Annotated in this window: 92 protein-coding genes and 2 pseudogenes (1 of these 94 cut by a window edge); 61 read left to right on the forward strand and 33 right to left on the reverse strand. The window is 44.0% G+C overall.

Annotated features, from left to right (window positions below; all coding sequences use genetic code 11):
• Positions 1-883 carry the 5' portion of a glycosyltransferase family 2 protein gene (locus tag EPL05_RS16335; protein WP_128535043.1) on the reverse strand. The gene continues 41 nt to the left of window position 1, outside the view, so only the first 883 of its 924 coding nucleotides appear in the window; the start codon lies at positions 881-883; its stop codon lies beyond the left edge, outside the window.
• 72 nt (positions 884-955) lie between these two features.
• On the opposite strand from EPL05_RS16335, the gene EPL05_RS16340 reads away from it, so the two are divergent.
• The 6 genes from EPL05_RS16340 to EPL05_RS16365 are packed head-to-tail and all read left to right on the forward strand — an operon-like array spanning position 956 to position 4,897.
• Entirely contained in the window at positions 956-1,456 is a 501-nt protein-coding gene (locus EPL05_RS16340) for a hypothetical protein (protein ID WP_128535044.1), read from the forward strand.
• Positions 1,457-1,465: 9 nt separating this feature from the next.
• The gene (locus EPL05_RS16345) at positions 1,466-2,596 is read left to right on the forward strand and encodes a fused response regulator/phosphatase (RefSeq protein WP_128535045.1); all 1,131 of its coding nucleotides are present in this window, start codon (positions 1,466-1,468) and stop codon (positions 2,594-2,596) included.
• The gene (locus tag EPL05_RS16350; protein WP_128535046.1) at positions 2,596-2,937 is read left to right on the forward strand and encodes an STAS domain-containing protein; all 342 of its coding nucleotides are present in this window, start codon (positions 2,596-2,598) and stop codon (positions 2,935-2,937) included. The genes EPL05_RS16345 and EPL05_RS16350 overlap by 1 nt, the downstream gene beginning before the upstream one ends.
• Before the next feature lies 1 nt (position 2,938).
• Positions 2,939-3,514, forward strand: coding sequence for an ATP-binding protein (locus EPL05_RS16355; RefSeq protein WP_128535047.1), 576 nt, complete (start codon positions 2,939-2,941; stop codon positions 3,512-3,514).
• The gene (locus EPL05_RS16360) at positions 3,511-4,656 is read left to right on the forward strand and encodes an acyltransferase family protein (RefSeq protein ID WP_128535048.1); all 1,146 of its coding nucleotides are present in this window, start codon (positions 3,511-3,513) and stop codon (positions 4,654-4,656) included. The genes EPL05_RS16355 and EPL05_RS16360 overlap by 4 nt, the downstream gene beginning before the upstream one ends.
• 52 nt (positions 4,657-4,708) lie before the next feature.
• Positions 4,709-4,897, forward strand: a complete 189-nt coding sequence (locus tag EPL05_RS16365; RefSeq protein WP_128535049.1) for a hypothetical protein — start codon at positions 4,709-4,711, stop codon at positions 4,895-4,897.
• Positions 4,898-4,992: 95 nt separating this feature from the next.
• On the opposite strand, the gene rseP is transcribed toward EPL05_RS16365, so the two are convergent.
• The 6 genes from rseP to EPL05_RS16395 all read right to left on the reverse strand — a co-directional run bounded on the left by rseP (position 4,993) and on the right by EPL05_RS16395 (position 11,797).
• Positions 4,993-6,327 (reverse strand): RIP metalloprotease RseP, encoded by a 1,335-nt coding sequence (rseP, locus tag EPL05_RS16370; RefSeq protein ID WP_128535050.1) that lies wholly within the window; start codon positions 6,325-6,327, stop codon positions 4,993-4,995.
• A 6-nt stretch (positions 6,328-6,333) separates the two neighbouring features.
• Complete coding sequence (locus EPL05_RS16375; RefSeq protein ID WP_128535051.1) at positions 6,334-7,530, reverse strand: 1-deoxy-D-xylulose-5-phosphate reductoisomerase; 1,197 nt, start codon at positions 7,528-7,530, stop codon at positions 6,334-6,336.
• A 55-nt stretch (positions 7,531-7,585) separates the two neighbouring features.
• Complete coding sequence (locus tag EPL05_RS16380; RefSeq protein ID WP_128535052.1) at positions 7,586-9,091, reverse strand: GH3 auxin-responsive promoter family protein; 1,506 nt, start codon at positions 9,089-9,091, stop codon at positions 7,586-7,588.
• A 2-nt stretch (positions 9,092-9,093) separates the two neighbouring features.
• Positions 9,094-9,795 carry a hypothetical protein gene (locus EPL05_RS16385; RefSeq protein ID WP_128535053.1) on the reverse strand — a complete coding sequence of 234 codons (702 nt, stop codon included), beginning with the start codon at positions 9,793-9,795 and terminating at the stop codon, positions 9,094-9,096.
• A gap of 9 nt (positions 9,796-9,804) precedes the next feature.
• On the reverse strand, positions 9,805-10,773 hold the full coding sequence (locus tag EPL05_RS16390) for a glycosyltransferase (RefSeq protein ID WP_128535054.1): 969 nt from the start codon (positions 10,771-10,773) through the stop codon (positions 9,805-9,807).
• Positions 10,774-10,846: 73 nt separating this feature from the next.
• The gene (locus tag EPL05_RS16395) at positions 10,847-11,797 is read right to left on the reverse strand and encodes a glycosyltransferase family 2 protein (protein WP_128535055.1); all 951 of its coding nucleotides are present in this window, start codon (positions 11,795-11,797) and stop codon (positions 10,847-10,849) included.
• Between the two features lie 160 nt (positions 11,798-11,957).
• Between EPL05_RS16395 and EPL05_RS16400 the strand changes: the two genes are divergently transcribed.
• Positions 11,958-14,558 (forward strand): M1 family metallopeptidase, encoded by a 2,601-nt coding sequence (locus EPL05_RS16400; RefSeq protein ID WP_166727728.1) that lies wholly within the window; start codon positions 11,958-11,960, stop codon positions 14,556-14,558.
• Between the two features lie 58 nt (positions 14,559-14,616).
• The gene (locus tag EPL05_RS16405; protein WP_243837311.1) at positions 14,617-14,802 is read left to right on the forward strand and encodes an energy transducer TonB; all 186 of its coding nucleotides are present in this window, start codon (positions 14,617-14,619) and stop codon (positions 14,800-14,802) included.
• Between the two features lie 2 nt (positions 14,803-14,804).
• Here EPL05_RS16405 and EPL05_RS16410 read toward each other — a convergent pair whose 3' ends face one another.
• Positions 14,805-16,334 (reverse strand): malate:quinone oxidoreductase, encoded by a 1,530-nt coding sequence (locus tag EPL05_RS16410; protein WP_262708194.1) that lies wholly within the window; start codon positions 16,332-16,334, stop codon positions 14,805-14,807.
• Between the two features lie 266 nt (positions 16,335-16,600).
• Between EPL05_RS16410 and EPL05_RS16415 the strand changes: the two genes are divergently transcribed.
• Both EPL05_RS16415 and EPL05_RS16420 read left to right on the forward strand, forming a co-directional pair.
• The gene (locus EPL05_RS16415; RefSeq protein ID WP_128535058.1) at positions 16,601-17,113 is read left to right on the forward strand and encodes a hypothetical protein; all 513 of its coding nucleotides are present in this window, start codon (positions 16,601-16,603) and stop codon (positions 17,111-17,113) included.
• Positions 17,114-17,397: 284 nt separating this feature from the next.
• On the forward strand, positions 17,398-18,408 hold the full coding sequence (locus EPL05_RS16420; RefSeq protein WP_128535059.1) for a glutamine synthetase beta-grasp domain-containing protein: 1,011 nt from the start codon (positions 17,398-17,400) through the stop codon (positions 18,406-18,408).
• A 31-nt stretch (positions 18,409-18,439) separates the two neighbouring features.
• Here the strand turns inward: EPL05_RS16420 and EPL05_RS16425 are convergent, their stop codons facing one another.
• Entirely contained in the window at positions 18,440-18,853 is a 414-nt protein-coding gene (locus EPL05_RS16425; RefSeq protein WP_128535060.1) for a gamma-glutamylcyclotransferase family protein, read from the reverse strand.
• A gap of 78 nt (positions 18,854-18,931) precedes the next feature.
• Here EPL05_RS16425 and EPL05_RS16430 point away from each other — a divergent pair, with 78 nt between their 5' ends.
• The 11 genes from EPL05_RS16430 (at position 18,932) to EPL05_RS16480 (ending at position 30,311) form a co-directional block, all read left to right on the forward strand.
• The gene (locus tag EPL05_RS16430) at positions 18,932-20,290 is read left to right on the forward strand and encodes a glutamine synthetase family protein (protein ID WP_128535061.1); all 1,359 of its coding nucleotides are present in this window, start codon (positions 18,932-18,934) and stop codon (positions 20,288-20,290) included.
• A gap of 35 nt (positions 20,291-20,325) precedes the next feature.
• Positions 20,326-20,763 (forward strand): GxxExxY protein, encoded by a 438-nt coding sequence (locus EPL05_RS16435; protein WP_262708195.1) that lies wholly within the window; start codon positions 20,326-20,328, stop codon positions 20,761-20,763.
• 80 nt (positions 20,764-20,843) lie between these two features.
• Entirely contained in the window at positions 20,844-21,881 is a 1,038-nt protein-coding gene (locus EPL05_RS16440) for a hypothetical protein (RefSeq protein ID WP_128535062.1), read from the forward strand.
• A gap of 176 nt (positions 21,882-22,057) precedes the next feature.
• Positions 22,058-22,909: an HAD-IIA family hydrolase gene (locus EPL05_RS16445; RefSeq protein WP_128535063.1), complete on the forward strand. Its 852-nt coding sequence runs from the start codon at positions 22,058-22,060 to the stop codon at positions 22,907-22,909.
• Positions 22,910-22,916: 7 nt separating this feature from the next.
• Positions 22,917-23,972, forward strand: a complete 1,056-nt coding sequence (locus EPL05_RS16450) for a glycoside hydrolase family 43 protein (RefSeq protein ID WP_128535064.1) — start codon at positions 22,917-22,919, stop codon at positions 23,970-23,972.
• Positions 23,973-24,092: 120 nt separating this feature from the next.
• A complete protein-coding gene (locus EPL05_RS16455; RefSeq protein WP_208394769.1) occupies positions 24,093-25,169 on the forward strand; it encodes an aldose epimerase family protein in 1,077 nt (358 codons plus the stop codon).
• Between the two features lie 201 nt (positions 25,170-25,370).
• A complete protein-coding gene (gene moaA / locus EPL05_RS16460) occupies positions 25,371-26,360 on the forward strand; it encodes a GTP 3',8-cyclase MoaA (protein WP_128535066.1) in 990 nt (329 codons plus the stop codon).
• A complete protein-coding gene (locus EPL05_RS16465) occupies positions 26,332-27,567 on the forward strand; it encodes a molybdopterin molybdotransferase MoeA (protein ID WP_128535067.1) in 1,236 nt (411 codons plus the stop codon). The genes moaA and EPL05_RS16465 overlap by 29 nt, the downstream gene beginning before the upstream one ends.
• A 69-nt stretch (positions 27,568-27,636) precedes the next feature.
• Positions 27,637-28,116 (forward strand): cyclic pyranopterin monophosphate synthase MoaC, encoded by a 480-nt coding sequence (gene moaC, locus EPL05_RS16470; RefSeq protein ID WP_243837312.1) that lies wholly within the window; start codon positions 27,637-27,639, stop codon positions 28,114-28,116.
• Entirely contained in the window at positions 28,097-29,278 is a 1,182-nt protein-coding gene (locus tag EPL05_RS24225; protein ID WP_208394770.1) for an NTP transferase domain-containing protein, read from the forward strand. Before moaC ends, EPL05_RS24225 begins: the two co-directional genes overlap by 20 nt.
• Positions 29,268-30,311, forward strand: coding sequence for a HesA/MoeB/ThiF family protein (locus tag EPL05_RS16480; protein WP_128535068.1), 1,044 nt, complete (start codon positions 29,268-29,270; stop codon positions 30,309-30,311). Before EPL05_RS24225 ends, EPL05_RS16480 begins: the two co-directional genes overlap by 11 nt.
• Before the next feature lie 64 nt (positions 30,312-30,375).
• On the opposite strand, the gene EPL05_RS16485 is transcribed toward EPL05_RS16480, so the two are convergent.
• Both EPL05_RS16485 and EPL05_RS16490 read right to left on the reverse strand, forming a co-directional pair.
• On the reverse strand, positions 30,376-30,795 hold the full coding sequence (locus EPL05_RS16485) for a molybdenum cofactor biosynthesis protein MoaE (protein ID WP_128535069.1): 420 nt from the start codon (positions 30,793-30,795) through the stop codon (positions 30,376-30,378).
• Position 30,796: 1 nt separating this feature from the next.
• On the reverse strand, positions 30,797-31,042 hold the full coding sequence (locus EPL05_RS16490) for a MoaD/ThiS family protein (protein WP_243837313.1): 246 nt from the start codon (positions 31,040-31,042) through the stop codon (positions 30,797-30,799).
• Positions 31,043-31,145: 103 nt separating this feature from the next.
• On the opposite strand from EPL05_RS16490, the gene fdhD reads away from it, so the two are divergent.
• Genes fdhD through EPL05_RS16505 form a run of 3 tightly spaced genes read left to right on the forward strand, consistent with a single transcriptional unit; the run spans position 31,146 to position 34,682 of the window.
• Positions 31,146-32,024, forward strand: coding sequence for a formate dehydrogenase accessory sulfurtransferase FdhD (gene fdhD, locus EPL05_RS16495; RefSeq protein ID WP_128535070.1), 879 nt, complete (start codon positions 31,146-31,148; stop codon positions 32,022-32,024).
• On the forward strand, positions 32,008-32,364 hold the full coding sequence (locus EPL05_RS16500) for a DUF7009 family protein (protein WP_128535071.1): 357 nt from the start codon (positions 32,008-32,010) through the stop codon (positions 32,362-32,364). Before fdhD ends, EPL05_RS16500 begins: the two co-directional genes overlap by 17 nt.
• Positions 32,361-34,682, forward strand: a complete 2,322-nt coding sequence (locus tag EPL05_RS16505) for an FdhF/YdeP family oxidoreductase (protein ID WP_128535072.1) — start codon at positions 32,361-32,363, stop codon at positions 34,680-34,682. Before EPL05_RS16500 ends, EPL05_RS16505 begins: the two co-directional genes overlap by 4 nt.
• A gap of 36 nt (positions 34,683-34,718) precedes the next feature.
• Here the strand turns inward: EPL05_RS16505 and EPL05_RS16510 are convergent, their stop codons facing one another.
• Both EPL05_RS16510 and EPL05_RS16515 read right to left on the reverse strand, forming a co-directional pair.
• Positions 34,719-35,126, reverse strand: a complete 408-nt coding sequence (locus EPL05_RS16510) for a pentapeptide repeat-containing protein (protein ID WP_128535073.1) — start codon at positions 35,124-35,126, stop codon at positions 34,719-34,721.
• Positions 35,127-35,216: 90 nt separating this feature from the next.
• Positions 35,217-35,639 carry a secondary thiamine-phosphate synthase enzyme YjbQ gene (locus tag EPL05_RS16515; protein WP_128535074.1) on the reverse strand — a complete coding sequence of 141 codons (423 nt, stop codon included), beginning with the start codon at positions 35,637-35,639 and terminating at the stop codon, positions 35,217-35,219.
• Positions 35,640-35,743: 104 nt separating this feature from the next.
• Here EPL05_RS16515 and EPL05_RS16520 point away from each other — a divergent pair, with 104 nt between their 5' ends.
• Genes EPL05_RS16520 through arsB form a run of 5 tightly spaced genes read left to right on the forward strand, consistent with a single transcriptional unit; the run spans position 35,744 to position 38,601 of the window.
• A complete protein-coding gene (locus EPL05_RS16520; protein WP_128535075.1) occupies positions 35,744-36,076 on the forward strand; it encodes an ArsR/SmtB family transcription factor in 333 nt (110 codons plus the stop codon).
• A 49-nt stretch (positions 36,077-36,125) separates the two neighbouring features.
• Complete coding sequence (locus EPL05_RS16525; RefSeq protein WP_128535076.1) at positions 36,126-36,683, forward strand: DUF6428 family protein; 558 nt, start codon at positions 36,126-36,128, stop codon at positions 36,681-36,683.
• An 11-nt stretch (positions 36,684-36,694) separates the two neighbouring features.
• Complete coding sequence (gene arsN2, locus EPL05_RS16530) at positions 36,695-37,123, forward strand: arsenic resistance N-acetyltransferase ArsN2 (RefSeq protein ID WP_166727729.1); 429 nt, start codon at positions 36,695-36,697, stop codon at positions 37,121-37,123.
• A 3-nt stretch (positions 37,124-37,126) separates the two neighbouring features.
• Entirely contained in the window at positions 37,127-37,543 is a 417-nt protein-coding gene (locus EPL05_RS16535; protein WP_128535078.1) for an arsenate reductase ArsC, read from the forward strand.
• Positions 37,543-38,601, forward strand: coding sequence for an ACR3 family arsenite efflux transporter (gene arsB, locus EPL05_RS16540; RefSeq protein ID WP_128535079.1), 1,059 nt, complete (start codon positions 37,543-37,545; stop codon positions 38,599-38,601). Before EPL05_RS16535 ends, arsB begins: the two co-directional genes overlap by 1 nt.
• 325 nt (positions 38,602-38,926) lie before the next feature.
• On the opposite strand, the gene EPL05_RS16545 is transcribed toward arsB, so the two are convergent.
• The gene (locus EPL05_RS16545; RefSeq protein WP_166727730.1) at positions 38,927-39,667 is read right to left on the reverse strand and encodes a DUF5020 family protein; all 741 of its coding nucleotides are present in this window, start codon (positions 39,665-39,667) and stop codon (positions 38,927-38,929) included.
• Between the two features lie 136 nt (positions 39,668-39,803).
• On the opposite strand from EPL05_RS16545, the gene EPL05_RS16550 reads away from it, so the two are divergent.
• From EPL05_RS16550 to EPL05_RS16560, 3 genes are all read left to right on the forward strand, one after another.
• Positions 39,804-40,919 (forward strand): hypothetical protein, encoded by a 1,116-nt coding sequence (locus tag EPL05_RS16550; RefSeq protein WP_128535081.1) that lies wholly within the window; start codon positions 39,804-39,806, stop codon positions 40,917-40,919.
• A gap of 167 nt (positions 40,920-41,086) precedes the next feature.
• Positions 41,087-42,445 carry an APC family permease gene (locus EPL05_RS16555; RefSeq protein ID WP_128535082.1) on the forward strand — a complete coding sequence of 453 codons (1,359 nt, stop codon included), beginning with the start codon at positions 41,087-41,089 and terminating at the stop codon, positions 42,443-42,445.
• A 53-nt stretch (positions 42,446-42,498) separates the two neighbouring features.
• Positions 42,499-43,194, forward strand: a complete 696-nt coding sequence (locus tag EPL05_RS16560; protein ID WP_128535083.1) for a molybdopterin-dependent oxidoreductase — start codon at positions 42,499-42,501, stop codon at positions 43,192-43,194.
• A 1-nt stretch (position 43,195) separates the two neighbouring features.
• On the opposite strand, the pseudogene EPL05_RS24680 reads toward EPL05_RS16560, so the two are convergent.
• The 3 genes and pseudogenes from EPL05_RS24680 to EPL05_RS24350 form a co-directional block, all read right to left on the reverse strand.
• Positions 43,196-43,318: pseudogene (locus EPL05_RS24680) on the reverse strand (hypothetical protein); the annotation flags it as partial.
• Between the two features lie 17 nt (positions 43,319-43,335).
• Entirely contained in the window at positions 43,336-43,575 is a 240-nt protein-coding gene (locus EPL05_RS16570; protein ID WP_128535084.1) for an ATP-binding protein, read from the reverse strand.
• Between the two features lie 28 nt (positions 43,576-43,603).
• Entirely contained in the window at positions 43,604-43,702 is a 99-nt protein-coding gene (locus EPL05_RS24350; protein WP_166727731.1) for a cell wall metabolism sensor histidine kinase WalK, read from the reverse strand.
• Between the two features lie 141 nt (positions 43,703-43,843).
• Here EPL05_RS24350 and EPL05_RS16575 point away from each other — a divergent pair, with 141 nt between their 5' ends.
• Positions 43,844-44,248, forward strand: coding sequence for a BLUF domain-containing protein (locus tag EPL05_RS16575; RefSeq protein ID WP_128535085.1), 405 nt, complete (start codon positions 43,844-43,846; stop codon positions 44,246-44,248).
• 16 nt (positions 44,249-44,264) lie between these two features.
• Here EPL05_RS16575 and EPL05_RS16580 read toward each other — a convergent pair whose 3' ends face one another.
• Entirely contained in the window at positions 44,265-45,110 is an 846-nt protein-coding gene (locus EPL05_RS16580) for a helix-turn-helix domain-containing protein (protein ID WP_128535086.1), read from the reverse strand.
• Positions 45,111-45,253: 143 nt separating this feature from the next.
• Here EPL05_RS16580 and EPL05_RS16585 point away from each other — a divergent pair, with 143 nt between their 5' ends.
• From EPL05_RS16585 to EPL05_RS16615, 7 genes are all read left to right on the forward strand, one after another.
• Positions 45,254-46,246, forward strand: a complete 993-nt coding sequence (locus EPL05_RS16585) for a phytanoyl-CoA dioxygenase family protein (protein WP_128535087.1) — start codon at positions 45,254-45,256, stop codon at positions 46,244-46,246.
• Positions 46,247-46,538: 292 nt separating this feature from the next.
• Positions 46,539-46,775: a hypothetical protein gene (locus tag EPL05_RS16590; RefSeq protein WP_128535088.1), complete on the forward strand. Its 237-nt coding sequence runs from the start codon at positions 46,539-46,541 to the stop codon at positions 46,773-46,775.
• A gap of 410 nt (positions 46,776-47,185) precedes the next feature.
• Positions 47,186-47,515, forward strand: a complete 330-nt coding sequence (locus EPL05_RS16595) for an ArsR/SmtB family transcription factor (protein ID WP_128535089.1) — start codon at positions 47,186-47,188, stop codon at positions 47,513-47,515.
• 1 nt (position 47,516) lies between these two features.
• A complete protein-coding gene (locus EPL05_RS16600) occupies positions 47,517-47,984 on the forward strand; it encodes an SRPBCC family protein (protein ID WP_128535090.1) in 468 nt (155 codons plus the stop codon).
• Between the two features lie 6 nt (positions 47,985-47,990).
• Positions 47,991-48,371 carry a DoxX family protein gene (locus tag EPL05_RS16605; RefSeq protein WP_128535091.1) on the forward strand — a complete coding sequence of 127 codons (381 nt, stop codon included), beginning with the start codon at positions 47,991-47,993 and terminating at the stop codon, positions 48,369-48,371.
• Positions 48,372-48,385: 14 nt separating this feature from the next.
• Complete coding sequence (locus tag EPL05_RS16610; RefSeq protein WP_128535092.1) at positions 48,386-48,952, forward strand: DUF4256 domain-containing protein; 567 nt, start codon at positions 48,386-48,388, stop codon at positions 48,950-48,952.
• 24 nt (positions 48,953-48,976) lie between these two features.
• A complete protein-coding gene (locus tag EPL05_RS16615; RefSeq protein ID WP_128535093.1) occupies positions 48,977-49,555 on the forward strand; it encodes a YdeI/OmpD-associated family protein in 579 nt (192 codons plus the stop codon).
• A 34-nt stretch (positions 49,556-49,589) separates the two neighbouring features.
• Here the strand turns inward: EPL05_RS16615 and EPL05_RS16620 are convergent, their stop codons facing one another.
• Both EPL05_RS16620 and EPL05_RS16625 read right to left on the reverse strand, forming a co-directional pair.
• Positions 49,590-50,714, reverse strand: a complete 1,125-nt coding sequence (locus EPL05_RS16620; RefSeq protein WP_128535094.1) for a zinc finger domain-containing protein — start codon at positions 50,712-50,714, stop codon at positions 49,590-49,592.
• Between the two features lie 24 nt (positions 50,715-50,738).
• Positions 50,739-51,851 (reverse strand): SPFH domain-containing protein, encoded by a 1,113-nt coding sequence (locus tag EPL05_RS16625; protein ID WP_128535095.1) that lies wholly within the window; start codon positions 51,849-51,851, stop codon positions 50,739-50,741.
• 218 nt (positions 51,852-52,069) lie between these two features.
• Here EPL05_RS16625 and EPL05_RS24045 point away from each other — a divergent pair, with 218 nt between their 5' ends.
• Complete coding sequence (locus EPL05_RS24045; protein WP_166727732.1) at positions 52,070-52,243, forward strand: hypothetical protein; 174 nt, start codon at positions 52,070-52,072, stop codon at positions 52,241-52,243.
• A gap of 15 nt (positions 52,244-52,258) precedes the next feature.
• Here EPL05_RS24045 and EPL05_RS16630 read toward each other — a convergent pair whose 3' ends face one another.
• Both EPL05_RS16630 and EPL05_RS16635 read right to left on the reverse strand, forming a co-directional pair.
• Positions 52,259-53,911 carry a serine/threonine protein kinase gene (locus tag EPL05_RS16630; protein ID WP_128535096.1) on the reverse strand — a complete coding sequence of 551 codons (1,653 nt, stop codon included), beginning with the start codon at positions 53,909-53,911 and terminating at the stop codon, positions 52,259-52,261.
• A gap of 78 nt (positions 53,912-53,989) precedes the next feature.
• Complete coding sequence (locus tag EPL05_RS16635; protein WP_128535097.1) at positions 53,990-54,766, reverse strand: HAD-IIB family hydrolase; 777 nt, start codon at positions 54,764-54,766, stop codon at positions 53,990-53,992.
• Positions 54,767-54,924: 158 nt separating this feature from the next.
• Between EPL05_RS16635 and EPL05_RS16640 the strand changes: the two genes are divergently transcribed.
• Positions 54,925-55,386, forward strand: coding sequence for a DUF1569 domain-containing protein (locus EPL05_RS16640; protein ID WP_128535098.1), 462 nt, complete (start codon positions 54,925-54,927; stop codon positions 55,384-55,386).
• Between the two features lie 5 nt (positions 55,387-55,391).
• On the opposite strand, the gene EPL05_RS16645 is transcribed toward EPL05_RS16640, so the two are convergent.
• A complete protein-coding gene (locus tag EPL05_RS16645; protein ID WP_128535099.1) occupies positions 55,392-56,846 on the reverse strand; it encodes a PAS domain S-box protein in 1,455 nt (484 codons plus the stop codon).
• 190 nt (positions 56,847-57,036) lie between these two features.
• Entirely contained in the window at positions 57,037-57,516 is a 480-nt protein-coding gene (locus EPL05_RS16650) for a DUF4112 domain-containing protein (RefSeq protein WP_128535100.1), read from the reverse strand.
• Between the two features lie 102 nt (positions 57,517-57,618).
• On the opposite strand from EPL05_RS16650, the gene EPL05_RS16655 reads away from it, so the two are divergent.
• Positions 57,619-58,314 (forward strand): DUF92 domain-containing protein, encoded by a 696-nt coding sequence (locus EPL05_RS16655; RefSeq protein ID WP_128535148.1) that lies wholly within the window; start codon positions 57,619-57,621, stop codon positions 58,312-58,314.
• Here the strand turns inward: EPL05_RS16655 and EPL05_RS16660 are convergent.
• The 4 genes from EPL05_RS16660 to EPL05_RS16675 form a co-directional block, all read right to left on the reverse strand.
• Complete coding sequence (locus EPL05_RS16660) at positions 58,307-59,563, reverse strand: aspartate kinase (RefSeq protein WP_128535101.1); 1,257 nt, start codon at positions 59,561-59,563, stop codon at positions 58,307-58,309. The two genes, EPL05_RS16655 and EPL05_RS16660, sit on opposite strands and share 8 nt — an antisense overlap.
• The gene (locus EPL05_RS16665; protein ID WP_128535102.1) at positions 59,550-60,368 is read right to left on the reverse strand and encodes a DUF3298 and DUF4163 domain-containing protein; all 819 of its coding nucleotides are present in this window, start codon (positions 60,366-60,368) and stop codon (positions 59,550-59,552) included. The genes EPL05_RS16660 and EPL05_RS16665 overlap by 14 nt, the downstream gene beginning before the upstream one ends.
• Before the next feature lie 5 nt (positions 60,369-60,373).
• Positions 60,374-60,892, reverse strand: coding sequence for a GNAT family N-acetyltransferase (locus EPL05_RS16670; RefSeq protein ID WP_128535103.1), 519 nt, complete (start codon positions 60,890-60,892; stop codon positions 60,374-60,376).
• 68 nt (positions 60,893-60,960) lie between these two features.
• On the reverse strand, positions 60,961-61,656 hold the full coding sequence (locus EPL05_RS16675) for a YggS family pyridoxal phosphate-dependent enzyme (RefSeq protein WP_128535104.1): 696 nt from the start codon (positions 61,654-61,656) through the stop codon (positions 60,961-60,963).
• Between the two features lie 43 nt (positions 61,657-61,699).
• Here EPL05_RS16675 and EPL05_RS16680 point away from each other — a divergent pair, with 43 nt between their 5' ends.
• Genes EPL05_RS16680 through EPL05_RS16690 form a run of 3 tightly spaced genes read left to right on the forward strand, consistent with a single transcriptional unit; the run spans position 61,700 to position 65,580 of the window.
• On the forward strand, positions 61,700-62,092 hold the full coding sequence (locus EPL05_RS16680) for a DUF4296 domain-containing protein (RefSeq protein ID WP_128535105.1): 393 nt from the start codon (positions 61,700-61,702) through the stop codon (positions 62,090-62,092).
• A complete protein-coding gene (locus tag EPL05_RS16685; RefSeq protein WP_128535106.1) occupies positions 62,073-64,436 on the forward strand; it encodes an endonuclease MutS2 in 2,364 nt (787 codons plus the stop codon). Before EPL05_RS16680 ends, EPL05_RS16685 begins: the two co-directional genes overlap by 20 nt.
• A gap of 58 nt (positions 64,437-64,494) precedes the next feature.
• On the forward strand, positions 64,495-65,580 hold the full coding sequence (locus tag EPL05_RS16690; protein ID WP_208394771.1) for an SGNH/GDSL hydrolase family protein: 1,086 nt from the start codon (positions 64,495-64,497) through the stop codon (positions 65,578-65,580).
• A gap of 104 nt (positions 65,581-65,684) precedes the next feature.
• On the opposite strand, the gene EPL05_RS16695 is transcribed toward EPL05_RS16690, so the two are convergent.
• On the reverse strand, positions 65,685-66,209 hold the full coding sequence (locus tag EPL05_RS16695) for a hypothetical protein (protein ID WP_128535107.1): 525 nt from the start codon (positions 66,207-66,209) through the stop codon (positions 65,685-65,687).
• A gap of 239 nt (positions 66,210-66,448) precedes the next feature.
• Here EPL05_RS16695 and EPL05_RS16700 point away from each other — a divergent pair, with 239 nt between their 5' ends.
• The 7 genes and pseudogenes from EPL05_RS16700 to EPL05_RS16730 all read left to right on the forward strand — a co-directional run bounded on the left by EPL05_RS16700 (position 66,449) and on the right by EPL05_RS16730 (position 72,065).
• A complete protein-coding gene (locus EPL05_RS16700; RefSeq protein ID WP_128535108.1) occupies positions 66,449-67,147 on the forward strand; it encodes a CoA transferase subunit A in 699 nt (232 codons plus the stop codon).
• A gap of 191 nt (positions 67,148-67,338) precedes the next feature.
• A pseudogene (locus EPL05_RS24355) lies at positions 67,339-67,554 on the forward strand (four helix bundle protein); the annotation flags it as partial.
• Positions 67,555-67,594: 40 nt separating this feature from the next.
• On the forward strand, positions 67,595-68,251 hold the full coding sequence (locus EPL05_RS16710) for a 3-oxoacid CoA-transferase subunit B (RefSeq protein ID WP_128535109.1): 657 nt from the start codon (positions 67,595-67,597) through the stop codon (positions 68,249-68,251).
• A gap of 219 nt (positions 68,252-68,470) precedes the next feature.
• A complete protein-coding gene (rpe, locus tag EPL05_RS16715; RefSeq protein WP_128535110.1) occupies positions 68,471-69,127 on the forward strand; it encodes a ribulose-phosphate 3-epimerase in 657 nt (218 codons plus the stop codon).
• A gap of 150 nt (positions 69,128-69,277) precedes the next feature.
• Positions 69,278-70,345 (forward strand): 3-phosphoserine/phosphohydroxythreonine transaminase, encoded by a 1,068-nt coding sequence (gene serC / locus EPL05_RS16720; protein ID WP_128535111.1) that lies wholly within the window; start codon positions 69,278-69,280, stop codon positions 70,343-70,345.
• Positions 70,346-70,439: 94 nt separating this feature from the next.
• On the forward strand, positions 70,440-71,393 hold the full coding sequence (locus tag EPL05_RS16725) for a D-2-hydroxyacid dehydrogenase (protein ID WP_208394772.1): 954 nt from the start codon (positions 70,440-70,442) through the stop codon (positions 71,391-71,393).
• A gap of 138 nt (positions 71,394-71,531) precedes the next feature.
• Positions 71,532-72,065 (forward strand): DinB family protein, encoded by a 534-nt coding sequence (locus tag EPL05_RS16730; protein WP_128535112.1) that lies wholly within the window; start codon positions 71,532-71,534, stop codon positions 72,063-72,065.
• On the opposite strand, the gene EPL05_RS16735 is transcribed toward EPL05_RS16730, so the two are convergent.
• Positions 72,062-72,658 carry a hypothetical protein gene (locus tag EPL05_RS16735; protein WP_128535113.1) on the reverse strand — a complete coding sequence of 199 codons (597 nt, stop codon included), beginning with the start codon at positions 72,656-72,658 and terminating at the stop codon, positions 72,062-72,064. The genes EPL05_RS16730 and EPL05_RS16735 overlap by 4 nt on opposite strands.
• Before the next feature lie 374 nt (positions 72,659-73,032).
• On the opposite strand from EPL05_RS16735, the gene thrS reads away from it, so the two are divergent.
• The 4 genes from thrS to rplT all read left to right on the forward strand — a co-directional run bounded on the left by thrS (position 73,033) and on the right by rplT (position 76,301).
• Complete coding sequence (gene thrS / locus EPL05_RS16740) at positions 73,033-74,958, forward strand: threonine--tRNA ligase (protein ID WP_128535114.1); 1,926 nt, start codon at positions 73,033-73,035, stop codon at positions 74,956-74,958.
• Between the two features lies 1 nt (position 74,959).
• Positions 74,960-75,526: a translation initiation factor IF-3 gene (gene infC, locus EPL05_RS16745; protein WP_128535115.1), complete on the forward strand. Its 567-nt coding sequence runs from the start codon at positions 74,960-74,962 to the stop codon at positions 75,524-75,526.
• A 154-nt stretch (positions 75,527-75,680) separates the two neighbouring features.
• The gene (gene rpmI, locus EPL05_RS16750) at positions 75,681-75,881 is read left to right on the forward strand and encodes a 50S ribosomal protein L35 (RefSeq protein WP_128535116.1); all 201 of its coding nucleotides are present in this window, start codon (positions 75,681-75,683) and stop codon (positions 75,879-75,881) included.
• Positions 75,882-75,956: 75 nt separating this feature from the next.
• Positions 75,957-76,301 carry a 50S ribosomal protein L20 gene (gene rplT, locus EPL05_RS16755; RefSeq protein WP_128535117.1) on the forward strand — a complete coding sequence of 115 codons (345 nt, stop codon included), beginning with the start codon at positions 75,957-75,959 and terminating at the stop codon, positions 76,299-76,301.
• A 222-nt stretch (positions 76,302-76,523) separates the two neighbouring features.
• On the opposite strand, the gene EPL05_RS16760 is transcribed toward rplT, so the two are convergent.
• From EPL05_RS16760 to EPL05_RS16770, 3 genes are all read right to left on the reverse strand, one after another.
• Positions 76,524-79,295, reverse strand: a complete 2,772-nt coding sequence (locus EPL05_RS16760) for a hypothetical protein (protein ID WP_128535118.1) — start codon at positions 79,293-79,295, stop codon at positions 76,524-76,526.
• Positions 79,296-79,573: 278 nt separating this feature from the next.
• Positions 79,574-80,473, reverse strand: a complete 900-nt coding sequence (locus tag EPL05_RS16765; RefSeq protein WP_128535119.1) for an SRPBCC family protein — start codon at positions 80,471-80,473, stop codon at positions 79,574-79,576.
• Positions 80,474-80,541: 68 nt separating this feature from the next.
• Positions 80,542-81,792, reverse strand: coding sequence for a serine hydrolase (locus EPL05_RS16770; RefSeq protein WP_128535120.1), 1,251 nt, complete (start codon positions 81,790-81,792; stop codon positions 80,542-80,544).
• Positions 81,793-82,404: 612 nt separating this feature from the next.
• Here EPL05_RS16770 and mnmE point away from each other — a divergent pair.
• The 4 genes from mnmE to EPL05_RS16790 all read left to right on the forward strand — a co-directional run bounded on the left by mnmE (position 82,405) and on the right by EPL05_RS16790 (position 86,536).
• A complete protein-coding gene (mnmE, locus tag EPL05_RS16775) occupies positions 82,405-83,760 on the forward strand; it encodes a tRNA uridine-5-carboxymethylaminomethyl(34) synthesis GTPase MnmE (RefSeq protein WP_128535121.1) in 1,356 nt (451 codons plus the stop codon).
• 289 nt (positions 83,761-84,049) lie between these two features.
• A complete protein-coding gene (locus tag EPL05_RS16780) occupies positions 84,050-85,156 on the forward strand; it encodes a tyrosine-type recombinase/integrase (protein ID WP_128535122.1) in 1,107 nt (368 codons plus the stop codon).
• 4 nt (positions 85,157-85,160) lie between these two features.
• Positions 85,161-86,123 (forward strand): hypothetical protein, encoded by a 963-nt coding sequence (locus EPL05_RS16785; protein WP_128535123.1) that lies wholly within the window; start codon positions 85,161-85,163, stop codon positions 86,121-86,123.
• Between the two features lie 110 nt (positions 86,124-86,233).
• Entirely contained in the window at positions 86,234-86,536 is a 303-nt protein-coding gene (locus EPL05_RS16790; RefSeq protein ID WP_128535124.1) for a helix-turn-helix transcriptional regulator, read from the forward strand.
• Positions 86,537-86,726 lie beyond the last annotated feature (190 nt).

The following is an 86,726-nucleotide window of genomic DNA, read 5'->3' on the forward strand; positions in this document are numbered from 1 at the left end:
TTTTTTTATGGGTGATATTCCACCATACAGCGCGGAAAAGTAAACCAATAAAATTATATCGCTTCTCTTTTATGTAATTAATAATATTACGCGGTACAACCATTATCACAAAATAGATGTAAAACACAAATGCCTTAAACGCGGGTGCGTTATGGCGGATAAACAGGATGCGGTTGCGGTTCATGAAGTACTCTTTAAATGGGCTGTTTTTTCCAACCGTCATCGATTCCTTGTGATAAATAACCGCGCCGCCGTGTACCCAGGCCTGGTAGCCCGATTTGTTGATGCGTTCGCCCCAATCCACCTCTTCATAATAAATAAAGAAGTTATCGGCCATTAAGCCGGCTTTTTCACAGGTTTCGCGCTTCACCATCATGGCACCGCCATGGCAATAACCGGTTTGCCCTAAAAAATTATCGAACTGCCCCACATCGCGCTGGTTTTTGCCAACTGCCTGGTTACGGCAGGTGTAATAATCAACCAGTGTAAAGCCCATATATTGTATCAGCGTTTTATCGAAGTGATAGTTCAGCTTTGGGGAGATAATGCCAACCTCGTGGTGGGTATCCAGTACATCAACCAGTTTTTGAACAAGTCCCGGCGTAAACTCGGTATCGTTGTTTACCAGGAAATAATAATCGCCGGTTGCGGGTTTTATGCCGATATTGTTGCCACCAGAGAAACCCAAATTTACTTCGGAACGTATAAACTTAACAGTAGGGTATTTAGGTGCCCATTTGGGTACGGGATTTACGGTGCTGCCATTATCAACGACAATTACCTCCAGGTTTTCGTAGGTGTTTGTTTCGGCGATAGAATTTAACAGTTCTTCTGTTATCTTGTCCTGATTGAAGTTGATGGTGACTACGGAAACCCTTTTCATGCAAAATATATTGATGTGTGTTTTACGCTATAATATTAGCAAAAGTTAGGCATTTTATAAGGAATTAAAAAGTTGAACGACAAGGAAGTTTTGGATGAAGGTGCTTTGCTTGAAATAAAAGCAGATGAATTGGTGGCATTACTCCGGAAAGGAGTAGCTGACGCCGGAAGGATAAAAGCTGTTCAGCAAAAATTGCTTCATGCGCTCGACGAAGCCTCGCTGCCGCAAAAGATAGAGGCCTTTAAGGAATTGGATACCGAGCAGGACCGGCTTGAGATGCTTAACGGTTTCGAGTTTTTGTTATCGCAGCATCAGTTGGATAGTGATGTTAGCAGGAAATATATTACGCGGGAACGGGTTAAAAAAAGCATAGTGGTTATTATTGGCATTATTATGATCACGCTTGGCATGGCTATGATTATTATGCCTGCGCCGCCTTATTTTGAAATGTTCACAGTATTCTATTTTAACGATAACGATGGCATTACTATTATGGATATTATATCGCTGCTTATTGTTTTTACGGGTGTTTACTTATTTTTGAGCAGCGTATTAAAAAAGCACAATATCTAAACCATTCCCATGCCTTTATCAAAAACGATCTTATTGGTTGATGACAATACCCTTGTACTGGAGATGATGGGAAGGGCATTGGGTAAAGAAGGATTTGAGTGTATGAAGGCGGGATCTGCCAGGCAGGCTATGGAGTTATTGAAAGAAGAACGGCCAGATATTATATTATCAGACTATCACATGCCGGAGGTTAATGGCTTTGAGTTTAGGCAAAACCTCATCGGCACGGAATTTAAAGATATCCCATTTATGTTTCTCACCAGCGAGGTGGATAGCGATGTGATGCTGGAAGGCATTAACCTGGAGGCTGTAGATTATATACTGAAGGATACCCCTGTGAGGGTGATAGTAACTAAAATAAACAACTTTTTAACTACTGTACGCGAGCAGCACGAACGTACGCTAAAGGAGTTGAGCAAAGCCGCCATGGCGCTTAATCTGCATTCGGTACCGCAGAAGCTGCCGGTTATAGGAGGTTTTGAGGTTGATTTTTGGCATAAGCCTTTTCAAAATTACCCGGGTGGCGATTTTATAGATTTTATTACGGTTGACGAACGGCACACTTTTGTAGTTTTAGGCGATGTGATGGGCAAAAAGTGGGGGGCGTGGTATTTTTCATTCGGGTTTTTGAGCTATATACGCGCGGCGGTGCGGATCTGTATTTCCGAAGGGAATTTCTCCACAAAAAGTATCCTGCAGAAAATAAATTCGGTGGTGTACCACGATCCTGTGGTGAATGATGTGCTATCGAGCCTTTCGCTGGTTTTAATAGATGCAAAAGAATCGATAATTAAGTATTCCGGGGCGGGGGATCTGCCTTTGTTTTATTATAACAGTAAAAAGGGTGCGGCAAAGGAAGTGCGTTCATCTGGTATGCTACTGGGCTTGATGCCCGATGGCGATTTTGATGAGATCATAGTAAAACTAAGCAGGGGCGACCAGGTCTTTATTCTTACCGATGGAATAATAGATGCTGATACTGAAACAGGTAAAAAAACAGATTATAATTCATTTATTAAAGCGGTTACCCCTTTTTTGAGGCGGCCCTTTGCTGATTTTAAGGCCGGCGACTTTCTGAAATGCAAATCGAACGAGCATATTGATGATTGCAGCTTAATATATTTAAAAAGAACCACCTAATGATACTACAAACCAATAAGCACCAGGATGTTTTGGTGGTCACAATACAAGTTAAAGAAGCCAATTTAACGGTATCTGAAAAGTTTAAAATAGAGCTGTTTGCGCACATAGACGGCGGAGGCAAATATATAATTGTGAATTTTGAAGAGGTAACTTACGTGGATAGCTCCTTTTTAGGGAAGCTGGTATCGGCACTAAAACATGCCATTACCAATAAGGCCGAAATAGTGGTGGCCGGCTTAAATAAAGACATCTTAGGGCTGTTCCAACTGATACGCCTGGATAAGGCCTTTAAAATATTTGATAGCACGGATAGTGCTATTGCCAACAAAGGCAAATAGTATGGCTGCCAGTATCTCGAAACAATTGATATTCAACTATGCGGCTGATGAGCTATATCCGCTGGTGTTGGAAGGGGTTCATTTTCTGCAACAGAAAACAGCCATGGAGGACGGGGTACTCCCAAAAGTGAAATTGGTATTGATGGAATTGCTCACCAATGCATTAAAACATAACGGCGGAGCGCAAACCGAGGTTTGGCTACAGGTGGATAAGGGAAATATTATCATAAAAAAAACCGATAAGGGGAACCCGCTGGTGATACATTGTGGCGGAATAAACCACGAGTGGCCCCTTCCTGGAAACCACCAGGCTGGCCGTAAAGTATGTATTTACAGCGGCAATGGCAGCAATTTAAACGCTGCGGTTAAAAATAATTGCCTTGTACAATTCCTTGTTGAAGAAACGGGGCCCGAAGAAACTGATCTGCTGCGCTTACCGGAGCACTTTGGGTTGATGATCATCGCCAGGGCCTGTAGCCGTTTTGCATACGAATTTGATATAGATACCTGTACAAATACGTTTACCGCGGTTATCCCTTTAACGGACAGTACCATTAACGATAAATATGATAAATGAGCGGAGAAGCGGCGTCAGTTCCAAAAAAAGCGTATTTATATTTCTCCAACTTGGATGGAATAAGGGCAATAGCTGCTTTAATGGTTGTATTGTCGCATATTCAGCTTCAGGGCAATCAACATCAGGACGTTACCGAATTTAAAAACTTTGGGAAAATAGGGGTAACTATATTTTTTACGCTGAGCGGTTTCCTTATCAGCTATTTATTGCTCGAAGAGAAAAAGCGCTTCCAAAAGGTATCCCTGAAACACTTCTATATCCGCCGCATTTTAAGGATCTGGCCTTTATACTTCCTGCTGATAGCGGTAGGTTTTTTTTTATACCCGGCTAAAGGATCCATGCACGCACTTTGGCTGAGCGTGTTTCTAATGCCCAACGTGGCTTTTTGTATGAAACTGCTGCCCGATATGTTCGATCCCATTTGGTCGATAGGTGTTGAGGAGCAGTTTTATATTTTCCACCCGCACATTTTCCGGCAGAAGAAAGTTCAGAACATATTATACACCCTAACGGGGATACTAATAGTGCTGGTAACCTTGAATCTTATAGTAAGGTATTACCAATACCAAAGCCATTTTTTGCTCAACCTCGATCAGTTTTTATACTTTACCCGGTTTGATGATATGATGATTGGTGCCATAGTAGCCTTATTATACTTTAATACCAAAAATAACTGCTTTACATTCAGGTTTCAGGCCGCGTTTAACCTGTTGTTCAACAGATACTTTCAAATGGCGCTGTCGGGCGCGTTTATTGCCTTTATCTGCTTATTTGTATACAAGGAGATAGCGCAGGGCGACCTTGTTATCTCTGCGTTTTCGGCGCTCATTATGGTTTACCTTTGCGAACCGGGGAACACTAATGCTTTTTTAGGCAACAAGGTGGTAACATACTGCGGTAAAATCTCTTACGGTATTTACCTCCTGCATAAATACCCGCTGATGTTGATGCTGTATATTGTGCGCAACTACATTCACCCAGCCAGCACCTTTTGGCAAGTTGTGATAGTGTATTTAGGAACCATTATACTGGTGATTATACTCGCGTCAATTTCTTACTTCGGTTTCGAGCGTTATTTTCTGCGGATAAAGGGCCGTTTTCAGAAGGTTACACAAACCAAACAGGCGGCGATATCCGAATGAACGCTTTAATTAATCCGTCGATTTTTATATTTTTATAAATCAATACGCAATCATGGCAACAACTCACCTGGCAAAATACCTGTCTGTAATTCTTTACGGTGTGTCGCTGGCTGTGCTGTTATTTATTGAAGTGGCTGGAATGGCGCTTAGAGAGATTTTGCCGGTTGGACTGATCGTTTCCCTGAGCGCGGCGTTGATCTTAAAGAAGAAACACAATAGTGGCGGTTTGGCAACGGCATAATGTCTTTCAATTACAAAAAAATAGCACCCCTTAAACGAGATGATGTCCGAAAAGCAATACTTTTCGGACATCATCTTTATATTTTACTAACGAGTCTACCTGTGTTTAGTAAACTGTTTCACAATATCATTTCCGAATGCGAACACCATCAGGGAGATCAATAATACAAAGCCTACTATTTGCGCGCGTTCTAAGAATTTATCGCTAAGTGGTTTTCCTTTTATCATCTCAATAAGCAGGAACACGGTGTGCCCGCCATCTAAACCGGGGATAGGCAGCAAATTGGTTAGAGCCAATACCATAGATAGGAAGCCTACCAGGCTCCAGAAACGAATCCAATCTATGGTGCCACCAAACATTACCGCTATCCCAATTGGGCTGGATATGGCTTTGTTGGCCTTAACCTGGCCGGTAAAGATCTTTTTAATACCTTTTGCATTGCTGCTGAACATATCCCAGGCTTTGTTTGCACCAACGGGCAAAGCGGCGAAGAAACCATAGTTAATGGTTTTCATTTCGGGAATCACCTCTTTTTTAGGTCTGTAGAAACCTAACTTACCGGCGGCATCAATTTTAGCAGGCATCATCAATACGGTGTCTTTACGCCTTACCGAAAGTTGCACCTCTTTACTTTTGTTGGCCTGCAAAACCTCCTGAAATTGGTCAAAGAACGGCACCGGTTTACTGTTAATGGCAATAATACTATCGCCTTTTGTAAGGCCAATTCTCTTAGCCTCTCCCGAAACCGAATCAACGCTAAACTTACTGCGGGGAATACGGCTGATAAATTCCTCTATCGTATAATCCGATATATCGTTTAGAATGGTAGGCGGTACTTTTACTTCCAAATGCTGGCTGCCACGCTCAACGCTTAAAACCGTTTTATCGAGCAATACTTTTGAGCTGCTGAGGTCTTCAAAGCGTTCGACGGGTTTACCGTTTACGGCGGTGATCTTGTCACCAGCCTTTAGGCCCATCTTTTTACCTATAATACCCGGTACTATACCGTATTTGACGTTAGCATTAGGGATATAGGTTTCACCGTATTTTATGGTAAGCACCCAAAATATAAATATGCCGACGATGATGTTTACAATGATACCGCCAAGCATTACAATAAGGCGTTGCCAGGCTGGTTTGGAGCGAAACTCCCAGGGTTGCGGCGGACCGGCCAACTGGTCGGTATCCATCGATTCATCTATCATCCCGGCAATTTTTACGTAGCCGCCCAATGGCAGCCAGCCTATGCCGTATTCAACACCCTTGTAGTTAAATTTAAAAAGGCTGAAATTCCAGGCATCAAAGAACAGGTAAAACTTCTCCACTTTTATTCCGAAAGCCCGGGCGGCTATAAAATGCCCAAACTCATGTAGTATCACTAAAATTGAAAGGCCAAGTATTAATTGGCCGGCCATGATCAATATATCCATTCGTTATTATTTCTCTTTAAGATCGTATGCCTTTAACGGCATTTGCTTTATTAAATTTTGCGCAAATATGCGTGTTTCTTTATCAGTATTCAAATAGTCGGACAGGGTGGGTTGCTCTATATAACCTATATTTGTCATACAGGTTTCAATAATATCGCTCATATCCAAAAAACCGGTATCATTATTCAGGAACGCCGCTACTGCTATCTCGTTAGCCGCGTTGATGATGCAGGGCATATTCCCTTTACGGTTTAGCGCTTCAAAGGCCAGTTTAAGATTTCGGAAGGTATCCAGATCCGGTTTCTCGAAGCTGAGATTAGGGTAGTTCACAAAATCAAACCGTTTAAAGTTGTTTTTAACGCGGTTTGGGTAGGATAAGGCATATTGGATAGGCAATTTCATATCGGGCAAACCCATTTGCGCTTTTATAGATCCATCCTCGAATTGTACAAGCGAATGGACAATGGATTGCGGGTGGACAATAACGTCTATCTGATCCGCTTCCAGGCCGAACAGCCATTTGGCCTCGATAACTTCCAGCCCCTTATTCATTAACGACGCCGAGTCGATGGTTATTTTGGCGCCCATCACCCAGTTGGGGTGCTTTAGTGCGTGCTCGCGTGTAACGCCAGCCAGAAAATCGGTCGTTTTACCCCTGAATGGCCCGCCCGAAGCTGTAAGGATGATCTTTTCTATCTTATTATGCTCTTCACCTGCAAGGCACTGAAAGATGGCCGAGTGCTCGCTGTCTACCGGTAATATCTTAACGTTATGTTCTTTTGCCAACGCTGTAACCAATTCCCCGGCAACTACCAATGTTTCTTTGTTAGCTAACGCGATATCCTTGCCGGCTTTAATGGCGTTTATGGTGGGCTCTAAGCCTGCAAAGCCAACCATAGCGGTAAGTACTACATGGATGTCCGGATGGGTTACCATGTCTTTTATAGACTGGTGCCCAGACGAAACCTTTATGGGCAAGTGGGACAAAGCCGCCTTTACCTCGGCGTATTTAGATTCATCGCAGATGATAGCGTATTCCGGCAGGAACTCGATGGCCTGCTGTATGAGCAGGTAGGCGTTGGAATGGGCGGTAAGCATAAATGTGCGAAACATGCCCGGGTTATCCTTAATAACATCCAATGTTTGCGTGCCAATGCTGCCGGTAGAGCCGAGTATGGCTATATTTTTAATGTTGTTGCTCAATTATAGTATCCTAATACGCCTCAGCTTTTATACAGCTTAAAGACGCTGATTGTTCTTAAATGTTACTGATATACGGATTTAATTCGTCCGCAATTTTCCGGTCGTTTGATAGCCTCGGAACTTTATTCTGGCCGCCCAGTTTCCCCTGGCTGCGCATATAATTGATAAAGGTATCTTTTTTTAAACTGCGGATAACCAAAGGCTGTAAAATGTTTCCTTCGATCAGATCTAAATAGTAAATGTTTTTCTTTTGGAGGGCCTTGTCAACTTTTAACGCAAATGTCTTAACATCTTTTGGCTCTCTGCCAAATTCTATAAACCACTCGTGATAGGGTAACTCGCCCGCAGCGGGTGTTACCTGCGGCGCGACGGTAAACTCAATTACATCCACACCTTCTTCGGCGGCTACGCCCATTAGCGACTGTTCTACCTCTTCGCCTATTACGTGTTCGCCAAAGGCTGATATGTAATGTTTAATACGACCCGTAACCGCAATTTTATAAGGGTTTTTAGATACGAATTTAATGGTGTCGCCCAAACTGTAGCCCCATAAACCCGCGCTTGTATTGAGGATAAGTGCGTAGTTGCGTTCCAGTTCCACATCTTTCAGGTTGATGCGGGTTGGGTTATCATTAAAAAATTCATCGCTGGGGATAAATTCGTAAAATATTCCTGCATCTACCATCAATAGTAAGCCCTTTTCCTTTTGCGAATCCTGGAAAGCGATAAAACCTTCGGAAGCGGGGTAAGTTTCTATCGAATCTATTTTGGTGCCGATAACTTCCTCCATACGGGCGCGGTAGGGTTCGTAGTTTACGCCGCCATGCACAAAAAGTTTAAAGTTTGGAAAGATATCCTTAACCTTTTTACCGCCCGATACCGCCGAAAGCCTGTCAAAATACATCTGGCACCATGGCGGTATGCCTGATATCAGTCGCATATCCTCTTTAACGGTTTCCTGCACAATGGCATCTACCTTTTGCTCCCAGTCTTCAATACAATTGGTTTCGTAAGATGGCAGTCTGTTTTTTTGCAGGTACCCTGGTACATGGTGCGCCACAATGCCCGATAGGCGACCTACAGCAATGCCTTCCTTTTCACTTAGCACAGGGCTACCCTGTAAAAATATCATTTTACCATCCACAAAATCGGCCTTCCCCGTTTCGTGGATGTAACTTAGTAAAGCATTACGCGCGGCTTTAATATGCTCGGGCATACTTTCTTTGGAAATGGGAATATATTTTACCCCAGAGGTAGTGCCCGATGTTTTGGCGAGATAAGCTGGTTTCCCAGGCCAAAGCACATTGGCTTCGCCTTTGGTTACGCGTTCAATGTAGGGGCGAAGTTCCTCATAATCGCGCACGGGGACTTGTTTTTTGAAATCTTCGTAGCTGTTGATGGAACCGAAGTTATGGTCGGTACCGAAAGCCGTGCCTTTGGCATCGTGAATTAAATTGCTGAAAGTTTTCTGCTGAAGAGCTACCGCGTTTTGGCGGATCTGGTTTAGCTGCCGGTTAACAAAAAAGGCGAATGCCTTGCTTAGTGCTGCTTTTAAACCCATAATTAATTGGTTTCGGCAACATCATCGTCCACATCCAAGTGGCTGTAAACCAGTTTGCGATATGTCACCGCTAAAATGATGTTTACAATAGGTATCACCAGTATAAAGCCTACTATGGTTGAGGAAGCAATAACGGCTAAAACCTCTACCACAATAAACAAGATAAAATATTTTACAATATTTCCCTTCATCAACCCAAAACTTTGCGCCACCGATTCAAACGGACCCGAGTGATCGTCCACAATAAAGCAGGTACACAGCGGGAAGTAAAATAAAATGAAGAACTGCGAGATGTAGAACTCCATAATGCCTAAAACGTATTTGGTCATTCCGTCATTCAGTTTTTCTACACCTTTAGAAAGGAATACAATTAGCGCGCTGATGGTTAATAACAAGGTTAGATAGCTACCAACCATTTTGAAAGATGGGATTATATCCTTCATGCTAAATTCGTGGTAGGCGTTATCCATCAGCTTGAATATTAGTTTTACAAAAGCTAAAAAGTTATAACTGATGATGATAAGCAATACAAAAAAAACAATAAGCCCGATGGTTGAGTTCGCCGTAAAAAAGTAGATCCAAAAGATAAGGAAGGCCATCACCAACAGCGACAAAATAGAGTAAACGCTGATAACGGCGAAATTCTTTTTGAGAATATACCAGGATGTTTTTAAAGTCTCGGAAACAGAAAAAGGGTGGTACATGCTATGTTATTATGATCTTTTTAAAACTACCCGCTTCCAATAATCCTGCATAAATCCTAACCCATAAGCAGTAAGTTGGGTAAAGGCAGCTATTATGCTCAAAAATGCAATTTTTGCCGATTTGTTTTTCCACCACGAGTGAAAAAATATCAACAAAATAATAAGGCCTACTATAGTATTACACAATATAGCTATAAGCCATCCAAATATGTTAGCAATAAGTGTGAATATTAACCCAAGCGTAAACACCGCCGGGAAAAAATGCACAACCTTCAACTGATCGGGGAAAAACTTATAAACGTTGATCCTTGCCCGGCCAAAGAAATGGAGCTGCTTAAAGAATTTTACAAAATCGGTACGGCGCTTATGATAAACAATAGCGTCAGGTATCAGGCCTATTTTATAACCTAAGGAATGGATGCGGATACTATATTCAATATCCTCGCCGAGGCGGGTAATAATAAAGCCGCCTGCGTTCTCCCACACCTTGCGCGATATGCCCATATTAAAGCTGCGCGGATGAAACTGGCCAATCCCTTTTTTATTGCCACGGATACCGCCGGTAGTAAAAGGGGAAGTCATGCTGTAGCTGATGGCTTTTTGTACAGGAGTAAATGAAGGGTGTGCTCCATCCGGTCCGCCGTAGGCGTCCAGCCAGTTCTCATTCAACGAATCGTTTACAATTTGCAGGTAATTGTGCGGAATGAGGCAATCCGAATCAAATATGATAAAGTAGTCGCCCATAGCACGCTCAAACCCAAAGTTGCGGGTAAAGCCCTGGCCTTCGTTCGCTTTCTCAAAGTATTTTAAGTCGAGCCTGTCGGCGTAGCTTTTTACAATGTCCTCCGCCCGCTTAGTGGAACCATCCTCAATAACCAATACCTCAAACTGTTTATAAGTTTGCAGGGTAAGCGTGCCCAGCAATTCGCTGATCTCCTGCGGGCGGTTATATAAAGGGATAATGATGGAAAAAAACATTTAGCTAATTAGATGATTTGGCAATTTGAAGATTTGAAAATGAAAAACCCAATATTTTCAAATTAACGCATTTTCAAATTGAGTCTTCAATTTGATATTTATTGCGTTCGGGTGCGTTGCGCGAAACCAGTTCCGCAACAAAGCCGGTTAAAAACAACTGCGAACCTAATATGATGGCAACAAGGGCAAGGTAAAATAATGGATTATCGGTGATGTCGCGATAGTGCAGGCCGTGTGCTATCAGGTATAGTTTTTCGCTGATGATCCATATCGCAATGAACAATCCTGTTAAAAAACTCAACGTACCCATCATACCAAAAAAGTGCATGGGCCGTTTGCCAAATTTGCCTACGAAAAATATCGAAAGAAGATCTAAAAACCCGTTTACAAAGCGGCTCATGCCGAATTTGGTTTTGCCATATTTACGGGCACGGTGCTCCACTACCTGTTCGCCAATTTTGGTGAAGCCCGCCCATTTGGCCAGCACGGGTATATAGCGGTGCATTTCGCCGTAAACCTCTATGTTTTTTACAACTGCCTTACGGTAGGCCTTTAAGCCGCAGTTAAAATCGTGCAGGTTGGGGATGCCACTCATTTTGCGGGTAGCGGCGTTAAATAATTTGGTCGGGAGTGTTTTGCTAAGTGGGTCGTAACGCTTTGCTTTCCAACCAGATACCAAATCGTAGTTATCCTGGGTGATACGGCGGTAAAGGCCTGGAATTTCATCGGGGCTGTCCTGCAGATCGGCATCCATCGTAATCACAACATCGCCCTTAGTAGCCTCAAAGCCAATATTAAGCGCGGCAGATTTGCCATAATTGCGCCTGAATTTAATTCCCCTGATATGCGGGTTACCATCCTTAAGCTTCACGATCATATCCCAGGATCCGTCGCTACTGCCATCGTCAATTAAAATTATCTCGTAACTAAAACGGTTCTCGGCCATTACCTTGCTTATCCACGAGGTAAGCTCAGGTAAGGATTCAACTTCATCATACAGCGGTACTACAACAGATATATCCATTTATCAGGAAAAAGAAAATGCTCGGGTCGCTCAAATCAGCGAAACAGGCTTACTGCAAAAATATAAAAAATAGGCAAGGGTTTAACGCCGATGTTTAGATAATCGCATACTCGTTTCCGAAAAAACAATATATTAGCTTTTAAATCATCCGTCTAAAAAAATGAAAATATACCACAAAGCCCTTTTGCTCTTGCTATCCGTTTGTACTTATACGGCAAACGCGCAAAATACCGATAAACCTGCACCTAAATACGATCAGCATAAGGTGTTCAGTCCGCTGTTCTATCCCGAAAAAGGTAACATATACCGCTCCGCTTCGGGTTCGCCGGGTGCTAAATACTGGCAAAACCATGCCGATTACAAGATAGACGTAACGCTTGATACCCTGAAGCACCGGTTAAGCGGCAGCGTTATTATCACTTACACCAACAACAGCCCGGATGGACTCGACTTTTTGTGGCTGCAATTAGATCAGAACATCCTCCGCGAGGATTCACGCGCGCAGGCCACAACGGTGGTGGGCGGCGGTCGTTTTGCCAATAATGGTTTTACTAAAGGGTACGAGTTAAAAGGCGTAACCATTTTAAATAAAGGCAAAGCCGAGAAGGCCAATTACCTGGTGAATGATACCCGGATGCAGATAAAGCTGAAAGATACGTTGCGTGCTAACGGTACCAAGATCCAGTTTAAAATAGATTACGCTTACGATGTATCCGAGTATGGTACAGACCGTACCGGCCGTTTAAAAACACCGCAGGGCTGGATCTACGATATTGCCCAATGGTACCCGCGTATGGAAGTTTACGATGATGTAAGCGGCTGGAACACCATTCCTTATTTAGGAGCGTCTGAGTTTTACCTAGAGTATGGCAATTTTGACTACACCATTACCGCGCCGGCAAGCCTGGTGCTGGTAGGTTCGGGTGAGTTGCTTAACCCAACAGAAGTGCTTACACCAACCGCGTTAAAACGCCTTGCTTTGGCCAAAGCCAGTGATAAAACCGTGATGATAAAAGATTCGGCAGAAGTGGTTGGCGGCAACGCTTATGTGAAAAAGCCAACGCTTACCTGGCACTTCTTCTGCAAGAACGCCCGCGATATAGCCTGGGCAGCATCAAAAGCATTTGTTTGGGATGCGGCACGCATCAACCTGTCTAACGGTAAAAAGGCTTTGGCGCAATCGGTTTACCCGGTGGCCAGCGGTGGCAAAGCTGCTTATGGCCGATCAACCGAATATGTTAAAGCTTCGATAGAACTATACTCGGGCAAATGGTTTGAATATACTTACCCGGTTGCTACAAACGTTGGCGGCCCTGTAAGCGGTATGGAATACCCGGGCATTGTGTTTTGCAGCCATCAAAGCCAGGGCGGCGGTTTATGGGAAGTTACCAACCACGAGTTTGGTCACAACTGGTTCCCGATGATAGTTGGGTCTAACGAGCGCAAATACGCCTGGATGGACGAAGGCTTTAATACCTTTATTAATAAGGTGGATACCAAAGTATTTAACAAAGGCGAATATTATACCAAAGAGGATATCCAGGCAGGTGCTTCTTATAACTTTAGCGCGACCGCTGACGCGATAATGAACACCCCTGATGTAATACAAACCGACTTTTTAGGTGTGGCCGCTTACGAAAAACCGGCCATGGGGCTTACCATTCTGCGCGAGCAGATCCTTGGCGAAGAGCGTTTTGATTTTGCTTTTCGCACGTATATTAAGCGTTGGGCATTTAAGCATCCCACCCCATGGGACTTTTTTCACAGCATGGATAACGCCGCAGGCGAGGACCTGAGCTGGTTTTGGAACGAGTGGTTTCTGCAAACCTGGAAGCTTGACCAGGGATTGAAAGAAATAAACTATACAGATAACGACCCTGCGAAAGGGGCGTTAATAACCATTGAGAACCTGGGAGAAATGGCCCTGCCTGTAACTGCCTTTGTGATGGAGGAAAACGGCAAAAGCAGCACTATAAAATTACCTGCCGAAATATGGCAGCGCGGTAATACCTGGACTTTCCCGTATAAATCAACATCCAAAATAACCTACGTAACCTTAGACCCGGATCATTTGCTGCCCGATGTAAACCCGGATAATAATTCCTTAAGCGGGCAGTTGGTTGCAAAAGGCAAAACAGCGGCGGATATTATCAATGCCTACATCAGCGCAGTTGGCGGCGAGGGTAAACTTAAAGATGTTAAAGATTTAACGGTTAATTCCGACGGAACATTCCAAGGTGTTGGTATTAAAATGACGGCCAAATACAAAACGCCAGATAAGTTTTTTCTTAACATCATCGCACCATCGTACAATAACTTTGTGCTCAATAACATTATAATTAATGGCGACAGCATCAGGATGAAGCAGTTTAACAACGATGCACCGGTTAGTAAAGAAGAAAACCCGCGGGTAAGAAACCGATACAAGCTTTTCCCTGAACTGGATTACGGCAAAGCCGGCTATAAACTGGAGTTAGCTCCCGAAATGCAGGTGGTTGATAATCAGCTGGTGTATTTGGTTAGCATCACCAACCCGGATGGTGTTCGTGTAAAACACTACTACGACCCTAAAACAGGCTTCAAAGTAAAACGCGTAACCGATGTGCCCGGCGGTACGCCGTCATCGTATAGCGACTACCGTGGTATTGCCACGGGTATAAAAATACCATTCGCCGAAAAAACTTCGGTAGGCGGTGTTGCAGCGGACTTTAAAGTGACCGATGCCGTTGTGAACAGTAATATAAGTAGCGACGATTTTTAAATAAGATATACTAAATGCAATGCAAAACGGCCCGACTTGAAAAGTTTTGGGCCGTTTTGTGATAGAGAAAGATGGAAGCTTATCCAACTTTAAGGTTTTAAGATCTCCCGGTGAAAGTTTAAGTAACGAAGCAATTCGCGTTATGAAAGAATCACCGCCGTGGAATCCGGGACTTCAAGATGGTAAGCCAGTTAGGGTTCAATACTCTATACCCGTTGCATTTACACTGGCAACCGAAGAGTAAGCTTAAACCAACCCCAGCGTCTTACTGGTCCGTGCCCTTGTAGCATCGGCTAATTCTTCATTCTTAACAAGTGATTGCCCGTAAGAAGGAATCATTTGCTTCAATTTGGCCTGCCATTGCGGTGTTTTTACTTTGTCTTTAAAACAACGCTCTATCAGTTCCACCATAATAGGTACCGATGTTGATGCGCCCGGCGAAGCGCCAAGCAATGCAGAGATACTGCCATCAGCGGAGGTAACTACTTCGGTACCGAATTGCAATACGCCGGTTTTATCTTTATCTTTTTTTATTACCTGCACGCGCTGGCCCGCTACTTCAAGCTCCCAATCGGCAGCTTCGGCATCGGGGAAATATTCCTGCAGAGCTTTTAGCCTATCGGCAGGGGATTGCAGCACCTGACCAATGAGGTATTTGGTCAAATCCCAGTTATCGCGGCCAACAGCAAGCAGTGGTAATAAGTTGTTCAATTTTATAGATCCAAACAAATCTAATAAGGAGCCTTTTTTAAGGAAACGGGTAGAGAAACCAGCGTAAGGGCCAAACAACAGTGCTTTTTTGCCGTCTATCATCCTGGTATCCAGATGCGGTACCGACATAGGCGGCGCGCCAACAGATGCTTTACCATAAACCTTTGCGTTGTGCTTTGCAACAACCGCGGGGTTGTTACAAACCAACCATTGCCCGCTTACCGGGAAACCACCGAAACCCTTGCTCTCTTCAATGCCCGATTTTTGCAACAGGGGCAAAGCGCCGCCACCTGCACCTACAAACACAAATTTTGCATTTAGCTTACGTTTTTGGCAGGTTACTTTATCGGTTACCTTTATGCACCAGCTATTGTCTTTATTACGCTTAATATCGGCAACATCGTGGTTTAGATTCAGGCTTACATTTGGCTGTTCCTCCAGCCAGTTGAACAGGGTACGGGTAAGGGTGCCGAAATTTACATCGGTACCAATATCCATATAGCTACCTGCTACCTTTTGGTCGTCCTCGCGGCCTCCCATCACCAGGGGCATCCATTTTTTTAGCTGCGCGTGGTTTTCAGAGTAATCCATGTCCTTAAAAAAATGATGTTTGGTCATGGCCTCGCAACGTTTTTTGAGATAAGTAACATTATCGGCACCCCAAACAAAGCTGATGTGCGGTATTTTGCTGATGAATGTTTGCGGCTCACCTACAAATTTGTTCTCTACCAGGTGCGCCCAAAACTCTTTGGTGATTTCAAACTGCTCGGCAATTTGGATGGCTTTATCGGCAGAAACGGTTCCGTCTTTTTTTTGAGGGGTGTAATTAAGTTCGCAAAAAGCGGAGTGGCCGGTTCCGGCATTGTTCATGGCATCAGAACTCTCCGCGGCAATAGAATCGAGCCGTTCAAATATTTCTATAGACAGATCGGGTTGAAGCTCTTTTAGCATTACCCCAAGTGTAGCGCTCATTATGCCTGCGCCAACCAAAACTACATCAACCGTTGTATTTGAAACCTTATTGCCGTTATTCATGATAGTATTGAATGCTAAAGATACATTCAAATAAATTGTTTGCCTGTTGAAACCTTCTTTATAAACTAATAATGATAAATTTTCACACCTAAGGCAGAATGACGGAACATCTGCCGGAAGAGCACGTGTAAAGTATAAATCAGACAATTTTAAGAAATTTTAAAGAATAACATGTCATTAAATCGTTTAAACCGATGTTTTTAATGTTCGGAACATTTACCAAGCGGTGTGCCATGCCTATATTAAAACACAAAGTGAGGGGATAATTGTTCCTGTTAGTAACAAATTATAAAATCATGAACCGACCTGCATTATTTATCTCAGCCATTGCGCTGATTACTTTAGGTGCCTGCAACAGTAATAAACCTAAGCCCGCATCTGATACCGTTACTAAAACTGCCGTTGTGGTAAATGGTAAAAAAGACAGCGTGATAAACAATCCGCAAAAGAATTACGGTAATGCAACCATAGCCGAACCCTGTGTAAAATGCCTGTTAGAAATTGTAAAAGCCGACTACAACTATAAAAAGGCGGCGATGTCTGAAAAAGAAGTAAAATTCATCATCAACTATGTTAAAACAGTGCAGCCGCAGGATACGATAAGCGAAATAAAATCAACAAATGCGCTAAGGGTAGACGTGATCGATAAAATCCCCGCGCCACATAAGATAGCCTCGTTTTTGTACGATAACAATTTGGCCAAAGTCTATTCTTTAGCCGGTAATACCAAGATAGAGGTGAAAACTGATGCTGCTCTATTAAAAAAGATCAGAAATAGTTGCTATTGGGGAGTTGCATCGGGGAATTGATACTATTTGTTAAATGAATGAGGACTTGTTCGATTAAATCGCTATGCGTGCATAGTTATTTTGACTCTGTGATTGCATTTCGCCAAAATTACTTATCTATAACTATAGAATACATAGATAATTAATTGATTTAGAAATTTATAAAGCTATTTATTGTAAATTTTTATAATTTTTATAAAATTTGCTATGATATTTATAAATTTACATTAAATTCGCATTGTATAACATAGTAAAAGCTCAACACGAACTATAATTTAAACTTAAAATTACAAAATTCATTAAAAATGGCAACAAAACTCGAGTACATCTGGCTTGATGGGTACAAACCGACACAAAGCTTACGTAGCAAAACAAAAATTGTAAAATCTTTCAGCGGCAAGGTTGAAGATTTGGATAACTGGAGCTTTGATGGTTCTTCAACCGAGCAGGCACCGGGTGGTTCATCTGATTGCGTATTAAAACCTGTGTTCGCTTGTCCGGACCCACAGCGTAAAGATGCTTACCTTGTAATGTGCGAAGTGTTAGATTCTAAAGGCGAAGCTCACGTGTCTAACGGCCGTGCTTTGATCCAGGATGACGATAACGATTTCTGGTTTGGTTTTGAGCAGGAGTATTTCATTTATGATCCTTCAACCAACAAACCTCTTGGTTTCCCGGTAAATGGTTACCCCGCGCCACAAGGCCCTTACTACTGCTCGGTAGGTGCTAATAACGCTTTTGGTCGTGACATTGTTGAAGAACACTTAGACGCTTGTTTAGAAGCAGGCTTAAATGTTGAAGGTATAAACGCGGAAGTTGCTGCCGGCCAATGGGAATTCCAGATATTTGCTAAAGGCGCTAAAGAAGCTGGTGACCAAATTTGGGTTGCACGTTACTTATTAGAGCGTATAGGCGAAGCACACGGCGTATCTATCAACTGGCATTGCAAACCGTTAGGTGAATTAGATTGGAACGGTTCGGGCATGCACGCTAACTTCTCTAACACTACTTTACGTACTGCAAACAGTAAAGAAATTTTTACAGCTATTTGCGAGGCTTTCCGCCCTGCAGTTGCTGAGTGTGTTGCTGTATACGGCGCACATAACGAATTACGTTTAACAGGCAAGCACGAAACTGCTTCTATCAACGATTTTAGCTACGGCGTATCAGATCGTGGTGCTTCTATCCGTATCCCACTTTACACGGTGGACCACGCTTGGAGCGGCTACCTGGAAGATCGTCGCCCTAACTCTGCCGCTGATCCATACAAGGTTGCTGCGGTTATCATCAAAACAGTTAAATCTGCAAAATTGTAATACCCCTTTATCAAATTACAAATCCTCTGGTTTAACTACCGGGGGATTTTTTTTGCCTCAGATATTCCATGTAGTCGCCGGATGGTATTCGGAGCAACCCTTCAATTGGTAAATTGTAGATATAAACCCAGGCGTCTTTCGGTCCGTCTGCCGTTTCAATTGAATGATAGATCCGTTGGTATAAGTTCGGCTGCTCTTCATCGGCACCAACACTTTCATAGGTATCTATCTCCTTTAATACCTGTGTGTTGCGAATTTGGTAAATGCTGCCGAAAACGTCACCGGCGTTATCATCAATAACTAATCCCGGGTATTCACCAATATCGTACAATATACCTGCTATCTTTCCAGTTATAATAAAATCGCAGTGTTGGTTTAAATATTGGGCGAATTGGTTATCGCTTTGCAGTAGCGTTCCATATACAAACAAATACATATTTGCCATAGTTAAATATACTTGTAAAAATTTAGATCCGCTATAATCTATTAAACTTGCTTAAATTGGCATTTTATACTAAACCAGATGGATCAAGAACAGGTAATAGCCTATATTAAAGAAAATAACATCCCCAAAGTTAAATTCGCCTTTGCAGATGTAGATGGCGTTCTACGCGGTAAAGTGATCAGTACAAAAAAATTCCTCGATGGATTAAAAACCGGTTACGGTTTTTGCGACGTGGTTTTTGGCTGGGACAGCAATGATGTTTGCTACGATAATGTTGATTTAACAGGCTGGCACACCGGTTATCCGGATAAGCTGTGCTATATCGATCTTTCCACTTTCCGCACTGTGCCTTGGCAGGATAATATCCCCTTCTTTTTGGCAGACTACAGCGGGCCGCATGGCAACACCGTGCCTGCCGATCCGCGGAGCTTACTTAAAAAAACAATTGGCGAGTGTAAATCCATGGGCTACCACGCGGAATTTGCGCAGGAGTTTGAGTGGTTCAATTTTAAAGAAACACCGCAAAGCTTATATGATAAAGGTTTTGCCAACATGGAAGCGCTAACACCGGGGATGTTTGGCTATTCTGTTCTGCGTACCTCACAAAACAGCGATTTTTATTACGACCTGTTTAATCTGCTTACCCAATTTAATATCCCGATAGAAGGCCTGCATACCGAAACAGGGCCGGGTGTTTATGAAGCCGCCATTGAACATTGCGAAACCCTGGCCGCTGCCGATAAGGCGGTACTATTTAAAACAGCCGTAAAAGAGATAGCGAGCAAACATGGCATTACCGCAACGTTTATGGCCAAGTGGAATCAAAACCTTCCGGGCTGTAGTGGGCACGTCCATCAAAGCCTTTGGAGCGAAGATGAAACCGAAAACTTATTTTACGATGGCACCGACGAAAACAAAATGAGCGAACTGCATAAGCAATACCTTGCCGGTCAACTTTATTGCATGCCTCATTTATTGCCCATGTACGCGCCAACTATTAATAGTTACAAGCGCCTTGTAGAAGGAGCCTGGGCGCCAACCACTATTACCTGGGGGATAGATAACCGTACCACGGCGCTCCGGGTGATCAACACATCCATAGGTTACACCCGCCTGGAAACCCGCATCCCGGGCTCAGATACCAACCCGTATCTGGCTATCGCAGCCGCACTTGCATCAGGGCTTTATGGCATTAAGAATAAACTCGAATTAAACATTGCTCCAACCGTTGGCAACGGCTACCAGGATAAAAGCAACGGCAGCCTGCATGCCAACCTGTTCGACGCGGCAACCGCTATGCAAAATTCATCCATCGCCAAAGAGCTCTTCGGTGCCGGCTTTGTACAGCATTTTACTCAAACCCGCCTTTGGGAGCACCGCCAATACGCCAAAAGCGTAAGCGATTGGGAGTTGAAGAGGTATTTCGAAATAATCTGAACCGGTATTAAGCGGATTTTACGATTTATTTAATTTTGAATATCCTGTTCATTAATATATATGCAAGACAACTTAAACACGATGAACTCACACGTCAAATAATAGGATGCGCTATGAAGGTTCATTCGGCGTTAGGCAATGATTTTCAGGAAGTGATTTACCAGCGTGCGTTGGAGGTTGAAATGGGATATCAAGGATTGATATTTGAACGAGAAAAAGAAATGCCTATCTATTACCGTGAAGTAGAGGTGGGCAAGCGTAGGGTCGATTTCTTTGTTCAAAGCTTGGTAATAGTCGAACTTAAAGCCATTATTCAACTGGAAGATGTTCATCTTGCCCAGGCTATAAATTATCTTGAAGCTTATAATATTCAAATTGGGCTGTTAATAAATTTTGGAAGTAAGTCGTTAACTTTTAAAAGGCTGCTCAATAAAAAGTTTAACAATAGTATATTTGACGCCAAACCAATTTAAACTGTATTAAGAATTTCTGCTTTAGGACAATCAAAATCCAAAAAATCGCATTAATCCGCTTAATCCCGGTTCAGACAACTATGGACTTTTCTATCATTATAAAAAAAGCTTGGGAAGGCTATGATGCTTCCAAAACCATTAAAAGTGTTGAGGATATCAGCGCGATGGTATCTACCAACCACGTGTACCGTATCACCTTTGATGATGAGGATATCATCATCGCCAAGCTATCTCTATTTGGCAAATTCGAGCATTTTAAGGAAGATCATCGTATCATCCATTCACTGAGTAATAACCTGCTTTACCCGTTTGAGAATTTGCTCGCCAAATCGCTGTTGAAAAACAACCGCGTTTATATTTACCATTATAAATATGGCAAAACAGATGCCTGGGTGGTGTTTTACAACCCAACCCGCATCCTCGATAGGTTACCCAAACGGCTGGATGATAACCTCATTAAAAAGCTCGGGCACCAGCTGGGTAAATTTCATAAAGCCTGTAGCAGGGTGAAAAATGTGCTGCCAAAATCGTCTAAAACCCTTCGTACAGATATCTATTCGTTGCAGCAGCAATTAGAGAAGAACGAAAGGAACTTTGGCTCGGCCATGCAGGTAGATTTTTTAAAATATCATTGCGACCTGTTCCTGCGCAACCGCTCTAAATACAATATGTCATCCTTCGATATTATCCCGGTATTTATTGACTGGAACATCGGGAATTTTTCTGTCACCCCGAATTATGAGCTATATTCACGCTGGGATTACGATTGGTTTAGGATGAGCTACCGCGTTCTCGACTTTTACTTTTTCAGCAGGGTGGTATCTGATGTTGGCGACCGTACGGTGTTTAGTTACGTAATAGGCCCAATGATGGAGGATAGGTTTATCACCTTTCTGAAAGAGTACCACAAAGTGTATCCGCTTACGGCCGATGAGATCCGGTTTATGAAAGAGGCGTACCGCTTTTTCATCCTGAACTATGTGATAAAAGATGGTAAACACTTTTTTAACGACCAGTATGCAAAAAAACTACAGGCAGAAGCGTTTGATGTTTACCTGCCATCGGTAGACCGCGATTTTGATGCCGAGAAAATAATAGAGGCTTTGAAATTGAAATAGGTTAAGAGAGGTTGTAAAAGTTGGAATTGTTGCAAATGAAAAGCTAAGCAAATGTTAATGTTTATAACTCTTAAAATCACCGCTTCGGCAAACCTTTTTAACCACTATAATCTCTAAAACCTTTATAACATATTCTAACCTTTACAACTTATTCTAACCAGCACAACGAAAAAGAAATGAAACGCATTGACGATTTCCGTGAGATAATTGATAATTACGAGGTGGTGTTTTTTGATGCGTTCGGCGTTTTAAAAAATTACGGTGGGCTGGTGCCCGGCATAGAGCGAACGTTTGAATACCTGGAAGAATTAGGCAAGGAATATTACATTGTAACCAACGATGCATCGCGTAGCCCAATGCAGTTAGCCGAATCCTATCATAAAAAGGGACTTAATATAATAACTCCTGAGCGGGTGATCTCATCCGGTATGCTTACTAAGGAATTTCTGGATCTAAAAGTAGACGACGGTATTGTGGCCTACCTGGGGACGGAAGATTCCGCACATTATATCGAAAGCGAAGGACTGCATACCCTGCCGGTCAGCGCAATTACGGCGGAAAACTTTGATAAAGTTAACGCGCTTGTTTTTTTGGATGATGAAGGCTTCGATTGGTGCAACGATCTTAACAAAACTGTAAACCTGCTGCGCCGCCGCACCATCCCGGCGATTGTGGCGAATACGGATTTTGCATACCCCGTTAATGTAAACGAAATAGCCATTGCTGTCGGCGGCATTGCTGCGATGATTGAGACTATCGTTGGGAAAAAATTTATCCGTTTTGGTAAGCCCGATTCGCAGATGTTTATGTTTGCTTACGACCTCATCCGCGAGTATCGCCCCATCAGCAAAAAAGAGATAGTGATGGTAGGGGATACCCTGCAAACAGATATCTTAGGTGGCAACAAATTCGGGTTGGATACCGTTTTGGTATTATCCGGCAATACATTGGCCGCCGATGCCCAAAACAGGATGACCTCAACCGGCATTGTACCAACATATATTTGCGATTCGGCTGTAATAAGATAGAACGACGATGAAGTTAATAAGGTTTATTTTAGCATTGATAATAACAATAGGCGTAGCGAATATCATCTATGCCCAAGCTCCGTCAAAAAAAGCCTTCACAAATCCCTTATTGCCATCAGGTGCGGACCCATGGGTAATCTACCACAACGGTTATTATTATTACACCAATTCCCTTCAGAACAAACTTAATATTTGGAAGACAAAAAATCTGGCCAACCTCGCATCGGCAGAAAAGAAAACGGTTTGGATACCACCAGCTAATACACAATATTCCAAAGAGCTTTGGGCGCCCGAACTACATTACCTCAACAATAAATGGTACATCTATTTTGCAGCAGATGATGGCAGTAACAATAGCCACCGCCTGTATGTGCTGGAAAATACTGCCGCCGATCCTTTAACCGGCACCTGGGAGTTTAAAGGTAAAGTTGCCGATGCTACCGATAAATGGGCGATAGATGGCTCGGTATTTACACATAAAGGGCAGCTTTACATGATATGGGCCGGTTGGGAAGGCGATGAGAACGGGCAGCAGGATCTTTACATAGCTAAGATGAAAAATCCTTATACCATTGACGGTTCGCGGGTAAAGATCTCCAGTCCGCATTACGATTGGGAAAAGAACGGCGACCTGCATGATGCCGTGAACCCACCACATGTTAATGTGAACGAGGGCCCCGAGATATTAAAGCATGGCAATAAATTATTCCTCATCTATTCGGCCAGTGGCTGCTGGACAGATTTTTACGCTCTGGGTATGCTAACCGCATCGGCCAATAGCAACCTGCTGGACCCAGCATCGTGGACAAAATCGGCTGAACCGGTGTTCAAAAAATCTGAGGCGAATAGTGTTTATGCTCCCGGGCACAATGCTTTTTTTAAATCCCCAGATGGTACCGAGGATTGGATAATTTATCATGCCAATTCAAAACCCGGGCAAGGCTGCGGCGGCTACCGCTCGCCGAGGATGCAAAAATTTAGCTGGAACAAAAACGGAACGCCAAATTTCGGCACACCCGTAAAGGAGAATACGCAATTGGCAATACCATCGCAACGTAAATAATACATCCAATTACCATAAATCATTATGCAAAACACCTTAAAAAAACCAACTTTGGCACTGACAATTGCCGGCAGCATTTTTTTTGCGGCCTGTAATCAATCTGCCCCAAAAAGTACTATCATGAGAGACAGCACATCTACCAAAACAACGGCTTTACCTGCCGCAACAGGCTTTGAACAAACCATCGACGGCAAAAAAACTGAGCTTTACGTTTTGAAGAATAAAAGCGGTGCCGAAGCTGCCATAACCAACTATGGCGCGCATTTGGTAAGCCTGCTGGTACCCGATAAAAATGGCAAACTAACCGATGTTATTTTAGGCTTTGATGATATAGCCGGGTTCCAAAAAGCAGGCGGCGCTTATTACGGCGCAACTATTGGCCGCTACGGCAACCGTTTGGCAAAAGCCAAATTTATATTGGATGGCAAGGAGTATAAATTGTTCGCCAACAATGGCCCAAATACATTGCACGGCGGTAAAAAAGGCTTCGATAGCATGGTTTGGGATGCCAAACAAATTGATAGCAGCTCTATTGAACTTACTTACCTGTCTAAAGATATGGAAGAGGGTTTCCCTGGTAATTTAAAGGTTAAAGTGGTTTACACGTTAACTGATGATAACGCTGTAAAAATTACCTACGAAGCTTCTACCGACAAAAAAACGGTGGTAAACCTAACCAACCACTCGTACTTTAACCTTAACGGGCAGGGTAGTGGCACCGCGCTTAATCATGTGGTACAAATTGATGCCGATGGTTACACCCCCGTTGATAGCATACTTATCCCAACCGGAAAAATTGAGCCGGTAAAAGGCACGCCATTTGATTTTACAACTGCTACCGCCATTGGCGCCCGGATTGAAACAGCTAACGAGCAATTAAAATTCGGTAAGGGGTACGATCATAACTTTGTACTGAAGAAACACGATATAAGCACCCCGATAGCTAACGCTGTTGGTGATAAAAGCGGCATTAAACTGGAAGTGTTTACAGAAGAGCCTGGGTTGCAATTTTATACCGGGAACTTCATGAATGGTAGCAACACGCTAAAGGGCGGTGCAAAAGATGAGCATCGCACCGCGTTCGCAATGGAAACCCAACATTACCCGGATTCTCCGAATCAGCCGAGCTTCCCGTCTACCATGTTAAAACCCGGTGCGGTATACAAAACGGTAACTATTTACAAGTTCTCGAAGTAAACGGCCACGATTTTCAATAATCAAAGCGGATTTTACGAGTTTTAGAAGAGCGAACTGCAAATCTAAATCCGTAAAATTCGCTTTTTTTGTGAGCACAATCGCCTAATAATTCTACATGCTATCAACAATTCAATCGTTATCTTTGTATATGCCTCCCAAACTGTTGCCCGGTACTATTGTTGAATTTTAACACATACGCGTTTGTTATTAGATAATCACGGCAGAAGAATTACTTACCTGCGCCTGGCGGTAACCGATAAGTGTAACCTGCGCTGCTTTTATTGTATGCCGGAAGAGGGCCTCAACTGGCTAAGTCGCGCCGAACTCATGACTTACGAGGAGATGCTGCGTGTTTGCGAACTGCTGGTTAAAATGGGCATCGATAAGATCCGCATAACAGGTGGCGAACCTTTTGTACGGAAGGATATTATGCAGCTGCTAACCGCGATATCCAAACTCGATGGTTTAAAAGAGTTAAGCTTGACCACCAATGGTGTTTTAACCGCACCGCATGTTTCGGAACTAAAGGCAATTGGTGTGCGTTCTGTAAACCTGAGTTTGGACACCCTGGATGCCGGTCGCTTTTTTGCTATCACCCGTCGCGATGAGTTTGCAAACGTGATGGATACGATGCACGAATTGCTGAAACACGACATAGAGGTGAAAATAAACACGGTTGTGATGGCCGGTAAGAATACGCAGGATATCATCCCCCTGGTGGAACTAACCAAGGCATTACCTGTAAGCGTACGCTTTATAGAAGAAATGCCCTTTAATGGCGATGGGCACAGCTACAGCGGCGCACTTTGGGATTACGTCCGCATCTTCGATGAGATCAGGAACGTTTATCCTGACATTCAAAAAATACCAGACCCGTTATATTCTACGGCTTATAATTATCAAATTCCCGGACACTCGGGCAGCATAGGCATCATTGCGGCTTACTCCCGCACATTTTGCGGTACTTGCAACCGGATCCGCATTACGCCGCAGGGAACGCTGAAGAATTGTTTATATGACGATGGCGTATTGAACATAAAAGACCTGATGCGCGACGGGAAAAGTAACACATCTATTGTAGATTCTCTGCGGGTTGCCTTTAACAGCCGGGAAAAAGACGGTTGGGCGGCCGAACGCAAGCGCAAGGAAAACCCGAACTTTCATGAATCGATGGCTACCATTGGTGGCTAAAATACCTGAGGATATGACAACGGTAGAACAAGCCGAAAAAATAGTACTTGCCCAGCTAACAGACTACGGCACGGAAGCCGTGCCTTTTGAACAGGCCCTTGGCCAGGTATTGGCGGAGGATCTACTCGCCGACCGCGACCTGCCGCCATTCAACCGTGTAACGATGGATGGAATTGCCATATCCTTTAAAGCGATAGAAGAGGGTATCAATACGTTTCATATCAAGGCTACGCAAGCCGCAGGCGATGAGCCGGTGGGTATTGAGGATAATGACCTTTGCATCGAGATCATGACTGGTGCGGCCCTGCATCCTTCACTTGATACGGTTATCCGTTACGAAGATTTGGAGATCCGCAACAGCCTTGCAGCCCTAACTATCCATACTATAAAAAAAGGCCAGAACATCCATTTTAAAGGGAAAGACAAACAAGCGGGGAATGTTGTAGCTACCGCGAGCCAAAAGGTAACTCCGGCTATTATAAGTCTTGCGGCATCAGTTGGCAAAAGCGAGTTGCTGGTTAGGAAACCGCCCAGGGTAGTTGTTATTTCTTCCGGGGATGAATTGGTTGATGTAAACGATACGCCAACAACCTACCAGATAAGGCGCTCCAATAACTATACCATCAAAGCGGCGTTAACCAACCACGGCCTGCATGCCGAGATTTTGCACATTCCTGATAACCCGGAGATAACGCGGGAGCAGATAGCTACTTGCCTGCAAAATTACGACGTGATATTGCTAAGCGGCGGTATCAGCATGGGTAAGTTTGATTATATCCCAAAGGCTTTGGAAGAATTGCAGGTAAATAAACTGTTCCATAAGGTGGCACAACGGCCCGGCAAGCCTTTTTGGTTTGGCAGACACGATAATGGTGCCTTGGTATTCGCGTTTCCGGGTAATCCTGTAGCTACATTTATGTGCCTGCACAGGTACTTTTTATTATGGCTGGATGCAACACTTGGTTTGCCAAGTAAAGCGCCTGTTTATGCTGTTTTAGACCGCTATTTTGATTTTCAGCCCCAACTGCAATATTTTCTGCAGGTAAAACTGAATTTTACCAATCAGGGCCAGTTGATGGCAACCCCCATAGAAGGCAACGGCTCGGGCGATTTTGCTAACTTAGCAGATACCGATGCTTTTATGGAACTACCAATGGAAACGAATGACTTTAAAAGAGGCGACGTGTACAAAGTTTGGACATTTTAGCGATAATCAGCGAAATCAAAAAATCGGTGTAATCCAAATAATATAATCGGTGTAATCAATCATTAATCTGTGGAATCAAAACTAAGTCATTTAGATAAGCAGGATAACCCTACTATGGTAGATGTATCGGCAAAGCAGCCTACCTATCGTACAGCGACAGCGCAGAGTATTGTGGTGCTGCCCGGCGAAGTTTTGCAGCATTTAACAGACGGTGAGCTGCAAACAAAAAAAGGCGCGGTGTTCCAAACGGCCATTATAGCGGGTATTATGGCGGCAAAAAAAACGGGGGATTTAATCCCGCTATGTCATCCCATCGGAATGGATAATTGCCAGGTTTACATTAAGTTAAACACAGATAATGAAGTTGTAATTGAGTGCATAGCCAGTATCACCGCCAAAACAGGTATCGAGATGGAGGCGCTTGTTGGTGCATCTATAGCGGCTTTAACGGTGTATGATATGTGCAAGGCAATGAGCCACGATATTGTGATCAAAGAAACTAAACTCATCTCAAAAACAGGAGGGAAGCGTGACTTTAAAAGAGCATAAAAAACATACAGTCATCGCCCGCCCCGCCAACGGAAATTTCGGCCGGAACGAATGGGCCATTTTAGGTGGGCCATGCACGGTTGTTAAAGTTTTGGCAGATCGTATCATCTCGGCCTTATCGACGAAATACCAATGCGCTTATGCCGATACCTCGCATAACGATGATTTGATCCAACTCCCTGGAAGGTTAACAAGTGGTGCAGCATTAGAATATACCGATCAGCTTAATTTTTGCCAGTTGAATTATAAAGTGCCCTTAATCGCGTTCAAGCAGCGCCAGCTATTCGCGGAGATGGACCTGGTTTTGGTGAACGGTAATCACCAGCAAGCCAAGGAGCAGGTTTTGATTATCGATATCAATAAAAGAGCTTCATTGCAGAAAAGAGTGGGACAACTTTCCAATGTGACCATGATATTGCTGGCCGATAATGCCGATGAGGTTTTCGATTTTGTAAAGGATGCTGTGCCCAACTGGCGGGAATTGCCAACCTATAAATTAAACGACGGTACCGCCCAGATCATTAACTTTTTTCAGTCGAGATTACAGAGTGCCAAACCGGTATTAAATGGCCTGGTACTGGCGGGGGGCAAAAGCGCCCGCATGGGAGTAGATAAAGGCGCGTTAAATTGGTACGGCAAAGAGCAACGCTACTATATGGCTGATCTGCTACACGATTTTTGCAGCGAAGTGTTTATTTCCTGCCGGGACGAAGATCAGAAACAGGAGATAGATGCAGAATACGTAACGCTTACAGATACCTTCACTGGCTTAGGTCCGTATGGGGCCATACTTTCCGCCTTTCGCCAAAATCCCGAAGCAGCATGGCTGGTAATTGCCTGTGATATGCCATTAGTTGATGAGGGAATCTTACAGCATCTTACCAATAATCGCAGTGTAAAACATATCGGCACAGCTTACCACAGCGAGGTGACCAATTTCCCCGAGCCGTTAATAACCATTTGGGAACCAAAATCTTATCCGGCTTTGCTTCAATTTTTAGCGCAGGGGTATTCCTGCCCGCGCAAGGTGCTTATCAATTCGGATATTAACCTTTTACAGGTGCCCGATGCGGAGGCATTGTCGAACGTAAATACTCCCGAAGAGATGGACAGGGTAAAGCGCATTATTCATAATAAAACCGCCCAAACCGATGCATCCTGACCTGCAACGATATAGTTGCCAGATAGCATTGCCGGGTTTTAACGAGGCGGCACAACAAAGGTTGAGCGATGCCAGGGTACTTATTATTGGTGCCGGGGGCTTGGGCTGCCCGGCCGCGCAATATTTGGCATCCAGCGGGGTGGGTACTTTAGGTATCGCCGATTATGATACCGTATCCGTTAGTAACCTGCACCGCCAGATCCTGTACGACCCGGATGATGCGGGTAAGCAAAAGGCGCTTATTGCCTGCGAGCGGTTATTACGACAAAATCCGGAGATCGAACTTGTACCACATGTAGATAAGATTACATCAGAAAACGTGCTGCAAGTAATTGATGATTATGATATTATAGTGGACGGGACGGATAATTTTGAGACGCGCTATCTCATCAATGATGCGTGTGTACTACTGGGCAAACCGGTTGTTTACGGCGCTATTTACCAGTATGAGGGGCAGGTTGCGGTGTGGAATATACCAAATGAAGACAGTACCCGTACACCCAACTACCGCGACCTTTATCCAAAGGTAGATGCATCACAGATCCCCAATTGCTCGGTAGGGGGCGTTATTCCTACATTGGCGGGCATTATTGGAAGCATGCAGGCGAATGAGGTGATCAAATACATCACCCAAACAGGAGAATTACTGGCAGGGAAGGTATTGATGTTTGATGCCCACAACATGCAGAGCCGGATCATCAAGATCGGAAGCATCACAAAAACGAACATCACTACCCTTCAGCCAACCATAGAAATATCGGTTATCAACCAAAGCGATCTGCAAAAAGGACTCAATGATAAAACTATCCAACTGATCGATGTCCGTACGCTGCAAGAGCGCGACCTGTACGACATTGGCGGCGAACATATTCCCCTGGATGAACTGGAAGAGAATCTGAATCTGCTACGGCCCGATAAGACTATAGTTTTTTATTGCGCGACAGGCAAGCGAAGCGGAGAAGCTGTTAAGCTGGTGAATAAATTAAACCCTGAGCTAAGGGCATTATCTTTAAAAGACGGTATTGGGAATTAGTTAATGTCCTACCTGCATCGAAATCCCACTAATCGTAAAAATCCGCTTAATCCCGGTTCTGAGATTACGGATGCGCCGCTACCCATACCTCGCCATCCTCAAATACCTCTTTTTTCCAGATAGGCACTGTTTCTTTCAGGGTATCTATAATATAACGGCAAGCCTCAAATGCAGCTGCGCGGTGGGCTGCCGATACTGCGATAATAACCGGTATTTCGCCTACAGCTAACACGCCCGTACGGTGATGGATCAGGATCTTTTGAACCGGCCAGTTATCAAAAGCTTGTTGAGCTATCTTTTCCATCTCTTTGATAGCCATTTGATTATAGGCTTCAAACTCAAGGCAGACTACGGTTTTACCCTTGGTCATATCCCGCACCGTCCCAATAAAAACATCTATCCCGCCTGAATGCGGCGACATGATCCAATCTATGCAGGATTGAACATTTAACGGCTCGGTATGTATCTCTATTTGTGTGTTCATTTTATCCTCCACTTACCGGTGGTATAACGGCTATTTCATCATGCTCTGTAATTAAGCCTGCATCATCGGCATATTCGTTATTAACAGCCACCATGTAGCTGGCTAACTGTTTTAAACGGGGGTAAGCGGTTTCTAATTGCGTTTTCAGCTGCTTGGTCGTAGCATTTTCATCCAGCTCGATACTAATGGTACTTCCCCCAAAAATATCCTTGGCTATGCCGAAAGCGAGTATTTTGATATTCATCATAACAGGATGCAAATATGCAACAATCTTGTTTATAAGAAGAAATACGCCCATTGGTTGTTTCAAATAACAGAACAAACCCATCCGCTAAATTGTATATTTGATTATGGCTGTCAATGCTATTTTAAAAATACCCGTAACCACTATAACCAAGGGCGAAAGCGAGGAGCATACCGACGCTATAGCTATTGAAGAACCTTTGGAGATCCGCTTAGCGCACGGCCCGGGAGTTGCGCGCAAAGTGCAGAACATTTCTGTAACCATGCGCACGCCGGGCAACGATGCAGAACTTGCCTGCGGATTTTTATTTACGGAAGGGGTTATCAAAAACGTATCCGACATTAAAAATGCCGAACATTGCTTTATCGCCTGCGCCGAAAACCGCGAGAATGTGATCCAGGTGAGTCTTGCCGAAAATGTTGTTCCGAACCTGCAAAATACCGAACGTAATTTTTATACCACATCAAGCTGCGGGGTTTGCGGCAAGGGTTCTATTAATGCCATTCGTACCATTAGTAACTACGCCGCGTACGACTTGGAAACAGACGCTATAATTGCTGATGTGTTAACGTCCTTACCCGCTAAGCTCCATCAGCAGCAAAAAGTATTTGCCGATACGGGGGGGCTTCATGCATCCGCATTATTCAATCTTGATGGCGAATTACTATTAGTTAGGGAGGATGTGGGCAGGCATAATGCTTTGGATAAGCTGATAGGCGCTACACTACTTCAAAACTTGCTGCCCTTAAATAATTGTATTTTACTACTAAGTGGTCGCGCCAGTTTTGAATTGGTGCAAAAGGCGGCCATGGCCGGCATTCATATCATTGCGGCGGTTGGCGCGCCATCAAGCCTCGCTGTGCAGTTGGCCAAAGAATTTAATATAACGCTTGCCGGTTTTCTGCGCGGGCAACGCTTTAATATCTATACCGTGCCCCGTCGCATTTTAGCAATAACAAATAGAGAACATGAAAATTCGTATTAAAAGTGGATCGGTAAGATACCGGCTCACCCGGAGTGAGGTTGCACTTTTTGAGAAAGAAGGTGTAGTAAAGGGAATTGTGGAAATAGGTGAAAACGCCCTGATTTACACCTTGCAACGCGCAGCGGAAGAACAACTATCAGCATCCTTCAAAAACAATATGATCACCTTACTAATGCCAGAAAATATGGCGGACGAATGGATAAGTACTGACCAAGTAGGCTTTGCCGGCAAAGATGGGGGACTTCATCTGTTAATAGAAAAAGATTTTACCTGTTTAGATAACGTGGACGAAGATCAAAGCGATAATTATCCAAACCCTTTAGCGCAGAATAGGTCATGAGCAAGGATATAAAAGAACAACCGGCAGCAGAGAACCCAGAAAAACTTCACCAATTGAAGGTTACTAAACCCGAAACCTGGGCAGCGGGCATACCCGGTGTTGCCGCCGCATTTGCAGATATATTGGAAGAGACCGGAGCATTACGCGGCCCCGGCGCTTTATTTAAGATGAACCAAAAGGATGGGTTCGATTGCTCCAGCTGCGCCTGGCCTGACCCGGATGACGACCGCTCGCCAATTGCTGAATATTGCGAGAACGGCGCTAAAGCCTTGGCCGAAGAAGCCACCACCAAAAAGCTAACATCGCAGTTCTTTGTCGAAAACGCGGTAGCAGACCTTGCCAAACTCGATGATATGGAGATAGGCAAAAAGGGGAGGATAGCCCAGCCGGTTTACCTGCCGAAAGGTGCTACGCATTACCAACCCATCAGCTGGCCCGATGCTTTTAAAAAGATAGCAGATTATCTTAATAGCCTGGCTTCTCCCAATGAAGCGGCATTTTATACCTCCGGCCGCACCAGTAATGAGGCCTCGTTTATATACCAGCTATTTATCCGCGAGTATGGCACCAACAATCTGCCCGATTGCTCTAACATGTGCCACGAATCTACCAGCGTGGCATTAGCTGAGGTTATCGGCATTGGGAAGGGCACCGTTACCTTGAATGATTTTTATGATACGGATGTGATCATCATTATGGGGCAAAATCCCGGCACTAATCACCCAAGGATGCTGACCGCGTTGGAGAAGGCCAAGAAAAAAGGAGCCAAAATTATAGCGGTAAACCCACTGCACGAGGCCGGTTTGATGGCGTTTAAAAACCCGCAGACAGCAAAAGGCATTATGGGTATTAGCACCCAACTGGCCGACCTATACCTACAGGTCCAGATCAATGGCGATATGGCGCTATTGAAAGCTATTGAAAAACTTTTATATGATTTTGAGCAACAGGAGCCCGGCCAGGTTTTCGACCGGGAATTTATTGAGAAAAGCACTACTGGCTATGAAGAGTTTATAGCGGGCGTTAAAAACTTTGATGTAACTGCCCTTTGCGCCGCCGCAGGTGTGCCGGTTGATAAAGTTGTTGAGGCCGCCGAAATGTTAAGACACAAGAGCCGAATAATCATTTGCTGGGCCATGGGGATCACCCAGCAAAAAAATGGGGTAGATACGGTTAAAGAGATTGTTAACCTTACCTTGCTGAAGGGGAGCATTGGCAAAGCAGGTGCCGGACTATGCCCGGTACGCGGGCACAGCAATGTACAGGGTAACCGTACCATGATGATCTTTGATAAACCCAAAAAGAAGCAGCTTGATAAATTGAAAGAAGTATTTGGCTTTGAGCCGCCGCGCGAGCCTGGTCTCGATGTCGTAGAATCGATAAAGGCGATGCAGGAGGGTAAGTTAAAAATGTTCTTTGCAATGGGTGGAAATTTTCTGTCGGCTACGCCGGATACCACCTTTACGGCGGAGGCTATGCGTAAATTAAAACTTTCAGTACACGTGTCTACCAAACTCAACCGCAGTCATTTAGTACACGGTGAGGAAGCGATCATATTGCCAACTTTAGCCCGCAGCGATAAGGATGTTATTAATGGTCAGGACCAGTTCATCAGCTGTGAAAATTCGATGGGCGTGGTTCAAATGTCAAAAGGGATTTTGGAACCGGTATCCGAAGATCTGTTGAATGAAACGCAGATAGTATGCGAACTGGCCAAAGCTACTTTGGGCAGCCGCTCTGTTGTTGATTGGGACAAGTACGCCGATAGCTATGACGCTGTGCGCGATGTCATTGGAAAGGTGATCCCCGGTTTTGAAAATTACAACCAGAGGGTACGGCTACCAGGAGGGTTTTACCTGCCCAATGCGCCGCGCGAGGGTAAATTTGAAACAGAACAGTTTAAAGATAAGGCTCCGTTTACGATCACAGAACTCCCAAGCCAGACCATGGCCGATGATGAATATATGATGACCACCATTCGCAGTCACGACCAGTTTAATACCACTATTTACGGCATGGACGACCGCTACCGCGGCATTCATAACGAACGTCGGGTAATATTTATGAACCCTAAAGATATTGCCAAAGCCGGTTTTGTGCAGGGCGATAAGGTAGACCTGTTTAACTATTACGACAACATCGAGCGCGTAGCCCGGTTATTTGTCATCGTGCCCTATGATATCCCTGAACGCAACACAGCAACGTACTATCCCGAAGGAAATGTGTTGATACCCATCAACAGTGTTGCGTTAAGGAGTAATACACCTACCAGTAAGTTGGTATTTATTAAAATCAGGAAACACGAGGTGGTATTTTAAACCACGAACAGCCATGTCATTAAATCGCAGCGTTAATTATTTTGATTGGTTATAAGCAATCAACAAGTCATCCACCAAAATACCGTTGATCTTCATTTCCGTTGTATTGCAATCGCTTAATTCCACGTTGCTTAGGTCGCAGTTGGTTATGGTGCTACCATTCAGGTCGCAGTCTTCAAATTTTAAGGGGCGCTGTTTTGCGTTCTCATCGTAATAAGGGTGCCCTTTTGTTGGCATACCAATATTGTGAATGTAAGCGCCGCCTAACTGCGCGCCTTCAATCTCCAGGTCGCTGAGGTTGGCATTGGTGATTTTAACGTTGGTTGCCGATATGTCGTTCATCACCCAATCGTTCATACAGGCCATTGTTATTTTAGAGCCGGTAAGGTTTGCGTCGTTTACGTTAAGCTGCTTTTGGTCGTTAATGATGTCTAAGGTTTGCATTGCTTGTGGATTGATGCTCAAATATCCGCAATATCATTGTATTTATAAGGCACAACAGCGACAATGAAAGGGTGTTTCGCGACTTTCTTCTTACTCGCCCCAGGCGGTTATAACTAACCTGCGTTGCCCGCCATGGTTGCGGTGTTCGCAAAGGTAAATGCCCTGCCAGGTGCCCAGAGCCAGGATGCCGTTGCGCACAGGAATGGTTACAGAGCAGCCCAACATGGCGGCTTTTATGTGTGCCGGCATATCGTCGCTTCCTTCATCGTCGTGGCGGTAATCGGGGTCTCTCTCTGGTACGGCCTTGTTAAAATACATTTCAAAGTCCTGCCTCACGGTAGGGTCGGCGTTTTCATTAATGCTGAGCGAAGCGGAGGTATGCTGAATAAACACCTGGCAGATCCCGGTTTTTAATTCGCTAAGTTGTGGAATGGCATCAATCACATCATAAGTAATAATATGGAAGCCACGGCGGCGGGGTTTCAAATCGAGGCTCTGCTGGAATATTTTCATGTTAGATCAATAATAGTTTAGGAGGTAAGTTTTCGGCCTAATATCAACAAAAAAATAAAAAACATCTGGATATTTAATATTAATCGTAATATTGCGATATAATAATGGGCTTAACAAAAACCGAAATATTCAACGAAGAGCAAAACCAGTTGGCAATTGCCCTAAAAGCGATTGCGCACCCTGCGCGTATCGCAATTTTACAGCAGATAATAGCCGCAAAAGCTTGTATCTGTGGCGATTTGGCGCTGGAACTGGGCTTGGCACAGGCAACTATTTCACAACATTTAAAAGAGTTGAAAACCGCAGGCATCATTAAAGGCACTATTGAAGGTGTGAGCGTTTGCTATTGCATTAATGATGAAGTTTGGAATAAGTTGGGTACACAATTGGGGAGCTTTTTTGCTTCTTATGGGGTTAGTGCTAAAACCTGTTGCTGATATATTTTTTTACTCAATATAGCGTAATATCGCAATAAAACGATTGAATATGAATACAACGGAAACACTTAAATGGGGTGAATTTAAAGAACAATTGCAACTTCAACCGGCACTGCATTTGCAGTTTAAATATGCCGGGAACAAATTTGTTGGCGCGGCATACCACATCACCGAAATAAAACAGGCGCCCATTACATCTGTAGACTGCGGCGGGGTAATAGATAAGTGGACAGAGGTGATCGTTCAGTTATGGGAGCCATCGGAGCAACAACAGGAACGGGCCATGGTTGTAGGGAAAGCTCTATCGATAATAGATCTGGTGGAAAAGTTACTGCCATTGGATAAAGAAGCGGTGGTGAAAATAGAGTTTGGAAACGCTGCTTTTGATGCCCGGCAAATGTATCCTTCGGATATAAACGTGGAGGGCGAAAACCTGGTCGTTAACTTAACTGCCGATAAAACGCAGTGCAAGGCCATCAACAGGGGAGGCAGCTGCGGTACCGATGATAAAGGCGAGGAATGCTGCCAGCCAGCCAAACCAAAAGTTAAATTAATAAACCTTGCTGCCGAAGCCGCCTGCTGTACTCCGGGTGGCGGATGTTGCTAAACGTAGACATTATGACTATTTCAGAAGCAAAATTTTATAAAGAGGGAGTTATCAATTTGCTATCGGCAGCAAAGCTTCCGGTTGAAGACCTGCCCGCTCAGTTAGATAACTTTATTGTTGTTATAGAAAATGATACGGTTATCGGTGTTGCCGGCCTGGAACTTTATGGTGATTATGGCTTGCTGCGTTCGGTGGCGGTAGATAAAGATCAACGGGGCAAAGGCATTGCATCCGATTTATTGGCTCGTATAGAGGAGACGGCGGTTAGCCTCAGTTTAGAAGGCATCTACTTACTTACCGAAACCGCTGCCGATTATTTCAACAGAAAGGGTTACGAACATATCGCCCGCATGGATATCCCGGAGGAAGTTAAAGCATCGTCGGAGTTTAGTCACGTATGTGCCCAATCGGCCATCGCCATGAAAAAATCAATCCAATAAAAAATGAAGAACGTATTAGTACTATGCACGGGCAATAGCTGCCGCAGCCAGCTTGCCGAGGGTTACCTGCGCCATTTTGCGGGCGATAAAGCCACCATATATAGTGCCGGGATAGAAACACATGGCGTAAACCCAAGAGCTGTAAAAGCAATGGGAGAAGACCATTTGAATATATTGGCCCATACCTCAAATAACGTGGAAGAATATCTTGCCATCCCCTTCGATTACGTGATTACGGTTTGCGATAATGCAAATGAAGCCTGCCCATATTTCCCGGGTATGGTAGAGCGTTTTCATTATAACTTCCCAGATCCTGCAAAAGCCACAGGAACAGAGGAGGAGATCATGGGCGAATTCCGCAGAGTGCGGGATATGATAAAAGTTTATTCGTTAGATTTTGTTAAACAGCATTTAAGCTAATGTCTGCAATTAATTGTGCTCCCGCAGCCGCACGTAAAAAATTAAGCTTTCTTGATCGTTTTCTTACCCTGTGGATCTTCCTCGCTATGGCCATAGGGGTATCCATCGGGCATTTTGTTCCATCATCCCCCAGCTTTATCAATTCCTTTTCCAGCGGTACAACCAATATCCCATTGGCTATTGGCTTAATCCTGATGATGTACCCACCCTTGACCAGAGTGAAGTACGAGAAGATGGGCGAGGTGTTTAAGAATACCAAAGTGCTTGGCGTATCGCTGCTCCTCAACTGGATAATAGGCCCCGTACTGATGTTTGTATTGGCCATAACGCTATTACGCGATCATCCGGATTATATGGTCGGTTTAATACTCATAGGTCTTGCCCGTTGTATTGCCATGGTTGTAGTTTGGAACCAACTGGCAGAGGGCAACCGCGAATATGCAGCCGGGCTCATTGCTTTAAACAGTATTTTTCAGGTGCTGCTCTACAGCGTTTACGCTTATGTGTTTATTACGTTGCTGCCGCCACTTTTCGGGCTTAAGGGGCTGGCTGTTAACATTACCATTGCCGCGATAGCCAAAAGCGTTGGCATTTACTTAGGGCTTCCTTTTGCTTTAGGAATAATAAGCCGCTATACGCTTATCAAGGTGATGGGAGCGGAGTGGTTCGAAAATAGGTACGTTCCGCTTATTTCGCCGGTAACGCTTACCGCATTATTGTTTACCATAGTAGTGATGTTTAGCCTGAAGGGCGATCTGATCCTGAAAATACCGCTGGATGTGTTGCGAATTGCCATACCCTTAGTAATTTATTTCGCTGTGATGTTTTTGCTGAGTTTTTTTGCTGGCAGATATTTTGGCGCCGATTACACGCGCAGCACTGCTATCGCCTTTACGGCTACCGGGAATAATTTCGAACTCGCCATCGCTGTCGCGGTAGGGGTGTTCGGTATAAATTCCGGGGAAGCGTTTGCGGGTGTGATTGGGCCTTTGGTTGAAGTCCCTGCTTTAATCGCGCTGGTAAACGTTGCGTTCTGGCTCAAGAAAAAATATTACTAAATATTTTGTTTACGCTGGAGGATACGCTACTTTTAAATTATCTACTTAATCTATAGTATTTATAGATATTAATGTTTGCAAATTTTAAAGGGGAAGATTTTTAGCGCTATTATACTGATCTTATAACAGCCAAGCCCGTTGCGCAAGCGCGGGCTTTTATATTAAAAAAACAGCCGACCAACAAGTAATTCACTCACTTAACCCAACGTTGAACACCTTGTTAGCAAGGCGCGTTTTACTACCACTTAACAAATAGAAAAAACCGGCTGTTTAACTACCATAACGGATGTTTTACGCAGAGTGTAACATCGCTTGTGAAAAATATCTATAACTTTATTTTTACCGCGGCGGTAGGGTAAACTTCTACAATATTGTCTGCCGTATTAACATGGTAAAAGGCGTTTAATTTTGTACCTATATACAAGCCGCCGTTTACCTTGTACCAAAATTGCGGCTCGAAAAAAAAGTAAAAGCGCTTGTCTTTCAGGTTTATCTCCGGGTCGTCACCATGGTTTTTATTTTCCGTCCAGCAAGAAAAGCTACCGGCAATTTCCGCTTTATAATTTAACAAGCCTTTATAGAAGTAAGTAGTAAAGAGTAGGTCGTGACTTGGCCGGGTATAGGGCACATATTTGTAATTGAGAACGCTGCTGAGATAGGCATCGCCAATTTTAAAAGGGTAGCTTAGGCCAATAGCATAGGTGTTCACGATGTAATAACTGTATTGGCGCGGCGTAGTGATACCCAACCCGCCGCTATATTGCAGGTTAATAAACAATTTAGGTTGCCAAAAACGCACCTCCTGCGAAACCTGCATATAGTACTTCCCAATATTTGCCTGTTCGCCAACCAGGTCGGCCTGCAGCTTTAGCAGAAAATTCCCCGGTTTAACAAGTGTTTTGCCGCTATCGATGGTTTTGAAGTATTCAAAGTACATGGTGGGAAAGTTTTTAGCGTTTCGCACGGGGTTTAACGTGTGCCGCAGGTCGTAATGCAGTTGTAATTGCTGCCCGTAAACCAATCCGTTTGCAAATAGTATAGCCGTCAAAAAAAATAGAAATTTCATGGTGATAAAACTTTTAAGAATGCGATATTGCATATGGCAAAACTCCTTGTTTGTAACGATTTAGTGCGGTAAGGGAGCGGAAACCTTACGGAATTGTATATTTGGCTCGTTTGATATTTAGCCGCTACGTTCTACCATGGAAGATCCTGAATTGAAAGTTTTTTCGATATTATTCCGGGAAGCATATTCCCGTTGTTTTGGTGTATCCCTTACCCAGCCTTTAACCGAAACCGAGGGGAAACTTTTTCAACAGCAATTATTAGATCATACCGGCCTTATGGTTGGATGGCGGTCGCTTAAAAATTATTCGCTTTTTTTATTAAGCGAAAAAGAAAAAGAGAACCCCTCAGTAGCTTCTATGGATACGCTCGCGCGCTATGTGTTGAAATCGCCTTATACCAACGAGTTAGAACGTAAAAGAAATGAGAGCCATCACCCGTATTGGTTTATATACCGCGAGCGGCATTTGGCCAACGCCATTTCACCTGATGTTAAGCTGTTTAGTTTTGCATGGGTTAAGCCTATACTGGCAGCTGTTTTACTGTTATTGGCCGCCTATACCTGGTATCAGCGGAAAAGTACGGTGTATTTTGCTGATAATTTTAAAGATGTGGGTGATAAGGCCATGACAGAGAAGGAGTGGCAGGTATTAAATAAAGACGATATATACTGGCCAAAACACGGCGATATTCCTAAAGCCTTAACGCTGTTCACGCTAACGGGAGATAACTGGCCGGATAGTACTTCTCTGCCGCAGATAAAAAACCTGGTAATACGCAGTTTACCCAGAGGGTGCTTTGTAACCGAGCTACATATAGAGGATTTTATACCCGCGGCCGAATGGCAGCAGGCCGGTTTATTGTTAATGGAAGATACCAGCGTGAATAGCCCCAGCATTCGCCTCTCTTTAGCTTACAACGATTTTTTTGGTGGATTTAATAAACCGCAAGAGATATTGGTGCAAGCGATAGCATCACCCGGTGCCGGCGGCAAGCCCGAGGAGTTTGTGCATAGCACGGTGCTAACGCTTGATAGTACTGTTAGCCGCTCGATGGTATCAAGTAATTTGAAGAAAACAGCTCTCCGCATAGAAAAAAAAGGAAACAGTTACCGCTTGCTTTACGCTGGAGGTGCCGGCGCAAATTCGGCGTTTAAGGAACTGGCGACAAAAGAGGTGGGGATAACCCCCGCGATATATCGGTATTTTCGCCCTAAAAGGCAAGGTGCCAGGTACACCTGTGGTGCCGGTTAAATTTAAAAAATTTACACTGGAAAGCATTGCCTGTGAATAGGTTGTCCCCAGTGGCTCCTTAATTATTTTAGCTGTAGTTTTGCTAAAAACGTGCTAATGCACTAATTACAAATCGCTGACCCAATAAATTTTATCACACAGCTATTAAATCTATTTTTGTGATAGATATGGCTGAAGATTCACTCGTACGCCGCCTTGGGCTGGCACAGGCAACAGCCATCAACATGACCGATATGGTAGGCATAGGGCCCTTTGTTACCTTGCCTATGGTTATCGCCACCATGAACGGCCCCTGGTTTTTATATGCCTGGCTCGCCGGTGCGCTGTTGTCTATGGTTGATGCTATGGTTTGGAGCGAATTAGGTGCCGCCTTCCCGATGGCCGGCGGATCATACAACTTCCTGAAAGAAACCTACGGCAAAACAAAACTGGGCCGGCTAATGAGCTTTTTGTTTGTTTGGCAAACCATGATACAGGCGCCGCTGGTTATTGCATCCGCCGCCATCGGCTTCGCCGATTACTTCTCCTACCTGTTACCCTTATCAACTATCGAAGCAAAGATCATGAGCGGCTCGGTGGTAATATGCATTGTAATACTCCTATACCGTAAAATTGAAGCTATAGGCAAAATAAGTGTGGTGCTTTGGGTAGGGGTTTTGGTTACCATGCTTTGGATAATAGGCGGAGGGATAGCTCATGGTAATTTTATGCATCCCATACGGCACATAAACGATGGTATAAACCTTAACTATGGCTTTGTAGCGGCTATTGGCTTTGCCAGTGTAAAAAGTGTTTACAGTTACCTGGGGTATTATAACGTTTGCCATTTGGGTGGCGAAATTGTAAACCCATCGCGTAATATCCCGCGCAGCATGTTCCTTTCTATAGCCGGGATAGCCGTTTTATATATGCTGATGAACGTAAGCGTTGTAAGTGTGATACCCTGGCACCATGCTATGGGCAGCAAGTTCGTTATCAGCGAATTTATGCAGTTGCTCATGGGCAATATCGCCGCTAAAGTAATAACCTGCCTCATATTACTGGTAGCATTTTCCTCCGTTTTTTCGGCTACGCTGGGCTATAGCCGCATCCCTTACGCGGCCGCTGCCGATGGTGCCTTTTTTACAGTGTTTGCCAAGCTGCATCCAACAAAAAACTTCCCGTACGTATCATTATTGGTTTTAGGCGGAATAGCCTTCGTATTCAGCCTTTTGTTTAAGTTGAAGGATGTTATAAGCGCTATTTTGGCTATGCGTATCCTTATCCAGTTTATCGCCCAGGCCATAGGCTTATTATTGCTGCGAAAGGCGCGCAAAACAACGCTTTTCCCTTATAAAATGCCGCTGTTTCCGCTGCCGGTGTACATGGCTATTTTAATATGGTTCGGCATCTTGGTGTCAACGGGTTTACACATGGTGTTGGGTGGCTTAACCGCTATAGTAACAGGTACGTTTGTTTATTTTATAAAAGCGAAGGTTAATAAAGAGTGGCCGTTTGAGGCGAAGTCTGTTGCCGGTAAGGCTTAAATTTTAGCCGCTGCAAAGTTTTAGCTATTTTTAACTGATTTAACATTTTAGCTATGGAAGAAGCCGATAAACTTAATCGTATTATCGAATCTCGCATGAAATTGAAGACGCGGTTTGAAGAAAAAATAAAGTTAACGCCATCCGTTGCCGATGATTCGCCAAAAGGATCAGGCAAGCTAAACAGGCATGGTATGCCAACTATTCCGATAGGGCAAACAGCTACCGTTAAGTGGCCTGTTCTGGATCTGGGTTATCATCCCGGCATCCCGCTTGATAAATGGCGTCTGACAATTGACGGAGCTGTAGACAATCCGGTGCGTTTGAACTGGAAGGAATTTATGGATCTGCCTCAAACCAAAGACACCTCCGATTTTCATTGTGTTACTACCTGGAGTAAGCTGGATATGCACTGGAAAGGCGTGAGCCTGTTTGACTTAGCTGCGCTGGTTCATCCAAAGGAAACTGCTACCCATGTACTGTGTTATGGATATGATACCTACACCACCAACTTATCTTTAGAGGAAGCCCTTAAACCCGATGTGCTGCTGGTGCATACCTTTGACGGCCAGCCCCTTCAAACAGAACATGGCGGGCCGGTACGTATGATAGCCCCACAGCTATACGCTTGGAAAGGTTCCAAATGGATAAAACGGATAGAATTTCTTACCGAAAATAAATTGGGCTTTTGGGAAGATAGGGGTTATTCAAATACCGCGTACCCTTGGCGTAACGACAGGTACAGCGATTAATTTAAAGGCCGACTAAAATGGAAAGTGGGTCTTTACCCACTTCGCTATCTACCCAAATTTTACCGTTGTGCCGCAAAACTATCTCGGCACTTATATAAAGACCAATGCCAAAGCCGCTGATGTGCTGCTTATGCTTGGTTTCTACCCCAAACGATCAAAGAGCTTGTCGAGGTGTTGGGGCTTTATCCCCATGCCTTCGTCGCGCACGCTAACTACAACCGTATCACCTTCCTTTTTGCGCCCTATCTCTATCAACTCGCCCCGCGGCGAATACTCAACCGCATTGCTCAAAAGGTTGCTTATTAGGCTTCCAATTTTATCTTTATCGGCTTTTAGGGTGACATCGTCACAAGCTGATGGTGTTTTATGGGTGATTGGCAATAGTAAGCTTGGCTTCCCGTGTCATATCTCAAATAAGATCGTTCAGCAAAAAAAGCTGTTTGTTGAGGATGATCTTACCCGAATCGAGCCTCGACACGTTAAGGAATCCATTAATCATGGTGCTCATCTTTTTTACCTGGTTGCTTACCTTATAAAGATGCAAAGGCGGACATTTTAGAGGATTAATTCGACATCGCTAATTGATTGTATTTATAATATAAAAAATTAACTATAAATTATATCATAAGTATTTAACTATCTTTGTGAAATGTTTTACCTTATCTACAGTAGCTACGCTACCCAACCTTTAAATGATGAAGACCTGAAAGAGCTTTTAGACAAAGCCCGCCGCAGAAATATTTTCAAAAGCGTTACCGGTATATTGTTCTACTTCGAGGGCAAATTCATCCAGTTGATAGAGGGTGAGGAGAATACCATAAAGCTATTATATGCGGCTATTTATAACGACCCGAGACACCAAAAACTGCAATTGCACCAGGAGGATGCTATTAACGAGCGCTATTTCCCCGATTGGACGATGGCCTTTAAACCCATATCATCGGAGGACGTTGAAGGCGCATTGGGTTTTAGGAATATGAGCGTACCCAACGCAACCAACGTAGAATCTGTAATGAAACTTTATAAGATCTTGGGTAGCAAATCAGATCTGTAAAAAAACGGGATGTTCTTCAAATCAACCTGTTCTTCTTAAATTCCGAAGGATTCTCACCAACCACTTTATTAAACAGTTTATTAAAATAGGAAAGGCTTTCAAAGCCAACAGCGTAGCAAGTTTCGGTAACGTTCTTATTCTGCATTAAAAAGTTTTTGGCGATATCTATGCGGTATTGGTTCACAAAATCGGTAAAGGTAATATTGGTTTGGCGCTTAAAATAGCGGCAAAACGCGGCAGTGGTGAGGTTCACCTTGCCGGCTACTACATTCACATCGGGCTTGCGGTTGTAGTTGGCATCCATGTATTCATAAATCGCACCCATCCTTATTTTATCCTTTAAGAAAAATTGCAGGCTGATATCGTCGGCATTCAGAATGGTATACTCATCAGAATGGGCGAGCGTGTTGAGCACCTTCATCAATTCTACCAGTTGCTCAAAGGAATTTAAATCGGCCAGGGCTTTCAGTTTTTCGGTGACGAGAGCTTTTGTTTCGCCATGGAAGGCAATGCCGTAAGCCGCTTTTTTAAACAGCTGGTTGATGATAGCAAACTCGGGCGATACGGCTATGGCGCTTCCCAGGAAGTCTTTGCGCAGTTGGATTACTATCTGATGGTAATCGCTGCGCAGGCGGTAATCAAAATTAAGATGAGGGAGATTACTACCCATAAACACGAGGTCGCTTTGCGTGTAACCTGATATATGCGAACCCACATGCCTGATACCGGCATCCGCCTCAACGTAAACCAGCTCAAATTCGGGGTGGTAATGCCACAGAAATGTGTTTCGCAGCCTGGGCGAAAACAGCTTGAAGGATTTCCCCGGCTCAAAGTCTACACGTTCTAACTGTATCTCATTCATCCCGATTGGCTTTATATTTTGTTTAAATATAGAATAAAGGTCAATACAGAGCAAATATTGGTCATTGTGAAGAATGTGCGTACCTGTTTCCCGCCATACCTTTGATTATCAAAACAAACCAAATTATAAAAACCAATAAAACCATGATAGCTACAGAAAACAAAACTATGGGCACCATGAGCATGCAGCCGGGGCCAAAAAACGCGCATAAAGAAATTCCGGGTAACCCGTCTACAGCGAAATCGAGCCAGGTAAAACTAAACGACCGCAGCAACGGCAAACCATTAAAGGTATTGAGCGAGGACGACTGGAAGTTTTGGCTGGAGAATGGCTACGTGGTGATAAAAAATGCAGTGCCGCACGACCAAGCCGAAAAGCTTGCCGCCTACCTTTGGGAATACGAGGGCAAAGACGCTAACGATATAGAAAGTTGGTACAAAAAGCCAAACGCCCAGATGCAGATGAAGGAACTGAATAATACCGGCATGGTAGAAATTTACAACCAGCAGTTGATGTGGGATAACCGCCAAACCCGGCGCGTATACCAGGCATTTGCCGATATATGGGGCACCGAAAAACTATGGGCCACGATAGACAGGGCGAACCTTAACTTTCCGCTGCGCCCCGGTTTTGAATACAAAGGTTTTATCCACTGGGATTACGACCCGGAGACTAAACCGCAAAACGTACAGGGCGTGCTGGCACTGGCCGACCAAACCGACGAAACAATGGGCGGTTTCCAATGCATCCCTGAATTGTACCGCACCTACGATACCTGGAAACTTACCCAGCCCGAAGACCGCGACCATTACAAACCCGATACCACAGGCTTTGAATTGATGAAGGTAAAACTGGAAGCCGGCGACCTGCTGATTTTTAACAGCCTGCAGCCACACGGCATCCGCGCCAATACCAGCGGTAACAAGGTACGCATAGCCCAATACATTGCCATGATGCCCGCCCAGGAAGATAACCAGGAACTGGTAGACTGGCGCGTTAACAGTTGGCAAAGTCGCGAAGCCATGCAGGGTTACGCTTTTCCCGGAGACCCGATGGAACGTGAAAAACAAAACCCAGTAGCAGAACTAAGCGACTTAGGTAAGAAGTTATTGGGGTTGGAAAAATGGGGTGAGTGATGTGCAGATTTTAAATATTCGGATTTGCAGATGAAACTATAATAACTGCGTCGGTCTTCGGAATGACGCTTTTGTCGTTTGATGAGATTTGGATATTGAAACCTCAACCCAATGCTTGATAGCCTCTTCTATTAGATGAATTATATCTATTGGTAATTTAATATCCTTCTTGTTAATGAATTTGTTGATTGCGATGCAAGAGTTAATTTTACTTTGTAAAAACACAATAACGCCTGCTGTTTAGCGTATTTATAGCATTCAGGAATACATCAATCTTTAACGCATCATCACTATGGATTACAAAATTAAACTGGCAGACGGGAAGGCACACTTGGTAAGTATCACCAGCGCGTATTTTAAATCGTGGCAGGTATGGCAGGTTAAATTTAAAGATGGCAAAGTAGCCATGCTGTATAAAATTGGTAGCGAATGGATGCAGCGAAACGAGGATTTTTTAGAAGTCGAAGTTTTGGAAATAATAGGATATACTATTGATAAGATCATTTATAAACGCACCATATCGTTTTAAAAGTGCTGTGCGTATTGAATTTTAAAAGCCTGCCCGGGAAGAGGCAGGCTTTTTTATTATTTAAAACCAAATATAAAGGGGAATAAGAAGGGATTGGCAAATATAGAAAGTGCTTTAAAAAACATTGAAATTGTTGGTGCAAGATATTCACAACACATACAAAGTACTATTGGGAAGTATATTAAAAGAGCATTAAATTTCATTGTTTCAAAACTTTTGAAAACTGCCTGTTTCATTCAACTCTTCTACAAGGCGGTTTGAATTTTACACCGTTATCGACCCGAAATCCTCTCGTGAAAATGAGAGGATTTTTGTTTTCAACTTAACACACTTTCCCCGCAAATATTTTTTCTTCAAAAAATTGCGTAGTTAAATAACTACATGTATATTCGTAGCCAAATAACTACGCAATGAATTTAAGACGAGATGTATTCCAGGCAATTGCCGATCCTACAAGGAGGGCCATACTGCTGTTAGTTGCTTCCCAATCGATGACGGCCGGCGTAATTGCTTCCAACTTTGATACCGCGAGGCCCACAGTTTCAAAGCATCTGCAAATACTCACCGAGTGCGAATTGCTGAAACAAGAGCAAAACGGCAGGGAGATCTATTACCACATCAACGCGACGAACATGAGAGAAGTAGCCGATTTTATAGAGCCGTTCCGCCAGATGTGGGAAGACCGCTTCAACAAATTAGAAACTATTATGAAAACATACCAAAACAAAAAGACAACCTGATATGGAATTAAAAACAAAGATCAGCGCCGAAGATGGCAAGCACGATCTACTAATAACACGGGAATTTAATCTGCCGCTGGAATTGCTTTTTAAAGCGCACGTAGAGCCCGAAATTGTGGAGCTATGGATGGGCACGAAAGTGCTGAAACTCGAAAATAAAAAACATGGCGGCTGGCAGTATGAAACAAGTGACGCTAAAGGGAACGTGGTGTTCCGTGCCGATGGAGTGTTCCATGAGTTTATCCCGAACCAAAAGATCACACGCACATTTGAAATGGAGAACGCGTCGTTTGGCGTTCAACTGGAGTTTTTGGAATTTGAAAAACTGACCGGGGATACCAGCAAACTTACTATATATAGCGTATTTAAATCGGCCGGGTTAAGAGATCAAATGTTACGGCTGCCTTTTGCTCAGGGCCTTAATATGGCGCATAACCGTTTACAAGACATCGTAAAAAAATTAAAATAACACATCATGACAAAGAGAAATAAAATTATCTACTGGGTATCTACGCTCTGGCTTGCATTGGGGATGCTTTCTACCGGGCTTGTACAGCTAATAAAAATGAAGGAAGAATTAACCATGATAGAGCACCTCGGCTATCCAGCATATTTTTTAAGCATACTGGGTATTTGGAAAATTCTGGGGACAGTAACGGTGCTAATCCCTAAATTTACTTTATTGAAAGAATGGGCCTACGCGGGTTTCTTTTTCGCTATGTCGGGTGCGGTGTTTTCACATTTAGCTGTTGACGATAGCGTTAAAGAGCTTTTTGGACCGATGCTGTTGTTGGTACTAACAATAGTATCCTGGTATTTAAGGCCTGCGGAAAGAAGAGTAGTCATTGCAAATTAATTAAGGAGGGCAATATGAATAATGATAAAAAGCAATTGTCGGGAGAGCGATCTGAAGAACTGCTCGGCGTGTTGAAAACCCGTTTCGAGAAACACATGGAACGGCACAAAGGCTTGGAATGGGCTAAAATACAAGTTAAGCTGGAAGCCAATGCCGGGCAACTACAGACGCTCGAAGAGATGGAAATAACCGGCGGTGAACCGGACGTGGTTGGCTTGGATGAAACAACTGGCGAATACCTATTTTACGATTGTTCCGCGGAAAGCCCCAAGGGCCGCAGAAGTATTTGCTACGACCACGCCGCGCTGGAATCGAGAAAAGAATACAAGCCCGAAAATAGCGCGGTGGGCATGGCTGCCGATATGGGTATCGAAATTTTAACAGAAGAGCAATACCGCCAACTACAGGTATTAGGCAAGTTCGACCTGAAAACATCCAGTTGGGTGCAAACTCCGGCTAATATCAGAAAGCTTGGCGGCGCTATGTTTTGTGACCGGAGGTACGATACAGTGTTTGTTTATCATAATGGGGCAGAATCTTATTACGCCGCCCGGGGTTTTCGTGGGGCGTTAAGGGTTTAATAACAACTAATTAATGAGAGCGGAATGAATACTAAAGTTGATTTTTATTTCGATAGATCCAAAAAATGGCAGGAAGAGATCGGGAGATTAAGAACGATCATACTTGGTGGCGGGCTTACCGAAGAACTGAAATGGGGCTGTCCCTGTTACACGTATCAAACAAATAACATTGTACTGATCCACGTGTTTAAGGAATACTGCGCGGTGCTGTTTTTTAAAGGTGCCTTGTTAAATGATGTTGATGGTATCCTTGTACAACAAACGGAGAACGTGCAGGCTGCACGCCAGGTAAGGTTCACCACCGTCAGGGAAGTAGTTGAGCTGGAACTTACGCTGAAGGCATATATTTTCGAAGCCATTGAGGTGGAAAAAGCCGGGTTAAAAGTGGATTTGAAAAAGACAAAAGAATTTGCCGTTCCTGAAGAATTTCAAACTAAATTAGACGGGACACCAGGACTTAAAGCCGCTTTTGAAGCATTAACGCCGGGGCGACAAAGGGGATATCTACTACACTTTTCTCAACCTAAACAAGCCAAAACCCGGGAAGCGAGGGCAGAAAAATATATCCCGCAGATTCTCAGCGGCAAAGGGATAGATGATTAAAAATCCACTAATTAAAGTTGAAAAGATAACCACTTTACCCATTTGCGTTTTGCGAATACAGCACAAAAGCCGCTATAAGTAATATAATTACAAATAATATCACCAGTGTGATCTTCATGGCGCTTAACGGGCGCTGGCCAATAACCTCGCCAGTGCTGGCATTTACCGTAAACTGGTATACTCTGCTATTATAGTTATAGGCGCTTACCCAAACAGGTAGCATAATGTATTTAATGGCTTTATTGCGGTAGTCGGTATCGGTGTTATTAATGCGTTGCTCATCGCCACCAATATCGCTCCTGATGGAGGAATCAATCTCGTCTACGGTTTGCTCCTTTGCTTTAATCAGTCCGTTTTCAGGGTCGAGTTGGTACGTTTCGGAGCGGAAGCCGCTCATGTAGCGTTCATCAAAACTGGCAAGCATATCCAGTTTCCAAGGCGTAAGTTTATCCAGCGTTTTTTCGGGCAGCGATTTACTGGCGGGTACCAACAGGTCGCGAAAGCTGCAATTAACTGTACCCGAGTTATACGACCAGTTGGTATGCCGCACCTGCCGGGAGCGGGTTTGGCTTTTGCCATCAACCGTTTCGGTATAGGTTTCAGTGGTGTAATAATAGTCGCCGCGTTCGCCGGTGTAATCTGTGGTGGTATCGGTGTCGTAGGCCCAGTAAGGCAGGTAAACACCGTTTAATGCCGACGACGTACCGCCCGCTTTTTGCGCAAGATCGTTCGGTGCCCACCACAGGCCTTTGAGCCATTTCTGAAAGAAATCGACACCTTGTCTTTGGGTAACTTCAAACGGTAAAATATAATGCGGCGGCAAATAGGTCTTACCGGCCTGTAAATTTAACACCAAAGGAGCGGTGCAAAACGGACATTTATCAGACGCAACAGAAGCATCAAGCACCGTTTGCGAACCGCAGTTTTTACAATCGACCACCTTTACATTATCGGTAGCCTTTTTTACATCAATATTCGCTATAAAACCCTCATAATCTACCGGTTCTATATCGTTTTTGGTATTGGCTATTGCATTGCTTTCGCCGCAATAACTACATTGCAAGGTGCGGGTGCCAGGTACAAAATGCAGCAAAGCCCCGCAGCCCGTGCATTTTAAGGAATTGCTTATGCTATCGGCGGGTTTTAAAAGTTCGCTCATGTACTATAAAGTATTAGGTAGTGCTCAGACTAATGGCGGAGGTTCGTTATTAAATAGATCTGTAAGCTCGGTAACGGTGCCGGCTGTAACCCAGGCGGCCATGCCTTTTTTCCAAACCATGGTTTCTTTATTGATCGCTTTGGCCGTGATCATCCTATCTATCTCGGCCAGGCTGTGCGGCCCGTCAGATTTACCATCTACTGCTATATGGTATTGCGCAACCGGCAAAGGCGGCGGCGCATCTGCGCCGGAAGGGTTGGTACCATCAAAGTTGTTTTGTTTAAATACATTGCCAACCTGGTTCATCATGGCAGCACCCACACCCAAACCGATGCCCGCAGCGCCAAGGTTACCGCCCATGCTGTTCTCTGCCGATTTTTCCATTGCGTTTGCCGCCTGGAATTGTGCATACGCGCCCAGGTTACCTATGACGCCCATTTGGCTGCGTTTATCAAGCGCGGTCTCTACTTCTGCAGGTAGCGAGATATTCTCTACCAATAGCTTGGATAGGGTAAGCCCCATTTCGGCAAAATCGGGCTGTATGGTGTCAGATATCAGCACCCCCATTTCGTTATAATTGGCGGCCAGGTCCAAGATCGGTATTTTAGATTGTGCTACGGAATCCATCCCGCGTGCAACAATGATGTTGCGCAATTGCTCCTCAATATTCGCTACGTTAAATTCGGGGTTGGTTGCCGATATTTGGCTCAGGAACACTTTTGGGTCCTGTACTTTAAAGTTAAAAGAACCGAACGCGCGTAATCTCACCGGGCCAAACTCGGCATCGCGGATCATCACCGGATTTTTGGTTCCCCATTTTTGGTTAACAAACTGGCGGGTACTCACAAAATAAACATCGGCCTTAAAGGGACTATTAAAGCCGTATTTCCAGCTTTGCAGGGTAGTTAAGACAGGCATGTTTTCGGTTTGTAAATCGTACAAGCCCGGCAAAAAAACGTCGGCTATCCGGCCTTCGTTCATAAAAACAGCCGCCTGCGATTCGCGCACTGTAAGCTTAGCGCCCATTTTTATAGCGTTGTCATTCCTCGGAAATTTCCAGACTAATGTATCCTGGGTAATGTCTACCCATTCTATTACATCTATAAATTCGTTTAGCAGTTTACTAAAAAAGCTCATGTGGTTTCAGGTTAGATGAAAAAATAAATATGATAAAAAAAGCCCGATGTAAATGCGCCCCGCCAATTTTATTTAATTTTTTTTTAACGGAAAAGGCAGTACGTTTAAGCTGGCATTCCCGTTGAAATAACGGTGCGATTTTACATGTCAGCATAGGAAATTGGGTGGTTCACCAAAACCATATCGCCCACACGCTGTTAACTTACCAAAACACAGCCATGAACAACTTTTTTAGAGGCCTTATAGCTGCCTGGGGTGCAAAAAAACTTGGTGGAGGCTGCTTCTCCACCATTATTATATTTATCATTATTTGGGTATTGCTCGGCAAGTGTAACCAACAATCGCAGGCTGGCACGCAACAGGTGCGCACCAAGGTTGCGATATGCAAATAAGGCCGGTTGGCTTTATTACTGCCCTACCACGATGAGGTCTTTTTTGCGGAGCCAGCCCTTGCTGGTTTCCCCGTTTTTGTTGGTGAACACTACATAGACATAACCATTTTGGTCGTCCAGCGCTTTTAAACGAGCATTATCCCATTGGCTAATGTTTGCCGCCCGTTTACTGCCCTCGGTTGGGGCGCTGTGAAAATAAGCGTACGTTGTAAAAAGCGAATACACCTTCCCTGCATCACTGCCTTTTCCCGGGTTAGGGGAAGGGTTGGTTGGTTTATCTAATTTTGGCGGATTTTTTTTAACCACCTTCCTCGCAGAATCTTTTTTAATTTTTTTATGTACGGACAGCGTCTCCGCCTTTATTTCAGTCTTCTTTATTGGTGTCTTTTTCTCTTTTACCTCTGCAGGCTTGGGCTTTGCGGCCGTGATGGTGTCTGTCGAAGTTTTGCTGGTAATAGTATCAGGCAGAGTTTTTACAGACGCTGCTTTGTTACCGCTAAAAAGATAACGCCCGGCAAATGCGCCCAGGCACAACAGCAAAATCCCCAAACCAATCAGCATTCCCTTTGAAGCGATTTTTGTACTGTGGTTTCCTGTTATCGGCGAGGGAACAGGTGCAACGCTACCAGAAAGTTTGCTTTGTTTAAGCTGCGCTATTTCCTGCAATAAAGTAGTGTTCTTTGCCTGTTCTTCTTTCAATTTTGCTTGCAGGGCTACTTTTTCGTTTTGCAGTATTAAGGCGCTTTCGGTATCGCTTTTTACGGTAATTACGCTGCTTTGTATGGCTTGGCGCAGTTCCGTCCCATCAGTATATCTGGCATCTGGGTCTTTTTGCAGGCATTTGTAGATAAGGTTCAGCAGCCACTCGGGTACCTGTAATTCGCGCTTACGCTGATCTTCGGGCCAGTTAAGCGGCATGTTTTTTTCACGGAGGGTGAGCAGGTCCGGCGGTTCCTTTTCAAGGTGCGCTATCATGACGGCGTTGCGCGCTGTTTGGCCGTTGTCGTTCAGTTTAAAGGGGACTGTACCAGCGAGTAGTTCGTATAGTATAATGCCATAACTGTAAACATCGCTTTGCGGCAACAGGTTGCCTTCGCTTTGCTCGGGTGCCATAAATTCAACAGCGCCGGCGTTGCGCAGACTGCTCCGCCGCTGCTCATCGGTCATGATGGCCAATCCAAAATCAAGCAGCATATAGTTGCCGGTATTGATATTGAACTTAACATTATTGCTTTTGATATCGCCATGCTTTACCGATACCTTGTGGCAATGGCTCAGCGCGTTTGCCAATTGATAGGCTACTTTTATAGCTTCGGCGATGCTGAAAACCGGTGTTTCTTTTTCGGTAAGCAGTTCGGCCAGGTCAGGGCCTTCAATAAACTCCATCTCAATGAAAGGTAACGAGCCACTTTCGGTAATGCCCGAATTAAGGATCTTAACCACATTCGGGTTTGATACCTGATTAACCTTTTTAAGCTTCTCTACCTCGTTTATAAAATCTTTGTAATGCTTGTCGTTCTCGTCTTCGGCATAAATAGGGGTAGGCAGCAACTTTACAGCCACATAAATTTCGCCTATTCGCTTGCCTTTATATACCGAACCCTGACCGCCGGTATGCAGCGCGCCCATGTTTTCGAGCCCTTCGGTTATTGTAAAAATTTTACCCATATTGTTGTGTCGCAGTAATCTGTTCGGCTCGTGTAAGTTAAAATCCTGGGATAAGATAAACAGTTTGTGGTTTAAATCCTATCCGGAAATAATATTACTGTTTTTTCTCGTCTTAAACCCCAGGCAAACGCTTATCCCTTCAACAACCCGCTTGGTTTCCTCCGGGTCGCGAACCTGTATGCATGCAACACCGGTTTTACGGGCGGGGTGGTCGTTACCACCCTCGAACAAGGCATCGCCGATGAAGATCATTTCGGATATTTTAATATCGAGTACCGTCTTTAGCTTGCGGATTCCGTATGCCTTATCAATACCGGGCTTAGTGATATCGATAGAGGTTGCACCACCCATCTGCACCGAAAATGCTTTAAGTGTTTTATCAAGCGTTTTTTTGATTTCCTTCCGCTTGGCAAAATCCGGGTCCCACTTTTTCTTTTGATCTAAGGGGGCCTGCTGGCCCAGGGCCGAGTAGGTTACCTGGCTGCCGCGATCCTCAATTTGCTCGCCCCAGGTTTTCTTTGCCTTATAGCCCGATGCATCCACAGCTTCGTTTAGCGATTGGATAATGAGCTTTTTCTCCTCATCGGTAAAGTTTTCGGCATAGAGCTGTTTCCAGCCTTGTTTATAGGTGTAATACTTGGTGCCACAGGTGGGCAGGATGGATAATCGCTTTAACGATCCCTTCGGCAGATGCGCTAAAACCTGCTTCTCAAACTGCGGCCAATCCCCGCCGGATATAATGGCTACCCTGGCTACCGTGAGCAGGTTGCCAAGGATGGTGCCCATTTCTTCATCTATCGCTGCCTTACTTTCTGCAAGGGTACCGTCGAGGTCGAAAATTATCAGTTTCTTCATGATGTGAGAAGAACAGCGGTAGTTGCAGGTTGTTTGAATGGTTATTTTTCAAACAATTGAAAAATACCGGGTAATTGACCTATCTTTTGTCCATTATTAACCCCGTCTGTCGTTATTGGGTTAATTAACCAGATCATTACCTTAACACAATTACCACAATGGCATTACCAAGCATTTTTACCAGGGAAGTTTCTGAAGGCTTTATCGATAGGATAAACAAGCTAACCCCGCAAACCGCAGCACAATGGGGTAAAATGAATGTTTCGCAAATGCTGGCACATTGCAATGTATCTTACGAGATGGTTTATGAGCCCGGGAAGCATCCTGCACCCAATGCCTTTATGAAACTGATTTTAAAACTGCTGGTTAAAAATAAAGTGGTAACCGAAGTCCCCTACAAACGCAACGGGCCAACAGCGCCGGCCTTCATCATTAAAAGCGATAAAGATTTTGAGGTTGAAAAGGCAAGGCTGATCAGTTATATCCGTAAAACTCAGGAATTGGGCGAAAGCGAATTTAATGGCCGCATGTCGCATTCGTTTGGCGCGTTAAGCGCTGATGAATGGAACAATATGTTTTATAAGCACCTTAACCATCATCTTACCCAGTTCGGCGTATAAACGGGCTATTCTTTATTCAGTACAATTTCTTCTGTTTTGTCGGATATTCCGCGGATGATACCGTCCAGTTCGTTAGCCGAAAGGGCTATATTGTCGAGCAGGTTGTTTTTATCTATCTCGCTTATGTCATAGCTTTTAAACAGCTCGATAAGCCCCATAATGCGGGCAAGCGGCGCGCGCACCACGTGCGATTGAATCCAGGCGATATCCAGTAAGTGTTTGTTCTTCTCCTCAATAGCATGGATGTAGTTTTGCCTTTCGGTAATATCCATAGCCAGTACCAGGTGCGTGTTTTCGCCGCTGAACTGGATGAAATTGCTTTGCAGGTATACTTTTATCTGCTCACCGTTTTTTTTGGTTTGCGTGGATATACCGTTGTAAACAAGATGCGAGTCGTTTATAGTTTCCTCAAATTCGTTCACACAATCGGCAGGCCAAACTTTGGTAACATCCATCTCCAGGAATTCTTCGAGCGTGTACCCATAATGAGTAATGGCGGCGGCGTTCACATTTAAAAACCGGCGGGTATCCAGGTTGAAAACCCACATGGGTAGAGGACTGAGGTGAAAGAGGTCGCTGTATCTTTTTTCTGATATGGCAAGCGTTTTCAGGTGCTCCTCCAGTTCGTGGTGCATTTTGGTAAGCTGGGCCTCGGCAAATTTTGTTTCGGTGATATCAAGGCAGGCACCTATCATTTTTATGGGATTACCCTGTTCATCAGATTGCACCTTCCCCCAGGATTTCAGGTACCGCAGTTCGCCATTTGGGCGTATTATTCTTTCTTCGAAAACCGCATCTTCTTTGGTTTGCAGCACATGGGTTATTTTGTTATTTACAAATTCCCGGTCATCCGGATGCAGGAGTTCCTGGTAACCCTCAAAAGTGGCTTTAAACGATTCTTTATCGAGCCCGTAAATGGTGTAAAGCGTATTGCTCCAGCTCACTTTGTTATTGACGATATCCCATTGCCAGTTACCAAAATTAGCCAGTTCCTGCCCCTGCGACATCAGGAGAGAGGTTTCCTGCAGGTTTTTTTTGGTACGTTCCTGACGGTGCTTTATGGCTACAGTTTCCGTAACATCGCTTACCGTATGTACAATATAGGTTACGTTGCCCTGCGCGTCTAAAACGGGTACATTAGCGGCACTGAAATATTTGGTTTGGAGATTAGTACTCCCCGCTATGGAAAATTTGTATTGGTTTACACCGGTTTGATGGGGAGCTTTTGTTTGAAGCACCTGGTTAAGCGAATTAAGATCGTCGCTCATGTCTTTGTCAGGGAACTGCCCGAAGTAGTCAAAAAAACTCTTGCCTGTTAGGTCATCAGAGGCAAGGCCAACGGCATTTAAATAGTTTTGGTTAACATCTGCTATAGTAAAAACGGGGGCATCGGGCAACAAAATTAATGTTGGCGATGGAATAAGGGCGAATATATGGTTGAGTGTTGCGTGATCCAGCATGTTTAATTATCCAGGCTCCGGTTAATATTCGCATTAATTAGCAGCCAAATTGGGGGGAATCGGCTTGCTTTTATAAATATATAGGTATTTTGTTATAAGTTGTTTAACAAAAATTTGTTTTTATAAATACATGAAAATCAATAATATTCGGCGTTTCGTAAGAATTACCTCAGCAGACCGAGCCCAAAAGTTAAAATGAATTAAATAACCACCTCAATGCAACATAAGAGATATAAATACTTGCCGCGAGAAAAACGATGAGCACAACCAGTATTAATAGGATAATGCCCTTACCGCTGCCCTGGTGTTTATCTTCCTGGTAATGTTCTTTTAGCAATTTAATATTGCGGGTGTTGGCTTTAAAGTAAAAATCTGTTACCTGCCCAAGGATAGGGATAGCGCCGAGCAGGGCGTCTACAGAGATATTCAGTGCCATCAAGATCAATACTTTACGACTAACTCCACCATTTTTCGCGATGACATAAAGCAGGGCAGCCGCTACGATAAAGCCCGATACGTCGCCTGCAAAGGGAATAAAGTTGAGGATAGGATCGAGCCCGAAGCGGAAATTAGTACCCGGCAGCCGGAATTTGTCGTCCATAACCGAGGCCACGCGCTCCACCCATTTAAGCTGGCCGGTAAGCGCTGGTTTGTTTGGTAACTGTTTCATCTTGTTATAAATGAATAGAAAGAGGAGCAATTTGTTTTAAAACATTTTCGGCCTTTGGCAGACTGGCTAATTATCAAATTTAATTTTGAAATTCGTGGTTGTATGACCATGCCCTACACTATCTTCCTTGTTTTTCTTGTAGCCATTCTTATTGCTGTTTACAAACACCGTAAACTTACTTTGGTAGGCACATTGACAGGAGGCCTGGTGGAGCTAAGTATCTATATAGGGGCAGGGTTGCCTGGTATTTTAATGCTGGCGGCTTTCTTTGTGATGGCAACCATCGCAACCTCCTGGAAAAAGGCTTCGAAAGGTCAGACCCACCCTGAGATCCGCGATGCCGCACAGGTATTGGCCAACGGCGGCATGGCGGCACTTTGCGGGCTGGTAATGTGGTTGATGCCTGCATGCGGGTACCTTTTGCTGGTTTTATTAGCTGCTGCATTATCATCCGCCACAGCGGATACGCTCTCATCAGAATTAGGCACGGTTTACGGGCGGCGATTTTATAATATCATCAGTTTTAAACCCGATGAGAGGGGCAGGGACGGGGTAATTAGTTTGGAAGGTACGCTTGTCGGCATAGCCGGATCAATGGTAATCGCGCTTATCTACGCGTTGTTTTCTGGCTGGAGCAAGGAGTTTTGGTTCATAGTAATTTCGGGCACGGCAGGCAATATCCTCGATTCGGTTTTAGGTGCAACGCTGGAGCGTGGGGGTTACATCAAAAACAACCTGGTTAATTTCCTCAATACCGTTTGTGCCGCGTTAGTGGCTTACCTGCTGCTGCTTATTTAACCACCATTTGGGCGGTATTTCTGCTGGTTTGTTTCATCAGGATAGTTTTACCGGCGGTTACTTCCGCAAGCGATTCATCATTATAATGCCTTAAGGTTATCAGCGTAAGGTTATCATTATATTTTACCTTGAAGAACGCTTTGAGCGATGCGAGCAATTTTTCAAAACGCTCGGGCACAAAATCGATACAAGCAGTAAAACTTAAAGCCGAGGTTTGCATTACATTCACCTTTACATGATTTTTGGCAAACAACCCGAAGATCTCGCTCAGGTGACTCTCAGAGATAAACGAATAATCTCCCGCGGAAACAGAAAGCATCACCTGCTTTTGTTTTACAATGATAACTGGCTTGGCGAAGCTGTTTACCGCATTTTCTTTGATGATGGTACCCGGTGCATCAGGATCAGTAAAGGGCTTTACCAGCAGCGGGATCTTGGCATTTTGGAGCGGTTTAATGGTTTTTGGGTGGATCACACTTGCCCCATAAAAGGTCATTTCTATTGCTTCCTGGTAGCTTAGCTCATCAAATTTGATGGTATCGGCAAAATATTTAGGGTCGGCGTTTAAGATGCCGGGAACGTCCTTCCAGGTGGTTACCGATTCGGCACCCAAACAGGAAGCGATAATAGAAGCGGTATAATCAGAGCCTTCCCGGCCAAGGGTGGTGGTGAAATTCTCCGATGTACCACCCAAAAATCCCTGGGTTACAATAATACTTTTTTCCAGCAACGCCGGGAAGTCCTTTTGAATGCTTTCGCGGGTTTTAGCCCAATCTACAACGCCTTCGCGGTAGGTATTATCGGTGTGGATATAGCCGCGCACATCCAGCCATTTACTGGCAATGCCCTCGTGATTAAACCAGGCGTTTACAATACGGGTTGATACCAATTCACCTATGGAAACTATCTGGTCGTAAATAAAGTCGTAATCGTCCTGCGGTTCGTCCTCTATCATCCAGTCTATTTCCACAAAAGTGTTGGCTACCTCATCAAACACCGGGTGGCCGGGCTCAAAAAGTTCTGCTATAATTTGGTAATGATAGGCTTTTAGTTCGTCGAAGATCTCGTGCACGTCGCCATCGCTATTCACATAAGCGTTGGTGAGTTTTTCGAGCGCATTGGTGGTTTTGCCCATGGCCGATACCACAACCAGCAGCTGGTTACCCGCGTACCCGCTAACTACTTTTCCTAAATTAATTACGCCCTGCGCATCCTTAACCGATGCACCTCCGAATTTAAATACCAGCATCTTTTTTTGTGTATGGTGCAACAACCGCATTGGGCCGTATTAATGTTTTTATTTGTGCCCAGGGGATCAGCAGTTCTGTTTGCCCGGCAGCATAAGGTTTTATTTCGTACTCGTTATAAACAAACCTGATCCCTACAGGGGTGAACAGGTAATTCTCGTTCAGCCAGAATTTATTATCTCTAAAAAAATAGTCGCGGGCAAGGGAGGATGTATCCTTTAATTTTTCATTTTTCCGGAAGATCTCCTCCGCAATTTTTGTCAATTTTGGATAAGCACCGGGTAATAATATATCCTTTAAATAGATGCCCCTTTTTGTGTTCGGGTTCCAGTTAATAAATTCCGTAAAATCTGCACCGTGGGCACCTCCTTCGTAAACGTAACCCCCATATTCCAGTGCCAACAAGCTGCTATCCTGGTTCACCACTTTTGCATAGGTGTCGATTGTGAAAAACCTGTCCTCCGTTTTATTATATTTTTTAAAGTCCGCATACTCTTCAAAATACCGGTCCGTCATCATTTTCAGGCTGGTGTCATGGGATATGTTGTCCGAAAAATTAATGTTCAACAACCCGCGTTTTAAACTATCGTTTAATGCTTCCTGTGCTTTAAACACCGGGTAAGCAATTTTTGCAACGGTGCAGGCGCTATCCGCTTTATTGCCGCAATCATTGGCGCGCTCGTGAATGCTTTGCATGGTGTAGGCAACGGTATCTTTAAAAATATCCGGCTTATTGTTTTTCGGCCTCCCGAAATTGCAGGAAGTCAGCGCGAATAAAACCAAACCTAACAGAAATGTTAACCTCATCAGCTTTAGAAATTTCCTACCTGTTCCTTTGACAAGGCGGCGTTCAGCCAGCCCGCCTCAATGTTTGCTTCGTATTTATTGTAGAATTTAATGGCCGGTTCGTTCCAGTCGAGCACTTGCCAAACCATACCACTGTAACCCAGTTCGCGGGTTTCCTGTATCAGTCTGTCAAACAATAGCTTACCCAAGCCTTTACCGCGGTAAGCTTCGGTTATTACCAGGTCTTCCAGGTAAAGGCGCTGCCCTTTCCAGGTAGAATAGCGGATATAGTACAGCGCGAAGCCTACTATCTGGCCTTCGGCTTCAACTACAAACGCTTTCCAAACAGATTTGGCACCAAAACCGGCATCCTCAAATTCTGCCTGTGTAACGGTAACCGCATCAGGTTCTTTTTCAAATATGGCCAGTTCGATGATCAGCTCCAAAAGCCGCGGACAATCTTCCTTAACGGCAAAGCGGAGAAAAGGCCCCACAACCCCCTGAAGGGGGAGCTTTTGATTAGTATCTCGGGTAATATTATCCATCTATTCTGTAAATTCTTTAATTCTATAAATTCGAGTTCAGACGAAAAATCGTGTTAATCTTTTAATCCCTAAATCGTGTCATTTTTCCAGTGCTTCACCACTCGCGTACCAAATATAGTACTGCCCAGCCGTACCATGTTGCTGCCTTGTTCTATAGCCAACTTATAATCTGCCGACATGCCCATAGATAGCGTATCAAACGACGTCTCCTTGCGGAAAAAGCTGGTTTTTACCCCATCGAAAAAGGTGTTTAGTTCGTAATATTCTTCCTTTACCTGCTTTTCGCTATCGGTGTTGGTTGCTATGCCCATCAGTCCGCGAATGCGGATGTTCTTCAAAGCTGTGTATTCCTCGCTACGGAGCAATTCTATCGCTTCGTCAAAACCCAAACCATATTTGGTGTCTTCATCGGCAATATAGATCTGTAAAAGGCAATCGATCACACGCTTGTTCTTTTCGGCGTGTTTGTTAATTTCCTGTAGCAATTTTATGCTGTCTACGGATTGTATCATGCTCACGAAAGGCGCAATATATTTCACTTTATTGGTTTGCAGGTGGCCTATCAGGTGCCATTCAATATCTTTTGGTAGTGTTTCTTGTTTTTCTACCAGTTCCTGCACCATATTTTCGCCAAATAAGCGTTGTCCTGCATTATAGGCCTCCATCAGCTCTTCGGCGGGTTTGGTTTTAGAAACAGCCAGTAACGTAACCTTTATCCCGTCGGTTTCCTTTTTTAGGCTTTTGATATTATCTGCAATGCTCATTTATCCGTAAATTTGTCTTTTATAAACGCCGCTAAATTACAGAATGCATAAATATATCGTCTTGTTTTTTTCAGTATTAGTATTTTTAACCGCGTGTGGCGGCGATAATGCACCTGAAGGAATAATTGAACAACCGCAAATGGTGGGCCTGCTTACCGAGATACACCTTACCGATGGCGGCCTGTACAATGTGCCCCAGGTGCCTGATAGTCTTTACAAATACGGCTCGGCGCGATATGTTGCCGTATTTAAACGCTACCATACCACTGATAAGCAATTTGCGACCAGCCTTAAATATTACACCACACAACCCCTTAAACTGACAGAGATATATGAAAAGGTATCGCAAAACATCAAGGGGAAAACAGATTCGTTAGTTAAAAAAAGTACGCCAAAGAGTACATTAAAAAATAAAGATGCTTTACCCGCTCAATAGTGCAGATAAGCTTGGTTTCACCGAAATAAAAGAACTGATAAAGGCGCATTGCCTGAGTGTTATGGGCCAGCAAATGGTTGATAAGATACAGGTAATGAGTAATTATGACCTAATATATAAGTTCTTGAACCAGGCCAATGAATTTAAGAACATCCTCCAAAACGACGATGCGCTGCCCATAAACCATTTCTACGATATTAAAACGCTGGCCAATAAGGCGAAGATAGAGGGTGCTTTCCTGTCGGAAGAGGAGTTTTTCCAGGTGCAGGCATCACTTACTACCGTATTCGCGGTTATCGCTTACTTTAATGAGCGTAAGGATGTGTATCCTAACCTCGAGGCGCTTTTTGAGCACCTGCCGATAGAGAAAGCGATTCTTAAAAAGATTGATATGGTGATCGACGCGAAAGGGAAAATTCGCCATAACGCTTCGCGCGATCTGATGGATATTACCAGCGGCATTGCCAAAGCCGAACAGGAAGCACGCAAAAAAATAGACCAGATATTTAAAGCCGCCAGTGCCAGCAACTGGACGGCCGATGGTTCGCTCACCATACGGGATGGCAGACTTTGTATCCCTTTGCTTGCCGAAAATAAGCGCAAGGTGAAGGGTTTTATCCACGATGAATCTGCCTCCGGGCAAACGGTTTACCTGGAGCCGGAAGAGGTATTCTCCCTTAACAACCGCATCCGCGACCTGGAGTTTGACCGCCGCCGAGAGATCATCAAGATCTTAACTCATTTAACCGACGAGTTGCGCCCTTACGTGCCTTTGCTGTTATCGTACCACGGGTTGTTAACCAAGCTGGACTTTGTGCGTGCCAAAGCACTTTTTGCTATAGATATTGAGGCTGAAATGCCAAAGGTGGTTAATGAGGGCCGCTTCACTTTTTATAACGCGCGCCACCCGCTATTGTATCTCAATTTTAAAAAGGAGAAGAGAACAGTTGTGCCGCTAAATGTATCGATAGACGAAGGGACACGCATCATCGTGGTTTCCGGGCCGAATGCGGGCGGTAAATCAGTCTGCATGAAAACCGTTGGGTTGTTGCAGATGATGGTGCAGGCCGGCTTGCTGATATCCGCGAGTGCGGATAGCGTAGCCGGTGTATTTAAGCAGCTTTTTGTAGGTATAGGTGACGACCAATCCATCGAAAGCGATTTGAGTACTTATAGCGCGCACTTATCCAAAATGAAATACTTTGTGGAAGGTGCCAATGGTAAAACACTGATATTGATAGATGAGTTTGGCACTGGTACCGACCCGCAATTTGGCGGCCCGATAGCCGAGGCCGTACTGGAGGCTCTGAACCACAAAAAAGTACGCGGTATGGTAACCACGCATTACTCTAACCTCAAGATCTTTGCCAGCCATACTGAGGGGATAGAGAATGCGTCGATGTTGTTTAACAATACAGCTATGCAGCCCCTTTATATGCTGGAAGTTGGCAAACCGGGCAGCTCCTACGCGTTCGAGATAGCGCAAAAGATAGGCCTGCCGCAAAATGTATTGAACCTGGCACGTAACAAAGTTAGCGCCGGGCAAAAAAAGGTAGACAGCTTATTGGTTGACCTGGAACGCGAGAAAAAAGAAATTTTTGATACCAAACAGAAGCTGGACAAGCAGCAGCGCCATGTAAACCTCTTGCTGAAAGAAAACGAAGAGCTGAAAAGCTTTTTGGATGAGAACCGTAAAGCGCTGTTAAAGGAAGCCAAGCAGGAAGCAAAGGACATCATCCTGAACGCAAACAAGCTGGTGGAGAACACCATTGCCGAAATAAAAAGCAGCAACGCCGATAAGGAGGTGACTAAAACCCTGCGCGACAACCTTACAGCCGAAGTTAAAAAGAACACTGTTAAGGCGGAAGTACCAAAAGCCGCTACCAATACCGATGAAGAAATAAAAATCGGCGATTGGGTGAAACTAATAGACGGCGACACCACCGGACAGGTGATTGAACTGATAAAGGACAACGTGGTGATAGCGATGGGCGAACTGCGCACCGTAGTGAAGCGCAAGCGTGTGGAAAAAGTTGCCAAAGCTACCGTGCCGAAGGAAATACGGCGCAGTAATATTGGTCACACAAGCGATATAGCCAGCTTTAGTCCGGAAATAGACGTGCGGGGGATGCGTACCGAGGATGCGCTTTTTGCGATAGAGAAATTGTTTGACAGGGCCTTGATGATGGGTTTCGCTACCCTAAAAATATTGCACGGTAAAGGTGACGGGATCCTAAGAAAAATGATCCGCCAGTACCTGAAAAAGTACGAGCAGGTGGATAGGATGGAAGATGAACACGCCGACAGGGGCGGAGCAGGGATAACCTATGTTTATTTTAAATAAATTGGCGAATTTCACACACTAAAAGATAACAATACAGATCCTGGGTTCAGGAATTAAAATGATGAAAAGATTAACTGCCTTCCAATTAATTGTTTTAATAAGCGCTTGCTTTTCGGTTAGCTGTACCGCGCAAACGGTGGTGTCCTATACCGACCCGAATATCCATTATATGGGGAGAATAGGGATGAAGGAAGATGCTGCTGAACTAACCTGGACGGCTTCATCCGCTATTATTAATTTCGATGGCACCAGCGCTAAGGCGACCTTACAAGATGATACTGGCTTTGATTTTATTACCGTGGTAGTTGATGGGACCGTTGTGAACACCATCCAGGTGAAAAACTATAAAAAGGAATATGTGTTGGCCACCGATTTACCAAAAGGCCCGCATAAACTGGAACTGTTTAAACGCACCGAATATGAAATGGGGCGGTTATTATTTTATAAATTTACGTTAGATGCCGATGCCAGAGTGTTGCCGCCGCCGATTTACAAGCATCGCATAGAATTTTACGGCAACTCCATTACCTGCGGGTATGCCATTGAGGATCTGGAAGGGAAAGACCGCGGCTCTTATGAGTTTGAGAACGGTTACAAAAGCTACGCTAACATAACCGCCCGCCACTTTAACGCCGATTATTTTTGCATTGGTAAAAGCGGCATAGGCGTTACCGTAAGTTGGTTCCCCTACGTAATGCCGGATATATATAATCGAACTTACGCGATGGATTCCACCAGGCTTTGGGACTTTAAAAAATATACGCCCGAAGTAGTGGTGGTGAACCTGTTTCAGAATGATGCCTGGATAATTTTAAAGCCCGATAACGCGAATTTTAAGGCCCGTTTTGGGGATACGCCGCCTACACCGGAGTTTATCATTGCCGCCTATCAAAAGTTTATCAGCAACATCCGCAGTAATTATCCTGATGCTAAAATTATTTGTGCTTTAGGTGCCATGGATGCCACCAAAAAAGGTTCGCCATGGCCGGGTTACATCGAAAAAGCGGTGGATAATATGCGCGATAAAGGGATTTACACGCACTTTTTCCCCTACAAAGAAACCGGCGGCCACCCCAGTGAAAGTGAACACAAAGTAATGGCCGCCGATCTAATTAAATTTATTGAGAGGAGGATGAAGTGGTAAGGTATAGACGCAAATTATGTGTGGGTCATGGTGAGCCTGCGCTTTCTCTTATTTCCTCCCGAGGCCGCTAGTTTTAAACGTCAGCATGACGTCGCGTGATTAGTTTACTCTCCAACTTTTTGCTGATCAGGCGTTTCGTTCGGCCCCGGGATGTTTACGTCGTTACCGTCGGCAGTACCTTCCTGGTAAGTTTTGTTCTGCTCGTTTTTGTTGTCGGTAGCATCCGCAACATCTGGGTCTTCGCGCACGGGGCCTGTAATTTCTGTATCCGATTGGCCGGTTTTCGCTGCATCGGCTGCCTGCGTATAATTAGGCTGTCCTAATTGGCTTGCTTCTTTAAAGTTTGAGTTTTCCGGGTGCTCGTCTGATGGTTCGGTACGGGCGAAATACCCGTTGGAATTACCCGCCAGCTGCGTTGGGTTATTTTTGTCGTCGCCGGATGGGGTGTTGTTATTTTCGCCGAACCGTTGACCGCCAGCCGGCGAACCTTCTAAACCGGGTTCATTACCTTGCTTTTCTTCATCGCCGCTGCCAAACAGCAAGGAGCGACGCAGGTCTTTCTCTTCGAGATTATCGTCGTCTTTAACTTCGTATGCGTTAGGCTGGTTATTTTGGTTTTCGAGTTCCATAATGATTATATTTTGGTTGATGATAATAATAGTAAAACAAGATGTATGCCAAGAGGGGTTTATGGTTCGTAGATGATAGTTCATGGTAAAAGGTGTTTGGTTTATTGTTCAGAGTGATTTCTTCATTGCCCTTATCATCCTTAATTAATTTCCCCATGAACTATGAACCATCAACTATGAACCAATAACCACCAACTATGAACTAAAAAACTTAATTTTGCCCCAACCAATTATTTACCATGAACAAAGTTGTTAGCGGTGCCGATGAGGCCATCCGCGATATAGAAGACGGCAGCACGCTGATGCTTGGCGGCTTCGGCATGTGCGGCCTGCCCGAAAAATGCATTTTAGCTTTAGTGAAAAAAGGTGTAAAAAACCTTACCTGTATTTCCAATAACGCCGGCGTGGACGATTTTGGCATCGGCTTGCTGCTACACCAACACCAGGTTAAAAAAATGATCTCCTCCTACGTAGGCGAGAACGCGGTGTTCGAGCGCCAGTTGCTTAGCGGCGAATTGGAAGTAGAGTTGATCCCGCAGGGCACATTAGCCACCCGCTGTATGGCGGCAGGCTATGGAATGCCAGCCATTTTTACCCCCGCAGGCATCGGTACCGAAGTAGCCATAGGCAAGGAAGTTAGAAATTTTAACGGAAAAGATTACCTGATGGAAATGGCCTTCGATGCCGATTTCGCAATTGTAAAAGCCTGGAAAGGGGATAGGATGGGCAATCTTGTTTACCGCTCCACTGCCCGGAATTTTAACCCCGTAATGGCTATGGCAGGTAAAATCACCATCGCCGAGGTAGAAGAACTGGTAGAACCCGGCGAACTGGATCCGGATAATGTACATACCCCTGGTATCTACGTGCATCGTATTTTCCAGGGAGAGGATTACGAAAAGAGGATTGAACAACGCACAGTGAGGAAGAAGGAGTAATTTGACGATTTGAAAATTAAGAATAATGAGAAAAGAAAAAAAATTGAAAATGAGAAGTAATGAGAAATGACAAAGAAAACCTTATTGTAAAATTAACTTTTGATTTGCTTTAGACATTATTGAATTCACCGAAGAATTGGAAAGTCTCAGAAAGTACGCGATTGCCAATCAATTAATTTAGATGTGGAACATCAATAGGTGCAAACGTTCGCGAAGCACAAAATGCAGAAAGCAAAGCCGATTTTACACACAAAATAAAAATAGCCGCTAAAGAAGCAGAAGAGGCTGAATATTTTTTGCTGCTTTGCCAATTTGCTAAGACGTATCCATTTAATCAGGCTTTACTCGATAAACTCATTGTTATCATTAAAATTCTATCCAAAATTATCGCAACATCCAAATCATAGCATTTTCAAATCATCAAATTACCAAATCATCAAATTAAAAATGTTAGATAAAACAGGAATAGCGAAACGCATCGCAAAAGAAATAAAAGACGGTTACTATGTAAACCTCGGCATCGGCATACCTACGTTGGTAGCCAATTACATCCCCGAACATATAGATGTAGTGCTGCAATCCGAAAACGGTTTGCTGGGTATGGGCCCTTTTCCCTTTGAGGGTGAGGAAGACCCGGACCTGATAAACGCCGGCAAACAAACCATCACCATGCTGCCCGGCTCTGCGGTGTTTGATTCGGCGATGAGCTTTGGGATGATCCGTTCGAAAAAGGTAAATCTCACCATTCTTGGTGCCATGGAGGTGTCCGAAAATGGCGACATAGCCAACTGGAAGATTCCCGGCAAAATGGTAAAAGGAATGGGCGGCGCTATGGACCTGGTGGCGTCGGCAGAAAATATCATCGTAGCTATGCAACACGTAAATAAAGCCGGGGAATCTAAACTGTTACCCAACTGCACGCTACCCTTAACCGGCGTAAACTGCGTTAAAAAAATAGTAACCGAACTGGCCGTGCTGGATGTATTGCCCGAAGGCGGTTTTAAGCTTTTAGAGCGTGCGCCGGGTGTAAGTGTTGAGGAAATTATTAAGGCAACGGCAGGGAAACTTATTATTGAGGGTGATGTGCCGGAGATGGTGATATGATAAGGTAGAAAACAAGAAGCGCGGGGAAAGCGCTATTCCTTATATGGCGAGGGGAAGGTAGGGGGTTTATCGATTTTCTAAACATGGTGTCGAAACCCCTCCCTGCGTTTGCGCACATCGTCTTCACGGCCCCTCCTGGGGGAGGGGTTTAAAAACCGCACATCTTAACCCTTATAACTTTTTCCAACCTTTTTAACCCACAACTCCTATCTTTACCCCATGAACCACCTGATAGCGCCTTCAATTTTAGCTGCCGATTTTGCAAACATGCAGCGCGATGTTGAAATGATGAACAATAGCCAGGCCGACTGGATGCACTTTGATGTGATGGATGGCATGTTTGTGCCCAATATTTCTTTTGGTTTCCCGGTGTTAAAGGCGGTAAAAAAGTACGCCCTAAAACCAATCGACGTACACCTAATGATCGTTGATCCCGACCGTTACCTCAAGGCATTTGCCGAAGAAGGCGCATATAGTATTACCGTGCATTACGAGGCTTGCCCGCACCTGCATCGCACCGTACAGGCCATAAAAGAACTGGGCTGTAAGGCATCGGTCGCTATCAACCCACACACACCCGCTATGTTATTAAAGGATATTATTGCCGATTTGGATATGGTGCTGGTCATGTCGGTCAATCCTGGTTTTGGCGCGCAGAAATTCATCCCGCATAGCTATACTAAGATAGCCGAAGTGAGGGAATTGGCCAAAAATGTTAATCCCGGTTTGCTGATAGAGGTAGACGGGGGTGTTGATAATACCAACGCCGCCCAGTTGTTGGCAGCAGGCGCAAACGTGTTAGTGGCCGGTAACTCCGTATTCTCGGCACCCAACCCTACAGCAGCAATAACTGCTTTGAAGCAGGTGACCTGGTAAATTCCCGTTGCTGCGGTATGCGGAGTTGCCATATGTCAACTTTTTCTAAAAAATGTAAAAAAAGTCTATGAACTTTATAGGATTTATTAACTTCGGCACTTCAAAATACAAAGTTGATAATCAAACGTCAGCATAAAATAAACTCATAATATGAAACACAATTTCGGTGCCGGCCCCGGCATATTACCACACGAAGTGTTAAAACAGGCTGCAGCAGCAGTAATTGATTTTAACGGTACAGGTTTGTCTTTGCTCGAAATTTCGCACCGATCGCCGGAATTTGAAGCGGTGTTGGACGAAGCTGTTAAACTGGTAAAAGAACTGTTTGAAGTTCCTGCGGGGTATTCGGTATTGTTTTTACAGGGGGGTGCCAGCACGCAATTTGCTTTGGCACCATACAACTTACTGCCCGAAGGTGGTAAAGCTGCGTACCTGGAAACAGGCGTTTGGGCCAACAAGGCACTAAAGGAGGCTAAGTTTTTTGGCGAGACGGTAGTTGTTGCTACTTCAAAAGAAAGCAACTTTAACTACATCCCTAAAGATTACGAAATACCTGCCGATGCAGCTTATTTCCACATTACATCAAACAACACTATTTACGGTACGCAGTTGAAGCAATTCCCTGCATCATCGCCTGTACCGGTTGTTTGTGATATGTCGTCGGATATTTTCAGCCGTAAGGTAAACGTTGCCAATTTTGGTGTGATTTACGCCGGTGCGCAAAAAAACATGGGCCCTGCCGGTGTTACTTTGGTAATTGTTAAGGATGACCTGTTGGGCAAAACCGGCCGTAAGATCCCGGCTATGTTTAACTACCAGGTACAAATAGAAGGTGGATCGATGTACAACACGCCGCCATGCTTCGCTATCTATGTATCCATGCTTACCCTAAACTGGCTGAAAGCCAAGGGTGGTGTAGAAGCTATCGAAAAAGAGAACGACGCTAAAGCAGCCGTATTGTACGAAGAAATAGACCGTAACCCGTTCTTTAAAGCTGTAGCCGCTACAGAAGACCGTTCGCACATGAATGTTTGCTTTGTTGCCGCTAACCCCGAGCACGAAAAACCTTTCCTGAAGCTTTGCGACGAAAAAGGTATCGTAGGCTTAAAAGGCCACAGGAGCGTAGGCGGTTTCCGCGCATCTATTTACAACGCGTTGCCTATCACCAGTGTTTACGTGCTGATAGAAGCTATGCAAGAGTTTGCTGAGAAAAATTAGTAATTGTTTTTGGTTTGATTAAGTTGAGTAGTGAGTAGTTCTTGCTGCTTTAACCACTTAACTTAATCAACCACTTAACCTAATCAACCAAGACATGATCAAAATATTAGCCAATGACGGCATCGACCCGATAGGCAAAAAAATGTTAGAAGAAGCGGGCTTTTTTGTTGAAACCAACAATATCCCGCAGGATGAATTACCTGTACGTTTACAGGAGTTTGACGCCATAACCGTACGCAGCGCTACTAAAGTGCGTAAAGCGCTTATAGACGCTTGCCCGGGCCTTAAACTAATTGGCCGTGGTGGTGTAGGTGTTGACAACATCGACGTAGATTACGCTAAAGGAAAAGGCATTGGTGTTTACAATACGCCTGCATCTTCCTCTTTATCTGTTGCCGAATTGGTATTCGCGCAGCTTTTCACCGGTGTGCGTTTTCTGCACGATAGCAACCGCAAAATGCCGGTTGATGGCGGTACTAAATTTAACGACCTTAAAAAGGCTTACGCTAAAGGCGTTGAGCTTCGTGGCAAAACCCTTGGTATTGTAGGTTTTGGCCGCATAGGCCGCGAAGTTGCCAAGATCGCTATAGGCGTGGGTATGGATGTGATCGCTTACGATCTTTTCCCCTTCAACCCTGAAGTGGAGATTGTTTTAGGCACAGGCGGTACCAAGGTTAACGTAACCGTTAAAACATCAACGCTTGATGAGATCATCAAAACAGCAGATTTCATTACCCTGCACACACCGTTCATTGATAAAGCTCTGATAGGTGCCGAAGAACTTGCGCAAATGAAAAAAGGCGTTCAGTTGGTAAACATCTCTCGCGGTGGTTTAATTGACGAACTGGCATTGATAGAAGCGCTGAACAGCGGCCAGGTATCATACGCGGCATTAGACGTGTTTGATAACGAACCAACCCCACGTGCGGAGATTTTAGCTCATCCAAAAATTTCTTTAACCCCGCATATTGGCGCCGCTACAAACGAAGCACAAGAACGTATCGGTGTTGAACTGGCAAGCTTAATTATCGCGCATTTCAAAGGATAATTTATCCGGTAAATATATTAGAAAGCCCTTTGACGGAATGTTGAAGGGCTTTTTGTTTAAACAAACACCATATTCTTCAAATATCTTTTGGCAAGGTTAGCTGCAATCCCGTAATTTTCGATAACCTACTGAAAATCAATGAGGATCATCCAGCCACCCAAACCGGGCGATTACCCGCCGTACGCCATCATGTACATGAAACTGATACCAGCCGATGGTATGGTGTTAAAATATTTGCAGAACAACTTTTACCGGGTGAAGGACCTTATCTATTCGCTGCCCAAGGAACGCCTGCTCCACCGTTACGCGCCCGGTAAATGGAGCATTAAGGAAACCCTGGTACACATAATTGATGATGAGCGCATCTTCGCCTACCGCGCCCTGCGTTTTGCCCGTAACGAACAGCAAAGTTTGATAGGTTTCGACCAGGATGCTTACGCCAAATACTCAGGCGCCGATAAACGTGATCTGGATAATATATTTGAGGAGTACGAAGCGGTACGGAACGCTACCATCGCCCTTTTTAACGGCCTGCCCGAAGAAGCCTTCGACAGGATGGGGCATGGCACCGGCACCGCCAATGATGCCACCGTACGAGCCCTGGCCCACCACATTGCCGGGCACGAAATGCATCATTATTTTTTAATAAAGAATAAGTATTTGACTATTTAATTCCTGTCGATATCAATTACCTTCTCATTTTTATTCATCGCTTTCAACTCGGCAATGGTGAAAAACCTTAATTCGGTGTCGTATTCTTTTGTTTTCAAGTCGTTTAAGCCACTTTCCCCGTCGGTTTGATATTTGTTGTTTACAAAAAACACGCTATCGCCCTTTACCTGCATTACCTTGGCCAGGCTGTAGGCATTATCCTTAAATTTTAACGCAAGCACATCACCCTTTTGCAAAGCCGGGATCATTTTTGTGATCCGCTCCGCATTCTGCCGGCCATGTATGGTAACAAATATTCCGATCAAAATAATTACGCCTATACCAGAAAATGTCCAAATAGGGGTTTTGGTTTGCAGTTTTAAATTATCGTAGCTCAACTTAAGAGCAGTTGGCATTTCTTTCTCCTTTAAAACCTGTTTACATTGTGCGCATTGCGAAACGCCGGTTTTGCCAATAGGGAAGGTGGGTATCCAGAAAATGTGCGCCCATTTTTGCAATATGTTCATTTGCAGGTTGCGTGTGTTGCAATTTGGGCAGGGTTCGGTAATAGCTTCCGTTAAAAGTACTTTAGCCTTGGTGCCGTAAACGATCATAATGCGTGAGGGTTTGGTTGATATTTATGGCTATGAAAATAGGAAAAAAAATAAAGGTTAATGTTTAGTTTCTGTTAAATGTAAATTTAAATGCCTCTTCTTTTGCGATAGGGGGTGTAGCGGGTACCGGCCCTGCGCGTAACGCTTGCAGGCGTACGAGCGAAAAACCCGCCGAAGATATCGCCAATAAGAGTTGTCTGAATCAGAACTTGCAGAATTAAAGAATTAACAGAATGAGGCCTAAAATAGATTCAGACACTCACAATTTACTTTCCCCTTATATAAAAATTCCTACTTTTGCGCTAAATGTAAATCACGTTAGTATGTGATTTTTTATAATTTACTATTTATTAGAATTTAAATCATAGTTGTAGATGATTAGTATTACACTTCCAGATGGTTCTGTTCGTCAGTACGACAAGGGAATCACTGCCATGCAGATAGCATTGTCTATCTCTGAAGGCTTAGCACGAAACGTATTAGCCGCCGAAGTAAACGGCGAAGTATGGGATGCAAGCAGACCAATTGATGAAGATTCATCCGTTAAATTATTAACCTGGAACGATCCTAAGGGTAAAGCAACCTACTGGCACTCGTCGGCACACTTGCTGGCCGAGGCTTTGGAGGCATTGTACCCGGGCACCAAATTCGGTATCGGTCCGGCTATTGAAACCGGTTTTTATTACGATGTGGATTTTGGCGACAAAACCCTTTCTTCTGACGATTTCAAGCAGATAGAAGATAAGATGATCGAACTGGCTAAAGCTAAAAACGAGTACATCCGCAAGCCCGTGAGCAAAGCCGACGCCATTGCCTACTTTACCGAAAAAGACGACGAATACAAACTGGACCTGATAAAGGACCTGCCCGATGGTGCTATAACTTTTTACACACAAGGTAACTTTACCGATCTGTGCCGTGGGCCGCATATCCCCAATACAGGCTTTGTAAAGGCAGCTAAGCTAATGAGCCTTGCCGGTGCCTACTGGCGCGGCGATGAGAGCCGTAAGCAGCTTACACGCATCTATGGGGTTACTTTCCCTAAGGCAAGCGAGCTGACAGAGTATCTGCATCTAATAGAGGAAGCCAAAAAACGCGATCACCGCAAATTAGGTAAGGAACTGGAACTTTTTGCTTTTAGCGAAAAAGTAGGCATGGGTTTACCATTGTGGTTACCAAAAGGTACCGCCTTGCGCGAACGCCTGCAAAACTTTTTACAGAAAGCACAGGTAAAATCGGGCTACGAGCAGGTGATGACCCCGCACATCGGGCATAAAAACCTTTATATCACTTCCGGTCACTACGAAAAATATGGCGCGGATTCTTTCCAGCCGATAAAAACCCCGCAGGAAGGGGAAGAGTTCTTGCTAAAACCAATGAACTGCCCGCACCACTGCGAGATATATAAAACAAAACCACGGTCGTATAAAGACCTGCCGGTTCGTTTGGCGGAGTTTGGTACCGTGTACCGTTACGAGCAAAGCGGCGAGTTGCACGGTTTAACCCGCGTACGTGGCTTTACGCAGGATGATGCCCACCTGTTCTGCCGCCCAGACCAGGTGAAGGAAGAGTTTAAGAAGGTTATCGACCTGGTATTATACGTATTTAAGGCCCTTGGCTTTAACAACTATACCGCGCAGGTTTCCCTTCGCGATCCGGAGAACAAAACCAAGTACATCGGCAGTGATGAGAACTGGGCCTTGGCCGAAACAGCGATTATCGAATCTGCTGCTGAAAAGGGTTTAACTACCGTTGTTGAATTAGGCGAAGCCGCGTTCTACGGTCCTAAGCTCGATTTTATGGTGAAGGATGCCATTGGCCGTAAATGGCAGTTGGGAACTATCCAAGTAGATTATAACCTGCCAGAGCGTTTCGAGCTGGAATACACCGGCAGCGACAACCAAAAGCACCGCCCGGTAATGATCCATCGTGCGCCATTTGGTTCTATGGAACGCTTTATTGCCGTACTAATTGAGCATTGCGCGGGTAATTTCCCGCTTTGGCTATCGCCGGAGCAGTTTATTATCCTCCCGATATCGGAAAAGTATGAAGATTATGCAAAAAAACTTTCAGATGAGTTAAAAGATTCCGATATTTGCGGGCTAATTGATTTCAGGGACGAGAAGATCGGTCGTAAAATACGCGACGCTGAAGTTAAAAAGATCCCATACATGCTTATTGTGGGCGAAAAAGAAGCAGCCGAAGGGCAGGTTTCTGTACGCAAACATGGGCAGGGCGATTTGGGAAGCATGAGCATTGAAGAATTTAAACAACAAATAATTAAAGAAATAACAGTATAACTTGGCTTTAAACAAACCTTTCAACAGAGGACCAAGGCTCCCTTTTAAGAAAAAAGAAGCCGAACACAATATCAATCAGTTCATTAGGGCTCAGGAAGTGCGCCTTGTAGGTGACAACGTTGAGCAGGGTATATTCTCGTTAAGAGATGCTTTGGCGATAGCGCAGGAACAAGAGCTCGACCTGGTCGAGATCTCCCCGAACGCCAGTCCGCCCGTTTGTAAAGTAACAGACTATAACAAGTTTATTTACGAGCAAAAGAAGAAGCTTAAAGAGATAAAAAGCAATGCCAAGCAAACTGTAATTAAAGAGATCCGTTTCGGGCCGAACACTGATGACCATGATTTTGACTTTAAGTTGAAACATGCCACCAAGTTTTTAGAAGCCGGCGAAAAGGTGAGGGCATACGTGCACTTTAAAGGCCGTGCCATTGTGTACAAAGAGCAGGGCGAGATCTTACTGCTGCGTTTTGCGCAAGCTTTAGAAGAAGTAGGCAAGGTAGAGCAACTGCCAAAGCTTGAGGGAAAACGGATGTTTTTAACCGTGGCTCCAAAAGCGCTCAAAAAATAGATTTGAGACGTTAGATATGAGATTTGAGATTTTATCCCGGTCTGCAGCTAACAAATATCAGAGTACAAACCCGGGAAATGAAGTATGCCGGTGCGGGAAGTTTCTTCTCACATCTCATATCTCAAATCTCACATCTAAATAAATAAATAGAGTTATGCCAAAAATGAAAACCAATTCCAGTGCAAAAAAGCGTTTTAAGCTTACTGGAACCGGTAAAATTACCCGTAAAAACGCATACAAAAGCCACATCTTAACCAAGATGTCGACCAAACGTAAACGTAACTTGGGCCACACCAGCTTAGTTTCTAAAGCTGACTCAGGTAACGTTAAACGTATGCTTTGTATCGGAAAGTAATTAAACAATTTTTTAACCAGGTATTAGAGTCGAAAAGCTGCCGCGAGGCACACTCACTACCAAAAACAACAACACATGCCACGTTCAGTTAACGCAGTCGCGTCGAGAAGACGCCGAAAAAGGATCATGATCCTCGCCAAAGGTTATTGGGGATCACGCAGCAAGGTTTATACCGTTGCTAAAAACACAGTAGAAAAAGGTTTACAGTACGCTTATCGTGACCGTAAAACCAAGAAAAGAGAATTCAGAGCTTTATGGATCCAGCGTATCAACGCAGGTGCCCGCCAGCACGGGATTTCTTACTCACAATTAATAGGCAAGTTAGCCGCTAAAGAAATCGGTTTAAACCGTAAAGTGTTAGCTGACTTAGCCATGAATCATCCTGACGCTTTCAAAGCGGTTATTGATGCAGTGAAATAAGAATTAAGATTCTTTGATATAGAAAAACGGCCTTCGAGTAATCGGAGGCCGTTTTTTATTAGGGGTGGTTTTTTTGTAACCATTTGCGAAAGCAGTGCGCGGCTAAGTGTGCAGCGTTTGAAGCAATCTCTTTACCATATAGTAACGTCTTGTATTGCCAGCACAGTGGCCGCTCGCAACACAAATCGTTAATAATTATCTCTTTACGACCAAGATCATTTTTTATTTTACTGTATAATAATAAGTCTGCCTACCAATTTGTCCGTTACCATCTATCCCTTCAACTACTATTCGGTAGGTGCCTTTTGTATCACCGTTAAAGTAATCGATGGAAAACGCGCCGTTACTATCAGACAGCACATCCGGCTTCCAGTAAATGCCCGAACGGAGGTCCGGGGCGCCGGCACTTTGCCCTGCCGTATACTTAGGTGCATAATAGGTGCGGGCCACATGATACCCTTTAAATGGATAAGCGATGATTCCTTTTGCTACGTCGCTGGTTACAAACTTAGCCTCGCTTCCAATTTTGTTGGTAATAATTAAAGCCCCCCCGCCAATATTTGATCCATAGATAGATCTTGCCCCGCCGGTTATCAAGGTTTCAATACTTAGTACGTTATCGGCAACAACGTTATTCAATTCTGAGCCCGGCAATTGAATGCCATCCACAATAATAACCATATCCCTGTTTATGCCGCGCGAAGTATTTACAGGTGTACCATCGGGCTTAAAAGTAATGCCAAATAGTTTTCCCCGTAAACAGTCGGCAATGTTTACGCAACCTACCAATTTATCGCCCATTAATACCTGGTCGGCGTTTCCGGCTCCGTGTAAATTGGACGACCGGGTAACCTGTGGTACTTTGCTGCGCGACGACTTAACGGTAACTTCTTTTAAAACGGTAGTGTCGGTACCTGCATAGCGTTTAGTAATAAAGAGCAATAACGGGGCAGTTGCATTAGACCCGGAGATAAGCCTTATGTTTTCCACTTCCTGCGGATCATAAGCAGCGAGATCAGTTACATCCATACGCAAACCATTTACTGAAACAGCCAGTGGCAAGTTCTCATATAGTAATCTTCCGCTCACGGAAAAAACGCCTGGTATAGCCCAGCGGGCTGCATCCTGTAATGAGTTCTGACCCCTTATTCGCGTTACATCCACAATGCGCTCAGGTAATACGCCATGCAAATTAAACACATCGGGTTTAGCCAGTTTTTTTGCGGTAATGGTAACCTGTTGTAAAGTGGCGTGGTACTTTAATGAATCTGCTTTAAGTTTTTCTTTATATTCATCGGTATTAAATAAAGAGTTACTGTTTAGAGAAACTGCTGTAGCAGCACCAGTGCTTTTTAATACGGTTGGATAACTGGGTTGTTTTACAAAGATAGCGACGTTTTTTCCACCTTTTTCTTTGCGGGCTTGTAATGCTATCTTGGCTGTATCAGTTAAGCTTAATTTATCGAACCTGAAATTGCCTGTAATATTTGTTACTGTATCTTTAACAAAATTCTCTTTAGTTGAACTAAGTGTTACTTTACCATTTGGCACCGCATCGCCGGAAAGCGTTTTCACAACTCCCTCGAGGCTTAAGTATTGATCGGCAGTGTAAACGGGTTTTGCCGCCGAATTACCTAACGTTTGTTGCCATTGAAATTTACGATAGCCCTGCGTTAACATCAACACATCTAATTCGGCGCGTTTGGCAGGTGTTTGCCGGTTAAAATAATAATTTTGCTTTTCTATATATCCCTTAAGATCAGATTTTAGCAACAGGTGGCTAAAGATGCTCCCCTCGGCATCTTCATCAACACCAACGCGGCTTTGGTTAATTACCGCTACAGAAAAACTGCCTGCAACCCGTTCACCATCCTCGTTTTTTACGGTAAGGTTTAGTTTGATCTTATCCCTTGGGGCCGTAGTTTTTACAATTGTGTCGGCTGCTATTTTCAGCGTGTCGTCATTTGCAATAAACGCAATGCGTTCGTTTACCGGCTGGCCGGTATCATCAAATAATGTAAACGCCATTATGCCCGATGGAAACCGGCTTTTTTTTACTGATGCCGTAAACACAGCCCCAACTAATTTGCCGGCCGTGGCATAATATACTTCCCCGCCGTTTTGTGCTATGAGATAGAACGCGCTGTTTTGTTTGGCCTTGAACAGTTGATTGTTGGCGGATATTTTAATACCAAGGCTATCATTATGGCTATTATTAATTTGCAGGCTGTAGCCGGTTTCTTTAGCCTTTGGCAAGGCAACGCTAACGATACGGCCGGTGCTGAGTTTAATATTGGCGGTGTAAGTTTTGCCACTTTCGGGCAGAAGCGCAAAAATGCCCATCCCTGCATGCAGGGTTGTAAATTCGGCCACTGTGTTGTTGTTGTTATCAACAATGCTGCCCGTAACGTTTTCTGACAGGCCCTTTTGATTCACCACTTTAAAAGCCACTTTTGCCCGTAACCCGTTCACCAAGTCGCCGCCCTCGGGCATAAATTGTACGTCGGGAGTTAATTCTGTAGTTTTAGCCGACGATTCATCAAAAAGATTGCCGCCTATACTCAAGGGCTGGTCGTAAAAAAAATCGGCACCCGCATTGCGCATCCAGTTGGTGTATGCCCTTATATGATAGCTACCACGCTTGAGATTGGATGAAAGCGTTAAATCTCCCCAGGTAATGCCCGAGTTAATTTCTGAAACTACCCGGCTAATCACCGAATCTGACGCGTTTATTAGCTCAGTGTACAAAACACCGCTTATATCTGATAGCTGATTGGTTTTACCTGCTACCACATAGGCTTTAAACCAAAGGGTGTCGCCGGGTAAATAATTGGGCTTATCTAAGTGCAGGTATACCTTTTCTACCGGGGCGGCATCGGCTGTTTTTTTATAAGAATTTAATGTTTTAATTAAAAATGAAGTGTCTTGCTGAGCAAATACAGAAGATGTAGTAAAAAGCATTACCGCAAATAAGGACGCTATTGTGATTTTCATAGAGGGGTTTAAGTCCTGTAAATTACGAAAAAGTTTCTTTGGGCGATATGTATAAACTACATGTTATAAACTTTTTTTTACGTTATACTTTATACTATAATTTAACTGATTGATAGGAATGGTTGAGCTGCGATCTGCGTTTTCAAAGCAAGAGATTCACGGTTATGAAATTCAATAAATAGAAAATTTGTCTGACGAAGACAATGCGAATACCTATGGGCAAAGGGTTTACCATTAGATCTGAAACCGAAAAGGCCCCGGTTAAGGAGCCTTTCGGTTTAAAAGTTAGATACCGTTCCATCACCGGGAGCCCGGTTGTATTGCCCAGGCTGGTCAGTTTCACCGACCGACCGTGTGGACTCATCTTCAACGTAATCGATCGGTGGGTTATCTTGTTGCGAGGTTTCCTGGTAGTCTGGCTCCTCTTCTTCAATAATAATTCCCTCTATTACATAGGCATCGGGCTCTTCGAAAGTGGAGTAGCCGCCTTCAATGTCCATATATTGTTTAAAGTTACGTACATCGTTATCAACCATGTTTTTAAACACCGGGTTTAAGATATGTGCGATGCCGCCACCGAAACCGCCAACCGGCGGGCGGTAGGAGATAGTGATATCTACCAAAGTACCATGGCCATCCGGGTTGTCCTTAAAGCGCACTTTACCTGCATTATCTATCAATGAATCGGGAAGTGAACTCCAACCGATCATATAACCGGGGTCGTCGTGTACAATTTCGGCATCCCAACTCACTGCAGGTACACCCAATGGCAATTTAAGCACCCAATGAGAGCGTTTATCGTCAATCAGTTCCACGCTTTTAAGATGTTTCATAAACAGGGGGAGGTTATCCAACTTGCGCCAGAAATTATAAACCTCCTGCCTTGGCTTATTGATAAAGTACGACGAGCGGATGTTTACATTCACCGGCTCGGTACTGTTACGGCCCATGCCCGAATATAGCGCGCAATGCCCGGTAATGCCGCGGTTAAGCAGGTAGCCACCCGCCCCAATTTTAATGATGCTTGCAAACGGACTTTTGAAAATACCTTTTAGGCCGGATAACGCCAGTTTGGTGCCGCCAGCTATTGACAGTGTGCGCTCAGCGCTGGACAAATTGATGCTTTCGCCCTGGTCTTTTGCCGGGCCTTTATATCTGTTTATGGTTGCTGTTGTCATGTAGGTGGTAATTGTTTCCCCATTTAACAGCCACAATAGCCCGAAGTTTGCTTTTAATTAAATAAAATTCACTTTCTATAAACAAATTTAAATTTCGACAGGTTGGGGAGGTGCTTTTTGGGGCGGGTTAACTCGTACTGCATAATTACTTGGCCCAGGTTTTTCATAAAGGGCAGGCACACGGTTTTGTATTCGTATTTATTATCGTTCAGGATGCTGTCTTCGTTAGATTGCACTACAGCGGTCAGCATAAACTCTAACTTGTTTTTGGTATCTATAATATAAGCGTTATCAATATCGTACCCGTACGAATCGCCTATCTTATTAAAGATTCGCACATCGGGGTTTATTACCGCAAGGCTATCGCTGCCATAGTACAGAAATTTGCAGTACGCGGGGTAGTATTCGGGCGGAGTGTAAGTTGGCTTAGTATTCTCCGTGGGGAACATGCTCATGTATTTGTAAATGAACTTATAATCATCTGGCGTAAGATTAAAGCGCTGCGCTGCCGGGAATGTCTCCGGGAACAATAACCGGCGCAGTACCATTTGCTGGTTTTCGATGGTATAAACGTTCAAATTAGCAAAGCTAAAGGGCTGCATAATGAGGCTGTCTTTACGGTTGAGGTAGCCTTTTCCTTGTATCATATTCTCCAGCGTCATGAGGTAATTAAGGCTGTCGCGCATTAGGGGCTTGCTGTAGCGTAGTTTTTTACCATCGTAAAAGCTTACCGGATTGGTGTTGCGGGCACTTTCGCCACCATCACCCACGGCCAACCGGCCAACAATGCGGGTGTTATTCAATTCATATTTCTTTAATTTTTTGTTGATCTCGTCGCGGCCAATAAATTCATACAGGCGGTTATAGGCATCGTTGTCGCTCACTAACAGTATTTTTTTGATGTAATTGTTAATCGAGGGGAGCCCCGTGTTGGATGAGGTATCTGCCAAAACTTTGCTTTGCCCTGTGAAAGCGCTATCGGTGATCATGTCGGCAGCCTTTAATTTCTTCAGGCCCAGCTCGTTTAGCTTTTCCAGCGCGAAGATGGCGGTTGGTAGTTTCACCGTACTGGCAGGGTAGAAGTACCGGTTGGCGTTGAGGCGGTAACTGTAGGTAGTAAAGTGCGGTACGTTGTTTTTATCGCGGTCTATTTGTGTGTACAGTATCTGCACTTCGTTTTGGGTAGGGTGGTTGAGGATGCTGCTGAACAATTCGGGATGCGCTTGCAATACCTGTTTTAAAAATACCGTATCGGTTTGTTGTGCCGATGCGGAGATGCCGGTTATCAGCGTGATAAAAATAAGCAGCCGAGTTGTCATAGGCTAAATATACACCAAACAAACACATCCCAATAATTTTTTGGATTTATCGCAGGGGGATCGCTTTTGAAGTTTCTCATGTTCAACTTAACGGTGTTAATTTGTATGAAGTGGTAAATTTTTCACGCGAAGATCGCTGATGCGCAAAGAAAAATAAGCTAATTACTGTGCGTCTCCGCGTCTTTGCACGAAATAAATTTAAAACCAATTTCTACAGGGTTTATCGCTTTGCTTAAAACGAGTCGTGTGAATTTGATGAAGTTGCCATGTGGTAATTTAATGAGGGGGAGTTTAAGGGTGTTTCATTTATTTTTACGTGCTTTTTTATTTGTTCATAATTAATTGATAATTAATTCATTGCATGTTTTATCTTATCAACCGGGGTGTTCCAAAGTGTTTCACAAAAACTGTAAAATACTGATAATCAATATTATTTTAAAATGAATGTTCCACGTACAAAGCGAAACACCTGCATGCATGTCTCGATCCAATAATGAGGCCCAATTTCCAAATACGCCAAAAGCATTTGCCCTGTTCATGCTAATTAGCGACTTTTGATTTTTGTGTGCTGATCGTGTTTGATGAGCTGCTATGATCCATGAATTATCTGCTATGAACCAATCCGAAACCATCGTTGCGCTTGCCACCCCAAACGGAATTGGGGCGATAGGGATTATCCGCCTTTCGGGGCCGGATGCCATAATCATTGCCCAAAAGGTTTGGAAAGGGAAGGATCTCACCAAACAGGGCTCGCATACGCTCCACTTTGGCCGTATAATAGATGGTGATATGGAACTGGACGAGGTGGTTGCATCGCTGTTTGTGGCCCCGCGGTCATACACCCGCGAGAACGTGGTAGAGATCTCCTGCCATGGCTCCAATTATATTATTGAGTCAATCATCAAACTCTTTATCAAAAACGGCGCACGTTCAGCCAAAGCGGGTGAATTTACCTTGAGGGCTTTCCTGAACGGGCAGCTTGATCTTTCGCAGGCAGAAGCCGTTGCGGATCTGATTGCATCTAACTCCAAGGCTTCGCAACAAATAGCCCTGCAGCAACTACGTGGAGGCTTTAGCAGCCAGCTGCAATCCCTGCGCGATCAGCTGGTGCAATTTGCCTCGCTGATTGAGCTCGAGCTTGACTTTGCCGAGGAAGACGTAGAATTTGCCAACCGCGATCAGTTGAAAAAACTAATCCACGAGATCACCAAAGTTATCGGGAGTTTAATACAGTCGTTTGAGCTTGGCAACGCTATAAAAAATGGCGTGAACACCGTTATTGCCGGTAGGCCAAATGCGGGTAAATCAACCCTGCTGAATGCCTTGTTAAACGAGGAACGCGCCATTGTAAGCCATATTCCAGGTACTACCCGCGATACGATAGAAGAAGTGCTTAATATCAAAGGCATCAATTTTCGGCTGATCGACACCGCTGGCATCCGTGAAGCTACAGACGCTATTGAACAAATAGGGGTGCAGCGGACCATGGAAAAAATAAGCCAGAGCGCGCTGCTACTGTATGTTTTTGATGCGGAACAAATTACTGACGAAGAACTAATAAGCGATATGGAAAGCCTGCAAAAGCCTGGCATCGCTATGTTAATAATAGCCAACAAAGCGGACCTTTTAAACGATGCCCAACTCGCTGCTTTATCGCAAAATGCAATTGTAATTTCGGCTAAGGAAAAACAGCACATCGAAGAGTTGAAGCAAAAGATCTACGCTGCTGCTATAAATGAACAGCTTACCGGGCACGAAACCCTCGTGACCAACATCCGCCACCTCGAAGCCCTGCAAAAAACCGAGGAAGCCCTCATCAGGGTGCTGGACGGCATTGATACCGTTACATCCGACTTCCTGTCGATGGATATCAAACAGGCCCTGCATTACCTCGGCGAAATAACCGGCGCAGTTACAACGGATGATTTACTGGAGAATATATTTAGTAAGTTCTGTATCGGAAAATAATGATTATCAATTAGTTGTGATTTATTTTCCTTTCCCACGGTAAATAGTATTTTTCTTTCCCTTGATTGCCATTTTGTAGTAATTCGCTACCGTTAATTTGTTACGGGTTTGTGACGAAGCTTCAAAATCGTCACAATTCGTCACACGTTGGGATTACCTCTTATTGTCACCATTGTGTCACAAAAAGGTTATAGCTTGGGTTCGATTTTAGCCCATGGACGAAATATAAAGTTGCTCTGTATTCGTTGGGATGAGAACTTCACGATTAAATAAAATAAATCGTAAAATCATGTCAATTAGCATTAGAGAAAGACAATTAGAAAATGGAAGGGCCCGCTTGATCCTTGACTCCTACCAAAATGGTAAACGCAAAGTCGAAAAGTTAGAATTATTCATTGTTAACAAGCCAACAACCAAAGTTGAAAGGGAAGCTAACAAGACCACATGGCAGATGGCAGAAGCTATCAGAGCTACGAGGTTATTGGAGCATCAAAACAAAAGATATGGATTTACAGACACTCATCGTGGGCAGGGTAGTTTTTTGGATTACTTTAAAAAAGAAACCAATAAACGTAGGGCCAGTAGTGGTAGTTACGGTAATTGGCAGAGTACCTATCAAGTACTATTAAAGTTTACTGATGGTAAAGATCTAACTTTTGAAGAAGCGGACACCGATTTCCTTGAAAAGTTTAAAAAATATTTACTTGAAGCTCGGTTAACGAAAAGTAACACACGCTTAGCCCGCAACTCTGCCTTATCATATTTTAACAAGGTGAAAGCTGCGCTGAACCAAGCTTTTGATGATAAAATCATTCACGATAAAATTTCGCATCGAGTAAAGAGCATTAGAGAGGAAGACACCCATCGTGAGTATCTAACGGTTGAAGAACTTAAGAAGTTGATTGATACCGAATGTGAAATTGAAGTATTAAAGCAAGCATTTTTGTTTAGTTGCGCTACTGGGTTGCGGTGGTCTGACACCAATAACTTGAAATGGAAAGATGTTGAGTATTCAGAAGCGTTACAATGCACTCAATTACGATTTGTGCAAAAGAAAACTAAATCAGCTGAAATACTACCTGTAAGTGAGCAGGCTCTTACATTTATGGGGGAGCGAGGGGAGAACTTCGAAAAAGTGTTTAAAGGGCTTAGGTATAGCGCATGGTACAACTTGAAATTACAACAATGGGTAATGCGGGCAGGAATTAGTAAACACATTACTTTTCACTGCTCTCGCCATACTTATGCAACTTTAATGCTGACTCATGATGTGAGTATTTATACAGTAATGAAATTGCTTGGTCACCGCCATATAAAAACAACACAGATCTATGCAAAAGTAATGGATAAGCAAAAAGTAGAAGCCGTCAACCAATTACCAACTTTTAATTTTTAATGTCATGAGCAACACTAACGTAAAATTCATAGAACCAATTGATAACGATTTTCAACTAATTCAATCTGCATATTTGGATATAGCATCAGCTTTCAGACGAGGGGATGTAATTTCATTTAAACGTCTTAAAGCTGCATGGGATGTCGGCGATGTTCTGGCAAATCCTTTATCACGGGTAAGAGAAGCAATTGTTAATTACTACGAGGACGGCGACTTTGCTAAGGAAGTTCGAAGCAACTTAATTAACAATCACATGGGTGCATTAGAATTCACCAAAGTGGTTTTGGCACAGCAAAATCAATTTATTAAAATTCAGTTCGCTGACACGGTAACGCATTATTTTAATAACGTTGAAGACAGCCAGTGGCAGGTGGAGGTTATGCTTAACGAGCGGGATACCATGTCAGATGCTGAGTTCTACAAAGCTGTTCAATTTCAATTCATACAATACTTTAAATGGCTTGAAGAACAATTTTATTGGATATACCCGTTGTATCAACCGTATTTATTAGGGTACGATGATTTTAAAAACTCCCCTAATCTGCCTGAACATATACAACTTAATTATGGTGCCGATAATCAGGCTGTAATAAAGGATCTGCACGAGTTTTTACACCCTGCATATATAGATGACGCTTTTGAAGTATTTGCGGCGCATTTCCAAGCTAATAGCCTTTACACTAAAATGCAGTGGAAGAGAACGCAAAAAGGCCTCGCAGTTTTATTCCATGGAATTAAGACCGGGAAAAATTATGAAAGAATATTTTTAAAAATGAGAAACAAGGTCAACAGCGTAATTAGTCAGCATTTTATTAATAATAAAGGTAAAGATATTACAGTTGAAAATGCAGATAAATCTAAAGACAGTATCGACCCAGGGGTTTCAAGCAAGGATGGTAATGATATTTTAATCTTGCTCAAAATGTTAAATGAAAAATATAAGGGGGGAAACGTGGGGAACAAGTAAGCCCCTTTTGTGCCCATGTTCAGATAGTAATAAAGTTTGACTTACACGGTAAATTTGTACCATGTTACACAGGTTAAGGAAGCCGGCTCCTTAACCAAAATAAAACAAACATGGAAACAGATAACTTATTATTAAAAAAAATCGAAGCGCTAACAATTGCTCAAAAAGCCGTGCTAACGCTTGAAGAATTAAGTATTTATACAGGCTACTCAAAAAGCACACTGTATAAAAAAACGCATAAAAGGGAAATCCCCTTTAGTTGCCCGAATGGTAAAAAATTGTTCTTCGACAGGGTTTTAATCGACCGCTGGCTTTTGAAAAACAATATGCCGACTGCCGAGCAAATCAAAAAGGCTGCAATTAATTACGTAACCCTTAACCCAGATAAATTGGAGGTGCGTTATGAAAATTAAGGCCGCCTACCAATTTAATAATTTGATTCAAATTTCCGACATATGGCTTAAAGCAATTCGGCGGTCTGGTTGGATATACCGCTGATATTGACCACCTGATTCCGGCGGAATGTGACCAGTGATTCCGCGTCAAATTGACCACCCCATTCCGGGGCAAACTGACCAGGCATTCCGGGCCAAATTGACCACC

It is taken from the genome of Mucilaginibacter gilvus, assembly GCF_004054195.1.
Taxonomy (GTDB): Bacteria; Bacteroidota; Bacteroidia; order Sphingobacteriales; family Sphingobacteriaceae; genus Mucilaginibacter; species Mucilaginibacter gilvus.

Excerpts from the sequence above, each read along its gene's own strand:
- EPL05_RS16595 (WP_128535089.1), top strand. The coding sequence starts at position 47,186 with ATGAATTTAAGACGAGATGTATTCCAGGCAATTGCCGATCCTACAAGG.
- EPL05_RS16555 (WP_128535082.1), top strand. The coding sequence starts at position 41,087 with ATGGCTGAAGATTCACTCGTACGCCGCCTTGGGCTGGCACAGGCAACA.
- EPL05_RS16730 (WP_128535112.1), top strand. The coding sequence starts at position 71,532 with ATGAGGATCATCCAGCCACCCAAACCGGGCGATTACCCGCCGTACGCC.
- EPL05_RS16610 (WP_128535092.1), top strand. The coding sequence starts at position 48,386 with ATGAATAATGATAAAAAGCAATTGTCGGGAGAGCGATCTGAAGAACTG.
- EPL05_RS16695 (WP_128535107.1), bottom strand. The coding sequence starts at position 66,209 with ATGGAACTCGAAAACCAAAATAACCAGCCTAACGCATACGAAGTTAAA.
- EPL05_RS16725 (WP_208394772.1), top strand. The coding sequence starts at position 70,440 with ATGATCAAAATATTAGCCAATGACGGCATCGACCCGATAGGCAAAAAA.
- EPL05_RS16590 (WP_128535088.1), top strand. The coding sequence starts at position 46,539 with ATGGATTACAAAATTAAACTGGCAGACGGGAAGGCACACTTGGTAAGT.
- EPL05_RS16430 (WP_128535061.1), top strand. The coding sequence starts at position 18,932 with ATGGATCAAGAACAGGTAATAGCCTATATTAAAGAAAATAACATCCCC.
- EPL05_RS16670 (WP_128535103.1), bottom strand. The coding sequence starts at position 60,892 with ATGGATAATATTACCCGAGATACTAATCAAAAGCTCCCCCTTCAGGGG.
- EPL05_RS16445 (WP_128535063.1), top strand. The coding sequence starts at position 22,058 with ATGAAACGCATTGACGATTTCCGTGAGATAATTGATAATTACGAGGTG.
- rseP (WP_128535050.1), bottom strand. The coding sequence starts at position 6,327 with ATGGATATATTGATCATGGCCGGCCAATTAATACTTGGCCTTTCAATT.
- EPL05_RS16620 (WP_128535094.1), bottom strand. The coding sequence starts at position 50,714 with ATGAGCGAACTTTTAAAACCCGCCGATAGCATAAGCAATTCCTTAAAA.
- EPL05_RS16645 (WP_128535099.1), bottom strand. The coding sequence starts at position 56,846 with ATGCTGGATCACGCAACACTCAACCATATATTCGCCCTTATTCCATCG.
- EPL05_RS16690 (WP_208394771.1), top strand. The coding sequence starts at position 64,495 with ATGATGAAAAGATTAACTGCCTTCCAATTAATTGTTTTAATAAGCGCT.
- EPL05_RS16700 (WP_128535108.1), top strand. The coding sequence starts at position 66,449 with ATGAACAAAGTTGTTAGCGGTGCCGATGAGGCCATCCGCGATATAGAA.
- rpmI (WP_128535116.1), top strand. The coding sequence starts at position 75,681 with ATGCCAAAAATGAAAACCAATTCCAGTGCAAAAAAGCGTTTTAAGCTT.
- EPL05_RS16665 (WP_128535102.1), bottom strand. The coding sequence starts at position 60,368 with ATGAGGTTAACATTTCTGTTAGGTTTGGTTTTATTCGCGCTGACTTCC.
- EPL05_RS16485 (WP_128535069.1), bottom strand. The coding sequence starts at position 30,795 with ATGAACACACAAATAGAGATACATACCGAGCCGTTAAATGTTCAATCC.
- EPL05_RS16395 (WP_128535055.1), bottom strand. The coding sequence starts at position 11,797 with ATGGATATATCTGTTGTAGTACCGCTGTATGATGAAGTTGAATCCTTA.
- EPL05_RS16350 (WP_128535046.1), top strand. The coding sequence starts at position 2,596 with ATGATACTACAAACCAATAAGCACCAGGATGTTTTGGTGGTCACAATA.
- EPL05_RS16615 (WP_128535093.1), top strand. The coding sequence starts at position 48,977 with ATGAATACTAAAGTTGATTTTTATTTCGATAGATCCAAAAAATGGCAG.
- EPL05_RS16760 (WP_128535118.1), bottom strand. The coding sequence starts at position 79,295 with ATGAAAATCACAATAGCGTCCTTATTTGCGGTAATGCTTTTTACTACA.
- EPL05_RS16480 (WP_128535068.1), top strand. The coding sequence starts at position 29,268 with ATGCATCCTGACCTGCAACGATATAGTTGCCAGATAGCATTGCCGGGT.
- EPL05_RS16685 (WP_128535106.1), top strand. The coding sequence starts at position 62,073 with ATGCTTTACCCGCTCAATAGTGCAGATAAGCTTGGTTTCACCGAAATA.
- EPL05_RS16545 (WP_166727730.1), bottom strand. The coding sequence starts at position 39,667 with ATGAAATTTCTATTTTTTTTGACGGCTATACTATTTGCAAACGGATTG.
- fdhD (WP_128535070.1), top strand. The coding sequence starts at position 31,146 with ATGGCTGTCAATGCTATTTTAAAAATACCCGTAACCACTATAACCAAG.
- arsN2 (WP_166727729.1), top strand. The coding sequence starts at position 36,695 with ATGACTATTTCAGAAGCAAAATTTTATAAAGAGGGAGTTATCAATTTG.
- EPL05_RS16770 (WP_128535120.1), bottom strand. The coding sequence starts at position 81,792 with ATGACAACTCGGCTGCTTATTTTTATCACGCTGATAACCGGCATCTCC.
- EPL05_RS16630 (WP_128535096.1), bottom strand. The coding sequence starts at position 53,911 with ATGGGTAAAATTTTTACAATAACCGAAGGGCTCGAAAACATGGGCGCG.
- EPL05_RS16785 (WP_128535123.1), top strand. The coding sequence starts at position 85,161 with ATGAGCAACACTAACGTAAAATTCATAGAACCAATTGATAACGATTTT.
- EPL05_RS16765 (WP_128535119.1), bottom strand. The coding sequence starts at position 80,473 with ATGACAACAGCAACCATAAACAGATATAAAGGCCCGGCAAAAGACCAG.
- arsB (WP_128535079.1), top strand. The coding sequence starts at position 37,543 with ATGTCTGCAATTAATTGTGCTCCCGCAGCCGCACGTAAAAAATTAAGC.
- EPL05_RS16515 (WP_128535074.1), bottom strand. The coding sequence starts at position 35,639 with ATGAAAATATTCCAGCAGAGCCTCGATTTGAAACCCCGCCGCCGTGGC.
- EPL05_RS16655 (WP_128535148.1), top strand. The coding sequence starts at position 57,619 with ATGACCATGCCCTACACTATCTTCCTTGTTTTTCTTGTAGCCATTCTT.
- EPL05_RS16640 (WP_128535098.1), top strand. The coding sequence starts at position 54,925 with ATGGCATTACCAAGCATTTTTACCAGGGAAGTTTCTGAAGGCTTTATC.
- EPL05_RS16710 (WP_128535109.1), top strand. The coding sequence starts at position 67,595 with ATGTTAGATAAAACAGGAATAGCGAAACGCATCGCAAAAGAAATAAAA.
- EPL05_RS16660 (WP_128535101.1), bottom strand. The coding sequence starts at position 59,563 with ATGCTGGTATTTAAATTCGGAGGTGCATCGGTTAAGGATGCGCAGGGC.
- EPL05_RS16385 (WP_128535053.1), bottom strand. The coding sequence starts at position 9,795 with ATGTACCACCCTTTTTCTGTTTCCGAGACTTTAAAAACATCCTGGTAT.
- EPL05_RS16790 (WP_128535124.1), top strand. The coding sequence starts at position 86,234 with ATGGAAACAGATAACTTATTATTAAAAAAAATCGAAGCGCTAACAATT.
- thrS (WP_128535114.1), top strand. The coding sequence starts at position 73,033 with ATGATTAGTATTACACTTCCAGATGGTTCTGTTCGTCAGTACGACAAG.
- EPL05_RS16420 (WP_128535059.1), top strand. The coding sequence starts at position 17,398 with ATGGCAACAAAACTCGAGTACATCTGGCTTGATGGGTACAAACCGACA.
- EPL05_RS16735 (WP_128535113.1), bottom strand. The coding sequence starts at position 72,658 with ATGATCGTTTACGGCACCAAGGCTAAAGTACTTTTAACGGAAGCTATT.
- EPL05_RS16345 (WP_128535045.1), top strand. The coding sequence starts at position 1,466 with ATGCCTTTATCAAAAACGATCTTATTGGTTGATGACAATACCCTTGTA.
- EPL05_RS16365 (WP_128535049.1), top strand. The coding sequence starts at position 4,709 with ATGGCAACAACTCACCTGGCAAAATACCTGTCTGTAATTCTTTACGGT.
- EPL05_RS16450 (WP_128535064.1), top strand. The coding sequence starts at position 22,917 with ATGAAGTTAATAAGGTTTATTTTAGCATTGATAATAACAATAGGCGTA.
- EPL05_RS16355 (WP_128535047.1), top strand. The coding sequence starts at position 2,939 with ATGGCTGCCAGTATCTCGAAACAATTGATATTCAACTATGCGGCTGAT.
- EPL05_RS16390 (WP_128535054.1), bottom strand. The coding sequence starts at position 10,773 with ATGTTTTTTTCCATCATTATCCCTTTATATAACCGCCCGCAGGAGATC.
- EPL05_RS16780 (WP_128535122.1), top strand. The coding sequence starts at position 84,050 with ATGTCAATTAGCATTAGAGAAAGACAATTAGAAAATGGAAGGGCCCGC.
- EPL05_RS16415 (WP_128535058.1), top strand. The coding sequence starts at position 16,601 with ATGAACCGACCTGCATTATTTATCTCAGCCATTGCGCTGATTACTTTA.
- EPL05_RS24350 (WP_166727731.1), bottom strand. The coding sequence starts at position 43,702 with ATGAGCACCATGATTAATGGATTCCTTAACGTGTCGAGGCTCGATTCG.
- EPL05_RS16360 (WP_128535048.1), top strand. The coding sequence starts at position 3,511 with ATGAGCGGAGAAGCGGCGTCAGTTCCAAAAAAAGCGTATTTATATTTC.
- EPL05_RS16560 (WP_128535083.1), top strand. The coding sequence starts at position 42,499 with ATGGAAGAAGCCGATAAACTTAATCGTATTATCGAATCTCGCATGAAA.
- EPL05_RS16605 (WP_128535091.1), top strand. The coding sequence starts at position 47,991 with ATGACAAAGAGAAATAAAATTATCTACTGGGTATCTACGCTCTGGCTT.
- EPL05_RS16580 (WP_128535086.1), bottom strand. The coding sequence starts at position 45,110 with ATGAATGAGATACAGTTAGAACGTGTAGACTTTGAGCCGGGGAAATCC.
- serC (WP_128535111.1), top strand. The coding sequence starts at position 69,278 with ATGAAACACAATTTCGGTGCCGGCCCCGGCATATTACCACACGAAGTG.
- EPL05_RS16525 (WP_128535076.1), top strand. The coding sequence starts at position 36,126 with ATGAATACAACGGAAACACTTAAATGGGGTGAATTTAAAGAACAATTG.
- EPL05_RS16465 (WP_128535067.1), top strand. The coding sequence starts at position 26,332 with ATGAATCGATGGCTACCATTGGTGGCTAAAATACCTGAGGATATGACA.
- EPL05_RS16400 (WP_166727728.1), top strand. The coding sequence starts at position 11,958 with ATGAAAATATACCACAAAGCCCTTTTGCTCTTGCTATCCGTTTGTACT.
- EPL05_RS16500 (WP_128535071.1), top strand. The coding sequence starts at position 32,008 with ATGAAAATTCGTATTAAAAGTGGATCGGTAAGATACCGGCTCACCCGG.
- EPL05_RS16625 (WP_128535095.1), bottom strand. The coding sequence starts at position 51,851 with ATGAGCTTTTTTAGTAAACTGCTAAACGAATTTATAGATGTAATAGAA.
- mnmE (WP_128535121.1), top strand. The coding sequence starts at position 82,405 with ATGAACCAATCCGAAACCATCGTTGCGCTTGCCACCCCAAACGGAATT.
- EPL05_RS16440 (WP_128535062.1), top strand. The coding sequence starts at position 20,844 with ATGGACTTTTCTATCATTATAAAAAAAGCTTGGGAAGGCTATGATGCT.
- EPL05_RS16455 (WP_208394769.1), top strand. The coding sequence starts at position 24,093 with ATGAGAGACAGCACATCTACCAAAACAACGGCTTTACCTGCCGCAACA.
- EPL05_RS16650 (WP_128535100.1), bottom strand. The coding sequence starts at position 57,516 with ATGAAACAGTTACCAAACAAACCAGCGCTTACCGGCCAGCTTAAATGG.
- EPL05_RS16585 (WP_128535087.1), top strand. The coding sequence starts at position 45,254 with ATGATAGCTACAGAAAACAAAACTATGGGCACCATGAGCATGCAGCCG.
- EPL05_RS16575 (WP_128535085.1), top strand. The coding sequence starts at position 43,844 with ATGTTTTACCTTATCTACAGTAGCTACGCTACCCAACCTTTAAATGAT.
- EPL05_RS16505 (WP_128535072.1), top strand. The coding sequence starts at position 32,361 with ATGAGCAAGGATATAAAAGAACAACCGGCAGCAGAGAACCCAGAAAAA.
- EPL05_RS16535 (WP_128535078.1), top strand. The coding sequence starts at position 37,127 with ATGAAGAACGTATTAGTACTATGCACGGGCAATAGCTGCCGCAGCCAG.
- EPL05_RS16380 (WP_128535052.1), bottom strand. The coding sequence starts at position 9,091 with ATGGGTTTAAAAGCAGCACTAAGCAAGGCATTCGCCTTTTTTGTTAAC.
- rpe (WP_128535110.1), top strand. The coding sequence starts at position 68,471 with ATGAACCACCTGATAGCGCCTTCAATTTTAGCTGCCGATTTTGCAAAC.
- EPL05_RS16675 (WP_128535104.1), bottom strand. The coding sequence starts at position 61,656 with ATGAGCATTGCAGATAATATCAAAAGCCTAAAAAAGGAAACCGACGGG.
- EPL05_RS24045 (WP_166727732.1), top strand. The coding sequence starts at position 52,070 with ATGAACAACTTTTTTAGAGGCCTTATAGCTGCCTGGGGTGCAAAAAAA.
- EPL05_RS16520 (WP_128535075.1), top strand. The coding sequence starts at position 35,744 with ATGGGCTTAACAAAAACCGAAATATTCAACGAAGAGCAAAACCAGTTG.
- EPL05_RS16490 (WP_243837313.1), bottom strand. The coding sequence starts at position 31,042 with ATGATGAATATCAAAATACTCGCTTTCGGCATAGCCAAGGATATTTTT.
- EPL05_RS16550 (WP_128535081.1), top strand. The coding sequence starts at position 39,804 with ATGGAAGATCCTGAATTGAAAGTTTTTTCGATATTATTCCGGGAAGCA.
- EPL05_RS16635 (WP_128535097.1), bottom strand. The coding sequence starts at position 54,766 with ATGAAGAAACTGATAATTTTCGACCTCGACGGTACCCTTGCAGAAAGT.
- EPL05_RS16680 (WP_128535105.1), top strand. The coding sequence starts at position 61,700 with ATGCATAAATATATCGTCTTGTTTTTTTCAGTATTAGTATTTTTAACC.
- EPL05_RS16600 (WP_128535090.1), top strand. The coding sequence starts at position 47,517 with ATGGAATTAAAAACAAAGATCAGCGCCGAAGATGGCAAGCACGATCTA.
- EPL05_RS16510 (WP_128535073.1), bottom strand. The coding sequence starts at position 35,126 with ATGCAAACCTTAGACATCATTAACGACCAAAAGCAGCTTAACGTAAAC.
- EPL05_RS16425 (WP_128535060.1), bottom strand. The coding sequence starts at position 18,853 with ATGGCAAATATGTATTTGTTTGTATATGGAACGCTACTGCAAAGCGAT.
- rplT (WP_128535117.1), top strand. The coding sequence starts at position 75,957 with ATGCCACGTTCAGTTAACGCAGTCGCGTCGAGAAGACGCCGAAAAAGG.